The organism is Alteromonas sp. IB21 (assembly GCF_016405965.1).
In the GTDB taxonomy this organism is placed as follows: Bacteria; Pseudomonadota; Gammaproteobacteria; order Enterobacterales; family Alteromonadaceae; genus Alteromonas.
Genome location: NZ_JAEFCD010000003.1, coordinates 1 through 115343 on the forward strand (window position 1 = coordinate 1; position 115343 = coordinate 115343).

General features: G+C 45.0%; 100 protein-coding genes and 1 other RNA gene (1 of these 101 running past the window's edge). 47 read left to right on the forward strand and 54 right to left on the reverse strand.

The window, feature by feature from the left end; all coding sequences use genetic code 11:
• Positions 1 to 29 precede the first annotated feature (29 nt).
• The 7 genes from recO to JC525_RS03205 all read left to right on the forward strand — a co-directional run bounded on the left by recO (position 30) and on the right by JC525_RS03205 (position 7472).
• Positions 30 to 743: a DNA repair protein RecO gene (gene recO / locus JC525_RS03175; protein WP_198814494.1), complete on the forward strand. Its 714-nt coding sequence runs from the start codon at positions 30 to 32 to the stop codon at positions 741 to 743.
• Positions 744 to 942: 199 nt separating this feature from the next.
• The gene (gene pdxJ / locus JC525_RS03180; protein ID WP_198814495.1) at positions 943 to 1680 is read left to right on the forward strand and encodes a pyridoxine 5'-phosphate synthase; all 738 of its coding nucleotides are present in this window, start codon (positions 943 to 945) and stop codon (positions 1678 to 1680) included.
• Positions 1681 to 1697: 17 nt separating this feature from the next.
• Positions 1698 to 2078, forward strand: a complete 381-nt coding sequence (acpS, locus tag JC525_RS03185) for a holo-ACP synthase (RefSeq protein ID WP_198814496.1) — start codon at positions 1698 to 1700, stop codon at positions 2076 to 2078.
• Positions 2079 to 2228: 150 nt separating this feature from the next.
• Positions 2229 to 3689 (forward strand): 23S rRNA (uracil(1939)-C(5))-methyltransferase RlmD, encoded by a 1461-nt coding sequence (gene rlmD, locus JC525_RS03190; protein ID WP_198814497.1) that lies wholly within the window; start codon positions 2229 to 2231, stop codon positions 3687 to 3689.
• Between the two features lie 12 nt (positions 3690 to 3701).
• Entirely contained in the window at positions 3702 to 5885 is a 2184-nt protein-coding gene (gene relA / locus JC525_RS03195) for a GTP diphosphokinase (RefSeq protein WP_198814498.1), read from the forward strand.
• Positions 5863 to 6828: a nucleoside triphosphate pyrophosphohydrolase gene (gene mazG / locus JC525_RS03200; RefSeq protein WP_198814499.1), complete on the forward strand. Its 966-nt coding sequence runs from the start codon at positions 5863 to 5865 to the stop codon at positions 6826 to 6828. The genes relA and mazG overlap by 23 nt, the downstream gene beginning before the upstream one ends.
• Positions 6829 to 7103: 275 nt before the next feature.
• Positions 7104 to 7472, forward strand: coding sequence for a YbaN family protein (locus tag JC525_RS03205; RefSeq protein ID WP_198814500.1), 369 nt, complete (start codon positions 7104 to 7106; stop codon positions 7470 to 7472).
• 85 nt (positions 7473 to 7557) lie between these two features.
• Here the strand turns inward: JC525_RS03205 and JC525_RS03210 are convergent, their stop codons facing one another.
• The 14 genes from JC525_RS03210 to JC525_RS03275 form a co-directional block, all read right to left on the reverse strand.
• On the reverse strand, positions 7558 to 8724 hold the full coding sequence (locus JC525_RS03210) for a hydroxymethylglutaryl-CoA reductase (RefSeq protein ID WP_198814501.1): 1167 nt from the start codon (positions 8722 to 8724) through the stop codon (positions 7558 to 7560).
• A gap of 165 nt (positions 8725 to 8889) precedes the next feature.
• The gene (locus JC525_RS03215; protein WP_198814502.1) at positions 8890 to 9591 is read right to left on the reverse strand and encodes a tetratricopeptide repeat protein; all 702 of its coding nucleotides are present in this window, start codon (positions 9589 to 9591) and stop codon (positions 8890 to 8892) included.
• Between the two features lie 15 nt (positions 9592 to 9606).
• Entirely contained in the window at positions 9607 to 10452 is an 846-nt protein-coding gene (locus tag JC525_RS03220) for an SDR family oxidoreductase (RefSeq protein ID WP_198814503.1), read from the reverse strand.
• A gap of 65 nt (positions 10453 to 10517) precedes the next feature.
• The gene (locus JC525_RS03225) at positions 10518 to 11189 is read right to left on the reverse strand and encodes a TenA family transcriptional regulator (RefSeq protein WP_198814504.1); all 672 of its coding nucleotides are present in this window, start codon (positions 11187 to 11189) and stop codon (positions 10518 to 10520) included.
• Positions 11190 to 11192: 3 nt separating this feature from the next.
• Positions 11193 to 12707, reverse strand: coding sequence for an AMP-binding protein (locus tag JC525_RS03230; protein WP_198814505.1), 1515 nt, complete (start codon positions 12705 to 12707; stop codon positions 11193 to 11195).
• Complete coding sequence (locus JC525_RS03235) at positions 12697 to 13440, reverse strand: thermostable hemolysin (protein ID WP_198814506.1); 744 nt, start codon at positions 13438 to 13440, stop codon at positions 12697 to 12699. Before JC525_RS03235 ends, JC525_RS03230 begins: the two co-directional genes overlap by 11 nt.
• A gap of 109 nt (positions 13441 to 13549) precedes the next feature.
• Positions 13550 to 15361: an ArnT family glycosyltransferase gene (locus tag JC525_RS03240; protein ID WP_198814507.1), complete on the reverse strand. Its 1812-nt coding sequence runs from the start codon at positions 15359 to 15361 to the stop codon at positions 13550 to 13552.
• Positions 15358 to 16035, reverse strand: a complete 678-nt coding sequence (locus JC525_RS03245; protein WP_198814508.1) for a TVP38/TMEM64 family protein — start codon at positions 16033 to 16035, stop codon at positions 15358 to 15360. The genes JC525_RS03240 and JC525_RS03245 overlap by 4 nt, the downstream gene beginning before the upstream one ends.
• Positions 16025 to 16762 carry a glycosyltransferase family 2 protein gene (locus tag JC525_RS03250; protein WP_198814509.1) on the reverse strand — a complete coding sequence of 246 codons (738 nt, stop codon included), beginning with the start codon at positions 16760 to 16762 and terminating at the stop codon, positions 16025 to 16027. Before JC525_RS03250 ends, JC525_RS03245 begins: the two co-directional genes overlap by 11 nt.
• A gap of 90 nt (positions 16763 to 16852) precedes the next feature.
• Positions 16853 to 17557, reverse strand: a complete 705-nt coding sequence (locus tag JC525_RS03255) for a hypothetical protein (RefSeq protein ID WP_198814510.1) — start codon at positions 17555 to 17557, stop codon at positions 16853 to 16855.
• Positions 17551 to 18312, reverse strand: a complete 762-nt coding sequence (locus tag JC525_RS03260; protein ID WP_012517325.1) for a hypothetical protein — start codon at positions 18310 to 18312, stop codon at positions 17551 to 17553. Before JC525_RS03260 ends, JC525_RS03255 begins: the two co-directional genes overlap by 7 nt.
• Positions 18302 to 18667, reverse strand: coding sequence for a cupredoxin domain-containing protein (locus tag JC525_RS03265; RefSeq protein WP_198814511.1), 366 nt, complete (start codon positions 18665 to 18667; stop codon positions 18302 to 18304). Before JC525_RS03265 ends, JC525_RS03260 begins: the two co-directional genes overlap by 11 nt.
• Positions 18651 to 19940, reverse strand: coding sequence for a sensor histidine kinase (locus tag JC525_RS03270; RefSeq protein ID WP_198814512.1), 1290 nt, complete (start codon positions 19938 to 19940; stop codon positions 18651 to 18653). The genes JC525_RS03265 and JC525_RS03270 overlap by 17 nt, the downstream gene beginning before the upstream one ends.
• A gap of 1 nt (position 19941) precedes the next feature.
• Positions 19942 to 20607 carry a response regulator gene (locus JC525_RS03275; RefSeq protein WP_012517328.1) on the reverse strand — a complete coding sequence of 222 codons (666 nt, stop codon included), beginning with the start codon at positions 20605 to 20607 and terminating at the stop codon, positions 19942 to 19944.
• Positions 20608 to 21061: 454 nt separating this feature from the next.
• On the opposite strand from JC525_RS03275, the gene rplM reads away from it, so the two are divergent.
• The 7 genes from rplM to JC525_RS03310 all read left to right on the forward strand — a co-directional run bounded on the left by rplM (position 21062) and on the right by JC525_RS03310 (position 26193).
• The gene (gene rplM / locus JC525_RS03280; protein WP_012517329.1) at positions 21062 to 21490 is read left to right on the forward strand and encodes a 50S ribosomal protein L13; all 429 of its coding nucleotides are present in this window, start codon (positions 21062 to 21064) and stop codon (positions 21488 to 21490) included.
• A 12-nt stretch (positions 21491 to 21502) separates the two neighbouring features.
• Positions 21503 to 21895: a 30S ribosomal protein S9 gene (gene rpsI / locus JC525_RS03285; RefSeq protein ID WP_025256473.1), complete on the forward strand. Its 393-nt coding sequence runs from the start codon at positions 21503 to 21505 to the stop codon at positions 21893 to 21895.
• Between the two features lie 393 nt (positions 21896 to 22288).
• Positions 22289 to 22918: a ubiquinol-cytochrome c reductase iron-sulfur subunit gene (petA, locus tag JC525_RS03290; protein WP_198814513.1), complete on the forward strand. Its 630-nt coding sequence runs from the start codon at positions 22289 to 22291 to the stop codon at positions 22916 to 22918.
• A gap of 5 nt (positions 22919 to 22923) precedes the next feature.
• A complete protein-coding gene (locus tag JC525_RS03295; RefSeq protein WP_159118408.1) occupies positions 22924 to 24189 on the forward strand; it encodes a cytochrome b in 1266 nt (421 codons plus the stop codon).
• Positions 24186 to 24920 carry a cytochrome c1 gene (locus JC525_RS03300; protein WP_198814514.1) on the forward strand — a complete coding sequence of 245 codons (735 nt, stop codon included), beginning with the start codon at positions 24186 to 24188 and terminating at the stop codon, positions 24918 to 24920. Before JC525_RS03295 ends, JC525_RS03300 begins: the two co-directional genes overlap by 4 nt.
• A 167-nt stretch (positions 24921 to 25087) precedes the next feature.
• The gene (gene sspA / locus JC525_RS03305; protein ID WP_159118410.1) at positions 25088 to 25720 is read left to right on the forward strand and encodes a stringent starvation protein SspA; all 633 of its coding nucleotides are present in this window, start codon (positions 25088 to 25090) and stop codon (positions 25718 to 25720) included.
• The gene (locus JC525_RS03310; protein ID WP_198814515.1) at positions 25717 to 26193 is read left to right on the forward strand and encodes a ClpXP protease specificity-enhancing factor; all 477 of its coding nucleotides are present in this window, start codon (positions 25717 to 25719) and stop codon (positions 26191 to 26193) included. The genes sspA and JC525_RS03310 overlap by 4 nt, the downstream gene beginning before the upstream one ends.
• Positions 26194 to 26354: 161 nt before the next feature.
• Here the strand turns inward: JC525_RS03310 and JC525_RS03315 are convergent, their stop codons facing one another.
• Together JC525_RS03315 and JC525_RS03320 are read right to left on the reverse strand one after the other, a co-directional pair.
• Entirely contained in the window at positions 26355 to 27194 is an 840-nt protein-coding gene (locus tag JC525_RS03315) for a spondin domain-containing protein (protein WP_198814516.1), read from the reverse strand.
• 11 nt (positions 27195 to 27205) lie between these two features.
• Entirely contained in the window at positions 27206 to 28021 is an 816-nt protein-coding gene (locus JC525_RS03320; RefSeq protein ID WP_198814517.1) for a spondin domain-containing protein, read from the reverse strand.
• A 207-nt stretch (positions 28022 to 28228) separates the two neighbouring features.
• Between JC525_RS03320 and JC525_RS03325 the strand changes: the two genes are divergently transcribed.
• The gene (locus JC525_RS03325; protein ID WP_198814518.1) at positions 28229 to 28966 is read left to right on the forward strand and encodes a response regulator transcription factor; all 738 of its coding nucleotides are present in this window, start codon (positions 28229 to 28231) and stop codon (positions 28964 to 28966) included.
• A gap of 19 nt (positions 28967 to 28985) precedes the next feature.
• On the opposite strand, the gene mgtE is transcribed toward JC525_RS03325, so the two are convergent.
• The 12 genes from mgtE to JC525_RS03385 form a co-directional block, all read right to left on the reverse strand.
• The gene (mgtE, locus tag JC525_RS03330) at positions 28986 to 30344 is read right to left on the reverse strand and encodes a magnesium transporter (RefSeq protein WP_198814519.1); all 1359 of its coding nucleotides are present in this window, start codon (positions 30342 to 30344) and stop codon (positions 28986 to 28988) included.
• Positions 30345 to 30510: 166 nt separating this feature from the next.
• Entirely contained in the window at positions 30511 to 30783 is a 273-nt protein-coding gene (locus tag JC525_RS03335; RefSeq protein ID WP_198814520.1) for an HPr family phosphocarrier protein, read from the reverse strand.
• A gap of 2 nt (positions 30784 to 30785) precedes the next feature.
• Entirely contained in the window at positions 30786 to 31628 is an 843-nt protein-coding gene (gene rapZ, locus JC525_RS03340) for an RNase adapter RapZ (protein ID WP_198814521.1), read from the reverse strand.
• A gap of 88 nt (positions 31629 to 31716) precedes the next feature.
• Entirely contained in the window at positions 31717 to 32160 is a 444-nt protein-coding gene (gene ptsN, locus JC525_RS03345) for a PTS IIA-like nitrogen regulatory protein PtsN (RefSeq protein ID WP_198814522.1), read from the reverse strand.
• A 13-nt stretch (positions 32161 to 32173) separates the two neighbouring features.
• Complete coding sequence (gene hpf / locus JC525_RS03350) at positions 32174 to 32461, reverse strand: ribosome hibernation promoting factor (RefSeq protein ID WP_012517338.1); 288 nt, start codon at positions 32459 to 32461, stop codon at positions 32174 to 32176.
• A gap of 30 nt (positions 32462 to 32491) precedes the next feature.
• Positions 32492 to 33973: an RNA polymerase factor sigma-54 gene (locus JC525_RS03355; RefSeq protein WP_198814523.1), complete on the reverse strand. Its 1482-nt coding sequence runs from the start codon at positions 33971 to 33973 to the stop codon at positions 32492 to 32494.
• A 73-nt stretch (positions 33974 to 34046) separates the two neighbouring features.
• Positions 34047 to 34772, reverse strand: a complete 726-nt coding sequence (lptB, locus tag JC525_RS03360; RefSeq protein WP_198814524.1) for an LPS export ABC transporter ATP-binding protein — start codon at positions 34770 to 34772, stop codon at positions 34047 to 34049.
• Positions 34773 to 34774: 2 nt separating this feature from the next.
• Positions 34775 to 35329, reverse strand: a complete 555-nt coding sequence (lptA, locus tag JC525_RS03365; protein WP_198814525.1) for a lipopolysaccharide transport periplasmic protein LptA — start codon at positions 35327 to 35329, stop codon at positions 34775 to 34777.
• On the reverse strand, positions 35298 to 35876 hold the full coding sequence (gene lptC / locus JC525_RS03370) for an LPS export ABC transporter periplasmic protein LptC (RefSeq protein WP_198814526.1): 579 nt from the start codon (positions 35874 to 35876) through the stop codon (positions 35298 to 35300). The genes lptA and lptC overlap by 32 nt, the downstream gene beginning before the upstream one ends.
• Complete coding sequence (gene kdsC / locus JC525_RS03375) at positions 35873 to 36421, reverse strand: 3-deoxy-manno-octulosonate-8-phosphatase KdsC (protein WP_198814527.1); 549 nt, start codon at positions 36419 to 36421, stop codon at positions 35873 to 35875. Before kdsC ends, lptC begins: the two co-directional genes overlap by 4 nt.
• Positions 36422 to 37402 carry a KpsF/GutQ family sugar-phosphate isomerase gene (locus JC525_RS03380; protein WP_198814528.1) on the reverse strand — a complete coding sequence of 327 codons (981 nt, stop codon included), beginning with the start codon at positions 37400 to 37402 and terminating at the stop codon, positions 36422 to 36424. It lies immediately after the preceding gene.
• Positions 37403 to 37404: 2 nt separating this feature from the next.
• A complete protein-coding gene (locus JC525_RS03385) occupies positions 37405 to 38361 on the reverse strand; it encodes a calcium/sodium antiporter (RefSeq protein ID WP_198814529.1) in 957 nt (318 codons plus the stop codon).
• A gap of 608 nt (positions 38362 to 38969) precedes the next feature.
• Between JC525_RS03385 and mlaF the strand changes: the two genes are divergently transcribed.
• From mlaF to murA, 7 genes are all read left to right on the forward strand, one after another.
• Positions 38970 to 39770: a phospholipid ABC transporter ATP-binding protein MlaF gene (gene mlaF, locus JC525_RS03390; protein ID WP_198814530.1), complete on the forward strand. Its 801-nt coding sequence runs from the start codon at positions 38970 to 38972 to the stop codon at positions 39768 to 39770.
• A complete protein-coding gene (gene mlaE, locus JC525_RS03395; protein ID WP_105930662.1) occupies positions 39767 to 40543 on the forward strand; it encodes a lipid asymmetry maintenance ABC transporter permease subunit MlaE in 777 nt (258 codons plus the stop codon). The genes mlaF and mlaE overlap by 4 nt, the downstream gene beginning before the upstream one ends.
• A 9-nt stretch (positions 40544 to 40552) precedes the next feature.
• On the forward strand, positions 40553 to 41026 hold the full coding sequence (gene mlaD, locus JC525_RS03400; RefSeq protein ID WP_198814531.1) for an outer membrane lipid asymmetry maintenance protein MlaD: 474 nt from the start codon (positions 40553 to 40555) through the stop codon (positions 41024 to 41026).
• 120 nt (positions 41027 to 41146) lie between these two features.
• Positions 41147 to 41812 carry an MlaC/ttg2D family ABC transporter substrate-binding protein gene (locus JC525_RS03405; RefSeq protein ID WP_105930845.1) on the forward strand — a complete coding sequence of 222 codons (666 nt, stop codon included), beginning with the start codon at positions 41147 to 41149 and terminating at the stop codon, positions 41810 to 41812.
• The gene (locus JC525_RS03410; protein ID WP_198814532.1) at positions 41809 to 42117 is read left to right on the forward strand and encodes an STAS domain-containing protein; all 309 of its coding nucleotides are present in this window, start codon (positions 41809 to 41811) and stop codon (positions 42115 to 42117) included. Before JC525_RS03405 ends, JC525_RS03410 begins: the two co-directional genes overlap by 4 nt.
• Before the next feature lie 29 nt (positions 42118 to 42146).
• The gene (locus JC525_RS03415; protein ID WP_012517351.1) at positions 42147 to 42404 is read left to right on the forward strand and encodes a BolA family protein; all 258 of its coding nucleotides are present in this window, start codon (positions 42147 to 42149) and stop codon (positions 42402 to 42404) included.
• A 12-nt stretch (positions 42405 to 42416) separates the two neighbouring features.
• The gene (murA, locus tag JC525_RS03420) at positions 42417 to 43679 is read left to right on the forward strand and encodes a UDP-N-acetylglucosamine 1-carboxyvinyltransferase (RefSeq protein ID WP_198814533.1); all 1263 of its coding nucleotides are present in this window, start codon (positions 42417 to 42419) and stop codon (positions 43677 to 43679) included.
• 123 nt (positions 43680 to 43802) lie between these two features.
• Here murA and JC525_RS03425 read toward each other — a convergent pair whose 3' ends face one another.
• The 3 genes from JC525_RS03425 to JC525_RS03435 all read right to left on the reverse strand — a co-directional run bounded on the left by JC525_RS03425 (position 43803) and on the right by JC525_RS03435 (position 47060).
• The gene (locus JC525_RS03425; protein WP_198814534.1) at positions 43803 to 44873 is read right to left on the reverse strand and encodes a trypsin-like peptidase domain-containing protein; all 1071 of its coding nucleotides are present in this window, start codon (positions 44871 to 44873) and stop codon (positions 43803 to 43805) included.
• 299 nt (positions 44874 to 45172) lie between these two features.
• Entirely contained in the window at positions 45173 to 46534 is a 1362-nt protein-coding gene (locus JC525_RS03430) for a DegQ family serine endoprotease (protein ID WP_198814648.1), read from the reverse strand.
• Between the two features lie 88 nt (positions 46535 to 46622).
• On the reverse strand, positions 46623 to 47060 hold the full coding sequence (locus JC525_RS03435; RefSeq protein ID WP_198814535.1) for a ZapG family protein: 438 nt from the start codon (positions 47058 to 47060) through the stop codon (positions 46623 to 46625).
• Positions 47061 to 47315: 255 nt separating this feature from the next.
• Here JC525_RS03435 and zapE point away from each other — a divergent pair, with 255 nt between their 5' ends.
• Together zapE and JC525_RS03445 are read left to right on the forward strand one after the other, a co-directional pair.
• Positions 47316 to 48413 carry a cell division protein ZapE gene (gene zapE, locus JC525_RS03440; RefSeq protein ID WP_198814536.1) on the forward strand — a complete coding sequence of 366 codons (1098 nt, stop codon included), beginning with the start codon at positions 47316 to 47318 and terminating at the stop codon, positions 48411 to 48413.
• 254 nt (positions 48414 to 48667) lie between these two features.
• Positions 48668 to 49390, forward strand: a complete 723-nt coding sequence (locus JC525_RS03445) for a YebC/PmpR family DNA-binding transcriptional regulator (RefSeq protein ID WP_198814537.1) — start codon at positions 48668 to 48670, stop codon at positions 49388 to 49390.
• Between the two features lie 130 nt (positions 49391 to 49520).
• Here JC525_RS03445 and JC525_RS03450 read toward each other — a convergent pair whose 3' ends face one another.
• The 8 genes from JC525_RS03450 to JC525_RS03485 all read right to left on the reverse strand — a co-directional run bounded on the left by JC525_RS03450 (position 49521) and on the right by JC525_RS03485 (position 61275).
• Positions 49521 to 49949, reverse strand: a complete 429-nt coding sequence (locus JC525_RS03450) for a group I truncated hemoglobin (protein WP_198814649.1) — start codon at positions 49947 to 49949, stop codon at positions 49521 to 49523.
• 21 nt (positions 49950 to 49970) lie between these two features.
• Positions 49971 to 50918, reverse strand: coding sequence for a DUF3034 family protein (locus JC525_RS03455; RefSeq protein WP_198814538.1), 948 nt, complete (start codon positions 50916 to 50918; stop codon positions 49971 to 49973).
• Complete coding sequence (locus JC525_RS19835) at positions 50915 to 51574, reverse strand: hypothetical protein (protein WP_232380187.1); 660 nt, start codon at positions 51572 to 51574, stop codon at positions 50915 to 50917. The genes JC525_RS03455 and JC525_RS19835 overlap by 4 nt, the downstream gene beginning before the upstream one ends.
• 513 nt (positions 51575 to 52087) lie before the next feature.
• Positions 52088 to 53008 carry an alpha-E domain-containing protein gene (locus tag JC525_RS03465; protein ID WP_198814539.1) on the reverse strand — a complete coding sequence of 307 codons (921 nt, stop codon included), beginning with the start codon at positions 53006 to 53008 and terminating at the stop codon, positions 52088 to 52090.
• Positions 53009 to 53020: 12 nt separating this feature from the next.
• On the reverse strand, positions 53021 to 54496 hold the full coding sequence (locus tag JC525_RS03470; RefSeq protein ID WP_198814540.1) for a circularly permuted type 2 ATP-grasp protein: 1476 nt from the start codon (positions 54494 to 54496) through the stop codon (positions 53021 to 53023).
• Between the two features lie 13 nt (positions 54497 to 54509).
• Positions 54510 to 55385 carry a transglutaminase family protein gene (locus tag JC525_RS03475; RefSeq protein WP_198814541.1) on the reverse strand — a complete coding sequence of 292 codons (876 nt, stop codon included), beginning with the start codon at positions 55383 to 55385 and terminating at the stop codon, positions 54510 to 54512.
• On the reverse strand, positions 55382 to 57955 hold the full coding sequence (locus JC525_RS03480; RefSeq protein WP_198814542.1) for a circularly permuted type 2 ATP-grasp protein: 2574 nt from the start codon (positions 57953 to 57955) through the stop codon (positions 55382 to 55384). The genes JC525_RS03475 and JC525_RS03480 overlap by 4 nt, the downstream gene beginning before the upstream one ends.
• A 20-nt stretch (positions 57956 to 57975) precedes the next feature.
• Positions 57976 to 61275: a transglutaminase family protein gene (locus JC525_RS03485; RefSeq protein ID WP_198814543.1), complete on the reverse strand. Its 3300-nt coding sequence runs from the start codon at positions 61273 to 61275 to the stop codon at positions 57976 to 57978.
• Positions 61276 to 61692: 417 nt separating this feature from the next.
• Between JC525_RS03485 and JC525_RS03490 the strand changes: the two genes are divergently transcribed.
• Positions 61693 to 63150 (forward strand): potassium/proton antiporter, encoded by a 1458-nt coding sequence (locus JC525_RS03490; RefSeq protein ID WP_198814544.1) that lies wholly within the window; start codon positions 61693 to 61695, stop codon positions 63148 to 63150.
• A 43-nt stretch (positions 63151 to 63193) separates the two neighbouring features.
• Positions 63194 to 63544: RNase P RNA component class A (rnpB, locus tag JC525_RS03495), an RNA gene on the forward strand.
• A 129-nt stretch (positions 63545 to 63673) separates the two neighbouring features.
• Here the strand turns inward: rnpB and JC525_RS03500 are convergent.
• Positions 63674 to 66067, reverse strand: a complete 2394-nt coding sequence (locus tag JC525_RS03500; RefSeq protein WP_198814545.1) for a TonB-dependent receptor — start codon at positions 66065 to 66067, stop codon at positions 63674 to 63676.
• A gap of 367 nt (positions 66068 to 66434) precedes the next feature.
• Here JC525_RS03500 and JC525_RS03505 point away from each other — a divergent pair, with 367 nt between their 5' ends.
• Complete coding sequence (locus tag JC525_RS03505) at positions 66435 to 67367, forward strand: DMT family transporter (RefSeq protein WP_442859514.1); 933 nt, start codon at positions 66435 to 66437, stop codon at positions 67365 to 67367.
• 117 nt (positions 67368 to 67484) lie between these two features.
• On the opposite strand, the gene JC525_RS03510 is transcribed toward JC525_RS03505, so the two are convergent.
• Both JC525_RS03510 and JC525_RS03515 read right to left on the reverse strand, forming a co-directional pair.
• The gene (locus tag JC525_RS03510; protein ID WP_198814547.1) at positions 67485 to 70358 is read right to left on the reverse strand and encodes an ATP-binding protein; all 2874 of its coding nucleotides are present in this window, start codon (positions 70356 to 70358) and stop codon (positions 67485 to 67487) included.
• Complete coding sequence (locus tag JC525_RS03515; RefSeq protein WP_198814548.1) at positions 70358 to 71536, reverse strand: ABC transporter substrate-binding protein; 1179 nt, start codon at positions 71534 to 71536, stop codon at positions 70358 to 70360. Before JC525_RS03515 ends, JC525_RS03510 begins: the two co-directional genes overlap by 1 nt.
• 321 nt (positions 71537 to 71857) lie before the next feature.
• Between JC525_RS03515 and JC525_RS03520 the strand changes: the two genes are divergently transcribed.
• A complete protein-coding gene (locus JC525_RS03520) occupies positions 71858 to 72361 on the forward strand; it encodes a 3'-5' exonuclease (RefSeq protein ID WP_198814549.1) in 504 nt (167 codons plus the stop codon).
• 8 nt (positions 72362 to 72369) lie between these two features.
• Here JC525_RS03520 and JC525_RS03525 read toward each other — a convergent pair whose 3' ends face one another.
• Both JC525_RS03525 and metK read right to left on the reverse strand, forming a co-directional pair.
• Positions 72370 to 72840 (reverse strand): hypothetical protein, encoded by a 471-nt coding sequence (locus JC525_RS03525; protein WP_198814550.1) that lies wholly within the window; start codon positions 72838 to 72840, stop codon positions 72370 to 72372.
• A gap of 240 nt (positions 72841 to 73080) precedes the next feature.
• Positions 73081 to 74226, reverse strand: a complete 1146-nt coding sequence (gene metK / locus JC525_RS03530; RefSeq protein WP_198814551.1) for a methionine adenosyltransferase — start codon at positions 74224 to 74226, stop codon at positions 73081 to 73083.
• A gap of 396 nt (positions 74227 to 74622) precedes the next feature.
• On the opposite strand from metK, the gene tkt reads away from it, so the two are divergent.
• The 5 genes from tkt to JC525_RS03555 all read left to right on the forward strand — a co-directional run bounded on the left by tkt (position 74623) and on the right by JC525_RS03555 (position 82685).
• The gene (gene tkt / locus JC525_RS03535; RefSeq protein ID WP_198814552.1) at positions 74623 to 76614 is read left to right on the forward strand and encodes a transketolase; all 1992 of its coding nucleotides are present in this window, start codon (positions 74623 to 74625) and stop codon (positions 76612 to 76614) included.
• Between the two features lie 18 nt (positions 76615 to 76632).
• Positions 76633 to 77643: an erythrose-4-phosphate dehydrogenase gene (gene epd, locus JC525_RS03540; RefSeq protein ID WP_020745400.1), complete on the forward strand. Its 1011-nt coding sequence runs from the start codon at positions 76633 to 76635 to the stop codon at positions 77641 to 77643.
• 110 nt (positions 77644 to 77753) lie between these two features.
• On the forward strand, positions 77754 to 78929 hold the full coding sequence (locus JC525_RS03545) for a phosphoglycerate kinase (protein WP_015066297.1): 1176 nt from the start codon (positions 77754 to 77756) through the stop codon (positions 78927 to 78929).
• Positions 78930 to 79261: 332 nt separating this feature from the next.
• Entirely contained in the window at positions 79262 to 80161 is a 900-nt protein-coding gene (locus tag JC525_RS03550; RefSeq protein WP_198814553.1) for a fructose bisphosphate aldolase, read from the forward strand.
• Between the two features lie 397 nt (positions 80162 to 80558).
• A complete protein-coding gene (locus JC525_RS03555; protein WP_198814554.1) occupies positions 80559 to 82685 on the forward strand; it encodes a S9 family peptidase in 2127 nt (708 codons plus the stop codon).
• Positions 82686 to 82834: 149 nt separating this feature from the next.
• Here the strand turns inward: JC525_RS03555 and ppx are convergent, their stop codons facing one another.
• The 3 genes from ppx to JC525_RS03570 form a co-directional block, all read right to left on the reverse strand.
• Positions 82835 to 84397: an exopolyphosphatase gene (gene ppx / locus JC525_RS03560; protein WP_198814555.1), complete on the reverse strand. Its 1563-nt coding sequence runs from the start codon at positions 84395 to 84397 to the stop codon at positions 82835 to 82837.
• A gap of 16 nt (positions 84398 to 84413) precedes the next feature.
• Positions 84414 to 86486, reverse strand: a complete 2073-nt coding sequence (ppk1, locus tag JC525_RS03565) for a polyphosphate kinase 1 (protein ID WP_198814556.1) — start codon at positions 86484 to 86486, stop codon at positions 84414 to 84416.
• Positions 86487 to 86666: 180 nt separating this feature from the next.
• Positions 86667 to 87173, reverse strand: a complete 507-nt coding sequence (locus tag JC525_RS03570; protein WP_198814557.1) for a glycine cleavage system protein R — start codon at positions 87171 to 87173, stop codon at positions 86667 to 86669.
• A gap of 210 nt (positions 87174 to 87383) precedes the next feature.
• Here JC525_RS03570 and JC525_RS03575 point away from each other — a divergent pair, with 210 nt between their 5' ends.
• From JC525_RS03575 to JC525_RS03595, 5 genes are all read left to right on the forward strand, one after another.
• On the forward strand, positions 87384 to 89558 hold the full coding sequence (locus tag JC525_RS03575; RefSeq protein ID WP_198814558.1) for an ABC transporter permease subunit: 2175 nt from the start codon (positions 87384 to 87386) through the stop codon (positions 89556 to 89558).
• Positions 89551 to 91110, forward strand: coding sequence for a phosphate ABC transporter permease PstA (gene pstA, locus JC525_RS03580; protein WP_198814559.1), 1560 nt, complete (start codon positions 89551 to 89553; stop codon positions 91108 to 91110). Before JC525_RS03575 ends, pstA begins: the two co-directional genes overlap by 8 nt.
• A gap of 17 nt (positions 91111 to 91127) precedes the next feature.
• The gene (gene pstB / locus JC525_RS03585) at positions 91128 to 91934 is read left to right on the forward strand and encodes a phosphate ABC transporter ATP-binding protein PstB (protein WP_105930628.1); all 807 of its coding nucleotides are present in this window, start codon (positions 91128 to 91130) and stop codon (positions 91932 to 91934) included.
• Positions 91935 to 92033: 99 nt separating this feature from the next.
• Positions 92034 to 92750 (forward strand): phosphate signaling complex protein PhoU, encoded by a 717-nt coding sequence (gene phoU, locus JC525_RS03590; protein WP_198814560.1) that lies wholly within the window; start codon positions 92034 to 92036, stop codon positions 92748 to 92750.
• Between the two features lie 340 nt (positions 92751 to 93090).
• A complete protein-coding gene (locus tag JC525_RS03595) occupies positions 93091 to 94362 on the forward strand; it encodes an inorganic phosphate transporter (RefSeq protein ID WP_198814561.1) in 1272 nt (423 codons plus the stop codon).
• Between the two features lie 85 nt (positions 94363 to 94447).
• Here the strand turns inward: JC525_RS03595 and JC525_RS03600 are convergent, their stop codons facing one another.
• Positions 94448 to 95425: a universal stress protein gene (locus JC525_RS03600; RefSeq protein ID WP_105930838.1), complete on the reverse strand. Its 978-nt coding sequence runs from the start codon at positions 95423 to 95425 to the stop codon at positions 94448 to 94450.
• A gap of 301 nt (positions 95426 to 95726) precedes the next feature.
• Here JC525_RS03600 and JC525_RS03605 point away from each other — a divergent pair, with 301 nt between their 5' ends.
• Entirely contained in the window at positions 95727 to 96635 is a 909-nt protein-coding gene (locus JC525_RS03605) for a hydrogen peroxide-inducible genes activator (RefSeq protein WP_105930625.1), read from the forward strand.
• 154 nt (positions 96636 to 96789) lie between these two features.
• On the opposite strand, the gene JC525_RS03610 is transcribed toward JC525_RS03605, so the two are convergent.
• The 3 genes from JC525_RS03610 to JC525_RS03620 all read right to left on the reverse strand — a co-directional run bounded on the left by JC525_RS03610 (position 96790) and on the right by JC525_RS03620 (position 98663).
• Positions 96790 to 97305: a hypothetical protein gene (locus JC525_RS03610; RefSeq protein ID WP_198814562.1), complete on the reverse strand. Its 516-nt coding sequence runs from the start codon at positions 97303 to 97305 to the stop codon at positions 96790 to 96792.
• Positions 97306 to 97329: 24 nt separating this feature from the next.
• Positions 97330 to 97986, reverse strand: coding sequence for a PAQR family membrane homeostasis protein TrhA (gene trhA / locus JC525_RS03615; RefSeq protein WP_198814563.1), 657 nt, complete (start codon positions 97984 to 97986; stop codon positions 97330 to 97332).
• A gap of 227 nt (positions 97987 to 98213) precedes the next feature.
• Positions 98214 to 98663: a MarR family winged helix-turn-helix transcriptional regulator gene (locus JC525_RS03620; protein WP_198814564.1), complete on the reverse strand. Its 450-nt coding sequence runs from the start codon at positions 98661 to 98663 to the stop codon at positions 98214 to 98216.
• Between the two features lie 137 nt (positions 98664 to 98800).
• On the opposite strand from JC525_RS03620, the gene JC525_RS03625 reads away from it, so the two are divergent.
• Both JC525_RS03625 and JC525_RS03630 read left to right on the forward strand, forming a co-directional pair.
• Positions 98801 to 99229, forward strand: a complete 429-nt coding sequence (locus JC525_RS03625; protein ID WP_105930621.1) for an organic hydroperoxide resistance protein — start codon at positions 98801 to 98803, stop codon at positions 99227 to 99229.
• A 289-nt stretch (positions 99230 to 99518) separates the two neighbouring features.
• Positions 99519 to 101465 (forward strand): M1 family metallopeptidase, encoded by a 1947-nt coding sequence (locus tag JC525_RS03630; RefSeq protein WP_198814565.1) that lies wholly within the window; start codon positions 99519 to 99521, stop codon positions 101463 to 101465.
• Positions 101466 to 101629: 164 nt separating this feature from the next.
• Here JC525_RS03630 and JC525_RS03635 read toward each other — a convergent pair whose 3' ends face one another.
• Entirely contained in the window at positions 101630 to 102232 is a 603-nt protein-coding gene (locus JC525_RS03635; protein WP_198814650.1) for a YigZ family protein, read from the reverse strand.
• 210 nt (positions 102233 to 102442) lie between these two features.
• On the opposite strand from JC525_RS03635, the gene JC525_RS03640 reads away from it, so the two are divergent.
• From JC525_RS03640 to sstT, 4 genes are all read left to right on the forward strand, one after another.
• Positions 102443 to 103735: a TMEM143 family protein gene (locus tag JC525_RS03640; RefSeq protein WP_198814566.1), complete on the forward strand. Its 1293-nt coding sequence runs from the start codon at positions 102443 to 102445 to the stop codon at positions 103733 to 103735.
• A 244-nt stretch (positions 103736 to 103979) separates the two neighbouring features.
• A complete protein-coding gene (sbcD, locus tag JC525_RS03645; protein ID WP_198814567.1) occupies positions 103980 to 105614 on the forward strand; it encodes an exonuclease subunit SbcD in 1635 nt (544 codons plus the stop codon).
• A gap of 4 nt (positions 105615 to 105618) precedes the next feature.
• Complete coding sequence (locus JC525_RS03650; RefSeq protein WP_198814568.1) at positions 105619 to 109356, forward strand: AAA family ATPase; 3738 nt, start codon at positions 105619 to 105621, stop codon at positions 109354 to 109356.
• Positions 109357 to 109505: 149 nt separating this feature from the next.
• Positions 109506 to 110726 (forward strand): serine/threonine transporter SstT, encoded by a 1221-nt coding sequence (gene sstT, locus JC525_RS03655; protein WP_198814569.1) that lies wholly within the window; start codon positions 109506 to 109508, stop codon positions 110724 to 110726.
• Between the two features lie 20 nt (positions 110727 to 110746).
• Here sstT and hutG read toward each other — a convergent pair whose 3' ends face one another.
• Together hutG and hutI are read right to left on the reverse strand one after the other, a co-directional pair.
• A complete protein-coding gene (gene hutG, locus JC525_RS03660) occupies positions 110747 to 111715 on the reverse strand; it encodes a formimidoylglutamase (RefSeq protein ID WP_198814570.1) in 969 nt (322 codons plus the stop codon).
• Complete coding sequence (gene hutI / locus JC525_RS03665; RefSeq protein WP_198814651.1) at positions 111708 to 112967, reverse strand: imidazolonepropionase; 1260 nt, start codon at positions 112965 to 112967, stop codon at positions 111708 to 111710. Before hutI ends, hutG begins: the two co-directional genes overlap by 8 nt.
• Before the next feature lie 175 nt (positions 112968 to 113142).
• Between hutI and JC525_RS03670 the strand changes: the two genes are divergently transcribed.
• Together JC525_RS03670 and hutU are read left to right on the forward strand one after the other, a co-directional pair.
• A complete protein-coding gene (locus JC525_RS03670) occupies positions 113143 to 113919 on the forward strand; it encodes a UTRA domain-containing protein (protein WP_198814571.1) in 777 nt (258 codons plus the stop codon).
• A gap of 104 nt (positions 113920 to 114023) precedes the next feature.
• A protein-coding gene (gene hutU, locus JC525_RS03675) for a urocanate hydratase (RefSeq protein WP_233094955.1) crosses the window boundary here: on the forward strand, positions 114024 to 115343 show its 5' portion. It continues 444 nt past the right edge of the window; 1320 of the gene's 1764 nt are visible here — the first part of the coding sequence; the start codon lies at positions 114024 to 114026; its stop codon lies off the right edge, out of view.

Consider the following 115343-nt stretch of genomic DNA (forward strand, 5'->3'; position numbering starts at 1 on the left):
CGTATGCCGATAAAACACAGTGAGAAATAATGAACAACGAATGGTTAAATGCCTATGTGTTGCATAGACGCCCTTACAGGGAAACCAGCTATATTGTTGATTTTTTCACTCTGGAAGAAGGGCGGGTTAGTGCGGTTGCGAAAGGCGTAAAGAACAGCAAGTCAGATAAAAAAAGTCTGCTTCAACCTTTTCAGCACCTTCGTTTGCAGCTTAGCGGCAAATCAGAGCTTAAAAACTTGCGACACGTTGAAAGTGTCTCGCCCTCCATAAATCTTGCGGGTACCGCCCTGTTTTGTGCCATGTATGTCAATGAATTAACTAACCGCATAATGCCTGCAGGCCTTGCTAGCGATGGTGTGCACAATGCGTATGAAAATGCACTGTTAGCATTACGTGATGAAAGCGATATAGAAGTTACCCTGAGGCAGTTTGAATTTGCATTGCTTGATGAAATGGGGTTATTGCCCGATTTTACCACAGACGTGGAATACGAGATGCCGATAGTGGAAAGCGGAAACTACCATTTTCAGATGGATGCAGGATTTATTAGATTGCCAGAGGATGGGGCTGGCGCAGGTAGAATGCGCGGGTTACCCGGGCAAGCGTTGCTCAGTTTGTCGCAGGGCGAATTTACCCCGCTCAGCAAGAAAGTGGCAAAAGTGCTTTGTCGTGATTTACTAAAACCGCTTATTGGTGACAAGCCGCTGAAAAGTCGGGAACTCTTTATAGCAAAGCCACGTTGAGCCGTACAATGGGATGGCGATAGGGTTACGCAACGTTCATCTGAGCGAAAATTATTTTCTCTTAACTCAAGTGCTTAAACAGCCCCGTACATTGAAAACTTTGTTACAATTGCTACACGTTAGAAAGGCGTATTACGCCGTTAAATCAACTTAATAGATACGAAGAGTGCTTCTTCGTTCTCTTACGCTAGGTGGTGAAATGAGCACGATTTTATTAGGCGTTAACATCGACCATATCGCAACGCTTCGCAATGCGCGCGGTACACATTATCCAGATCCAGTGCACGCTGCTGATATCGCAGAGCGCGCGGGCGCAGACGGCATAACGGTTCATTTACGTGAAGATCGCCGCCATATAAAAGACCGTGACGTTCGAATTTTGGCGCAAACTATCAATACCCGTTTGAATTTAGAAATGGCAGTAACTGATGAGATGCTAGCCATTGCCGAAGAAGTGAAGCCGGTCTTTTGTTGTTTAGTGCCTGAAAAGCGCGAAGAACTGACCACCGAAGGTGGGCTTGATGTCGCAGGCAATTTCGACAACATCAAAGCGGCCTGTGAAAGACTTGCTAATGCCAACATCCTAGTGTCTTTATTCATCGATGCAGATAAAGCACAAATTGACGCCGCTGCCGCATGTAATGCGCCTTTTATTGAGATTCACACTGGCCAATATGCAGAGGCCACCAGCGAAGAAGAGCAGCGTAAAGAGCTAGCCCGTTTAGTTGAAGGAATTGAGTACGCCGACAGCTTAGGTCTGAAAGTTAATGCGGGCCATGGCTTACACTATCACAATGTTAAACCTATTGCGGCTATTCCTCAGCTAATAGAACTTAACATTGGTCACGCGATTATTGCGCGCGCGGCGTTTGATGGTCTTCACACTGCCGTTGCCGATATGCGTAAGCTTATGCTTGAAGCCCGAGCGGGTATTTAATAAAGGTAAGAAAAACAGTGGCTATTGCTGGGTTGGGAACGGATATTGTAGAGATTGCACGTCTTGGAAAAGGCGATGGTGCCAATGAACGTTTGGCCAAGCGAGTGCTTACGGCTGCTGAACTGCAGCAGTTCAGTGAGCACAGCACGCCAGTACGCTTTTTAGCCAAACGTTTTGCTGCAAAAGAAGCGGCGGTTAAGGCCTTAGGTACTGGCATTGGCAACGGTGTCAGTTGGCAACATATTGAAGTGCGCAATAACGACCTAGGTGCACCAGAGCTACACTTTTCTGGAGAGTTTGCATCAATATGCGAAGCGCGAGGTATAACACGCAGTGCAATCAGTATCTCAGATGAGAAGCATTATGCCGTTGCCACCGTTATACTCGAAACCGCGTAAATACAAGCTGCCTTTTTTAGAAAGCTAGACGTCAGCAATTATGCTAACTGTCACTATTAACGTTCGCAGGAAGCATCAGCGGCAAATTTACATTTAAGGTCGAAAGGCCTAGCAATATCCAGCTATATATACAGGTAACCGGAGTCTCACTTGGCAAACCTTTTCAAACAGTCGCGCAGTAAGCAAAAAGACAAAGCGTCTCGTACTCAAAATGGTGCTTCAAAAAAAGGGAGTGTCAGTGCAAACGCGCAGGTCGCTGGTCTGCGATTTGGGAAAGATAAGAAAACAGCGAAAAACAGCGCAAGCCAAGAAACTGATACGGTTACCATTGATGATCTAGATTGGATGGGTAACGGCGTGGTGCGTGGCAACCCTATGCTGTTTGTTGAAGGCGCTCTTGTAGGAGAAACCTGTGATATAGAGGTGTTATCTAGCAAAAAGAACGTCATAAACGCCAAAGCGAAAAAAATTCACACGCCAAGTGAAGCAAGACAAGCACCTTTTTGCTCTGTGTTTGATGCATGTGGCGGGTGTCAGCTACAGCACATAAAGCCGGACGCTGCCCTTGCGCAACGTGATCTTGCCCTAAAAGTGATGATGGAACGTCAATTGTCTATGAAATCGGACGTTTGGCAATCACCGTTAGTAGGGCCACGCCCTCAATATCGCAGAAAGGCAAGATTGGCAATAGATGCTCGCAACCCTGACCAAATTAAGTTGGGTTTTCGCGGATCCAGTAGCAACAAGGTTGTCAATGTAGAAACATGCCCTATCTTGGTTGACCCGCTTTCTACACTCATTGGCCCGTTGCGAGACGCGCTGACAGGGTTCGAGTCTGCTCGCCATATCGGACACATTAGTCTTATCGCGGGTGATAATACCTCACACCTCGTTCTTAAACACACTAAAGCCCTTGAGGCTGAGCTTATTGATGCGGTGAGCGCATTAGTGAGCGAAAATTCCTCTGTTGGCGACCATAATATCGAATTAAAACTTGAGAATAAGCAAGGGCAAATTCGCAGTGTGGGTAATCATACTGATATTGTTATGAATACGGTAAATAGTTGCTCAATTTCACCCAGTGCTAACGACTTTATTCAAATAAATAACGTGGTTAATGAAAAAATGATTAACCAAGCAATAGACTGGCTAAGTCCTCAGCCTGACGAGCGTATAGCTGATTGGTTTAGCGGGCTCGGCAATTTCACCCTACCCATTGCTAAATCGGGTGCAAAGGTTCAAGCGGTGGAGGGGGTGGCCGAGATGGTGCGCCGCGCTAAAGACAATGCACAGCAACAGGGCATTGAAAATGTTGAGTGGCTGCATTTAGATTTAGCCGATAAGACCAACGTCGAGGCTTCATTGCAACAAGGCTTTGATAAGGTATTGCTCGACCCTTCACGAGAAGGGGCGTTGACTGTTTGTCACGCGCTTGTAAAAGCACTACCAAAAACGATAGTGTATGTTTCTTGCAATCCACGTACGTTTTCAAGAGATGCAAAGGTGTTGTTAGACGGAGGTTATGAAATGGAAAAGGCGGGCGCAGTAGAAATGTTCCCCTTCACCCATCACATGGAGATGATGGCCTTGTTTACGCAAAAGCAGCAATAACGAGTAAAGGATATGGTATCGACAAGAAAGGTCCACGAAGCAGAGCGACCGCCCTTTGATGCGTGGTTAGACAGCCTAGAGCTTAATGCAGAAACAAAAGAAAAGCTAAGTGCAGTGTCTTCTATACCTGAGCGACTATTGATTGGTCAGGAAATGGTTGAGATTTTGTGTCAACTAAATATGGATGACGCAACGCTGCAGGCTGCGCTTGTTTTTCCTTATTGTGAACAACACGCCTTAAGTGAAGACGATATATATGAAGAGTTTGGCGCAGAGATTCGCGACCTTATTGTTGGCGTTCGCCGCATGGATGCCATTAAGTCGTTACATGCGCGTAAAGTAAATGGCTCTGGTTTTGCTCAAAAGTCAGATGAGCAGCACATAGACAGTATACGTCGCATGCTTCTTGCGATGGTAGAAGACGTGCGCGCCGTTGTCATTAAAATGGCTGAGCGCATTTGTGCATTGCAACAGGTTAAAAAAGCCGACGAAGAAACTCGTGTTATGGTGGCTCGGGAGTGCGCTAGTATCTATGCGCCATTGGCTAACCGTTTAGGCATAGGTCAGCTGAAATGGGAGCTTGAAGACCTCGCGTTTCGTTATCTGCACCCTATTACCTACAAACAAATTGCACAGCAACTTGACGGCAAGCGCAGAGAGCGCGCCGAGTACATAGAGACTATTGTAGGCGACTTGCAGAGCTTATTAGATAGCGAGGAGATCCGCGCCGACGTTTATGGTCGTCCCAAGCACATTTTCAGCATTTGGAAAAAAATGCAGAAAAAGCGCCTTACCTTTGAGCAGCTTTTTGACATACGGGCAGTACGTATTATTGCAGAGCGGCTTCAAGACTGTTACGCAGCGTTAGGTACCGTTCACGCCAGCTACAAGCATTTGCCCAACGAGTTTGACGATTATATAGCCACACCTAAGCCCAACGGTTATCAGTCTATTCATACGGTTATTGTTGGGCCTGAAGGCAAGTCTGTTGAGATTCAAATTCGCACGCAGAAAATGCATCAGGATGCAGAACTTGGCGTAGCCGCGCACTGGAAATACAAAGAAGGCAGTACCGGTAAACAGTCGGGCTATGACGAGCGCATAAACTGGTTACGTCGCATACTGGCGTGGCAAGAAGAAGTGGCAGAATCTGGCGATTTGGTTGAAGAACTTCGTAGCCAGGTGTTCGATGATAGAGTGTACGTGTTCACTCCAAAAGGGGATGTGATTGACCTTCCTCAAGGTGCCACCCCCCTTGATTTTGCTTACTATATTCACAGTAATGTAGGTCATCGATGCATTGGGGCAAAAGTGAACGGGCGCATAGTTCCTTTCACTTATTTGCTGCAAAGTGGTGACCAGATAGAAGTGTTAACGGGCAAAGAGCCCAACCCCAGTCGAGATTGGATGCATCCTGGCCTTGGCTACGTCCATTCCTCACGGGCGCGTGCCACTATTCACTCGTACTTTAAAAAGCAGGACAGGGATAAAAACCTTGCTGCGGGTAAAGAGCTTTTAGAGCGTGAATTACAGCGGGCCCATTTACCCGCCAAAGTGCCACATGAAGCTTTCGAGAAGTTTAATCTGCAAACGCTTGACGATTTATATACTGCTGTAGGCGCGGGCGATGTGCGCGTTATGCAGGTGATTAACTTTATTCATCATTTGCAAGAGCCTCCAGCCCCAGAGCCTGAGATAAGCCCGAAGGTCAAAACGCGAAAGACAGCAACTGGCACAGGCAAAAAAGATGCGGTGGTCGTGCAAGGCGTGGGTCACCTAATGAGCCAATTGGCCAATTGCTGTAAGCCTGTGCCCGGCGAAGCTATTTTGGGATATATCACCCAAGGCCGTGGTGTAAGCGTTCATAAGGAAAACTGCGATCAGCTGCAGCACTTGTTATCTCAGCACCCTGAGCGTCAGATAGAAGTAAATTGGTCTGAAGAACTAAAAGTGGGCTTTGAGACAGGCATTGATATATTTTGTCACGATAGAACAGGGCTGTTGCGCGACATCACTACGGTGTTGGCGAACGAAAACGTGCCGTTATTAGGTGTAAACAGCTTAAGTGACAAAAACAGACAAACGGCGCTAATCACTATTTCGATAGAAGTTCATGATCTCGACACGGTATCAAAAGTGCTAACTCGATTGCGACAGCTCAAAGGCGTGACTGATGCAAAACGCAAACAAAGCTAAGCTTAGCGAAATGCAGCGGCTGCTCGACATAATGGCGCAGCTGCGCGACCCGAAATCTGGTTGTCCTTGGGATGTAAAACAAACCATGGAAAGTCTAACTCGCTACACCATCGAAGAAGCCTACGAGGTGGCTGACGCTATTGCCACCGGTGATATGCGCGAGATTAAGGATGAATTGGGTGACTTGCTGTTTCAAGTTGTGTTCTATGCGCAGATTGCCAGTGAGTCTAGCGCATTTTCTTTTGACGATGTAGCGCAAAGCATAAGTGATAAGCTAGTGCGTCGCCACCCGCATGTTTTTGGCGCGCAGTCTGTCGATGATGGAAAAGACAGTGAAAAGGAAGGCGAAGCGCTTCAGCGAGCAACACTCAGCGACACTGCCTTAAACGCACAGTGGGATGCGATTAAAGCCCAAGAAAAGCAGCTAAAAAAGCAGCGTTCAGAGCAAAGTGGTCAAGCTGTAGAAACCAGTATTCTTGATAGTGTCCCCAAAGGAATGCCTGCACTGATGTACGCACAAAAGCTGCAAAAAGCCTGTGCAAAGGTTGGTTTTGACTGGCCTGATGCCGCACCTGTAATTGATAAAGTGCGAGAGGAAGTGGAAGAGATTCAGCAAGAGTTGGATCACAAGCAGCGGGCTGAAACCGCTGCCGAAGAGGCTTCGAAGCATGTAAACATCACTACCAATGACGAAGCGCTTCACGATAATCAAAATGCCATAGAAGAAGAAATTGGCGATGCACTCTTTGCCATGGTTAATCTAGCAAGGCATTGCAAAGTAGATGCTGACACTGCGCTTCGAAACGCGAGTAACAAGTTTGCTAACCGTTTTAAAGATGTAGAGCGCCTGGCGGCAGAGCAAGGCGAGACGCTTGACGCATTGACCTTAGATGAAATGGAAGCTTTGTGGCAGCAGGTCAAAAAGTCGTCGTTTTCTGCGTGATTAGCAGGTTTTGCGAACTAAAAACATTCCTCAATAATAAGCTCATCAGTAAATTTGCCTAACCGAAAATTCATGGCCCATGAATTAGACCAATGTAGATGGAAACTTTCCCATTTTGGCTTATGTTTATAAAGTAGTTTTGATTTCAGACAAGGCCGTTTAGGTCCGTTATGTCTAAAATCTGTGTATAAAAATGGTACATTGGAAGGGTGTTTAACCGGTGTTAGTCAACGGCACTTACCAAGGAGTTGGATTAGATTGGGCGTAATTGTTTTATGAAAAAAGTACTGTATTCAACGCTGGGATTGTTCTTAACGCTCTTAGGCATTGTAGGTGCCTTCTTACCCGTAATGCCAACCACGGTATTTTTGATAGGTGCCCTTTTCTGTTTTACGAAGTCCTCACCGCGCTTAGAGAACTGGTTAATTCAGCATCCCAAATACGGCCCAGGTCTTGTTGCATGGCGAAAGCATGGTGCAATATCGAAAAAGGTAAAATGCATTGCCTGCTGTAGTATGCTTTTAAGCTTTATTTTTGTTTGCCTGTTTGCATCTATGCCCATTCCTGCCTACATAGGCATTGGTCTGTTTATGGGAGTGGGCGCGTACTTTGTGGTAACACGCCCCAGTATTTCAGTTATTTAGTATCGTCAAAGACATTCAGTAACGCTTTACTTGAGTAGTCTTTGTCTTATTTGAAGATGATAGCCCTGTGAGAAACTTAAAGGGTCTAGCGATTTCTACCCAGTCGTTCGTGGCTACTTACCCATTCATCGGCCACCACAGCAGAACCCAAAGACAGATCGCCACACAACACGGTTGCAGCAACAATTTCAGCAAACTTATTTACGCTGCCTCTTTCTGTGCATCCAAGCACACTTAAACATTCGTTTTGGGTTGCCAGGCCTGTACCGCCACCATACGTGGCAACGATTAACGACGGAATAGTGACCGAAAAGTAATAGTCGCCATTTGGCGTAATTTCAGCGTAGGTAAAGCCTGCTGACGACTCAGCCACGTTGGCAACGTCTTGCCCGCAAGCGATAAACATGGCGGTAATGCCGTTAGCGAAATGAGCGCCATTGTTAACGCTACCTGCCATCAGTGCGCCCATATTTGAATATTGGCGCTGCTTAAATAGTGCCTCTGGAGGACAGTGCATTATGTCTGTCATTAGTTGCTTTGGCAGCGTAACTTCAGCTACCACCCGTTTTCCTCGGGTGCGCAAAGAATTAAGGTGAGAATGCTTTTTATCGGTATCAAGGTTTGCGGCCAGCACGAAATGGTCGATAGCGTTTGCATAGTTTGCTTGTATCCAATCGCAACCCGCTTTTGTGGCTTTACTTACCATGTTCTGACCAGCAGCATCGCCGCAGGTGAAATTAAACCTAAGCCAGCGCAGTTTAGAGGCTGCATACTGCTCAATATCTCTTAATCTGCCCACGCTGGTGGTGCTATCGCAGGCTTGTTTAATTGCACTGAAATTTTGCTCTACCCACTTACCAAAGGCTAAAGCCTCTCTGGCATTGCTAAACGCGAACATAGGTGCTCGCTGCATAGCATCATCAATAACCGTCGTAGTAATACCGCCTGCCTCTCTCGTTAAGCGCATACCTCTGCTGTAGCTGGCTGTTAGCGTGCCTTCTGTCGTCGCCATCGGAACGTAAAACTCTCCCTTTGCGTGCTCTCCGTTTACTAACATTGGGCCCGCAAAGCCAATAGGTACCTGTGCAACGCCGGCAAAGTTTTCTATGTTGCCTGATAAGGTTTCAGGCGGAATGGAGTAGTGCCCTAAGTGGTTTAACTGAGTGCCTGTCTCGCGGGCAATAAACTCACGGCGGGTCTGGCTCATATCATGGGTATAGTCGTTGTCTGAAGAACGTGGGATTTTAGGCATTAGGCCACTCCTTTTTTCTTCCATAATAGGAGCGCCGATCTCATATGAGAACTGTTTACAATTTATACATTAAGATAAACGTAGCCTATGTAAATTAATTAAGCGAAGAAAGGCGCCTAATACACCTTTCTACCGCTAATATCTTGAACAGTTAGGCTCTGCCAACTAACTTTTTCTCGCTATTTTAGCTTCCAGTAAAGCGATTTCTTTTTTGCGACCTAAGTCTGCAAGAGGGCGATCTGCACGACTTGGAGCAACCTGTGCCTTTTTGGCGAATTTAATGGCTTCGTCATATTTACCGTTATCGAATAGATACTCTGCGTAGAAATAGTTGGGATCTATTCCGTCAGGGTTTATTTCAAGCGCATGCTTTAGCAATTTCTCAGCTTTTTTGTCGCTACCGAAACTAATAGGCCAGCCCGGAAGTTTATGATACAGCACACCTAGACTGGTCATCGCAGAGCCAGAGAGTGCGTTTTCGTCCAATCGCATTGCTTGTTCAAAACTCTTACGCGCATCCTTTGCGTAGTCCAGAGCACCAAGTCCGCCCTTGGCACCGGCTGTACTGGATTGAATTATGCCTTGCCAAATCAATAGTTCAGGGTTGTTGGGTTCTGCCTTAACGAAAGATTTAGCGGTATTAATAAGGGCGACGAATGCTTTTTCCTTTTCTGCATCATCAAGTTCATAGTTAATATGTGCCCACTGATGCTGAAGTGTCTTTAACGGGTTAGTTGCTGTTTCACTTAAGGCAGATGTCGGCGCTGTACTTTCTGTGACCTCGTTAGCTTGAGCCATAGCCGTATGACTTAATGCCAGACCGAGTCCTAGAATTACCGTGGTGCTGAGCGTGGTTAATTTCTTCATAGTAATGTCCTCGTGTTAAATCAGCTTATTACCCAGGCGGGTATCGTTTTGAGCGCTGGTTTGTTTGTCTTGTGATTGCGATTTTTGAAAGGCATAGCGTTTAATTATTGGAAGTTTTTTTGCCAACGCGTTGTCAACAACACTGGGAACTAGCGCGTTAAGTTTGGCAAAAAAGCGTTCAGCACGTCCTAGCGCCACTCTTGGCAAATTGTTTTCTAACTGTTTAATAAATGCTTGTGCTACTACATCAGGCTCATCTGTCTGGTTGCCTAATGCGTCGTTTAGCGCAATAGCGCGTTGGTCGTTTATGTCGGTGCGCGTTGCACGCGGCGCTAGATAATGAAATTTAATTTTGCTATCGCTGAATTCTCTGTGCATGGCTTCCGTCCAGCCTTTCAACGCGAATTTAGTTGCGCAGTAGGTTCCGTGCGCAGCAAAACCGATACCTCCAAAAGCAGAGCCTACATTCACAATGTGCGCAGACGGTCTACGTTCTAGTAACGGCAGCAGGCGTTGGGTTAGTAGCATGGGTGCCAGCATATTTGTCGACACAATCGACTCGATAGGGGTGCCCACAAACTCGCCAACATAGGTAATGCCGGCATTGTTAACCAGAATACTTAAAGGAAGTCGTTGGCAGGCACTTACTACTCTATCTCTGCCTTCATCTGACGTAATGTCAGCCACAACGGCGGTATGATGAAGGGTTAAATTTTGTTGCAGCTGTTCGAGCTTCGCCTTACTTCTGCCAGTTAGGATAATGTGCGCGCCTTTTTCATCAAGCGCGTTGGCTATTGCTTTACCAATACCGCCAGTAGCACCTGTAAGAAGCACCACTTGATTACGCCACTCAATATTCATTGTATTTACCTTAACGTGTTAGCCGTTTACCTCAGGAGATAAGCACCAGAGGTACACCCTTGAATTTAAGCAACCTGTTCCAAGCCGTGTTCGGGTGTTAATTCGCGAAAGATATCTCCGTATAAGCGATAAAACATGTTCGCGCTGTGAATGATCATTTGTTGCTCTTTGGGGTCGGTAATTTTGTTCATAAGCCCTTCAAAGAAAACAATGTGCTCTTGGTCTAGCGCACCGTGAGAGGTAAGGTATTTAAACGCTGATTTAGGCAGTGATAACTTGTCTTTGATTTGTTTTGCAGCGGCGTCGGCAAGCGCAATACTTGTGCCCTCTAAAACGAATACCATGCCGAAGAAATACAGTGGACTTTTGCGTGCTATTGCATCAAAAGCATAGGCAACCATTAATTCGGTGGCGGGTGCAGGCTGACTATTCCTCGCCTTTTCTTTATCAACGCCACAGGCTGCAAGGTCGTTAAGGATCCACTCCTGGTGACCCATTTCTTCTTCAATGTATTCACCAATTGCTTCTCTTAGCCATTCCTTATCTTCGTTGAGTTTGGCACCTGTAGCCATAAGCAGTGGAACAGTAAACTTAACGTGATGATAGGCCTGTTGAAGAAAGGCAATATAGTCGTTTAGGTTAAAATCACCGTTAAAGCAGCGTTGTATAATCGGCGCCTGTAAGAATGTCTGTCTGGCATGCTCGGTGTTACTTTGAAGTTGCTGATAGAAATTCATAAATTATTCCTTGATAACAAATTGAGAAGAAGATGGTATTGTGCTTTGAGCGCTGTACAGGTGTTGGTCTAGGCTCTGGTAGAGCAAGTCTAAATCAGTCGCGTAGCGTGCGATTATTGCGTCACGTTTCATCTTTCCCGTTGGGGTAAGCAGTTGGTTTTCTGGCGTGCAAGGACCGATGGTGGTGAAATTAACAACTTGCGCATAGTCAGGTAACTGCTTATTGATAAGTGCAACGGCGCTTTGAATTTGTGTATTAGAAATAGTATTGGAAGCGGGTACGAGGAGCGCAACACAGTAGGGTCTAGCTTCACAATACACCAAAGCCTGTCTAAACAGTCCTGTTCCCAGTAACAATGATTCAATCCACTCCGGCGATACATTTCTACCAAAGCTGTTCACCATTATGTTCTTTATACGCCCATTAAGCGTGAGTGTGTTGTCAGAAAAAAAGCCTAAATCGCCGGTTCTGACCTGGGTCGGATAGAATGAGGAAGGTTGATTCAGATAGCCCAGAAAGTGGTTACCTGTAACTACAATTTCACCCTCTTCGATGTGCAGTTGATTATGACCTAGCGTTTTTCCGGCACTGCCCATCGTATTGCAATTGGGCGTGTTCAATGTTGATACTGATACCGCTTCAGATAAGCCATAACCTTCAAATACTGGTAGTCCCTTCGCTTGAGCTTGCGCCAGCAAAGCGGGCGATACATGCGCACCGCCAACAGCAATGAACATTAGTGATGAAGGCGGTGTCCAGCCCTGATTACATGCCTGTACTAGCACCATGAGCAAGTCGGGAACCAAGATAACAGACGTTGGTTGAACGCGGTCTATCAGTGACAGCAGTGCATTTGGGTTGACGAGTTTGCTCCCTTGAAATCCGCGCTCAGATGCTGTGGCTAAATAAACCGTGCCGCCGTGGTATAGAGGGGCGTAAACGCCGGCAATATTCTCAAGTAGGGTAGACAATGGCAGCAAACATAGGTGGTTAACTATTTCCGGTTGAACAGCACGGTCAATAGAATAGGCAACTTTCCATTGTGATTCAGTTGACAGGCATACGCCTTTCGGTGAACCCGTAGAGCCCGAAGTAAAGGTTATTTTGTTAGTACCTAAAGGCATACATACACGAGCGTCATGTTTGAGCGGATGAGCGACAATGTCGTTTTCGCTATCAATAACTGTCGGAGACTCACTCCATTCACTTAGTTCGCCACCGCTATTGGTCAACAAAAAGTGACACTGGCTCTCATCCAATACATGTTCTTGTTGGGAAGCGCTAAAAAATAGTGGAACGGGAACACAGCAGACATCAACCTGTTGGCAGGCTAAATCAGCAATCACCCATGCAAAACTATTGTCAAAGGCAATGCCTATCCTCTCGGCATTGTGGTGAGTTATCCAGCTTGCGAGGTTCTCGACGGCGCTGAAAAGGGCGCGGTAAGTCATTGAACTGTCATTGCACTTCAGCGCAATATCATCATCGTGCCCATTTATATACTGATTAAGCAACATACGCCGTTTCCTTTTTGGTGCACATACTTTGCGTTAACGCATCCACATTTGCGGAAATAAGCTCAATTGCTCTTTGGTAATGAGCATTAAGTTCAGGGCATCCAATGATGTGTTGGGTTACGTGATTTAGCGACAGGGCAGTAACCTGAGGAGCGGTATCATAGTAGGTACCCCAGTCATCGCTATTTCCTTTAAGTTTTGATACATCAGCTCTAACAAGGGGGAGGAGCTGAATACCCGCGCCCAAGAGTAAAGCGGTGAGTTGTGAAGTCGCACTGAAAACCAGGTATTTGCTACCACATCGTTTTAAAACGAAGAACAGGGCAAATAATAAGGGAAGGGTATAGCGCGATGCACTGCTAAAAAGGTTACCAACTTCAGCAATATGCGCTCTGTTTACGGTTATCCCTTGTAAGGTGAGGGCAGTTTCTACCGAAGTGTTAAGGTATTGCTCTATAAAAAGAGAATTATACTGACCATCATAGGCGGCAAATCTTGCGCCTGCGGCGGCTTTAACTCCATTAGCTTCGAGAGCAAACAGCATAGGCATAAAAGAAGTCACTCGTGCGTTATAGCGAGCTTTAAAACCACTTACTATAAACGCTTCAATGCGGCGACGGGCATTATGTCCATGTTTCGCTGCGATAAAGGTTATAGCGGGCTTTTCCTTTGAGACAATCGCAGATTGCTTACCAGCAACCTGGGTTGGAACAGAAGCTAAAACGTAACTCATAAACATGCTCATTGGTTTTGCGATGTTAAGAGTATTAACGCGAGACCTTAAGAGAACCTTAAGTGTGAAAAATTTTTATAAAGGTTAATGTTAAGAACGCCCAAGCCATTTAATTGCTTGAGCCTTTATAGCTGTTAAAAACTGGGCCGTTAGTCGGTAAATCACAGGTAGCGTTTGCAGCACTGGCAGGAAGCAATAACCATTCGTCACGGTGGGCTATGCCCAGTGAAGTTGCTTGTGACAAGTCTACACATTGAAACTTGTAGTCATTTGGAACTAACAAAAAGCGTTGAGGTATTGGGGGGCTAATCCGCTGGCCTGAAGCTTTTGTTAGCCCGCGCGAAGGCTCGGAAGTATCAGTTAGCCAAGCCCACGCTGTACCGTTTTCTAGCTCTTTAGGGATATGGTAACCAAAATGAGTCATTTGAAAGGGTGAAAAAAGCAAATACTGTTCTTTAAAGCTGACTATCCCTACCTCGAAGGCAGTTGAATCCTTCGTCAACATATTATCTATTTGGCTTTCTGCATTTTGAAGGACTATACGGGGAGTACGGTAGTCATTGAGCAGCCATGCTCCGAATGTGGAAGGGATTACAGTTAAAATGAAAAGCCATGAAAGTAATTGGTAGGCAAGTGATTTCCCCTCCACTGCATTGCGATTTTTATTGTAAAGATAATAGACAATATGAGTACAAAGCCCAGCGAAACCGAGTACGAGTAATAACATACTTAAACGAACGAGGGTTTCGCTGTCGCTGTCAAAGCGCGTAATCAACTTGCTGGCGATGGGCTCGTGAAACAGCAGTGCTAAGCCAGCAATCAATAAAGCGCCAGAGATTAACGAAGTTACTGCACGCGAAAACAGCGCTAACCCTCTTGATACAGTTGAATTTGCAAGTACCAGACCTGCAATCATGCTCAACGCTGGCAGTGCCGGTAGAACATAAACACCACGTTTACCTGGGCTGATACTAAAGAAAATGACGACTAATATTACCCATATCAACAATGATGAGTAAGCGGGATTTTGAGTAAGCACATTTCTTAACCATTTAGCTTTTGATAGCAGTATGGCAACTGGCGTGATCCAAAATACAGGAATAACTTCAACAATATAGTAATACCAAGGCTCTATGTGGTGCCATGCATTGGCATAACGCTCAGCTGTTTGTTTAAATAAAATGTTCGACAAGTATTGTTGAATTTGAGGCTCTTGTTTTATCAAGCCAAGATAAAGCAGAGGTGCAAGCCACATCGCCACAACCGATAGCATGATTAAGGGGCCAAACAACATACGCAATGACCACTGGCCGCGATGTAAGCCGCTAGTAAATGCGAAAAACGCAATGGGAATAAACAAAAGAATAGGTAAAAAGCCAACGCCTTTCGTTATGATGCCAAGCCCCATTAAGATCCATGCTGTAAAGTACCATCGCCAACTAACACGCACGTAGAAGTGCTGAATGAACCCGCAGACGCCAATCCAAACAAAACAGGCGACAAGGGCATCGATTTGAGCAAATTTGGCTTGAATGAGGAACTGGGGGCTAAGTAGAAGTGCGAGCATACTCAACATTGCCGCTTTTTCGCTGGCAAGTTTTAGCGATAGGTTGTAGGTTAGCCCCAAAGTGACAAGGCTTGCGATTGCGTTAGGCAGGAGCATAGCCACCTTCAAGCTACCCGTTATAAGGTAAAAGAAGGCAATACACCACATAAACACAGGAGGCTTGTCCGGATAAATTTCGCCACCGCGCATGGGCACAAGCCACTGTCCGCTGTTCACCATCTCTTTTGCGACTAAGGCGAATCGAGGCTCATCGGGTGGCCAAGCATCTCTGAAGCCTAAACCTATCAATATCAGAGCACAGGCGAAAAAGAACAGGGTTGATGCATGATTATTTAAGTTAAGCACAAGCCTCACGACGGCTCACTCCTACAAGAAATGCCTGATAAGGATAGAAGTAGAAGAAGGCTTATGATCAAGCCACCTATTTGTAAAGGCTGTTCAAGGGAACTGACAAAGCGAGAACCGCTTCCAAGTAAAGTAAACAAAAAAGTTTGAGGCGCAAAACCGATTGCACTTGCAAGAATAAACGGGACAAACGGAACGCTTAGCACACCTGCGACAGCATTTGTGATTAAGTTAGAGCCTACAGGGAATAAACGAACAATTAACACATTGCGAAAACTTCGCTTGGCCAGTTTGTTTTCAACTGGTTTTAACTTTGAACCTAAAAGACGGACAGCGAGTGAGCGCAGAGGGCCATTTGCTAATGCGTAGGCGATACATGCAGACAATACCGTTAGCAACAAAGCAATTAATCCTCCCTGCCATGCGCCAAAGCCCACTCCGCAAAAAAAGCTGACTGCCTGACGAGGAAAACCCATAGTTAAAAGCACAACACAGCCACTTAAAATCACACTCAGCGACTGCCAATTTAAATTTGAAATATAGGCATTCAACCAATCTGTATCATCACCGTGTTTCCATACTTCACCTGTGACCTCAAGCGACAAATAGCAGATAAGCGCGATGCTAGCTGCACCAATTAAAAACTGTATGACGCTTTTGAGGCGGCGAACATTAGTCTTCATGACCCATTCCGCTGACAATGTGATTAAGCTTGTTTCTGTACATTAGCCATCTGACGCCAAGCATATCGATGGCCCCTGCCCAGCCACGATTCCATGCTGTGTAATTTGATTTACCTTCTAAACGCGCGCGATGATTGACCGATACACATACCACCTTTCCCCCAAGCCTTTTAGTTAAAGCGGGAATATATCGGTGCATATGGTCAAAGTAGGGTAAAAGTAAAAAGGTGCTTCTTGGGAGTAGCTTCAAGCCACAGCCCGTGTCTGGTGTGTCGTCTTGTAGGATCCACTGGCGAACACGATTGGCAACTTTAGACTGAAATCGCTTCCACGGGGTATCTTTTCGCTTCTTACGATGTCCGATAACGCAGAAGTGCGCTGCGTTAGTTTCTTTAGCTGCGCGAATAAGTCGCGGTATATCAGCAGGATCGTTTTGCCCATCAGCATCAAGGGTGATGATCCACTTTCCTTTTGCCTGCAAAACACCGTGAAAAACGGACGTGCTTTGACCGCAGCTCATAGGGTGGACGATGACCCGACAACTTACCGGCAAGGTGCTTGAAAGGTTACGCAGTAAGGATAGAGATTCGTCGCTGCTACCATCATCTACAACAATAATTTCTGTTGTTGCATTAGGGACCACCTCTGAAATTTCTAGCAACAAAGCAGAAAGGTTTTTGGCTTCATTTTTAGCAGGTAAAACAACACTGACGTCAAACTGGCGCATAAGAATATTTGGTAAATCATCGAATGACGTGCACTTTATAAGTCGAACCTTAAGAGAAGCTTAAGTTGGGCGCTAAAGTACAAACTTACACTAGAATTCGTATTCCAACGACATGCGAAGTGTGTGATCTTTACTGTCACCGTTTAGTCCAGCTATAAAGCCCAGTTCCCACTTTAGCTGCTTCTGTCTGTCATAACGCTTTATGCCCATGAAAGCTGGACCTACGCCAATAAAATCCTCAGCAACATAAACTTCAACGCCAGGCTGTATTTCGGGAAGCCAGCGGTATCTAAACTTGGCTTTAAATTCGCTTTCCCATTCGTTAGCAACCGTTTCGCCCCATTCATAAACGACGGTAATGTTGGTGGTAAGGCTAAATTGACCAAACTCTTTTTCAGTCAGCAAGCCAGCCTTTACTTCCCAGTCATCAGTATTGTGTTGTTTTTCAAGCTCAAACAATGTGCCCCAGTCAGCCCAATACTGTCCCTGTTCGGTCATCATCCAACGTAGTTCTAATTCGTAACCCTCTACGCCAAAATCTTCATTCTCATCACGTGCTCCTACCACATAGGCCTCTAAAATTAAAAATTCGGAAAGTGCGTGGCCGAATGAAAAACGTTGCATTAGCACATTTCCATCGTCGTTTTGTCTCGATGTTAGGCGCCATTCGAATTCTCGCTCAAACGGCAGAACGTAAGGATGATATACCTTATCGACGGTAAAGTTATCTGCGCGTACCTGACTGGCAAACAGTAACAAAAACGTGATTAAGGAGAAAAAAGCACGTTTTAACATGCGGCCTCCTTGAGAGGGGTAGACCTTTGTCTTATACACAAAAAGGTGATGAGATTAGGGACAATCAAAGCAATCAAAAAGACAACGATATAACTTAAAGAGGGCGTGGCTTCATAGCCAACAAGCGCGTTAAGCAAGTGCCCGTATTCGCTGTTATCGCTCACAATTTCGCTGCTATCCCAAAGTTGGTTTGGCGAGGGAAACGTATCGGTTTGCTCCAATAATAAAGCGATATTGGCTGCCTGCGCTGCAACAAAAACAGAAACAAAGAAATGCGTTGTTTTTAAACTAACAAATTGAGTGAGAAAAATATTGAGCAAGATAGCAATACTGATGCTTATACCAAGCCCAATAGTGGTTCCCAGAAATAGCAAGGTGCTATCGCTGTTTCTCGTCAGTTCAGAGATGAAGTAAACTAGAAAGTGCAGCGAATTGGGTAATCCAATGCCCAATACGAGCAGCGAGATTCCAATGCTAAGCAATGATGAGCTCGATGTGCCGGATGACGCGAGAAAGCACATGCCAATCCACGCAATAAAAAATAATAACGTCTTAAGAAGTTCAAATCCTGCGCCTTCGTAAAATTCTGACACCACGCCCAGCTTTGGATAGGTCAATAATGCGATAAATATAAGCGCAAACAAACGCCATAAGAGAGTGACCGCGGAAACGCGAGGTAGGGCTAACAGCACGCTAATAAGTAAGAAAATAGGTAACGTATCACGCAGAAAAAGCACAACAGTATTAATGAGCATATTGATTGTCCTCTGCGCTTTTCACTACTACTTTACCCACTGCGGTGTTGGGATGAAATTCTCCGAAGAAGGGGTATTCTCCTGGTGTGAGCGGTCCGATAAATATGGTGCCTCTGCTATTTGCAAATATCACTTTCTCTCTGTTTAAAGAGAAGCTATCGATTTCCTCTGGTGTATTGTCAAAGTTGATAAAAGTAAGTTTTACCTTTTGCCCAGCTGGAACAGTGACTTCTTGGGGGTAAAACAAATGTGATTTAATTTCAACTACAACCTCAGGTAGCGCCCAGGCACTTGGTGCGTGGCAGGCAAAAAAGGCAAAGGCAAAGGCAAGGGATGACTTAAAGTACGAAGTCATTTGAAAAATTCACCCTTACTTCTAAACCGCCCATCGAGCTTTCGTGCAGTGTCAGTTCTGCATTATGTAAAGCAACAACTTGCGCAACAATTGCGAGACCTAGTCCACTCCCCGAAGTGGGTTTGCTCGTAGGCCCCCTCTGAAACCGTTTTATAACCTCAGGTCGTTGATCAGCAGGAATGCCCGGGCCCGAATCGCATACACTTAATGAGACCCCACGGTGATGAGATTCTACTTTAATTAAAATTTGCGCATTTTTAGGCGAATAGTTACTCGCATTACTTACCAAATTCTGAAGCAGTGTATATAGCATAAACTGCGAGCTTTGAAGCCAAACCTCATCTCCTTCCAGCGCAATTTCCTGTGCTTTATTTTCTATTTTTCCATAAAGATCACTAATAACCTCTTGAGCGACATGGTGCACATTAATAGGCTCTCGTTGTTCAACAAAGGTCTCTGGGCTTGTTCGCGTTAGCAAGAGAAACTGGTTTACTGCGTGGATCATTCTGTCAGTATCAGCCTTAAGTGTTTTAAGTGCTTCACCCTTTTCGCCCAATTCGTTTGCGATGTTGTGAATATTGATTTTCATAACACTTAAAGGCGTTCTAAGTTCGTGCGCCGCATTGGAAGCAAACTGTTGTTCACGCTCAAATGCAGCGTTAAGACGATTGAACATGGTATTCAGTGTGGAAACCACAGGTGTAAGTTCACTTGGTTCTCTGTGCAGTGCAATGACAGAAAAGTCGTTTCCTTTTCGCTTTGCTAGCAACCTAGATAAATGTTTTAAAGGTGACAAGCCCCATGTTATGCCAAAGAACAGAATAAGAGCGAGCAAAGGCACACTCAATATGAAAGGGGTAATGGCCGCTACGGTGAGTGAATCGGTAAGCATAAAGCGGTTGCTTACCGGCTGGGCGACCATGTACCAGGTGTCTGTCTGTGCCTTGTAGTTAGCGAGCACTCTCCAACGAGTACCTAACGCATTAACTTCAGAAAAACCAGGTGTGAAGGCGACTATGGGGGTAGTGAGTTCAGCCGAAGAGGTGCTTATTAGTTCGCCCCTCTTCCAAATCTGAAACAACAGTTCATGCTCTTCTTCCTGTTGATTACTATCGAAGTAAGCAATGGCGTGGGAGAGTTCAATCAATTCGTCGTCTAAAAGTGCACTTGAGATATTTAGAGTCGCGCGATATCCATGAAGGGCTGCGCTAAAAATTACCAATACGAGAGCACTGATCAGTGTAAGGATTAGAAAACGGCGAATAGACGACAACTCATTCCCCCGATTTAGATATACAGTAACCCACGCCGCGAATGGTTTTGATAAAATTATCAGGCATTTTTTTTCGCAAATGACTCACATGAACCTCTATTGTGTTACTTGCTACTTCTTCGCCCCATTCATAAAGTTTGTTTTCAAGTTGATTTTTGCTCAATACGCGCCCGGCATTTTCTACAAGCGCTTTAAGTACCATAAGCTCCCGTCTCGGTAAGTGGATGGTCTCATTATCGATTGTCAACGTGTGGTGTGCGGTATCAAGACTCACATTTTTAATCGTAATAATTGTTTGAGAAGCCGTACCTAGGCGGCGTTCAAGAACGCGTAATCTGGCGAGTAGTTCATCAATTTCAAACGGTTTTGGTAAATAATCATCAGCACCTGCGTCTAACCCAGAGATTTTATCGGATACTTTATCTCGTGCAGTAAGAATTAATACCGGGAGTGTCGCATTCTTTTTGCGTATCGATTTAAGCACATTCAAACCATCTGTATCGGGTAAGCCTAAATCAAGAACAACGATATCGGTTTGCCCGATACTAAGGGTTGTCATTGCGTCTGCACCTGTATAAACGCAGTCAACAGCATAGTTTGCATTTTTAAGGGACAAGGCTAACGCATCAGATAAAGGCCTGTCATCCTCAACCAATAATATTCGCATTCAAACGCTCGACGATATGAGATCCGTAAAAGTGTATACCAGAAAACTTAAGAAAACCTTAAGAACTCTATTGTGCGGGCAGACAAGTTACTGTTTTAGTGAAAGTTACGAAAGCTTATTTGTTAGTTAGCCAGCTATCTTTACTTACTTCCCGTTTCTGCGAACGTTAAACACTGATTAGTGCTCAACTGTTGTCTCGTCAACGCTAAGTAGAATGGTTAAAGCGGTCATAGATTTTTATGTGATTTTTCCATGACCAAATTTTATCCATATTTTTTATTCTTAGGGGTTCGCATTTATGTCAATTCCTGTATAATTCGCGCCCTGCCCAGTTACGCCCACCTTTGGGAAGGTGGAAGAATCAGCCGGCTCGAAGGGGTCTTTGCGTTGATTTTAAGGTGATTTCTGGTGTTCAGAAATCAGTAACGACGATATTATTCGGGTGAATTTGAAAATGAAAACTTTTGTTGCTAAGCCAGAAACGGTACAACGTGACTGGTATGTGGTAGACGCCACAGACAAAACTCTAGGCCGTTTGGCTTCTGAAATCGCACTACGCCTTCGTGGCAAGCACAAGCCAGAGTACACACCTCACGTGGACACTGGTGATTACATCATCGTAATCAATGCTGAAAAGGTTGCGGTAACAGGCCGTAAAGCGCAAGACAAAATGTACTATGCGCACTCTGGTTACCCAGGTGGTCTTAAAGAGACAAACTTTGAAAAACTAATTGCTCACAAGCCAGAAATGGTTCTTGAAAAAGCAGTTAAAGGCATGTTGCCAAAAGGCCCTCTAGGTCGCGCAATGTTCCGTAAAATGAAAGTTTACGCTGGTGCAGAACACTCTCACGCAGCACAGCAACCACAAGTTTTGGACATTTAAGGAGCTATTAACATGGCAGATACTCAATACTACGGCACAGGCCGCCGCAAAAGTTCTACTGCTCGTGTGTTCCTACGTCCAGGCACAGGTAGCATTAAAGTAAACCAACGCGCTCTTGACGAGTACTTTGGTCGTGAAACAGAGTGCATGGTTGTTCGTCAGCCACTTGAACTTGTTGAAATGACTGAAAAGTTTGACGTTTACGTCACTGTTAAAGGTGGTGGTTCTAACGGTCAAGCGGGCGCAATCCGTCACGGTCTTACTCGTGCTCTTATGGAGTATGATGAAGCACTACGCCCAGCGCTACGTAAAGCTGGCTTCGTTACTCGTGACGCACGTCGCGTTGAACGTAAGAAAGTGGGTCTTCACAAAGCGCGTAAGCGTCCACAATTCTCAAAGCGTTAATTTTTTACGCTTTTTGTATTGCAAAAACCCGGCTTACGCCGGGTTTTTTATTTTTGCTGTCGCGAGTATTTTTATAACAAAGGTTTAATTTCTACGCCTTATCCTATCAAATATCCTTCAAAACCTTGATTTTAGCGATTTACGTTACTAGACCTACACTCACCATTTGAATTAAATTATCGGTTAAATATCAGTAAAACCTTGTGTTTATAAGGGCTTTTCTTTTATCATTTGCGGTCGAAAATTTTGAAAACTTTCGTGACTTCGTAAACCAGCAAAATTTTGCTGTAGCGTCGCTATCATGACAAGCCATATGATGCATGACTCAAGCGTGACAAAACCAGTATAAGCTTGGGTTACACATCATAATTATCCAAACCTGGAGAAATGTGGATGAGCAATGTATCTGTAGATGCAACAGAGTCTGCACACAACGAAAACCAGCCAGAAAACAACACTCGTCGTCGGTTCTTGACCGTTGCCACGTCGGTAGTTGGTGGTGTAGGTGTTGTTGGTGCTGCTGTGCCTTTTATTGCGTCCTGGAATCCAAGCGCCAAAGCGAAAGCCGCTGGTGCTGACGTTGAAGTAGATATCAGCGGGATTGAGCCTGGACAATTAGTACGTGTGATGTGGCGAAGCAAGCCAGTTTGGATTGTTCGTCGTACGCCAGAAATTCTTGAAGAATTAAGCGCACACGAAGATAAGCTGAAAGATCCTAACTCTGAAGCTGAGCAGCAACCAACTTTTGCTCAAAACCGTTTTCGTTCAATGAAAGAAGAATACTTGATTCTAGTGGGTATTTGTACGCACCTAGGTTGTTCTCCACAGCACCTTAAAGATGGCGCGTTTGAAGAATACGTTGAAGGTGTGCCTGACGGTTTCTTCTGCCCGTGCCACGGTTCTAAGTTTGATATGGCGGGACGTGTATTCCAGAACGTACCGGCACCTTTAAACCTAGTAGTGCCGCCTTATCAGTTCGTTGATGATACAAATATCATCATTGGTTCAGAAGCGGAGGCTTAATTATTATGAACGCTTTTCTAGGTTGGATTGAAGACCGCATCCCATTGATGCGCGTTGCAAACATGCACGCTATTCAATACCCAGCGCCAAAGAACATGAACTTTTGGTATGTGTTCGGATTCCTAGCTACTATTGTTTTGGTAAACCAAATTGTTACTGGTATTTGGTTAACCATGAACTTCGTTCCTTCTTCAGAAGGCGCTTTTGCCTCTGTTGAGTACATCATGCGTGAGATCGACTACGGTTGGATCATCCGCTATATGCACAGTACTGGCGCATCGGCATTCTTTATTGTTGTATACATGCACATGTTCCGTGGCATGATTTACGGTTCTTATCAGAAGCCTCGTGAACTTCTATGGGTGTTCGGTATGTTTATCTACCTAGCGCTTATGGCGGAAGCATTCATGGGCTATGTACTACCATGGGGACAAATGTCTTATTGGGGTGCTCAGGTAATCGTTTCGCTATTCGGCGCAATCCCTGTGGTAGGTCCTGACCTTGTTGTTTGGTTACAGGGTGACTATGTTATCTCTGGCGCTACACTTAACCGTTTCTTTGCACTTCACGTAATTGCACTGCCTTTGGTTATTGTTATCCTTGTGTTCCTTCACATTATCGCACTTCACGAAGTGGGTTCTAACAACCCAGACGGTGTTGCGATTAAACACAAGAAAGGTTCACTACCTGAGTCTGAAAAGACTAAATATGAAATCCACGAGTACTACACAAGCAAATACGACATCGCTGATGACGTGTTACCGTTCTTCCCACACATCGTGCTTAAAGACCTTGTGGCGTTCTGTGTGTTCCTAGCACTATTTACTTATGTACTGTTCTTCGCGCCAGAAATGGGCGGTAAGTTCTTGGAACATCCTAACTTTGAAATTGCTAACCCGCTGAAGACACCTGAGCACATCTTCCCAGTGTGGTACTTCACGCCGTTCTATGCGATTTTGAAAGCGGTACCTGACAAGTTGTTCGGTGTACTAGCAATGTTCGGTGCGATTGCTGCGCTATTTGCTCTACCTTGGGTTGACCGTGGTCGCGTTAAATCATGGCGCTATCGCTGTGGCTTGCACAAAGTGAACCTAATCGTGTTTGCAATTGTGTTTATCTTCCTGGGTTATCTAGGTGGTACGCCACAAGAAAACTGGAAAATTGTAGCGTCGCAGGTTGCGACCATCATGTACTTCGGTTTCTTCATTGCACTGTTCTTGTACAGCAAAAACGAAAACACTAAACCTGTGCCAGAGAGGATTCCTAAATGAAAAAAATGATGTGCTTTTTAGCCTTCTTCCTACCTGGCGTAGCGCTTGCGGCAGGTGGAAACGTGCACTTGGACAAGGCGCCTATCGATTTAACCGATAAGGCATCTTTACAGCGCGGTGCTCAATTGTTTATGAACTACTGCTTGGGCTGTCACTCTATGAAGTATCAGCGCTATCAGCGTTCATTCCAAGACTTGGGTATTCCTGATGAACTTGGTCAAGAGTATCTCCAGTTTACGGGTGAAAAGGTGGCTGACTATATCACTCGTGCCATGCCTGAAGAGGCAGCTGCAGGTTGGTTTGGTGCTGCGCCACCAGATCTTACGCTAGTTGCTCGCGTTCGTGGTGAAGATTGGATTTACACCTATCTGCGCTCTTTTTATGTAGATGAGAGCCGCCCGTTTGGTGTGAACAACACTGTATTCCCAGAAGTGGGCATGCCACACGTACTTCAGCCACTTCAAGGTACGCCTACTCGTACTTACGAAGAGCAAATGGTTGATGGTGAAATGGTTAAGCGTTATGTAGGCATCAAGTCAGATGGCACTGGCGCCATGTCTCCTGACGAATACGACCAAGCCGTTGCCGATATCGTGAACTTCCTTGAGTACACGGGTGAGCCTTCAAAACTTGAATCTCACAAAATTGGTAAGTGGGTACTTATCTTTATCGCAGTATTGTTTGTATTTGTTTACTTACTGAAGAAAGAATACTGGCGAGAAGTGCACTAATCGCACAGATTTATGTATAATATGAAAAGGGGGCGTCTCGCCCCCTTTTTTGGTATTTATTCGTGCTACCTGAAAGCGTCTAAGACAAGCGCTTTCAGGTAGCACGAATTAACGTAATAAGCTTACCGTTTGTAAGCATAAACTTGTTTCTCGACGGAGGAAATTGAATGGCCGTAGCCGCGAATAAACGTTCTATTATGACGTTGTTCTCTGACACAATTGATATTTACAGCCACCAGGCACGTATTGTGTTGGCAGAAAAAGGTGTGGGTGTTGAAATCAGCTTCACAGATCCTAGCAACCTGTCTGAAGATCTGTTGGAGCTAAACCCTTACGGTACTGTTCCAACCCTAGTTGACCGTGAACTTGTACTTTATAAGTCTCACATCATCATGGAATACCTTGATGAGCGCTTTCCACATCCACCTCTAATGCCTGTTTATCCTGTATCACGCGGTCAAAGCCGTCTGATGATGCACCGCATTGAGCAAGACTGGTACTCACTGGCTGCGCGCATTTTCCGTGGTGAGGGTGATGTTGAGGCAGCACGAAATGAACTGCGTGAAGCATTGTTATCACTAGCACCTGTGTTTGGTGAAATGCCTTACTTCATGAGCGAAGAGTTTAGTTTAGTCGACTGCTACCTTGCTCCGCTACTATGGCGTTTACCAGCACTTGGTATCGAGCTTAACGGTGCAGGCAGCAAAGAAATTAACGCTTATATGAATCGCATTTTCTCTCGCAGTTCGTTTAAAGCGTCTTTGACTGACCAAGAGCGTGAGATCCACAACCCGCTATGACATCTATGACGTCAAACCAGCCCTATTTGCTTAGGGCGTTTTATGAGTGGATTGTTGATAACGACTTAACGCCTTACATTGTTGTCGATGCAACCAATGAGCTTGTAGAAGTACCACAAGAGTTCGTTAAAGATGGTCAAATCGTTTTGAATGTATCGCCAAGTGCGTGTGTGAATTTCTCGCTTGATGTGGAAGGTTTGTCATTTCAAGCGCGATTTGGTGGACAACCACGTCGTTTAAGCATGCCCTGCGAAGCGGTAATGGCGATATATGCTCGTGAGAATGGTGCCGGAACTGTGTTTGCCACAGAAGAGGATATCGCGCGTGCACAAGAGGAGCGTCAGCAGCAGGAGTCTGATGCACCACAGCCTCAAAGTGGCCCTACGTCACTTGAAGACGCAGATGCAGCAGACAAAGCAGATGCACCCGTGCCACCTAAAAAAGGTAAGCCTACCCTTAAGGTGATCAAATAAATCGATGTAGTCTGGTTTCAACATTATGTTGAAGCCAGCTCATTGCATCGTTACTTTTCTGTTTCGCAATGTCTATCTATAGAAAAGCACCCATAGCACGTAGTGCGAGGGCGCCCTTGTCATACACAAATGTCGTAATCTGCTAAGCAAACTAATGACACTTAGCGTGTTCGCGTGATCACAACTCTGCTTGTCGGAAAATCAAAGCGATGCCCTTCAGTTAATACCGAAGTCGTTAAACCTTCACGGCTGGGATCGGTTGCATTAGCATTGGTAGTAACACCTGTATGCAAACGCACAACATCCGCTAAATCGTCTCTTACTGGATCATAACCCGCAGCCTCGCCGCCGCCACCTGCTGCACCCGCTGCTGGCCCAGGCATGGTTGCTGCGGTTTCAGTATTTGCCTCTGTTCCAGCGTCCCATGTTACTGTCATAAAGGTTTTACTGTCACCCACCGACATATTGCTAACATCGGCTGCATTTAGCCCTGTGAAGGCATCGTTGGTGTTTACCAGCATTGTGGTTACCGTTAAACGTAAATCGTCAGCATCGAGTTCAGGAACCACCAAGGTGAACATGTCACTACTCGTTTTAGGTCCTAAAATTCCACCCGAGTTCTGCGCATCTAAGAAGTCGGTAGAGTCCATCGCCTCTTCAATCACCATAGCTGGGTTACCGCCTTCGGCCATGACTTCTATGCCCATGCTCGCAGCTTCGCCCTCTGCAAAAGCGTGGTAGCCTGATTCATGAAGAACAATGGCTGCTGGGGCAAACGGCTGTGCATAGGTAAGATTGGTAATTTGGACGGTATATACTGCGGAATTACCGTTAACACCGTCTTGGCCATCTGCGCCGTCTTGTCCATCTGTGCCATCGACACCCGTTTCGCCTTGCGGACCAGCAGGCCCTTGGGGTCCTGTATCGCCATCATCGCCACACGCACTGACTAGTGCAGAGAGGATTAGCAGCGTACTGAGTTTTACAATTGGATTTTTCATTCTAACGCTCCTTACGACGCAGGAACCGTAATAACAACACGTGCAACAGGGTTCAACCAGCGGTGTACCGTAGAATCAAGGTCGCTAGCGCCGCCAGCGTTATCAGTATCACCTAGCGCGTTTCTGTGAATATGAACCGGGCCGTCTTCACCATCTTCAACTTCCCCGTTAACAACTTGTGCACCTACACCTGTACCACCGGTACCCAAATCAACAATACGAGTTGGGGCACCACCACCAGCTACTCCAGGTAGACCATAGCCACCTAACGCGTTGCCTGTACCCGCTTCAACTACATCAGTGCGTGCACTGTTCAACTCATCATTTAACTCTGTACCTGCATCATAGGCATTAAGATAGTAAGTATAAGTGCCAGGCTCTGTGGGGATTTCTATACTATCCATACCAACAAATGCATCGTTAGTTGGGATCAACATCGCCAATAACGAAAGGTATGGCTTGTCCATAGTATCGAACGGATAGCTAAGTGTCGCACTAGGCGCAAGAAGACCACCAAAACGGTGCCATGTATTAGAGCCATTATCCGTGTCTACAGGGCCAAGAAGCGCTTCAAAGTTAGCGCCACTTGAATCTGCATTTTGTTCATCGTCGATAACGCCGGCCTCTGCAAGCCACGCTAATGCAGTTGATGCAGGCTGACCCACTTCAAACGCATCTACCGTGTCGTCATGGGCAATAACCAGACGAGGGGTAAAACTTTGTGCCTGCGTTAAATTGGTAATTTCAACATCGACAGTCACTGCGTGGCTGAATGAAGCCGCGGCTAACGACAGCAGGGTAGCGCTAGCAAGTTTGGTGAATTTCATTTTTTTGTCCTTGTTTTGACTTAAAAGCGCATAGAATGTAGGTCAGCAAAATGCGCAATTCATCACAGAAGTATTACAAAAAGGACACAGATATCTGTCGTCTTAAAAACGAAGTACTAAAGTAGAATGAACAATTTTTTAATAGAAAGTGGAATAATTTTAAGCAACCTCCGGTCTTGATTATTAAGGGCAAAATAGGAGCTAGCTATGATCCTTGTAATCTATAGTGACAATCAGTTTCAGCAAATCATTACGCAAAGCTTGAGCAAGCACGGATTCTTGCATGACGTGGTTTCAAATTATCAAGCTGCACTGTCATTACTTGATGCTCAGCACTATTCACTCGTCATCGCACAGTCCCACGCGCAACAGTCTTGCTTAGACCGTATTGAACGTTTGGTATTACAAAACCCAGACAGTTGGATTATGGCCGTTGACGGTCAGCAAGTAACTAACGTGAGTGCTGATGAAGCGGATTATTTTGAAGTGGGCGTCGATGATTACCTTGGAGGCGCATTCAACGAGCGTGTGTTTGTTGCTCGAATTCGTTCGCATATGAGAAGGAGTATGCCAAGCCTTGACACAAGCCTTCAAAAAAACGCTGACAACAGCATTCAAGCTGGGCCCTTTAAAGTTGATTTACGCTATCACAGCGTTACGTTAAACGGACAAGCCCTATCGTTAACTGCTAGAGAGTTTACCCTTATTAACTACTTCTGCCGTCACCCAAATCAGGTTTTTTCGCGCAATCAGTTATTGAGTGACGTATGGGGATATAACCATGAAGGGTATGAGCATACCGTTAACACCCACATCAATCGATTGCGTAATAAGTTAGATAATGTAGCTAGTATAGATAACGGTGCACAGCTTGTTGAAACCGTGTGGGGTGTAGGATACAAGTTAAATTTAACCGGCTACGTCGACAAAGCACTCAGTGCGTAAATTGTATTTCGCTGAAAGGTTAGATAAGGAAAAGGGTAGCGGTACCCAAGAAGGCAAAAATACCTACAACATCAGTGATGGTAGTCAGGATTACGCTACCTGCTAATGCAGGATCTATTTTTAAGCGTTTCATGATCATAGGTAGGGTCGCACCCGCCAAAGCAGCCGCAATCATGTTCACCATCATAGCAAAGGCAATAATAACACCTAGCATGTAGTCTTGTTTCCATAGCGCAATAACAGAGGCAATCAGCACCGCCCAGATTGCACCGTTTAAGAAGCCGATGGATATTTCTTTGCTTATCAACCACCGAGAGTTGTTGGCGTTAACGTGGCCCAAAGCCATACCACGAATGACAAGGGTTAACGTTTGATTACCGGCTACGCCTCCCATGCTTGGTACTATGGTGTTTAAGATTGCTAGTACAGCCATTTGGCTAAGTGTGGCCTCAAATAAATCGCTGACCATTGCAGCCATAAGTGCTGTAACTAAGTTAACGGCGAGCCACACTGAACGACGTTTTGTACTTTGCATAACCGGAGCGAAAGTATCTTCATCGTCATCTAAACCCGCCATACTCATCATTGAGTGTTCGGCATCTTCACGAATAATATCTACCACGTCATCGATGGTAATTCGCCCGACAAGGCGATTTTTTTCGTCTACGACAGGGGCTGATAGCCAGTTATAGCGCTCAAATAAACTCGCGACTTCATCATCTGGCATGTTTACCGGAATGGCTTCTGATTCCTCATCCATCACATCGGAAACTTTGTCATCCGTGTCAGCTGTGAGCAAGCGGGCGACAGGAATAATACCTACTAAATTATCCGTTCTATTAACCACATAGAAAGTATCTGTGTTTTCCGGAAGTTCGCCCTTTAAGCGGATATAGCGTAGGACAACATCAATCGTGACATCAGGACGCAAGGTAATGGTATCCGTGTTCATGATGAAGCCAGCGGTTTCTTCACCATAAGACAGCGCTTGCTCTGCGCGTAATCTGTCTTGTGCATCCATTGAATCGAGAATGTCGGCAAGTACAGGCTCAGGAAGGCTGCTTAGCGTTTCGGCTAAGTCATCGGTGTCCATCTCCTCAAGTGCGTCCACCACGTTGGCCGGAAGCATCTTGGAAATGATACCATTTCGAACATCGTCAGAAAGTTCTTCTAAAATATCGCCATGGAAGTCGCTATCAATCAACTCCCAAAGCTCGTCACGGGTTCTGCTGGGGCTCGACTCAAGTATATGGGCAACATCAGATGGGGGTAATTCGAGCAGAAGCTTACGTACAGATACAAATTGCCCGTTAACTAACGCAGCGTTGAGTGCGCGTAGCTGAGTTTGTACGTATTTAGAAACAAGCGCTTCTGCCATAAGGCGTCATTCCTACAGGGTGAAAATAAACGGTGACGGCGTTAACGCCTAAGTGGCCGTAGAATATCGCAATTATAATGATCCTGTCATGACAATTGCGTAGCTTTTGCACAAGATTTGAAAAATACTAGACTGAAAGTATGTTAAATAACCAATTGGACGTGAACTACTCGTCTTCGTTAAACCTGCCTTCTATTAATTGCTCAATCGCAGCAAGCGCGTCTGCGGCATCAACACCGTCAACAACGACATCAACTTGCTCCCCTTGATGACTTTCAAGCATCATTAACCCTAGAACACTGCTTGCGTCAGCCTCCTTGTCCCCTTTTTTTAAAATAATCTTGGCATCAAATTGATTTGCCAGTTTAACAAGCTGCGTTGCGGCCCTGGCATGCAGACCCAGTTTGTTAACAATCGTGAGCGTTTTTTTAATCGTCATTACTAGTTTAACTCTCGATGGCGAATTTGAACATCGGGATGAATTTCGCCGAAGGTTTTCGATAATGCCTGAGCGATGTATACCGAGCGATGCTGCCCGCCTGTACACCCTATTGCGACGGTAACATAGCTTCGGTTGTTGCGTTCTAAATGAGGCAGCCATGTGGTTATCAGGTTTTGAATTTGCCAAATGAACTTTGTAACAACGGGTTGTGAGCCTAAGAAGACTTCTACAGGTGCATCAAGGCCCGTAAGGTGTTTAAGGTCGGGCTCCCAATGAGGATTTGGCAAAAAGCGCGCGTCAAACACATAGTCGGCGTCCTTTGGAATACCGTGTTTGAAGCCAAATGACTCAAATACCAACACAAGGCGAGAGCTTTTTTTGCCAAGTATACGCTCTCGGATTAACTCAGCGAGTTGATGTATTGTTAACTTATCGGTATCTAAATACAGGTCGGCTCTTTCTACAATAGGGGCAAGTAGTGCGGATTCGGCTTTAATTGCTTCAAAAAGTGATTTGTTAAGTTTAGCAAGAGGGTGAAGACGACGGGTTTCGCTAAAACGTTTTACCAGTACGTCGTCACTTGCGTCTATGTAAACAATAGTCATCGACCACGATGAGGGCAGGTAGTCAAGTATCTCGACTAAGTCATCAGGGTTCTTAGGTAAATTTCTGACATCAATACTCACCGCAACCTGATCATATTCATCAACTACCGTATGAGTGAGAGTAGGGAGCAAATTAACCGGAATGTTGTCAACACAGTAATAGCCTAAATCTTCAAGTGCACGCAGCGCCACAGATTTACCAGAACCCGAACGACCACTGATTATAATCAGCTTCACCTCATATCTCCCTTATAAACTGGTTTAATCTTATTCGCGTTGACGATCAAAATAACGAAGTCACCTAAGAGTGACTAAGCATAAAACATTAGCATAATGCGGAAAGTATCTCGTCGCTCGTAGACGCGCGGCGTATCGCTTTTATCGTCTCTTTGTCACTTAATTTACCGGCTACGGTTGCTAATGTTTGTAAATGTCCCTCGGTTTGCTCTTCAGGGACCAGCAAAGCAAAAAATATATCTACCGGCTTTTCATCTAAAGCATCAAAATCTATTGCTGGTGTGCATGTAACAATAATCGCGATTACTTTTTCAAGATTCGCCAAACGTCCGTGAGGCAAGGCAATACCGTTACCGATACCTGTACTTCCCATCCGCTCTCGAGACATTAAGCTACTTAGGACCGTCGCCGAGTCGATGTTCTCATTATTTTTGGCGGCAATATCTGCGATTATCTCAAGAATTCGTTTTTTACTATTACACTGAACCGCACATTCAGTGCGGTCCAGACTTACGATGGCTTGTATGTCCATGCTTAATTAACTACTAATGTTTTTTCAGTTTTTCCTTATGCTTGATTACCTGCCGGTCGAGTTTATCAACCATGCTGTCAATCGCCGCATACATGTCGGTGTTTTCTGAGGATGCGAATACTTCTGCGCCACTTAAATGAACAGTCGCTTCGGCTTTTTGATTTAATTTTTCAACGTTCAGGATGACATGCACATTAGAAATGTGATCAAAGTGACGTTCAAGTTTGCTGAACTTCGTATCGACATAATTACGCAAAGAGTCGGTGATTTCGACATGATGACCAGTAAGGTTGATTTGCATATTTCGTCTTCCTTATATAATAGAGCCCGTTTAAATAAGGCTTTTGCGTTGGTTCGACGGCGGGATCGATAACGATTCCCGGTATTTTGCTATTGTCCGCCGAGCGACTTTTATACCTTGCTCGGCCAACAATGAAGCAATCTTGCTATCACTTAGCGGCTTGCTCACATTTTCAGCGGCCACCAGCTTTTTGATCAATGCTCGAATTGCGGTAGATGAACACTCACCACCAGACTCCGTCGCTACATGGCTTGAAAAGAAATATTTCAGTTCAAAAATTCCACGTGGCGTGTGCATGTATTTTTGCGTCGTCACACGAGAAATAGTCGATTCGTGCATATCTACCATTTCTGCGACATCGTTTAGCACCATTGGTTTCATCATTTCCGGGCCGTGCTCGAAAAAGCCCATTTGCTGCTGCACAATACAATTGGCCACCTTCATCAAGGTTTCATTGCGTGATTCCAGGCTTTTGATAAACCACTTAGCCTCTTGCATATGTGAGCGGATGAATTGAGAGTCGCTACTGTTCTTTGCACGGCGACTCATTGCAGCGTACTGCTGGTTAACGCTTAACTTAGGCAGGCTGTCGGGGTTTAACTCTACCACCCAACGGCCGTTCTTTTTGGCTACTGAAACGTCAGGAATAACGTATTCAGGCTCTTTAGTAACTAAAGCACTACCTGGGCGAGGATTCAAGGTTTGAAGCAAACGCATGGCCTCACGCAGTTGATCTTCCTTCAAGCGACTCTTTCGCATTAACGTGCGGTAGTCTTTGCTACTAAGAAGGTCAGAATATTCTTCAATAAGCTGTTTCGCTTCAGCGAGCCACGGTGTGTCTTCGGAAAATTGGCGAAGCTGAACCATCAAACATTCTTGGGGCGTACGTGAGCCAGAACCAATGGGGTCGAACATTTGAATGCGCTTTAATACACATTCTACTTCGTCCATTTCAATGGGCTCTTCCAAATCGTCATCGTTCACTGCATCGAGAATTTCTTCAAGAGAGACGGTTAGATAGCCTGATTCATCAATCGAATCGATAATGGCGGTTGCAATAGCACGGTCAGTTTCCGAGAAGTGGGTAAGGCGCATCTGCCAAGAAAGGTGTTCTTGGATATCATCAGTGGTTTCGCCTTGGAAAATTTGCTCATCATCACTTGATGGGCCAGGCGCGGGCGCTGAAGACGCGGAGTAGTATTCGTCCCATGTACTGTCGATCGGCAACTCGTCAGGAAGATCGTTTTTCTCTAACGCGTCACCGGCTTCTAAGGTATCGCTAGATGCAGTAGCCGAAGCTTCCGATGCGCCATCATCATTATCGATATTGTTTCTTTCTAACTGAGGCTCGTCATTACCTTCTTCAACTTCCAACAAAGGGTTAGAGTCGAGCGCCTCTTGAATCTCCTGCTGAAGATCAAGAGTAGAAAGCTGCAGCAGTTTAATCGCCTGCTGAAGCTGAGGCGTCATGGTAAGTTGTTGGCTAAATTTTAGCTGTAAAGATGGTTTCATCTACGTCTTATTTAAATGCTCTAAATTGAATATACCAGAGCGAAATTGAAAAATGACAATTAGGTTACATTAACTATAGCCTGAATTGTTCGCCTAGGTATACATCCCTTACTTTTTGATTACTTAAAACCTGTTCCGCCGTTCCTTGCGCAATAAGCTCGCCATGACTCACAATGTACGCTTTTTCGCAAACATCCAATGTTTCTCGTACGTTGTGGTCAGTGATAAGGATACCAATTCCTCTATCACGAAGATGTTGTATTATCTTCTTTATATCATTAACTGATATTGGATCAACACCAGCGAATGGCTCGTCTAATAAAATAAATTGTGGATTTGCTGCTAAAGCCCGCGCTATTTCCACGCGACGTCGCTCACCACCCGACAAACTCATACCTGCACTATTACGTATATGGTTAATATTAAATTCATCAAGTAGTGCGTCAGCTTCTTCTTCTTGCAGCTGTGAATTTAAATCTTTACGGGTTTGCAATATCGCCATGATATTTTCGTGCACGGTCAACTTTCTAAATATTGACGCTTCTTGCGGAAGATAGCCAATTCCGCGGCGTGCCCGCTCGTGCATAGGTTGATGAGTGAGCTCGTTTTCGTCAATTTCAATCTTGCCTTTGTCCAGCGGCACTAAGCCTACAATCATGTAAAACGTAGTGGTCTTACCAGCGCCGTTTGGCCCAAGTAGGCCAACAATTTGCCCTGTCGAGACGGAAAGGCTGACGTCTCTCACTACTTGACGAGACTTATAAGCCTTAGCAAGGTGGGTTGCGCTCAAAGTTGCCATGGTTATTCATTGCCCTCGTTTTCTTTTTTGTCTTTCTTAGACGATGTTTTGCGAATGGTTTCAGGTGTGAAAACCGTGGTCACTCGACCCTCACCGTCCTTACCCGCGCCGCCAGTAGCAAGCAATTGCTCGGTTATCATATCAAATGTAATGTTGTCACCTTGTACTTTACTCGTGTCCTGCTGAAGTTCAGCATTACCAGTAAGAGAAATGGTGCGGTTGATAACTTCATAACGGATTTCATTGGCTTTTGCCGACACCGACGTGCCGTCTTCTAAGGTTTGAGAGTAGCTGGCAGGCTTGCCTCTGGCGATAAAAATTTCGCGACCGCTACCTTCACTGGCAATAACTTCAACTTCGTCCGCTTCAATCAGCAGTGAACCCTGTGTGATGAGGACATCTTCTTTATACAGCGCCGTCTTGTTTTTCCCATCAATAAACTGGGTGTTTGAACCTATTTTAATAGGCTGCGAAAAGTCATCTTCACTTGCGAGCACCGCACCGCTAGCGATGGCAAGAAAAAGGCTAGTTGCTAGGGGAATAAGTGGTTTGTACATGATCTAAAAGCTCGTATTCTTGTGTGCGTAAATTCGCGTTAAACCCATTGCTCAAAATAACATATTGAGTACCTTGTATTTCAACGGGTTGGTCAGATGTCATCTGTTTGGTGTCCAAATTTATTTGAATATATTCGGTTGATAAGCTTTGGACAAAGTCATCGCTCGTTTGGTTCTCAATAACAACCCGATTTTCCAACTGAATAAGTTCGTTGTTATAGAGTGTGCCTTCTTTAGCCGTAACAACCCAAGGAGAAGTTGCGTTTTCGGTATAAAGGGTATACTTAGGTTGCTGAAATAGGACAAAACCTAATTGGTCATAATGTTCCATCGATTCTGCAAAAACCTGATGGTTCAGCTCTCCCTCTTGATTATAGAGGGTCGTGGTTAAATTTTTCGCTTTATAAGTGGGTTTCAGCGCGTCATTTTCACCGCTGCTCTGCGCTTCTGGCTCCTCTTCCATCCACGTTGGTACATACATCAACATCGCCAGAATAAAAAGCGCGGATATACTCAACCCCAAGCGATTAAAGCCAAATTGGCTCATACACTTGCCCCGAATATATCATTCGCCACGCCCTTGGCTTGTAAAATGGTGTCCGATATTTCACGAACCGCACCAAATCCCCCAGGAAGCGTGGTAATCCAGTTGGCTTGTTTAGCGACAAAAGGGTGCGCATCGGCAACCGCAATCTTGACCGCTACATGCTTAAACATACCTGTGTCAGGCATATCATCGCCAACGGCTGCCACGTCATCGGCATTTAGTTCGAGATTTTCCATTAGTGCGCGCAGAGCCTCGGCCTTGTTTTCCTCACCCTGAATGATGTGTGCAACATTTAACGCTTTCATTCTGTTTTCAACAATGGCTGAACGACGACCTGTAATAACAGCAACATCAACGCCATGGCTTATCAAGGCTTTAACGCCGTAACCATCACGCGTATGGAAAGCTTTTAGTTCTTCACCCGCGTTACCTAAATAAATTCGGCCGTCTGAAAACACCCCGTCCACATCACATACCAATAATTTGATGTTTGTTAGTTGAGTAAAAAGGGTGTCATCCACATCTGTGTATAAGGTTGCTGGCATTTATAGCACTCCCGCTTTGAGTAGCATATGCATATTAAAGGCCCCCACGGGCTTGCGCTGAGAATCTGTTACCATTAGCGCGCTTATTTTATGGGTTTCCATCAGGTTAAGCGCTTCTACAGCGAGTTGCTCAGAAGAAGTTGTTTTGCCACCTTTTGTCATAACGCTTTCAACCGAGGCACCATGTATGTCAATACGTGCATCTAAAATTCGACGTAAATCACCGTCAGTGAATACCCCGGTAAGTGTGCCGTCAGGGGCGATAACGCCTGTCATCCCGAGGCCTTTCTTGGAGATTTCAAGAAGCGCGTCAGCCACTGAAGCGTTCACACTAACAAGCGGAATATCGCTTCCAGTGAGCATGATGTCATGCACTTTAAGCAGCAGCTTTCTTCCTAGACTTCCTCCCGGGTGCGACAGTGCGAAGTCATCAGACGTGAAGCCTTTTTGATCGAGAAGGGCTACAGCGAGAGCGTCACCCATGACCAAGGTGGCCGTGGTGCTTGATGTAGGGGCAAGGCCTAATGAACAGGCTTCTTTATCCACACTTATATCGAGTACTACATCTGCGTGTTGCCCTAATGAGCTTGTCGCGCTGTTTGTCATTGCCACCACTTGAATGCCCAGTCGCTTAACGACAGGCAGCAAATTAACCAGTTCGTTTGTCTCACCAGAATTAGAAATCGCTAATAAAACATCTCCCTTACTCAGCATCCCCAAGTCGCCATGATTGGCTTCACCGGGGTGCATGAAAAAAGCGGGGGTGCCAGTGCTCGCAAGTGTGGCAGCGATTTTGTTTCCAATATGCCCAGATTTTCCCATTCCGCTAACGACAACTTTTCCATTACAATTGTAAAGAATATCGCATGCTGCAATAAAATTGTCGTTTAAACGTTGTGCAAGGTTCGCTATAGCGTGCGTTTCAATGTCGATGACACGCTTTGCTGAGTCGATATAGTTCTTCTGAGTTTGTGTATTCATGATTATCCGAACAGCCAGAATTGGTAGCCGATGAAACAAGCAAGAAGTATAAGTCCATTCGTTCTTGATATTGTACGCTTACCGATTAAATCAAAGCTGAACAAGAACAGAAGTAGCGTTAGCCCAAGCATTACATACATATCTCGATTATAGACATCTGGATCTAACAAGCCTGGCGCTATTAAACCCGGCATTCCAAGTACGGCAAGCAGGTTGAAGATATTAGAGCCAATAATATTACCAAGGGCTAAATCATCCTCACCTTTTAATACGCCGGCAACGCTTGCTGCCAATTCTGGAAGGCTGGTGCCAAAAGCAATAATGGTTAAGCCAATCACCAAGTCAGAAATTCCCATATATCTTGCAATTTCTACTGCGGAGTTCACCAAAAAATGCGCACTCAGGGGCAAAACAATCAGACCCACACCAATCCAAATAAGTGCAGATGTATTTGAAACCCCTTTAGGTATTTCGTCAGCTGTTTCAGCTATTAAAGGATCTTCTTTGTCTACTTGTAGCGACAGCCACGCCATCATGGCCAGTACAAAAATGAACAGAGCAAGTAAGATAATGCCCTCGTAAGACTTCAGTTCGCCGTCAAACAAAAAGCCGATAGCGATGAGCGAGATAATAAGAAGTGCCGGAAGTTCGCGCTTTAAGGTTGTTGATGAGACAAGCAGCGGCTTTACCAATGCTGTTATGCCAAGGACAAGCGCGACATTGGTGATGTTCGAGCCCAGCGCGTTTCCTACAGCGGTATTCATATTACCATTTACAGAAGCAATGGCGGATACCACAATCTCAGGCGCAGAAGAACCCATAGCGACAATCGTTAAGCCGATCATCATGGGAGAAATACCGATGTTCTTCGCTAGCGCTGAAGCACCATAAACAAAACGGTCAGCGCTCCAACTAAGTACAATCAGCCCAATGAGAAAAATGACGATGTTTAAAAGCACAACAACCTGTAATAAAGAGTATTTCGCTAGATTGTCGCAAAAAGAGTGCCATTTGCCTATGCTCGCATTACTTTATTTTTATCAAAAGCTGCGAAATGGTAAAAACGTGTGTTAAATGAAGGGTAAATCGACAAATTAGCTCTCGTTCATTACCTTTGATTGGCAGCGGTAGCAACAATACTGCATGCAGGTATTCAGTTTCCATTAACAAACTATCAAATACGATAGATGTGCTCTTTCACTTTCGACTTGTTGTTTTATAAAAGGAGTGCGCTTGCGCCAGCCTGACCTTACATTCGTCTTAATCGAACATAACTTGTAACTTTTTGACTTTTGCGAGGGGCTTGAAAAAGCGTACAATGACACTAAATTACACCGCCCAATTAGATGTTTTTGCAAACCGCGTTAAGAAACTACACTGCCGAGTAAACTTTATTGGTATTATGTGTTCTTAAAGTACACTGAAGAGTATACATTTGTAGTAAAAATGCTAAAGGCATGGAAATTGAATACTCGAGGCAACGCATTCATTTGCTCGTTTAAAAATGCAGTGTAGATGAAATTATTACAGCCACTCTCTATCGTCAGGGGTCGACATTTAAGTCATTATGGATCATTTAGTTGAAGTAGATAACCTAACTTTTAAGCGTGCTGACCGCGTTATATATGACGGTATTTCGCTTAAAGTGCCTAAAGGCAAGATTACTGCGGTGATGGGGCCTAGTGGTATAGGTAAAACCACACTGCTACGCCTTATTGGTGGGCAGTTAACACCAGATGAAGGCGACGTGAGATTCGATGGTGACTCGATTGTTTCTATGTCGAGAAAGTCCCTTTACAACACGCGCCGAAGAATGAGTATGCTGTTTCAAAGCGGCGCACTTTTTACCGACATGAGCGTATTCGACAATGTTGCGTTTCCGCTTCGCGAGCATACCAAGTTGTCGGAAGATATTATTGCGACTATTGTCGCTTTAAAGCTACAGGCCGTAGGATTGCGTGGCGCGGCTCAACTCATGCCAAGCGAATTATCCGGTGGTATGGCGCGCAGAGCTGCACTTGCAAGAGCGATAGCGCTTGATCCTGATTTAATCATGTATGACGAGCCCTTTGCAGGCCAAGACCCTATTTCTATGGGCGTCTTGGTTAAGCTTATTCGTGAACTTAACGATGCGCTTAGCTTAACAAGTATTGTTGTTACTCATGACGTGACTGAAGTACTCACCATTGCTGATTATATTTATATTTTGGCTGATAAGCGTGTGATAGGTGAGGGCACGGCCCAAGAAATTAAAGACAGTGATTCTGAACTCGTTCAACAGTTTTTAAAAGGTAAAGCTGATGGGCCGGTTCCATTTCATTACCCGGCACCTGATTTAAAAACGAGCTTTTTGGGAGGCGATAAATGAAGTACTTCCAGTCAGTCGGTGCAAAAACTATCGCTAAAATAACCTCAATAGGACGTGCCACCTTAATGCTATTCGGCGCGCTAGTGGCGGTTCCCCGCGTTAAAAACATCCCGTTGGTGATTAAGCAACTCTATGTTGTAGGCGTGCAATCGCTATTAATTATCATGGTTTCTGGCTTGTTTATCGGTATGGTAATGGCCCTTCAAGGGTATACCATTTTGGTTGATTATGGCGCTGAGGGAAGCTTAGGTCCTATGGTGGCTCTGTCGCTACTGCGGGAACTGGGCCCGGTTGTTACCGCATTATTGTTTGCGGGACGCGCGGGCTCTGCGTTGACGGCAGAAATAGGCTTAATGAAAGCCACCGAGCAATTAAGTAGCTTAGAAATGATGGCAGTCGATCCGCTTAGGCGTATTGTTGCACCCCGTTTTTGGGCAGGAATGATTGCCATGCCAATGCTCGCTATTATTTTCAGTGCTATTGGTATTCTAGGCGGCCATTTAGTCGGCGTGGATTGGTTAGGCGTTGATGCGGGCAGCTACTGGTCAATCATGCAATCTACCGTAGATTGGAACCAAGACGTCATAAACGGCGTAATAAAAAGCCTCGTGTTTGCCTTGGTTGTGACGTGGATTGCCATATTTAAAGGTTACGATTCTATTCCAACATCGGAAGGGATCAGCAAAGCGACTACTGAAACAGTGGTCTATTCATCATTAGCAGTATTAGGGCTGGACTTCGTGCTTACCGCCCTTATGTTTGGTATCGAGTAGGGGTTAGGAATGAGTAAGTATAAAACGGAAGTGATGGTTGGTGTGTTTGTCATGCTTACAATAGGTGCGTTGTTATTATTAGCACTTAAAGTGGCAAACCAAACGGTAGCGACCGAAGGTGACACCTACACGTTATATGCAAAGTTCGACAACATCGGCGGGTTGAAGCCAAGATCTGCAGTAAAAGTAGGTGGTGTCACGGTTGGTCGTGTGTCGTCAATTTCTTTGGATCAGGAAGATTTCACTCCTGTGGTGGAGCTATCTATCCTTAACGAATATAACGGCTTTCCTGAAACCAGTTCAGTATCTATTTTAACTTCAGGCTTATTAGGCGAGCAGTACGTGGGTTTTCAACCGGGTTTTTCGTTTGACGGTGTGGCAAATTTACAAGATGGCGATTACCTACAAGATACGAAGTCAGCGCTGGTTCTTGAAGATTTGATTGGCCAGTTCTTGTTTAACCGCGGCAGTGACGAAAACTAATCATTGCCCATTATATTGCTTGCACTGCATACAGTTACCAATGAATTACAGCAACTTGATGAAACTAATTTGACGGTAATCAGGTCTGCTAAACAGAGTTTGAAGTTAGGAGATAAAATTTTGAAAAAGATTATAGCAGCCATTGGCATCTTTATGATGTCGATAACGAGCGTAGTGAATGCGCAAGAAGTCAATGAGCAAAATCCGTATGAATTGGTGCAGGATGTTGCGAATCGTACGTTTGAACGTATTAAGGCTAATCAGGAGGCTATCAAAGCCGATCCAGAGATGCTTCGTACGATCATGGAAGAAGAACTGGTCCCTCATATAGATTATAAATTTGCGGCATTTATGGTGTTGGGTAAACACTTTAAATCGGTGCCTCAGGAGAAAATGGGCGAATACATCAGTGTATTCCGACAGTATCTGATCACCTCTTATGCGGTTGCTATGGGGTATTACGATAACCAAGAAGTGATATTCGAGCCTGAGTCATCTTTTGATGATAAAAAATCAGTGACGGTGCGTGCTGTTGTACAAGATCCTAGTCGCCCAGAGATTAAAATTGCGTTTAAAGTACGTAAAGACAGCAAAACGAACGAGTGGAAAGCTTACGACATGGTCGCCGAAGGTATTAGCATGTTAAACAGTAAGCGTAGCGAATTCGAATCAATTCTTCGTCAAGAAGGCATTGATTCAGTAATTGCTTTAATGCGCGATAAAATTGGTAAGCCAGTTGAATTAAAGCAAGGTGAGCCGATTGAAATTGAGGGAGAGGCTGAGTGAGCCTTTTTGAGATAAATGACAAAGGTAATGTGATTGTTCACGGTCAACTAGACCGTGACACTTTGTCGAAAAATTTTTGGGAAAGCCTGAGCAGTAGCGAGCGAGGCACCTTGCTGCAGAACAAACGTTGCTCTGTAGATTTGAGCGATGTTGAACGTGCAGATAGTGCAGGTTTGGCATGGCTTATCAATGCGGTTAGGGATGCAGAGCAAAATGGTGTTAGCATAACCCTCAATAAAATGCCGGAAAAGCTTCAAAAGCTTGCAAAAATCAGCAATGCAGATAGCTTTTTACCAGTAGAATAAACACCAGTTAGCGGATTAAGAAGTAAGTTATGGAATTGTCTGAAATTGAAAAAATCTTGAAAGATGCCTTAGACCTTCACGAAGTGCATGTGAAAGGAGAGGGGTCGCATTTTAATATCATTGCTGTCAGCGATGCGTTTAATGAAATGAGCCGCGTGAAGCGTCAGCAGGCAGTGTATGCGCCATTAGCTGATAAGATTGCAGATGGCAGTATGCATGCAATCACAATCAAGACGTTTTCGGTTAAAGACTGGGAGCGCGAGCGCCAGTTCAATATCCCTCAATAATAGGCGCCGCTCGTGGATAAACTTGTAATTAAAAAGGGCCCAGCGCTCAACGGCACGGTTCGTATTTCGGGGGCTAAAAATGCGGCTCTACCATTGTTGATGACAAGCCTGCTTACTGACTCCCCTTGTCGTTATACGAATGTTCCCCGCCTTCGCGATATCAATACAACCACAGCGCTGTTGCGCGAGCTGGGCGTTGAAATCGCGCAACCTGCACCTAACGATATCGTTATTGATGCGAGTACGCTTGAGAGTGTGACGGCATCCTATGATTTAGTGCGCACAATGCGAGCGTCTATCTTAGTTTTAGGCCCTTTACTTGCCAAGCAAGGGAAGGCGAATGTGTCTTTACCTGGCGGCTGTGCTATTGGTGCTCGCCCCGTCAACCTTCATTTAACAGGCCTTGAAAAAATGGGTGCTAAAATTGAAGTTGATGAAGGCTATATTCGTGCTGAAGTTGACGGACGCTTAAAAGGCGCGCGCATCTTCATGGATATGGTAAGTGTTGGCGCGACGGAAAACTTGCTTATGGCTGCGGCGCTTGCGGACGGTACGACGGTGCTAGAAAATGCTGCGCGCGAGCCTGAAATTGTAGATTTAGCAAATTGCCTTATTCAAATGGGCGCAAAAATTAGCGGTGCCGGAAGTGACAAAATTACTGTTGAAGGTGTGGAAACGCTAAACGGCTGTGACTATGCCGTGCTGCCTGATCGTATCGAAACGGGAACCTTCCTTGTTGCTGCAGCGGTTACCGGCGGAAAGGTTCGCTGTACTCATGCCGCACCTGATACCTTAGATGCCGTGTTAGACAAGCTAGAGCAGGCCGGTGCGAAAATTACAATCGGTGAAGACTGGATTGAACTCGACATGGAAGGGCGAAAGCCACAGGCAGTCAGAGTAAAAACCGCACCTCACCCAGCTTTTCCTACCGATATGCAGGCCCAGTTTGTGACGTTAAACTGTGTCGCAGAAGGCACGGGTGTTATTACTGAGACAATTTTCGAAAATCGCTTTATGCATGTACCTGAACTACAGCGCATGGGGGCTGAGATAGCACTAGAGGCTAATTCTGCGGTGTCTAAAGGCAGTTCAAAGCTAAAAGGTGCGCCAGTCATGGCGACCGACCTTCGCGCGTCAGCTAGCTTAGTGATTGCTGGTCTCATTGCAGAAGGTGAAACGCATGTGAATCGTATTTATCACCTTGACCGCGGTTACGAAGCTATTGAAGAAAAGCTGCGAGGCTTAGGGGCGAATATCGACCGAGTAAAAGAATAAGCGTTAAGCTGTCATTCTGAGTAGAAAAGCGCCACTAGGCGCTTTTCTTGTTTAAGAGATCTACTCTTTATTTTAAAGCGGTAGTGTCATTCTCTCGAATCAAATTACTCCAACCATGGGCCTCTACTGACTCGCGCGAAGCTCTCCAACCGTGGCTGTTAACGTTAAAGAGGTGCCGTCTCGGCTAAGCTCGATTTCAAGCTTTGTACCCGGCTCGGTTTCAGCAATCATATCTAACGTTTTAGACGCGCTTTCTAATCGAACTCCGTCAATGGCTACTATGATGTCGCCGGGACGAATGCCAGCGATATCTGCGGGGCTGCCTTTTGCTACCGCCGACACATCAATGCCCGGTCGGTTGCGATTTTCACCACCTACGAAGCCGAGTTGACCTCGTATCACACGGCCATTACTAATAATTTCATCCATCACTCGCTTGGCAAGTTCGTAAGGCACCGCAAAGTTAATTCCGTCTACATTGCGAACGCGGTTATTTGAATCAAGAACTTGGAAGTTGGCATTAGTAATACCCAAGAGAATTCCGTTGCTATCTACTAATGCTCCGCCGGAATTGCCTTGGTTTAATACCGCGTCAGTCTGGATGAAATCTACATAGTTAGAAAGTCCGTTACGTCCAGCTCTACTTACAATACCCTGCGTGATTGTCTGACCTAAGTCAAACGGGTTACCGATAGCCATTACCACATCACCTACATGAATATCTGGCTCTGAGACTTGAGGGATTATATGAAGGTTGTCGGCGGTAACTTTTAAAACAGCAAGGTCGGTAAGGGGGTCAGTACCTATAATTTGTGCTTCAAGAATACGACCATCTTGTACTGCCACGTAAATGCTGTCGGCGTCGGCAACCACGTGGTGACACGTAAGCAGGTAACCATTTTCAGTCATGATCACGCCAGAGCCTAGGTTAGTTCGTCCGCGAGATTGGTTTCTAAATAGCCCGGAACCATTTTCAATGCTAACGCTATAAATATTAACGACTGCTGGTGCAGAGCGGCTGAGCGCGGTGAAATAGGTTTCACGGTTAGCACTCACAGATGCATTAGTGAAAAAGCCTTGAGCCAGCCCTTTACCTTGGCGAAGTTCTGGAACAAAAATCAAAAGCAACGCTGCCACGGCAACGCCGAGAAGAACAGATTTTAGTAAGAAATTTATTATTGAGCGGCCAGTCACAAGTCACACTTATTGTTTTCTGTCGCACTTACTCCATACGCACCACCTTTGCGGTACGACATCATAAATAAAAAGCGCAACGTTTTTAGATTGTCATTCTTGGCGTAAAGGATATCACTTAATTGAATAAACTACCGTAATGAAAAGCAAATTTAGTGCAATTGAATTTGCGTTAATATTTTTCTTTCAAAGCGTAGCGACAAGCTGTTCACGTTTCCCATACCCTATAGATATAAATAAAAACGGCGCTTCAGTGAGCGCCGTTTTCTATTCTTAATAAAGCCAAACTAGTTTAAATGCTATTGCCTAATGACTAAATATAGCGTTGAGTTGCCGCGCTTCACGTTGAGCGCGATAACACCTTTCGCCTCATCTAGCGCATTTCTGAACTCAGCCACAGTAGATGTACGAACTCGGTTTACGCCTATGATCACGTCTTCAGCTTGTAAGCCAATTCGTGCTGCTGGTGCTCCCCGTTCTATATCGGACACTACAACACCGGCATTACCCGCGTCATCAGTACCGTTTGCGAGCGTTGCACCCTCTAGCGCTGGGTGTATTTGAGCCGCAGTAACTGTGGTATCTGCAGCATCATCTAGCACCACATCTACCTTCATTTTCTTACCTTTGCGCATAACGGTAAGCTCAACTTCAGCGCCGGCCCCCATGCTCGCAATTTTAGCGCGCAGTTCTTGGAAGCTGTGAAGTTTACGTCCGTTTATTGCGGTAATGATGTCACCCGCTTGAATTCCACCTTTTTCTGCTGCTGAATCAGGTTGCACTTCACTAACGAACGCCCCGATATTGACCTCAGCGTTCATTGCTTCAGCAAGACCCGCATCGATATCACTACCAAGAATACCTAACAGGCCACGCCTTACTTCTCCAAATTCAGCAATCTGATCAACTAAACTCTTCATCATGTTTGCTGGAATGGCAAAGCCAATGCCAACGTTTCCGCCGTTAGGGCCAAAAATAGCGGTGTTAATTCCAACGAGTTCGCCACGTAGGTTAACCAGTGCACCGCCCGAGTTACCTCGGTTGATTGCGGCGTCAGTTTGAATGAAATCTTCATACCCGCCAATGTTTAAACCTGAACGACCTAATGCGCTAACGATACCGGAGGTAACGGTTTGTGATAGACCAAATGGGTTACCAATTGCAACCACAAAGTCACCCACACGCAGGGCATCTGAGTCGGCTAAAGGCAGGGCTTTTAAATCGTCTGGGTCAATTTTCAGGAGCGCGATATCGCTTTGTTCATCTGACCCCAGCTTCTTCGCTTTAAACTCACGCCCATCTGTTAATTTGACGGTGATTTCATCTGCGTTATCAACGACGTGGTTATTAGTTACCACGTAACCTTTGACCGCATCGATAATGACCCCAGAACCCAGACCTCGGAAAGGACGTTCTTGAACTTGCTCTTGCGGTGCACCAAAGAAGTAGCGAAACATTTCTGGTACACGCTGCGTAGAAGTTTGCGTACCTTCTACCGCAATACTTACTACGGCAGGCGTCGCCTCCTCCAGCATGGGCGCTAAAGAGGGGACTTCATCTTTTTTATCTGAAAAGAACGGTAACGCCGCCTGTGTGCTAGCAGTAAAGCCCAGTGAACTTACAACAACGGCAGACGCCAATAAACAATGGCGGAAAGACATTTTCATGTTCGCTTACACTCCTTCATGTTATATGCGACATAGCATGGTTTCACTAAAAGAGTCCGAGGTCGTGATAAAGTTCCCGATGTTACTGTTTTTCTGCGTTATTTTGCGCAGAGCCACCGACGAACAACCCAGAACCTGAGTTTGCGAAGTCTTTTGGCTGTGTGTCAGAAACACGGTTAACTTTAGACTTATCTGAACCTTTTAGATTATTACGTAAATAGGTTGTGGCTTGCTCCCCGTAGAACGGGACTTTGCTGCCTTCTTCTTCACTGCCTTGCTCAAGCAGTGTTTCGTACTCGTCAATTTGTTGCTTTAGCGTTTCGCACTGGCTTTCAATGCTTTCTAAACTCTGACGAGTTTGATGAATGTGATGCTGTGCCTGCTGTGCAAGGATCTCTTTAACTTGCTTCTCAGTCTGTGCAGCACTGCCTGCGCCCTGCTTTTGCTGAAAAAAGCGACCTACAAAAAAGCCAATAATCAAACCAACAACTAATAAAGCAAGAGATACTAACAATTCCATTATATTCTCCGAATAAATCTACATCGCGCAGCCGACCTTTTGTTGTACGATCTAAAAGCTGCTTTCGACCATAAGCTGAATATAGCAAGGTCAAACCCGAAAAGCGCATACATAGTCACATTTATTCAGTGTATGTCGAATTTCAATGTGAGATTCTACCGTGATTTCCATTAAAATTAAGGTCATAATTGAGAAATTCAAGCAGGTCGGTGCAGCAAGCGCCACTATTGACTTTTGTACGGAGTGAATTCGGCGATGACGCCATGGGAAAAATATCAGCTAGATCTTCAGTCGTCTGATTTTCATTACGACGCAGCGCAAGAAAATGCAGTGAAAGAACTTCAACGTTTGTTTGATGAACTGACTCAGCCTGAAAAGAAAACAACGTGGCGGGTTAAGTTAAAAGCGGCATTTGGGAGAGGCCATATCAAGCCGGGAATTCAAGGCATTTATTTTTATGGCGGAGTAGGGCGGGGTAAAACGTATCTTGTCGATACTTTTTTTGAATGCCTGCCTTTTGAAAAGAAAATGCGGGTGCATTTTCACCGTTTTATGTACCGCGTTCACGACGAACTCAAGCAGCTTAAAAACGCTCAAGACCCCTTAAAATTGGTAGCGGCAAAGCTAGCAAAAGAGGCCAAAGTCATATGCTTTGACGAATTTTTCGTGTCGGATATTACCGATGCCATGATTTTAGGTACGCTAATGGAAGAGCTCTTTGGCCATGGAATCGTGCTGGTAGCGACGTCTAACATTGTTCCGGACGACCTATATAAAAATGGCCTTCAGCGCGCACGCTTTTTACCTGCTATCGATTTACTTAATCAGAATACTCGAGTCGTTAATGTGGACAGCGGTATTGACTATCGCCTACGTACATTGGAACAAGCAGAAATCTATCATTACCCGCTAGATGACGAAGCAACGGAGAACTTACATAGCTACTTTGCGCAACTTGCTCCTGAAGAAGGTTCGCAGGGCGAAGATATTGAAGTAAACAATCGAAAGATTAGCACCCTTCGCAATGCTGACGGGGTATTAATGATTGATTTTCAAAATCTATGCGGGGGTCCACGAAGCCAAAGTGACTACATTGAACTGAGTCGATGTTACCACTCTGTCTTGCTAGCCAATGTTAAAGAGATGGGGCAGCACAACGATGATGTAGCGCGTCGCTTTATTGCCATGGTGGATGAGTTCTACGAGCGAAACGTAAAGCTGATTATTTCGGCAGAGGTAGCGCTAGAAAACTTATATACAGAGGGATTGCTTAACTTTGAGTTTAGACGATGCCTTAGTCGGTTAAAGGAAATGCAGTCTCACGACTATTTGGCAACTGAGCATTTACCCTAGTTCAAAAATACATGCATTAGCAATTATTAGCAGCGTGGCTGGAGAATTCAATGCGATACTTTTTTTGAGTAGCCGAGCTTACCTGTGTGTTCGCATTGGTATTGCATGAAAATTAAGGTAGAATTTCGCCCAATTTTTTCTGTGTCGCTTGTTCAAGCATCATTGTTCAGCAACCCTGCCATATTAGGCAGAGCGGCGCGGTAGCCCGATAAAACCCAACGCTACGTTTTTATTGCGAGAAAGAGAATTTTAAGATGGGAAGAGCATTCGAAGTACGTAAAAACGCCATGGCAAAAACTGCCGGCCAAAAAACTAAAGTTTATTCTAAGTACGGTAAAGAAATTTACGTATGTGCGAAAAATGGTGGTGCTGATCCAGACACCAACCTTTCACTTCGCCGCCTAATGGAAAAAGCGAAGAAAGACCAAGTGCCAAGCCACGTTATTGAAAAAGCGATTGATAAAGCGGCTGGTGGCGCTGGTGAAGACTTTCAGCCTATGCGCTATGAAGGTTTTGGCCCAGGTAACTGCATGGTTATTGTTGACTGTTTGTCTGACAACGCGAACCGCACTATTACCGAAGTACGTAACTGCTTTACTAAAACTAACGCCAAGCTTGGTGCACAAGGTGCAGTATCGCATATGTTCGATCACCAAGCCGTGTTTCAGTTCGAAGGCGACGACGAAGACGCTATTTTAGAAGTCTTGATGGAAGCAGACGTAGACGTAACCGACGTTGAAGTTGAAGACGGTAAAGTTACGGTTTATGCGCCACATACTGAATTCTATCAAGTAAAAACAGCGCTAACCGAAGCTTATCCGGACATTACTTTCATTGCGGAAGAAATGAGCTGGATGCCTCAGACTGAAACTGAGATTAGTGAAGAAGACATGCCGATGTTTGAAAAATTCATGGACATGCTCAACGACTGTGACGATGTGCAGGATGTTTATCACAACGCTGTTACGCCGAGCTAATTTAAAGACGCAATACAGACGACTAGAACCCTCGATAATTCGAGGGTTTTTTACTTCAAATAGATGAGCAGCTCGTTTAACGCAAACTAGCACAGGTCTACATTGGGTGTTTAGTCAAAGCCGTTTATTCTCAGAGGTATATGGTTTCGTATTTTATCGGCGCTAACTGTTTCAAAATACGATTTTCTTGTTGATAAGTCAGGCCTACATCACGCATTGCCCCCTGCACGTATTCAACCAATATATAGAACTCTCGTTCTTTTATACCTAGCCCTTTGTGTGACTCTATCATGCTCTTACCGTCGTATTCACAAGGCCCGCCAATAAGCTCACATGTTTGCAATACAAGTTGATCTCTTAAATGCTTCTTGGGAACCCCTTTAAAATAGTGACCAATTACTGGGTCGGTGTAAATACGGGTAATGGCGACGCCATAAATGGTATTTAATGTTTGGTGACCGCCAATTTCGTCATAAAGGCTCTGCTTAGGCGTGCTTGTACAGCCTAAAACGACAAACGCTATCAATGTAGCTGTGATTGTGCGAAGAAAGGATGACATCATTATATGCTCCTAGCCTTATTAAAAGTTACCATTTACTGTTAAATAAAAACCTGAGGAGCTTTCTTGCAAGGGTAAATTACCCAAATCAACGTAGGCGGCAGTGATTGACATCGATTTATTAGGAAAGTAAGCGATGAAGGCGTCTACCACGGTGTCTTCTTCAGCCAATCCGCCCAGTCGATTGGTTTGCGTTCTGAACTCTGTGCCTATTGCGGTAGTGGGACTGATTAAAACCGCTAAGGAGCCTTCCCACTCAAGTTTTGCACTATCATCGCCTTCTGAACCAAAACCAAGTAAACCAAACACATTGGCTCTCGTGTACCGTGCGGTTAAATTGGTAAGTAAGTTATACCCCGATGGGTAGCCCAACCACAGCTTAGTCGCAGATAAGTAAACATCAGTACCGCTGTCGTTTTTTGCGCCTAATAGAAGGGGAACACCGATTTCAGGAAGTGGTACAGAACCATCGGGAAGAGACAGAGAGCTATCAAAGTCTCTATTTTTTTTGTACTGGGCACCGATGGCAAGTTGGGGGAGCCAATCGTTTTGAGTAAAAACACCATCACCGAAGATTTTAACTTTTGCGCCAACGATGTCTTGCTCGATAGTTGCGCTGTTAGCGTTCGTAATAGCGCCATCGGTGAGCAAGGCGAATACATTGCTTGTTAGCCCTGATGATATATCTAAACGTTGTCGTTGAAAGCTTAGTTCAATACGGTCAAATAGGCTTATTCCTAAACCTGCAGTTTTCAGGGTGTAATCGTTCAAGTTTAAGTACTGAAGGTTTGCTGAATAACTGATTTCTTCCTTACTGGTGTAGCCACCGATAAATGCCCATGGAGTAATTCCTCCACCAGCCGTGCCTTCAAAGCCAGTAATTCCCCCTGAGGCAATCAAGCGCGAACCGCTGTCAGCAAAAACGGTTGATGAAATAAGTAATAAGGAAAACAGAAAAATCTTGTTCACAAGGGCGTGTCCTTTTTTGAGTTCCAGCGATTTGGCAGACCCGTCAATGTATCGTAATAAGCCATTTGGCGGATATCATCGTCGTGAAGCTGCATAATGGTTTGATACGACCGCTCTTCTGATCGTAACGCAGCAAGACATATCACATTAAGAGCGAGTGTGGTAAGCACAAAACGGAGAGATTCAACAAGGGTGTAACTTGTCATTAATACGGCTGACAAAGGCGTAAATAACAGCAAAATACTGGTCACGCTGAAAATACCAAACACCACCACTGCAGGCCAAAAGCGATTAATAAAGAGATTTATCGCAGCAATGGGGTAAATCCATAGCATGCCCGTATTATCTTTTCCTCCGGTGATAAGAAGGCTCATTGTTAAAACAAACAAAATAGCGCTTAGAATGACAGCGGCTCGCTCGACATTATTAGAGCGCTTGAGAACATAAAGATTTATTACACCAACGACGGCATTGATAAGCAGCACGCTGCCCAGCAAAATTGACCCATCGTATAAACTAAAAATGCCTAACGCACATAAAAAAATAACGCCGATAATGGTGAGGACATGGCATAAGGTGTAGCGTCTGCTTTGACGGACTGCCATCATTTCTTGCTGCCCAGCAGTAGTTTGTCGAGGCTGAGTTGTTTCTGTCAAAGTCATTCCCGTTTTCACAGTAAGAAAAATAGCTGAAACTTTTATTTTGAGTTGTGTAAAACTCTGATTAACAAACTAAAAAAACCGACATGCTGTAACGCTTTATCGTGAATTACATAGCTAACAAACGTTCTAGTACTCATCTTCGACAATGACGTGAACCAGATTAAACAAATAGAAAGGTTATGGTTGTAAAAGTCGTTCTAACTCTCACTTACAGTTCAACAAGTATCAACGTGATGTTCGAAAAATAAATGGTAGCGTATTGCATTATAAAAGACTTACAGAAACCTTGTATGGTCAAAAAGTATAATGCAAAACATGTTGCGTAAAGGCTTACCCAAAAAGGAAGTGAGCGGAGTCGCGAAATTCCTGTTTCAATATTGATGGCTTTAACTTAGTAAAGCCCGTTATAAAACGGGCCTTACGGTATTGTCTATTTTTCTGAATTGGTTTGAATTTACTTAACGTAACTCACCACTTATTAGCGCGGAATATCTGATAACGTGCTGACTAATGTAAAAAATACTGTTGCGATAACTCTTGATGAATATCAGCAAAGTCGATTTGTAACTCGTCAATATAATTGTGAAGCGCTCGCCCTCTCAGTGTCGCCACAGATTGTTTCTCTAGATCTTCAATGCTGTGATCGATATGTTCGATGATTGCTTTACTGTCGGGTAAGTTTAAAAATAAGCTTTTCAGCTTGTTCAAACAAAACATCACGCTACGAGGGAATTCTTTACTGTGCAACATAAAGAGCAGTACGTCGCCAGGGCGTATCCGCACCCCCATTTTTTGTCGGTACATTTGATATCCACTCAACGACCGCAGAACACTCATCCACAATATGTTCTCGAAAGGTAAGTCGCTCATGTCCTCTGTGAGTGTGGCAGAACGTACGTCAATAATTCTTGATGTCATATCTGCACGTTCTAAGGTCGCGCCAAATCGCCAGAAGAAATAGCCTTCATCGTGACTTAGACTTGCATCCATAGTGCCGTAGATAAGCAAGCACTGGTTAATTACCTGCTTCAAACTAGCAAAACGTTCACGCTTGTTTAAAAAACTGCTGCTATTTTCTTTTACCGATAAGTGCAATGCATTCAGCGTCTCCCAAATTTCACGTGGGATAACGTCTCTGATGGTACGTGCATTGTCTCTTGCATACTGAAGCGAACTAAGGATGGATGAGGGGTTTTTGCTATCCACCGTTAAAAATTTAAGAATATTTCTCTCACTAAAATCTGTATACACAGACTCAAAGCCTTTTCGATTGCCAGTAATATCTAATAGGGGTTCCCAACCAGGGGAGAAACCTTTGGGCAAATCCATCAGCAAAAGATTATTTACATTGATGAGGCGGGCAAGGTTTTCCGCGCGCTCGATATATCTAGCAGTCCAATAAAGCGTTTCTGCAACTCTTGATAACATGACAATCTCTCCCTAATCCACAATCCAAGTATCTTTACTACCACCACCTTGTGATGAATTAACCACGAGAGAACCTTTTACCAGTGCCACTCGTGTCAGACCGCCGGTCGTTACGTAGGTGCTGGTCCCTGATGACAGTACAAAAGGGCGTAAATCTACGTGACGTCCTTCGATAATTCCGCTGTCGAGAGTGGGAACCGTTGATAGATTTAGCGTAGGTTGTGCAATCCAGTTTCGAGGATCGGCTTTTATTTGAGCGAGTGTTTCTTGCTGTTGTTTTTTTGTAGACTTTGGACCTATTAGCAAGCCGTAACCACCCGATTCATTCGCGGGCTTAATAACTAACTTGTCTATATTAGCCTCTACATATTTCAAATCTTCAGGTTCGTAGCATCGATAGGTTTTTACGTTGGGAAGTATGATCTCTTCATCCAAATAATAGCGGATGAAATCAGGAACATAGGTATACACCACTTTATCATCTGCGACCCCAGCACCAGGCGCGTTAACTAAGGTGACATTTCCTTTACTCCACGCACGCATTATCCCTGGAACGCCTAGCATTGAAGTTGGATCAAATACTTCTGGGTCTATAAACATGTCATCAATACGTCGATAAATAACATCGACGCGGCGCAGCCCCTTAATGGTTTTCATATAGACGCAATCGTCTTTTTCTACCGTTAAGTCGCTGCCTTCTACTAATTCGCAACCCATTTCTTGCGCAAGATAACAGTGTTCAAAATAGGCAGAGTTATAGATCCCTGGTGTTAAAACCACGACTTCAGGTTTTTCCTCCTGCTGAGGAGACAAGCTTGAAAGCATATCGAATAATTGCGAGGGATAGTCGTTAACAGGGAGAATATCCATCTTTTCGAACATATCAGGAAAAACACGCTTAAGCACAGAGCGATTTTCTAACATATAAGATACGCCCGAAGGTACGCGCAGGTTGTCTTCGAGTACGTAAATAGTGCCATCCTTATCTCTGACAAGATCAGAACCGCAAATATGGGCCCATATGCCGTTAGGAGGAGAAATGCCGATGCATTGTTTACGGAAATTAACCGACTTATCGATTAAGGCCTTTGGAAAAACGCCATCTTTTATAATGTTTTGCTCATGGTAGAGATCGTCAATAAACATATTGAGCGCTTTGACCCTTTGCTTGAGCCCTTTCTCTACATGCTGCCATTCCTTGTTGGAAATAATGCGAGGAATAATATCAATGGGCCATGCTCTGTCTATAGAACTACCCTCACCATAGACAGTAAAGGTTATTCCCATCTCTTTAACAACTAACTCGGCAGCGTTTTGCGCATTTTTAAGTTCTTCTTCAGACAGTTGGGACAAATAATCTATCAATGGAGCCCCATGCGGACGTGCCACCCCATTCTCATCTATCAGTTCGTCATAAAATTCGGAAAAATTGCAGTGCTTTAAATCTACCGTATTTGATGTTGACTGACTTTGCTTTTGGTTACTCAAACTTCACTCCTTATTATCCCCGATTCATATCCACTGAAACATCTAAAACCTGATTTCCTCCACCAAACATAATGCCTTTAAGTGGAGTGATATCTGCAAAATCTCGTCCAACAGCTAACGTAACGTGCTGGTCATAGGGTTTCAAATTGTTGGTTGGGTCATAGTCAATCCAACCAGAGCCTGGCACAAAGAGCGCAACCCAAGCGTGGGTGGCGTCAGCGCCAGTAAGCTTTTCCTGTCCCGGCGGTGGGATGGTTTCGATATACCCACTTACATAGCGAGCAGCGAGCCCGATACTACGTAAGCAAGTTAGCGTAAGGTGTGCATAGTCCTGACAGACCCCTCGCTTGTGTTCAAATACATGGCTGACAGGGGTATTAACCGTGGAAAAAGACGGGTCGAAAGTAAAATCGTTGAAAATACGATCCATCAACTCGTCGCAAGATTCCACAATAGGACGATTAGGTTTAAATGAGGTAAGGGTGTATTCGTGTATCGACTTATTCGCTTGGGTAAGACGCGTTGGAATACTGAAGTATTGTGCGGTTAACATCGTCTTATCGGTCGGGTAGCGAATCTGATCCCGAACGGTTTCCCATTGTGTATTGTGGGCAAACAACCCTTGTAAGGGGGCTCCCTGAATCTCTACTTCACTACTTGCAATTACCTGCATTTCTTCATGCAAAGTGGGAATTTCAAACACAGTCACCGTGTTATTAAAATAGTCTTTAAACTCAGACTGATAATCTGGCTTTGGAATAATAGTTACACTGGCACTTATTCGCTTTTGATTGAGTGTATTGAGAGGGATGAGTCGAGCATGATTTTGGGTCAAGCTGACTTTATCCGAATACTTGTACGTTGTAACGTGCTGAATTTTGTATTTCATTTACCTTCCTCATCTTGATGATGGTCGCTCGAAGGTTCAGCGGCTGAGTCGGTGCCTGAAGCAGTAGGACTTTCTATAATTTGAGGGGTTGGCGTTCCAATACCAGACCAATGCAGCTGAGACGCTGGTTTGGTGTGGCTAAAGTATTGCGTCTGCATCATTTCGCTAAACTTCTGTAGATGTGATGTGACGCTGTCTAACAGTGAAACTAACCCAGATGAAGCGTCGGAATTACTCATAGTTAGTGTATATCGGTCTGCTAAGGCAAAGCTCGCTTTAAGCTGCAATAAAATCTTCTCTGTAGTACTTAGGAAACCAGGTTTGGCTTTCACCGGAAGACTGTTACATAGTTCAGTAATTTTCTGTATCTGATGGGCCAGTGAGCGGGGGTATTCTGCGTCTAATAAGAGAAGTTCTAACCCGGTTTCTATACTCTGAAATGCGCGATACCGTCTCCTGTGAGTAATCGCGCTGACTTGTGCGACTAGCACAATGTCTAATACATTTTGTTGCTCAGCTTCGGGAAAAGGAGACTGCAATAGATTTTGAATCATAGAAACGAGTTGATTACTACGTTCTAAACGCTTCCCAATCTCAATCATAAACGCGCCGTTGCTTTTAGATAGACTGTCTTGAATAGAACCATTGAAGGCCATGATGAGCCCAATTAGTCTATCTAGAATAGTTTGCAACCGGTGAGTGGGAGTTTGCTCGTTTATTAAGGTAAAGTTGTAGATCTCTTCTTCTAAATTTTCAATGATACGCAGACTGTCATAAGAAAGTAGCTCTCTGACCTGAAGCGCACTCTGTACAACCATATTAATGCTACTAAAGAGCCCACCTACGAATTGATTGCCGTTAATTAGGGAAACAACCAGCTCTTTAAATCCCCCTCCAGGTTTTGATAAATCGGGTGGGGCGGAAAACTGGTAAGGGTAAATGAGTGCTTGATTCTCAATACCTATTTTAAAACGAAGTAGGGCATTTCTATGCGCTTCATCTGGATAAATAGCCAGCTCGGTAAACTTGTCGATAAATACTCTGACCAAGCGAATGACGTTCTCACTGCGTTCAACCGCGCAGCCCAACCAAAACAAATTTTCGGCCGTTCTGCTCGGCAGCAATCCTTCAACTAACGCTAAATCGGCGTTTGACTGTAAAGACTTAGGAATAGATGGTGCTCGGCCCTGAGGAGGACCGATGGTTTCTACCCATGTGTCTTTTATTTCCATTTTGCCATTGGTGCGCACTGCGCGAGGGGTAAAACACATAGCAGAGGGCAATATGAAGACTTGGCCTTGTGAAAGAAGGGCGTAACACCGCATAATTACAGGCTTGCTCACTACGCTTGATTCGTGCCAGAAAGGCGCCTGCGAAAGTATTAACTTTTTACGCCAATAGAGGTCTTCAGGTGGAAATTGGTTAATTGATTGAGCAATCGCGGCCCTATCTCTCTCGCCGTCGAACTTTAATTCAGGATCGACATAACTTAGCAGTTCGAAGCCAGCCCAATTTTGCTCTGACACCGCATTAACGGGAAACGTTTCCTGCTGGCGCAATAAAAGGGGCTCGTTAATTAAATGCTTAGCCGCGCGGGGTAAGTTATTGTGAATAGAAGGTATTTGTATTGCGCCATTGCCTAATGGATTCAGCAACACGACGTTTTGGGACCGAACCGCATGAATAAGCCCAGGTATTCCAAACGCTGAATAATCAACTTGTTCCAGAGAGTCTAAGTACCTATCCTCAATCCAGCGTAAAATAACATCAACTTTGCGCAAACCATCAAGTGCCTTAAGCCAAACTTGGCCCTTTCTAACTGTTAAATCTGCACTGCGAACAAGAGTGTAACCCATATATGTCGCGAGGTAGGCTTGTTCAGAGTAATACTGATCATCGGGACCTCGACACAAAATAACAATGCGCGGGTCGGTTAATGCAGCAGTTTCTTGAGAAATTGCTCGTTGAAGTTGTTCGAAGAAGCCAGCGATTCGCAGCACGCCACATTCAGTAAACTCCTCACTCATGACTCTTCTTGCAACAATTCGATTTTCGAGTAAGAGTCCAAGACCGCGAGGAAATTGGCAATGATCATGCAGTACGTAATATTCACCATCTGCATCCTGTCCAATATCGAAAGCACTTAAAAAGACCCCCTTATTTTGTGAAGGGACTTGATGAGTGTCTGCAAGATAAAAAGGGTGACGCATTAAATGTTTAGTTGCGAAAATACCGTGAGTCAGTGTGCTTTGTTCGCCATTAAGGTCGATTAAAACTTTATTTAACAGCAACATCCGCTGTTCAATCCCACGGCTAATAATTTCCCAATCTTGACTTGAAACCATCATGGGTAAGGGATCGAGTTGCCAGTTTTGTTGCTCATCAATATCTGCAAAGCCACTGTTTCGCATAAGTCTGCGGATTTCGTTTGCTCTGAAGGTGACTTCTTCGCTGTTAAGGCCAGATAAACGAGAGAATAAGGTGTTGAGAAGACGCTTATTCTCATCTGGAAGCGTGCTAGAAGTGGTATAGCTGTTTAGCCATTCTGGCATGGTGAAATTTTCACTCATAAACTTAATAATCGCCTAAACTATAAAGTAGGAGGTCGACGCAAATCCAGTGTATTCGGATACTCTTCATTTTCAGATTCTTCCAAAGGGAGATCAAAGTCACTTTGACCTTCATGGTTTACTACATGTTGGGTCGCTAAATGAGGCGACCACTCAGGCACAGCCTTTGATTTGAACGAAGGTGTGTGACCATGATCCCAGAAACGCGCAATGCGTCTTCCTTCAGCTTCAAACGCGTTAACGGGCACCGTCGAGAAATTGCGGCCACCAGGATGACTAACGTGATAGGTAAAGCCACCTAATGAACGGCCAGCCCATGTGTCGTATACGTCAAACACCAATGGTGCGTGCACGCCAATGGTCGGGTGCAGAGCTGATGCAGGATGCCACGCCCTGAAACGAACTCCAGCTACGTGCTCGCCTCGAATATTAGTTTCTTTCAATGGCAGTCTGCGACCATTGCAAGAAACAATATATCGATCGGTATGCATATTCGATACGGTAAGCTGAACCCGCTCTAAAGAACTGTCTACATAGCGGGCTGTGCCGCTTCCTGTCGCTTCTTCTCCCAGCACGTGCCAAGGTTCAATGGCACTGAATAAATCCAGTTTGATTTGGCCAACTTCGCGGCTTCCGCATCGAGGGAAACGAAATTCAAAAAACGGTTCGAACCACTCTAACTTAATTGGGAAGTTAGCCGCATTTAAGTCACTGCACACTTCAGCTATATCTTGTCTTACGTAATGAGGTAGCATGAAACGGTCATGCAATTCCGTGCCCCATCTCACCAGTTTCTTTTTATATGGCTGCTTCCAGAACCAAACAAGAAGCGTACGCAGTAATAGCATTTGCATTAAACTCATTCGCGCGTGGGGTGGCATCTCGAAGCCGCGGAATTCAACGATACCTAGACGACCTGTAGGGGAGTCGGGGTTAAATAGCTTATCAATACAAAATTCAGCTCTATGGGTATTCCCCGTCAAATCAGTGAGTAAATGCCTTAGCAAACGGTCTACTAGCCATGGCGCTGGCACTTCGCCGTCTGGGATCTGAGAAAAAGCAATTTCAAGCTCGTATAGGGTTTCATCGCGCGCTTCATCTACACGCGGGGCCTGACTTGTTGGGCCTATGAATAAACTTGAGAATAAATAAGACAGCCCAGGATGGTGCTGCCAATAGGTAATAAAGCTTCGAAGAATGTCGGGCCTCTTTAGAAAGGGGCTCTCTAGCGGTGTTGGACCGCCCATTGTTACATGATTACCCCCTCCGGTGCCTGCATGGCGACCGTCGAGCATAAACTTCTCTGTACCAAGCCGACAGGTTTTAGCCATCTCATAAAGCGCATGAGTGTTATTGACGAGGGTTTTCCAGTTTGTTGCCGGATGCACGTTAACCTCAATAACGCCTGGGTCAGGTGTTACAGCGAACTTTTCTACCCGACTGTCGTAGGGTGGCGTATAGCCTTCTAAAATAACTGGGGTTTGTAACTTTGCAGCTACTTCTTCGACAGCATTTAGCAGTAAAGCGTAATGTTCGAAATGACTGACCGGCGGCATAAAAATACAAAGTTGGCCATAGCGAATTTCAATACAAAGTGCCGTTGATACTGACTCTTCACCTATGTAACCGCGTTGTTTTTTCAGTGAGGTCAATGAATCCGTCATATCAGCAGGATCACGTTCATATATCGGTTTTGGCTTACCAAGGCTATTTAACGGCAAGCGATATCCCATTGGTGAGTCGCCTGGAAGCAGAAAACAATGTCCGCGTTTAAAAGACCAAAGGTTGCTTTGCCACCCTTCAAAACCGGTGTCGTAAGTGAGAGGAAGCACGAAGCCTACTGGCTTATCTAAGCCTCGTTCCAGTTTGGCTAAAAAGCCTTTGCGGGTCATGGCATCAAGTAGTTCCGGTGCATCGGGTGACGGCTCTTTAGGTAAACTCCCTTCTTGCCACAAGTGATAGAGCACATCTTCATAGGCAGTAACAACAACAGATTCGTCAAGCCCTAGCGCTACGGAAAGGTGGCTTGCAAAAGCCTCAGCGTCAGGCTTTGTAGCCGAAGAAGGCTTAATTTTATCGGCAAGTAAAGCCTGATCTGACCAAATAGGCATGCCGTCTTTTCGCCAATAGCTTGCGTATTGCCAGCGGGGTAACGGCTCACCAGGGTACCACTTACCCTGACCGTAATGCCTGAAACCACCTTGACTGAAAGCGTCCACCATTTTCATAAACAATGTGTGCGCGAGTTCGCGTTTTTCTTTTCCGTCAGCAGCAGTGTTCCACTGCTCACTCTCCATATCGTCGATTGAGATAAAGGTGGGCTCGCCGCCCATGGTCAGCGTGATCCCTGCTTCGTTAAGCTGGTGGTCAATCACATCGCCTAGTCTGTCAATAGCTGCCCACTGAGCATCACTGTAAGGTTTTGTTACTCGAGGCGGTTCGTGAAGACGTTGTACACTATTGTAAAAGCTGAACGTAGATTCACATTTGTCGATAGCGCCTGTTACAGGCGCTGCAGACGCTGGCTCAGGAGTGCAAGCCAGAGGAATATGCCCTTCTCCTGCGAATAAGCCAGAGGTTGGATCAAGTCCAATCCATCCTGCACCCGGAACGTAAACTTCACACCACGCATGCAGATCGGTAAAGTCCTTCTCTGGTCCACTAGGGCCGTCGAGCGATTTTTCATCAGGAGCTAGTTGAACCAGATAACCAGACACAAATCGTGAAGCAAGCCCGAGATGTCTAAACATTTGTACCGACAACCAGGCTGAGTCTCGGCATGACCCTCCTTTTTTCTCAAGGGTTTCATCGACACTTTGCACGCCAGGCTCCATGCGCACACCGTATTCAATGAGATTGTATACCGCCTGATTTACGGCGACTAAAAAGTCGACCGTTGCGACGGGTTCCTTTGGAACTTGCGCATTAATTAACGTGGAAAAAGCGTCAGATGCTGTTTCTATCTCTAGATAAGGTGCAAGGTCTCGGGCAAGCCGTTTCTCATACTTAAATGGATAGGTTTCTGCGTATGATTCCAGAAAGAAATCAAACGGATTAATTACTGTGAGCTCAGCGACCAAGTCGACGGTAAACGAGAATTTCTTTGTTTTTTCGGGAAAGACGACTCGAGCAAGGTAATTGCCAAAAGGATCCTGTTGCCAGTTTATGAAGTGGTCTTCAGGAAAAACCTTTAAAGAATAGCTCTTTATCGGCGTTCGACTGTGTGGTGCGGGTCGAAGGCGAAAGGTGTGTGGCGACATACTGATACTTTTATCATAGTGGTATTCAGTATGGTGTGTTATCCCTACAGTAATTGTCATGCTTTGGCTCCGTTGCCAATAAATGTTTACAGCATAAAAAATCACCTTATATCCAACTGAGTAAACTTACAAGAAGAAGCGTTTAGGAAAAGTGTAAATTACAAAAATTACCCGATTAAACAGTCATTTCGTTACTCCCAATATTGAATAATGTATTTTCAATCCTCATATCATGGACATAATTGAGTATGCGATTTAAAGCGCGACTTTACTTTAATATATAGATAGTTCACTACATAAGGAGCGTCTTGTTTTCTCCATGGTTTTTCGTTCTATATAGCGCTTTTCATGGCATGTGTATCTCAATACATTCTTCTAAAAACGCGGTAAGGTAGCAGTATTAATAGGAATCTTTGATTTGCGCACGCATACCCCCTTAGTTTGCGAGTGCATATCAAGGGTAATAAGGAACGTATCATGTTTGCCGTTGATCACATTATTTTACTCAGTGCTGTACTCGCTATTCTAGGCGTGCTTGCCAGTAAATTGTCTCCGCGCTTTGGCGTACCTGTTTTGGTTTTATTCCTTGGGGTAGGTATGTTGGCTGGCGAGGACGGCATTGGCAGAATTTTCTTTGATAATGCCGACGCGGCGCACGCCATTGGAACGTTTGCCTTAATTCTTATCCTGTTCGACGGCGGCTTACAGACGTCTAAGAAATCCATAATCCAAGCATGGAAACCTGCGGCTCTGTTGGCTACTTTTGGTGTCGTTGGCACGGCAGTACTCACCGGTATCGCGGCTATGGTTATCCTCGATTTACCGCTTTATAAAGGATTATTGCTTGGCGCAATTGTGGGATCTACCGATGCCGCAGCGGTATTTTCAGTGCTGCGTAATGCAGGTATACGCATACCCGCCAGGATCAAGTCGACCCTTGAGCTAGAAAGTGCGTCTAACGATCCCATGGCCATATTTCTTACCATAGGTCTTATCACACTCATTCAAGACAGTACCACTCAGCCATTAGACTTGTTTACGCTTTTTGCCAGTCAAATGGGCGTAGGTACTGCAGTAGGCATTGCCATCGGCGGAATTGCGGTTTGGCTGTTTAGGCGAGTTTCCTTAATGGCGATTGGCCTTTATCCCGTATTTGTCATGCTATTTGGCGTGTTGTCTTTTGGTTTAGCGGCAAACCTAAACGGAAGCGGCTTCCTCGCCACGTTCATTACTGGGGTTATTGTTGGAAACAGCCGCTTTGCCTATCAGCGCAATACCTTTGTGTTTCTGGATGGATTGGCTTGGCTTGGGCAAATTGCTATGTTCGTTATTCTAGGTTTGCTGGTAACGCCTACCGAACTATTTGTGAGCTGGAAAGAAGGGCTCTTAATAGCAATTGTGCTTATATTTATCGCGCGTCCGCTGGTAGTGATGCCCATTTTGCTACTTTCAAAATTCTCTTTTAAAGCGTCGCTGCTTATATCTTGGGTGGGGTTACGTGGTTCAGTGCCGATTATCTTAGCGATATTTCCACTAATATTCGGCATGCCATACGCCGAGCTCATTTTTAATGTAGTGTTCTTTATCGTGTTAATTTCAGCGTTATTGCAAGGTTCCACCTTACCTTATGCGGCGCGAAAGCTAGGCTTAGTATTAGACGATGAAGTAAATGAATCTAGCACGCTAGAAATTGTAAAAGTTGCCAAGAGCAAGCGCGAACTTATCGAAATTGAGGTATCTAAGTCATCCCCTGCACTAGATAAAACCATCAGTGAATTAGCCCTTCCTGACAACACGGTCGTGGCGATGATTGCTCGTGGAGAGGAAACCCTTATACCCAAGGGGAGCACAAAAATAGAAAGGGGCGATCAAATTTTTATCATTACCAAACTGCCAGATAAAACGTCCGTTGAGCAGTGTTTTTATAGTGAGTAGGAATAGGGTGCTATTGTAAGGCACTTCATGTAGAATGCGCCGCGGAGTTGGCCAGGCAATCGCCGCTTTCGTAAGAAAGGGGAGGAAAGTCCGGGCTCCAAAGGGCAGGGTGCCAGATAACGTCTGGGCGGCGCGAGCCGACGACAAGTGCAGCAGAGAGAAGACCGCCTAAGCATGTTTACATGCCGGTAAGGGTGAAAGGGTGCGGTAAGAGCGCACCGCACCTCTGGTAACAGAGTGTGGCAAGGTAAACTCCACCCGGAGCAAGACCAAATAGGATCCCTCAACGTGTGGCCCGCATGGGGATCGGGTAGGTTGCTTGAATCAGTGAGCGATTGCTGATCTAGAGGAATGGTTGCCCACGACAGAACCCGGCTTACGGCCAACTCCACTCTTTTTTGAGTAAGCTTTGTAAAGCGCGTTTATCAAGTGCGCTTATGAGGCACTTTTCCAGCGTGACTTTTAGGTGAAGCCTCTACCTGAAGGCACATTCCTTCAGGCAGAGATACATTATCCTTCGTTACTAGAAGAAGTATCGGAAGGTTGCGCCAATAGTACGCGGTTGATTGACAGTGAAACCAAGTCTTGCGCGGCCACCGCGTTCTCTATCGAACGACAGTTGTGCGTTTTCATCGAAAAGGTTGTTAGCGTACAACAAAATTTCATAGTCATCGTAGGTTAGACCGAAGCTCATATTTAACGTACCGTAGTCGTCTAACAACAAATCTAATTCCGTTGTTTCAGCGCCAGTGGCACCGCCAAAGGCAAGACCCGATGAGAAGATACCCGCGCCTGCGACTTGGTCGCTAGGCTGGGTAATACGGTCGCCCACATACTGGTATGAACCTTGGAAATACGTGCTGTTTGACGAGAACAAGGGCTCCGCTAAATCGTAGGTAAATGCGATAGCAAAGCTTTCTTCAGGTACTGACGCTAAGCGATTACCGTCTTCAACGCCACCAAGTACGGCACCGTCGCCATCAACCACCGTTGAGTCGAACTCAGCTTCGATGATGCTGCCGGTTAACGAGAAGAATAGTTGGTCGGTAAACTGACGGGTAAGCTCAAACTCTATACCTTGGGTATGGGCCTCTGGTACGTTAAACGATACACGTGACGAGCACGACCCTGCATCTAAGGTAACTTGAAGATCTTCGATATCGTTATAGAAAGCCGAGATATTAGCCGTCCATCCGCGACCCGACGACTTCATGCCGATCTCATAGTTAGTGAGCTTTTCATCGTCATAGTCTTGGAACGAACCAAAGATGGCTTCATCTTGGTCGGTACACAGGCTGCGGTTTAACGGGTCATTTACGCCGCCAAGCCTAAAGCCTTGAGACACTTGAGCATTAAAATTCACGTTTTCGTTCAGACTGTACTGACCGATGACGCGTGAAGTAAAGCCGTCTGACTCTGTTGCGTCGGTTTGGTTATCGCCATTAGCAAACAAACCGCCAGAGATAAATTGGCGCTCTTCCTCATAATCGTAAAAACGCGAGCCAACTGTCATTTTGAAGTCGTCGTTGACCTGATAATTCACTTCACCAAATACAGCAAGTTGCTTTAAGTCGTAAGGTAGGTAAGCGTTGTACGGCGAATCTGCTCCAAAGCCATTGGCAACCGCTGCCGACGTTCCTTCACCTAGCGTAGCGTCGGTAAATGCATCATACCCAGGCGTAGGCAGTGATTGATCGTAGACTCGTTCGGTAGAAGAGTAAAAAGCGCCAACCAGCCAGTCTAGTGCGCCATCACCATTTGATGCGGCGCGAAGCTCAAAGGTATCTTGCTCAACTTCCGTTCTGTCTAACAAATTAGACGGTAATAAGACGGCTGCATCCGGAAAACCTAGGTCGATACTGACTGAGCCCGAGAGCGCGCTGGCATCTCGACTTACAAGTATGTCGCGGTCGGTATAGCTATAAACAAAGGTAAAGTCAGCAACATCAGCTTGATACTCAGCGGTTACGTCAGCAATTAAGGTATCGTCAGAGAACCCTTCTTCTAGTAGTAGGTATTGTTCACGTTCACCCAGTTGTATAGCTGGGCGTGTCGTGGTGTAAGGGTTTGCAAAGACGTTATATACCTCTTCTCTATTAAACCCATTCATTTCTAATTCTTGGAAGATAAGTCGGGGCGTGATGGTTAGTTTATCGTTAGGAGCAATGACAAATGCCACACGCCCGCCAGTTCTGTCACCATCGTTAACGTCGTCGTTAAACGCGCCGTTTTCACCTAAAGCATCAATGAAACCGGCATAGTCTGTGCGGTACACCACTGCGCGCATAGCAACCGTATCTGAAATTGGCACGTTTACCATGCCCTTCACATGACCGCCCATACCGCCATCTGTTACGCTGTTAAGGTTCGCTTCAAACTTGCCCTCGAAGGTATCTAATTCAGGTTGGTTAGTGATATAGCGAAGAGTACCGCCGATAGAGCCTGAGCCAAAAAGCGTACCTTGCGGGCCGCGCAGGGTTTCAATGCGGTTAAGATCAAACAGATCCAAATCCGGTGTAAATAATGATAGCGAGATCACGCTTTCATCAAGGTATACGCCTACCTGTTCTTTCACACCAGGCTGGTCGCGCACAATTTGCCCAGCAGATACGCCACGCATAGAAACTTGGCTCTGACCCGGCCCTAAATTTTGAATAGAAACGCTTGCCACGTTTCTTGCCACGTCTTCGAGGTTTCCTGCGCCGCTGCGCTCGAAATCACGTTGTGTTTGTGCATTAATTGAAAAAGGAATATCTTCAATGGATTCTGCGCGCTTTGTCGCTGTTACGATAATCTGCTCAAAGTCGTCTTTATCCGCTTGCTGTGTGTCCTGAGCGAGTGCGCCGGAGCTAAGTAGCCCCAATACCGCAACGCTAAGTGTGCTTCGTCTAAACAAAGCAATGTTGTTATTAAACATAGGTCCATCCAGTTTGGTTGTTTCTAGTTTGTTATTAGGCAAGCGCGTAATGTGGCAAAAAAACGCGGTTATTTCCACATATTGAGAAATAAATATTTCGACTTTAGTCGTATAAATTGTGATGAATTTCACTTGTTTCAATAATGTTAATTGATGTTGGGTTTTGAAATATTCGGCTAACCGGTCAATAAAAGCGTCTATTAGGCTAAATACAACACGGAAAATCACAGTATGATCTTATAAAGCTGCGTTACGTCGTTGAAGAGGTAAATACCTTTCAGAGGGAAGCAAATAATGGATGTTCCTAAAATTCCAGGTCATGAATCACAGTTGAAAAGTAAGCGGGGAGAGTAAAGTGGAGAAAGGTGTGAGCGTAAGCAATGCATTGAAAGGGAGTTTTGCGATTGTTATCGCAAGTTTTTTGTGGGGAACTACAGGCACAGCTGCTCAATTTGCACCTGAAATCAGCCCCCTAGCTATTGGCGCATTTGCAATGGGCATAGGCGGCGTCTTACTGTGCGTGAGTGCAAGAAAATCACTGATAAAGGACGTGCGCATTCTTTTATCTAAGCCACGGATCTTTATGTTTGGCAGTGCGTGTGTTGCCATTTATCCGCTCACCTTTTACAGCGCTATGCGACTATCTGGCGTAGCCATAGGGACTGTAGTGTCTATTGCTAGCGCGCCTCTGTTCGCTGCACTGTTGGAGTATCTTCTAAGTAAAAAGCCCGTGTCTATTAAGTGGTTTATTAGTTTTGTTGTTGGTGCGCTGGGAATAGGATTGTTAGCAATGGGTAAGTCACAAGGTATGTTGCCGCTAGCGACATCACAGCATGACCAAGTGTTAGGCGTTATGTTAGGTTTAATTGCAGGTTTAACCTATGCGGGGTATTCGTGGGCGGCGAAACAACTTATCGACGCTGGCGCAAATTCCCAATCAGCCATGGCTGGACTCTTCGGCTGTGCAGCACTCGTTCTGCTGCCATCCCTCTGGTTTACCGGTCAAAATTTGTTTGCCAATACGGTTAACGCAAGCGTTTCACTTTACATGGCGATTGTGCCTATGTTCCTTGGGTATTTGCTCTTTGGCTTCGGACTTCGCACTACTGAAGCCAGTAAAGCCACGCTTATCACCCTCATTGAACCATTAGTCGCTGCACTTTTTGCTATCTTCTTGATTGGTGAAGTGTTCAAGCCAGTGGGATGGATAGGCATGGTACTTGTGTGCTGCTGCCTTTTAATTCAGTCGTTAAGGTTTCCTTTTTATTTAAAGCGCACTCGCCGCAACGCCGCCACATAGCTTTGTTGGTACGACTATAAAAGACTATAGGCGGGGACCGATAAAAGCAGCGCACAGGGGCACCGAAGAATATGATCTTTTCTTATCCAAGAAAAAGAGGTTGTTTATAATGAAGAGTCAGAATACTTGTTGAGTGATTTTTTCAATATTTGCCCAATATTCGACTTTTTCAATCAGGTCTTCTGCGTCAAAAGGTTTACTCAAGTAGTCATCCATTCCGGCGCTTACGCAACGTTCTTTATCGCCTTTCATCGCGTTGGCGGTTAGCGCGATGATAGGGATATCTGTGTATCGTTCGCCCGCTTCTCCACCTCGAATACGCTTGGTCGCTTCAAAACCATCCATTTCAGGCATTTGACAATCCATTAAGATAACATCAAACGTTACCTTCATTTTAGAGAGGGCCTCTAGCGCTTCAAATCCTGATTTGGCGCTCAGCGTTGTGTGATTGACCAGATGCTGCTTTACGATAACTTGGTTTATATCATTATCTTCAACGATGAGTACTTTGTGCTTCTTGCCCTTTATTCGTTTTGCGGTTGATGGAGAGTAAGATGGCTCAAGCAGGTCTTCGTCAGCTTTTTCAAGTTTCACTGTAAACGAGAAGGTGCTGCCATGCCCCTTAACGCTATCGAGCTTTATTTCTCCGCCCATGAGCTCACAAAGCTGTTTGCTGATAGAAAGGCCAAGGCCAGTTCCGCCGAATTTCCTAGTAGTAGACAAATCTTCTTGCGTAAAAACATCAAAGATTGTGCTCTGTTTATCTTGAGCAATACCAATGCCTGTGTCCTTTACGCTGCATAAAAGGCGAAGGCTATCATCAGCACTTTGTTTAATACTTGTTGTTACCTCAATGTGTCCGGTATCGGTGAACTTAACAGCATTACCCAGCAGGTTAGAGAGTATTTGTCGAAAGCGCACTTCATCGCCTTGGACCACGTGAAACCCTTGAAGGTCGAAGTGAAAGTGCAGCGCAAGCCCTTTCTCCTGGCACAAAATAGCGTATTGGCTTTGCATGTTTTCAAGTGATTCAAGGATATCGAAGGGATTGTTTTCTATTTGTAATTGGCCAGCTTCAATTTTAGAGAAATCCAGAATATCGTTTACGATATGTAGCAGGCCTTGAATACTAAATTTTGCAAGAGACAGGTAGTGCTTTTGTTCTTCACTTAATTCTGAACGCGCTAGCAATTGAAGAACACCGGATATGCCGTGAATGGGGGTTCTAATTTCATGACTCATACTTGCTAAAAAGCTCGATTTGAGGCGCGCAGATTCTTCCGCTTTTTCCCTTGCTTCTTCAAGGTACTTTTCGGTTTGTCGCTGTTGTGTCACGTCTTGTTGAAACCCAATATAATGGGTGACTTCTCCGTTTATTTTGACGGGAGTCAGATTTAAACGGTTGAAGAAAAGAGTGCCGTCTTTTTTAGCATTAATGAGGGTAGTTTCAATAGGCTCACGAGTAGCAATGGCATTGCGGATGTCATTAATGGCTTCTGAGTCAGTTTCATCACTTTGTAAAACTCGACAATTCTTTCCGATGATTTCATCGCGAGTAAATCCTGTTAATGCTTCAAAGGCATTATTGACATAAATAACAGGCTGCCCAATTCGTTTAATATCAGAAATAATAATGGAAACTGTAGCTTCATCCATGGCATGAGTGAGCACTTTGACGTGACTTTCAAGGGAACGTTGCTCTGTTTCGTCACTGCCCACAAAGATATCACCGCGTATGTTACCTTTAGCATCAGAAAGTGAAGTTTTGGTCCATTGAATATATAGGTCTTTTCCTTCTTTGACTGAAAAATGCCTAAGCTCGTTATTTTGCACCGAGGCCAGTTTATGGGTAATCGATTTTATGATGCTTTTCTTATTGCCGTACTGATTATCACAAAAATCGTCAAAACGTTTATTAGAAAGCAAAATGTCGTTATTGTGATCGACGACGACTAACATGTCGCCCATTGATTCTAAAACGTTAGAAAACTGTTCGTTAGACAAAGATACTTCGGTGAGGTCCCATATCAGCTTATCAAACGCATCGCGAATATCGGCGAGCTCTTTAGCCTCAACCTGTTTTCCTTCTACAAGAGGTTTCTTATCTTCGCTATTAAGGGTGTTCTTAATTCCTTGGTAGAGTTGAGAAAGTGTCCTTTCCGCTAACGCGCCCGTCATGGTCACCATATGCAGAATAATGAATACAAAGCCGGCAATCATGGTGACTAAAACTATACCCGTCCATGCGACCTCTCTGTAAGCTGTAATAGTGGGTTTCACGCTGTAAAGATTAAGGTTTGTCCAACTCGCTTGTTTAGTGGCATAACCTTCGGCTTTGAAGTCAGCGAAATTGGTTCCAGGAGCAATTAACCTTGGTTCACTGCTGAACAAGACGTTACCCTCTTTATCGGTAACAAGCTGGTTGGTTAAGCGCGGGTAGGGTGCTAAAAGAGACTGTAAACTATCTACGTACATCACCAGTGCGCCTTCAGCCACGCCCTGTAGTAAAACAGGCACACTAATTAACACGCCGTACTTTGATACCGAGGAAAAGGTGTCGGATGAACCTAACGTTTGCTGTCGCCAAGCATTGCTTAAGGTCTCTGGCAGTGTCGCCTTCCAGTTTTTGTCGATAATTTTTTGTCCGGCAAAATCAAAAAGTGCAAACTCCACGCTCTCAGCCTGTGTTAAATTTAGAGACCGGAAGAACATGGGCAGGTAATTATCTCGCTGCTCGAGATCTACTAGCGCGTTGATGATGATGTCATTAGCCGCTAAGTCAGCGAGTTGGCGAGTTGTATCATTAACGATGTAGTTAATGTCTTGTTCAAGTCCATCTACCGATTGCTGTTGAAGGTTATCGGTTTGTTTTATGATGAAGTGGAAAGAGAGCCCAAATAAAGTAATCGATAGCACCGTTATCAACAGTGCAAGTCGCGGGATCATGCTAGAGAGGAGAAGCGAGCGTAACCTCGTAGGCTCATTCAACATTATTTTTGGCCTACCGTTACCAAGTGGCCTTTCTCATTGTACTTAGTCATAAAATAGTCCTTTGACCAAAGCGCGTCATGCCTTTTTGCAGTGAAAGGAACATCGTAGTTCTTTACTGCGCCCTCGATATTCTCTAGCGACTCAAGAGCTTGTCGCAACTTATCCGTTTCTATACTACCAGCTTTATCGGCAGCCGCAGCAAGTAAATGAATTAAATCATAGGCATGCGCCAAGCCAGTCACGCCGCCGATAGCGTGTATATCTATAAGTCCGTATTTACCATAGTAAGCGTCCAAAAGCTGTTTAGCTTTGCGATTTTTCTGATGACTGAAATGAAATGTTTGGAGCACAGAAATATCGTAACCGGCAGTGGGGTTAGCCAATGCTGAAATAAATTGTCCTGACGCAATGCCCCAGTGTGATATTACGGGTAGTGAGGCGACATTCTGCTTCGCCATTTCATCGACCACAACTACACCTTCCGGTACATTAGTGACTAAAATAATGCCCTCTGCATCACCACTTTTTATGGCAGCTATGTCTTCAGAGAAGTCTTTTTGTTGCCAGTTTATCCAATGGATTGAGGTAATGGTAACGCCGCTTGCATTTGCCGCCTGATTAAGTGACTCAAGGTTAGAACGGCCCCATGCGGTGCGTTCTAGCACAAGCGCTACGTTTGATAGGCCTTTTTGTTTTGCGTGATCAATAAGTACGGAGGCTGCTTCGGCGTCGCGAACGGATACACGAAACACATTATTAGGTTCATATCCATTATCTACTATGGCGGTGCCCGCGGCCCATGGCACTAACATCAACATGTTTTCAGTGTGTATAATATCAATTTCAGCGAGCACAACGGGCGTATGAACACCACCGACCACCGCAAGCACGTTCGGCATCTTGGCAAACTGCTCAATGTTGAATACGCCACGAGAGGGGTTTCCGCGGTGGTCTTTAGCTATTATTCTGATTTTTCGACCAAGGATACCGCCAGCAGCGTTAATTTCATCTACTGCTAGCTCGACACCTCGCGATATAGCTTTACCTCCTTCTACAGCTACTGCGGATAAGTCGGCATCAATACCAACAACTAAAGATTCTTCTGCTCCGGTAGCGCGATACGCGATTATCAGAGAAAAAAGACAAAAGAGTGCCGAGATAAAAAGTGTTGAACGCATAAAATAATACTCAATTCATTACCGTAAAAGTGTATAGCAATGCGCGCTTACTTTTTTCGCAATCGAATTGTTCTTTAGTATAAATCTGATGCATTACATCACCGTGTAAAAACGCTGTGATCCCGCGTTTAGCGCCTCGGAAAAGTAAATGTGGCATGATTCTACTATTAATATTTATTAGTAATATGTTATCTCTATGTTAAATCTGCAGGTGGATAACGAAGTTTTATGGTGTGAATACGTCCTGTGTATTTTTTGCCATTGTATTTAATAGTGTTTGACAGCGTTGCAAGCAGTGATAAACAGCAGTTTGGAGTTCTAGTGCGAAAGATAACCTTGCCAACAATAATTGATATTGAAGCAAGTGGTTTTGGTGCCGCAAGTTACCCTATTGAAATAGGCGTAGTGCGCTATGATGGTGCAAAATGGTGCAAATTACTCAGGCCTTTCGCCTCTTGGATACATTGGGATAAAGACGCTGAATCGTTACATGGTATATCGCAGCAGATGCTACAAGCGAGGGGAGAAGAGCCCTTAACCGTATGTATGGAATTAAACAATTTCTTGGGAAATACGATTGTTTACAGCGATGGCTGGGTAGTGGACAACCCGTGGCTGATTAAATTGTTCGCTGCTGCTCAGGTAGAGATGTCGTTTACATGTAGGGCGCTTGACTATATTTTGAGCGAAGAGCAAATGGGGAAGTGGCATGAAGTAAAAAATCGGTTAGACGCTCAGCTCGACGTCAAGCGACACAGAGCCAGTTCAGATGCAATGATTATACAGCAAACCTATGCAAAAACCCTCGAGCTTACAAAGGCATAGTTCGCGGTTCAAAAGAGGTAATTTACACCTAGCGATAACGCCATGTTTTCCTCTTCTCCCACCTGCCTGTGTTCAATTTCAACAGCCATGTTCAATCCTTCTCCACCGCCAAGTAGCCAGCCTAAACGGGTAAATGTCCCCTCATCATGGGGCAGATAGAGCCATTCAGCGTAATGTTGAAAAGCGGTGTTATTGGTTTTATAGGTTGCGTAAAGTTTTTGTGGTACCCAAGTATCAAAGCGTCGACTGGCGCTAATCATGCCTTGTGAACCCGCCGGATAGGTAAAACTGCTGTCGTAATAATGGGTTTCTGTAATGGATTGAACGCGATACATACTGTTAAGCTGCCATCGTGCAAGTTGTTTACTTTTAAATTGAATAGGGCTGAAATGCTCGTCAGAGGTTTGTGCAGATACCGGCATTGTTACCAACGCTAGTGCGATGCAAAAAACAAGGGATAGACCGGTAACGACATTCATAGAAGAACCTAAGTTTATATTGTCACTTCATGCGTAAAACGTTATCGACAAGCGGTGTTATCAATAAACAAGCGGACGTTTTTTAATCATAGGCTAAATACTAAAGCTTGAAAATAGAAAGTGTGAGTTTTTATTCCCTATGTTGTTTTAAGCGACTTATCAACGAGACATAAAAAAACGCCGCCGATTTGAAATGTAATTCGGCAGCGTTTCTCTTAAGGGCCATAGGCCTACTAACTTTTATAAAGACGCTTTTAGTGCTTCCGCCTTATCTGTTGCTTCCCACGGGAACTCGTCACGACCAAAGTGCCCATATGCTGCGGTTGGGCGATAAATGGGACGCTCAAGGTCAAGCATTTGTATGAGGCCGTAAGGGCGCAGGTCGAAGTGTTCACGTACAAGCGCTACTAATGTTTTCTCATCTACCACACCTGTACCAAAGGTATCGATGCTGATAGATGTCGGCTCTGCTACACCAATGGCGTAAGACACTTGAATCTCACAGCGCTTGGCAAGGCCTGCTGCAACAATATTCTTAGCAACATACCGGCCTGCGTAGGCTGCGCTGCGGTCTACTTTAGATGGATCTTTACCCGAGAACGCGCCACCGCCGTGTCGAGCCATACCACCATAAGTGTCTACAATGATTTTACGACCTGTTAGGCCGCAGTCGCCCATTGGACCACCAATAACAAATCGGCCCGTGGGGTTAATGTGAAAACGTGTATTGCCATCAATCCATTCACTTGGTAGCACTGGCTTGATGATTTCTTCCATTACCGCTTCGCGAACCGTTTCAGTGCTTACTGAATCACAGTGCTGCGTTGAAAGTACAACAGCGTCAATACCCACAGGCTTGTCGTTTTCGTACTTGAAGGTAATTTGGCTTTTTGCGTCCGGGCGTAACCAGTCTAGCTTACCAGACTTGCGTACTTCGGCTTGCTTTTGCACAAGACGGTGAGAGTACGTAATAGGTGCCGGCATCAAAACGTCTGTTTCATCGCTGGCGTAACCAAACATTAAGCCTTGGTCACCTGCACCTTGCTCTTCAAGGCTTGCTCTATCAACGCCTTGATTGATGTCAGGAGACTGTTTACCAATGGCATTTAATACCGCACATGAGTCAGCATCAAAGCCCATATCTGAATGGGTATAGCCGATTTCTTTTACGGTGTTGCGGGTAAGCTCTTCAATGTCTACCCACGCTGAAGTGGTTACTTCACCACCTACTAAAACCATACCGGTTTTTACATACGTTTCGCAGGCCACCCGAGCGCGAGGATCTTGTTCTAAAATAGCGTCAAGAACCGCATCTGAGATCTGATCAGCAATTTTGTCCGGATGTCCTTCAGACACTGACTCGGATGTGAATAAATGCGTGGCCATAAATGCTCCGTAAGCGTTAAATTATCAAAATAGTCGTATATTGTACTAAAACAAGTTATAAATACCAGTCTTTACTTCTAGACGTCTAAAAGTCTCTTTGTTACGAAATGTTGACATAACCCGATCAGTATTAGGGTTATTTCTATAAAATAAAAAGACTTAGGCAAAGATAAGAGGGTTTTCATTACCGAGCTAATACGCATTGGTGAGCGTATAGACCATTTTTTACTATTACTTTCACTATTGGCAATGAAAACCCATTGAACTGTTAGGTGGCATAGGTAAGAATAATGCCACATTCATTCGTATAAAGAAGTGGAGCGAACGCCTTACCTCTACGCTCGTCTAGCCCGCTAAGATACGAAACAAAAGATACAAAATAAATCAGGAGACAACATGCCCTCTCGTCGTGAACTCGCCAATGCTATCCGTGCACTAAGCATGGATGCTGTTCAACAAGCTAAATCAGGTCACCCAGGCGCCCCAATGGGGATGGCTGACATCGCGCAGGTACTATGGGGTGATTTCTTATCACACAATCCTGCTAACCCGTCTTGGGCTAACCGCGATCGCTTCGTACTTTCAAATGGTCACGGCTCGATGCTGTTGTATTCTTTGCTTCACCTTTCAGGCTACGAACTGCCTATTGAAGAGTTAAAGAACTTCCGTCAGCTTCACTCTAAAACCCCAGGCCACCCAGAGTATGGCTATGCGCCAGGTGTTGAAACCACCACTGGCCCGCTAGGTCAGGGTATTAGCAATGCGGTAGGTATGGCACTTGCTGAAAAAGTGCTAGCAGCACAATTCAACAAAGACGGTCACACTATTGTTGATCACCACACCTATGCATTCTTAGGCGACGGCTGCTTGATGGAAGGTATCTCACACGAGACGTGTTCACTAGCCGGTACGCTTGGTCTTGGTAAGCTCATCGCATTTTGGGACGACAACGGCATTTCAATTGACGGTGAAGTAGAAGGTTGGTTCACCGACGACACACCAGCGCGCTTCAAGAGCTACGGCTGGGAAGTGATTGAAGGTGTTGACGGTCACGATGCTGAGCAAGTTAAAACCGCAATCGAAAAAGCCCAAGCGAACACCGCGCAGCCTACACTTATTTGCTGCAAAACCACCATTGGTTTTGGTTCGCCAAATAAAGAAGGTACTGAGTCTTGCCACGGTGCACCGCTTGGCGATGATGAAATCGTTGCTACTCGCGAGAAGCTTGGCTGGAGCCACGGCGCGTTTGAGATTCCAGACGATATTTACGCTGCTTGGGATGGCAAAAACAAAGGTTCAAAAGCGGAAAGCGCGTGGAACGATGCTTTTGCAGCATACGAAGCCGCCTACCCAGAACTTGCTGCCGAGTTCAAACGCCGCGTAAATGGCGAGTTGCCAGCAGATTTCAGTGACAAAGCAGACGCAATCATCGCTGATCTTCAAGCTAACCCACAAAACATTGCTTCGCGTAAAGCGTCGCAAAATGCGCTAAACGCATTTGGTCCGCTGCTACCTGAGCTATTAGGTGGCTCTGCCGACCTTGCAGGTTCTAACCTGACTATTTGGGAAGGCAGCAAAGGTGTTGAAGCGAACGATGCATCAGGTAACTACATTTACTACGGTGTGCGTGAGTTTGGTATGTCTGCCATGATGAACGGTATTGCCCTTCACGGTGGCTTTAAAGCCTATGGCGCAACCTTCCTAATGTTTATGGAATATGCGCGTAACGCGGTACGCATGGCCGCACTAATGAAGCAGCCTGCTATTTTCGTTTATACCCACGACTCGATTGGTCTGGGTGAAGACGGCCCAACCCACCAGCCAGTAGAGCAGGTGGTTGCGCTACGTGCAACACCTAACCTTGATAACTGGCGTCCGTGTGACCAAGTTGAATCTGCCGTGTCGTGGAAGTCTGCCATTGAGCGCACTGACGGCCCAACAACCCTAATTTTCACACGCCAAGGTTTAGCGCAGCAAGAGAGAACGGCTGAGCAAGTGGCTAATATTGCGAAAGGCGGTTACGTACTGAAAGATTGTGAAGGTACGCCTGAGCTTATTCTTATTGGTACGGGTTCTGAAGTGCAGCTAGCTGTTGAAGCGGCAGAAAAATTGACCGAGCAAGGTAAAGCGGTTCGCGTAGTATCTATGCCATCTACTGATGTTTTTGATCGTCAGTCGGCTGATTACCGAGAAAGCGTACTGCCGTCTAGTGTTGTTAAGCGCGTAGCGGTAGAAGCCTTGTCAAAAGACAGCTGGTACAAGTACGTTGGCTTTAACGGCGCTATCGTAGGTATGGATACCTTTGGTGAGTCTGCACCTGCAGGCGACCTGTTTAAGCACTTCAACATTACCACTGACGCTGTAGTAGAGGCTGCACTGTCTCTGTAAGAGGTAATTGATAAGCCTATGGTAAATATTGCCATAAATGGGTTTGGTCGTATTGGTCGTAACGTATTGCGCGCGCTCTATGAAAGTGGGCGCAATAACGAATTCAACGTGGTGGCCATTAACGACATTGCTAAACCCGAAGGCATTGCACATTTACTTAAATACGACACCGCCCACGGGCGGTTCCGTTTTGATGTGGCCTTAGAAAACAATACGCTAAATGTAGCGGGTGATGATATTGCTTTGCTTGCGATAAGTGATATTAAAGACCTTCCGTGGAGAGACTTAGGCGTAGATATTGTGCTTGAGTGTACGGGAAAGTTTGATGACAGAGCGTCGGGGCAAGCGCATTTAGATGCAGGCGCTGGCAAAGTACTTTTCTCTTCACCCGGTTCACCAGATTTAGACAATACGGTCATTTTTGGTACCAACGAAGACACGTTGACCAGTGAACAAAAATTAGTCTCTAACGGTTCGTGCACCACAAACTGCATTGTTCCTGTCATCCAAGCGCTAGATGCGGCATTCGGTGTTGAAAGTGGTACGATCACAACCATTCACGCATCTATGCACGACCAGCAGGTTATCGATGCTTATCACGAAGATTTGCGCAGAACCCGCGCGGCCAGTCAGTCAATTATACCTGTTGATACACGTCTTGCTGCGGGTATAGAGCGCATTCTGCCTAAGTTTGCGGGTAAGTTTGAAGCTATTGCCGTTCGCGTGCCTACTATCAATGTTACTGCCATGGACTTAAGCGTTACCCTTCAATCTAAGGTAACCATTGAGCAAGTTAACCAAGCCCTTCGCAATGCGAAAGCAGGGCGATTACAAGGCATACTCGATTACACCGAAGAGCCTTTGGTGTCGGTAGATTTCAATCACGACCCCCACTCGTGTATTGTAGATGGTACACAGACAAGAGTCAGTCATAAGCAACTAGTAAAAACGCTGGTGTGGTGTGACAACGAATGGGGTTTTGCAAACCGTATGCTCGACACAGCAAAAGTGATGTTCGACGCAAAATAACGCATTGATGCTGCCAGGGCTGGTAGCACAGCCCGCGCAGCTTTCACAGTTAATTTGAGCGTGCTTTTAAACGCACGCTCTACTGAATTTAAATTAACATAGGAAAGACAATGGCAATTCCAAGCATGAGCGACATGGCCTTAAACGGTCAGCGCGTACTAATTAGACAAGACCTAAACGTGCCGGTAAAAGACGGCAAAGTTACCTCTGATGCCCGTATCAAAGCATCTATACCCACCATTAAAGCCGCTCTAGACGCAGGTGCGGCCGTTATGGTGATGTCTCATCTTGGCCGTCCTACAGAAGGCGAGCCTGCAGACGAATTCTCTCTTCAACCTGTTGTTGATTATCTTAATGACGCCCTCGACGTGCCTGTGAAGCTAGTTAAAGACTATCTAGACGGTGTTGAGCTTGCAGATGGCGAATTAGTCATTCTTGAAAACGTCCGTTTTAATAAGGGCGAAAAGAAAGACGACGAAGCGTTATCTAAACAGTACGCCGCACTTTGCGATATTTTTGTGATGGATGCCTTTGGCACGGCTCACCGCGCACAAGCATCTACCCATGGCGTTGCTAAATTCGCACCAAAAGCCTGTGCTGGCCCATTACTTGCTGCAGAATTAGATGCATTAGGTAAAGCGTTGGATAACCCAAAGCGCCCAATGGTTGCGATTGTTGGTGGCTCTAAAGTATCGACTAAACTTACCGTATTAAAAACGCTGGCTGAAAAAGTTGACCAGCTCATTGTAGGCGGCGGTATCGCCAATACCTTTATTGCTGCGCAGGGGCACAATGTAGGTAAGTCGTTGGTAGAAATGGATTTAACCGAGCAAGCCACGCAGTTGATGAATGAAGCGCAAGCGAATGGCGGTAATATCCCAGTGCCAACTGACGTAGTAGTGGGCAAGGCGTTTGATGAGAATACCGAAGCTACCCTAAAAGTAGTGAGTGACGTTGCTGACGACGATATGATTTTTGATATCGGCCCTGATTCATCCAAGGCGTTAGAAGACATTATTAAAAACGCAGGTACTATCGTATGGAATGGCCCTGTAGGCGTATTTGAATTTGAACAGTTCAGTGCCGGTACGAAAGCACTGTCTGAAGCGATTGCGGCAAGCGACGCATTCTCAATCGCAGGGGGTGGTGATACACTAGCAGCAGTTGATAAATACGGAATTGCCGATAAGGTTTCTTATATTTCAACAGGTGGTGGCGCGTTCCTAGAGTTCTTGGAAGGTAAAACACTACCAGCGGTAGCGGTACTAGAAGAAAAAAATAAATAAGCCTAAGCGCTGCATAAAAACGCAGCGCCCTATAGCTAAAGAGAGCGCAATAAAGTGCAAAGCAGCGCAATCTAGCTAAGGCCTAGTGCAAATGTTGCCCCATTATGTGTCACGCTTAGTAACAGCATTTTTGAGCGTGACCGTTTAATCGGAAACGATTACACCTGCGAAACAGTGAAGTACGCAGGCATAAATAACAACTTTATTACAGATGTGTTTACCTGAGATGTCGGCACGCCGTGTCTGAGAAGAACAGATCGTTAATAGAATTGGTATAACAATAAACCCTACACCTGTCTATTAAGGCAGTAATATATAAAAGGAGTGTTGCAATGGCATCACAAGCTCAGCAGGCAATGCTGGATAAACTGAAGACGCAAACCGGTTTTATTGCAGCGTTAGACCAAAGCGGCGGTAGTACCCCTAAAGCGTTACGCTTATACGGCATCGAAGAGTCTGAATACAGCTCAGACGAAGAGATGTTTAATCTTGTTCACGAAATGCGTACGCGCATTATCACCAGCGCTCCTTTTAGCGGCGAGCGCGTGCTTGGCGCAATCTTGTTTGAAAACACCCTTGATAGAGAAATTGAAGGCATGCCTACTTCACATTTCTTGTGGCAGAAAAAGCGTGTTATTCCTTTCTTAAAGGTTGATAAAGGGTTAGCTGAAGAAAGTAACGGCGTGCAGGTAATGAAGCCCATGCCAGGTCTTGATGCACTGTTAGCAAAAGCCGTAGCGCAGGACGTGTTTGGTACTAAGATGCGCAGCGTAGTAAAGCTGGCCAATCACCAAGGCATTAAGGACGTTGTTGCTCAGCAATTTGAAGTAGGCAAGCAAATTTTAGCGGCTGGTCTTGTTCCTATTATCGAGCCAGAGGTTGATATTCACAGCCCGCAAAAAGCCGAAGCCGAAGCGCTACTTAAGCTAGAGATTTTAACGCAGCTTAATCTGCTAAACGAAGGTCAAGAAGTCATGCTTAAGCTAACGCTGCCAACAGAAGCAAATTTCTATAAAGAACTTGTCGATCACCCTCGTGTACTTAAAGTTGTTGCGTTATCAGGCGGCTACAGCCGTGACGAAGCAAATGCTAAGCTTGCTGAAAACCAAGGCATGATTGCGAGCTTCTCTCGTGCATTAACCGAAGGCGTTTCTGCGCAGCAATCTCAAGAAGAGTTTGAAGCAACACTGGATACTGCGATTGAAGGTATCTATCAAGCGTCTAAGGCGTAATTGACCCTTTTATCATCAATCTAAGGAGAGCGTGAGCTCTCCTTTTTTCATTTTGCCTTTATCTGAATATTAAGGCGAGTTATATCCTTGCTTTAAGGGGGGCAAAACGCCACTCGGTACTCGCTTTTAGCGTGTAAAGTCAAAACGGGTAAAAAAGTGCATAGCGTTGTCCCTTCAAGCCTTACTTAAAATTTAGCACCTTACTGCTAAGATTCAACGAACTATTCGGCGATTTGCAATGCATCTCTCAATTGCGCCTAATCGCTTGAACAATGTCGCTCAACGTTTAATCTTAATTCGCTAAATTTATTTTGTAGTATGGGAATGTAAAACGCATCACGTCAACGTGAACACCCTATAAAAAGAACGGAAAAAAACAAATAAATTAAGGTGAGATATGTCTTTTATTAGAAATCATAGGTACCTGTCTACAAGCACACGGCAGGCGATGTGGGCTGTACTACTTAGCCTAGGCACGTTAACCCAGCCCGCTACCGTATTGGCAGACACAGAAGCAGAATCTGCTGCTATCGACAGTAACCACCATTTTCAATCTGAAGATATTTTCAATTTGGAATACGTGAGCGAAGTTCAGGTATCGCCAAACGGTAAAAATATCGCCTATGTACGTCGCTCGAATGACATCATGTCAGACAGTAGCCGCGCCAACGTCTGGCTAGCGTCTGTGGATGGCAAATCTCATCGCCCGTTACTGTCATCTAAAAAAAATTACTATTCTATTCGCTGGTCATCAGACGGTAGTCGTTTGGCTTACCTTTCTAATGAAGAAGGTAAACCTCAGCTTTATGTACGGTGGATGGATACAGGACAAACAGCACTCGTCACAAATGTGACCTCAAGCCCAAGCAACATTACATGGTCGCCAGATGGTAAGCACATTGCTTTCACCATGAGCGTAGATGCCAAAGAAAAGCCGCTAGACGTTAAGATGCCTAAAAAGCCTGAGGGAGCAAAGTGGTCGCCTAGCTTTCAATATATTACCAAGGCTCGCTATCAAGCCGATGGGCGTGGCATCCTTGAACCCGCCTATACACATGTTTTTATCGTACCCTCTGAAGCAGGTACGGCACGACAGCTCACGTCAGGTAACTATCATCACAACGGAGGTTTAAGCTTTTCTCCAGACGGCGATAAAATCTATTTCTCTGCCAACCGCAGTGATAATTGGGAATATGAGCCTGTAGAGGGTGATATCTTCTCTGTTGATATGATGGGAAATATCGCGCAGCTGACTAGCGAAAAAGGCCTTGAGTCATCGCCGGTGGTATCGCCTGACGGAAAGCATATTGCCTATGCGTACCGCGATGACGAAAAAGTGATGTACAAAAATAGCTATTTGTATGTGATGAAGAGCGACGGTACTGACGCTCAAAACTTAACAAAAGACATAGATAACTCGGTATCTAACTTTCATTGGAAAAATAATAAGCATATCTATTTTCAGCAATCGGTACGCGGCCTAGCGCAAGTTGATGTGGTCGCTTTGTCGGGCAAAGTGAAAACAGTGGCTAGCGGTTTAGGTGGCACTACACTCGGTCGTCCTTATGTGTTTGGTACCTATCATGCGGTGGGTGATGTAGTGGCATACACCAAAGGACGAACCGATCGTCCTGCGGATCTATTTGTTACGACTAAAAACGAGCGCCAGCTTACCGCACTAAATGAAGACGTTTTAGACCACAAGCAGTTGGGTGAAGTTAAAGAAATTGTCTATCAGTCTTCTATTGATGGAGAAGAAATTCAAGGTTGGTACATTCTGCCGCCAAACTATGAAAGCACGAAAACCTACCCGCTCATTTTGGAAATTCACGGTGGGCCAAATTTAGCTTACGGACCAGTATTTACCGCTGAGCTTCAGCGCATGGCGGCAGAAGGCTACGTGGTTTTTTACGACAATCATCGAGGAAGTACGGGTTACGGCGAACGCTTTGCATTATTACTTCAAGGGAAGTATAGCTCGGAATATGACTTTTCTGATCATATGTCTGGTGTAGACGCGTTAATAGAAAAGGGAATAGCTGACCCAGAGCGCTTGTTTATCACAGGTGGTTCAGCAGGTGGTATTGCGTCAGCTTATGCAATCGGCCTCACCGACCGATTTAAAGCCGCTGTGGTTGCTAAACCGGTTATTAACTGGTTGTCGAAGGTATTGACCGCTGATTCAGGCCTGTATCAAATACCTTTTCAGTTTCCTGGCAAGCCTTGGGATAACGTAGAGCATTACTGGAAGCGCTCGCCTTTGTCGCTAGTAGGAAATGTAACGACACCAACTATGTTGATTACCGGTGTGGAGGATAAGCGTACGCCCATGTCTGAGACTGAGCAGTTTTATCAAGCGTTGAAGCTTCAAAAGGTCGATACCGTACTGGTAAGAGTACCTGAGTCACCCCACGGTATCGCATCAAAACCTTCAAGAATGATTGGTAAGGTTGAAAACATTCTGGCGTGGTTTAAAAAGTACGACAGCGCGCAGTCACAGAACACGCACGTCGAAGCCAAGTAATTACTCTAATGAGGCATTAGATAAGGCAGGATAACAGTAAATGGGGCTAATGCGCCGATGGATTGGCTAAGGCCCCATTTTTTAGTATTCGAACCTATCAAGCGTTCACTTTTAACATCTAAAACGCTATTGTGATTGTCGGTGTTTTTCTATTCCGCAGTGGGGTGCAATTGCTCGATATCAGGAACAATAGTCAGTTTTAAATCAAGGGCTTTCCAGTAATGGCTTTCTCGCAGTAGATCAGCAGAGATAATAGGTTTTTCATCTAACCAACCATCAGGGAAGGTAATGGTAAGTTCGCTCTTTTCCACATTCACTAAAAGTTCTGGAACAAAGCCTTCCTGGCGTTTGATGTTCAGCAACACACCTAAGCGCAGCAAAGCGATTAAGCGTTTTACCGATTGCTCATCGAACAAGTTGAACGAAGGTAGTTCATTGATGCGAATTTTCTTTCTGTGAAATCTGACCAATGTGGCTAGTAATAACTGTTGTTCTTGCGTAAACCCTGGCATATCCGTATTGCCAAGTATATAGGCGCTGTGTTTTTGAATGCCGCGAGAGTTAATTTGCATGCCGACTTCATGAAGAAGCGCAGCCCACCCAAGCATGCTTTTAAAATCACGGCCTTTAAGCTTCCACGCTTTTTCAACCTCGCGAAATAGCGTTAGCGTTGTATTTAAAACCATGGTGGCTTGTGAGGTATCTACATCATAGCGAGTGGCTAAGCTACTGGCGGTTCTGCCGCGAATATCTGCGTGGTGCAACTCATCTTCCATCTGATAGAGTACGCCTTCACGCAAGGCTGCTGGAGAATAAACCAAGCCTTCAATTTCCAGCGCTTTAAATACGGCGATTAGAATAGCGAGGCCACCAGCAATAACTACGCGGCGATCTTCACTTAAATCAGGGTAACTGAGTTTGTCTACATGTCCTGCGCTAATGAACTGCTTCATTAAATTGCGCAAGCTTTTGAGCGTTACCGGGATATCATGGCCATTTGGTCTGTCTTGCTGACAAAGGGTGAATAGCGAACGAATGGTACCTGACGTACCGATACACTGAACCCAACCCAGTCTGCGATATTTGTTGTCGATTAATTCAAGTTCTTGTTGTGCCGCGGTAATGGCGCGATCAAACGCTTTGGCTTTTAGTTCACCATCTGAGAAGAAGCGTTTGGTATAGCTAACGCAGCCCATTTGAAGGCTACGACAAAGTAAGGGGGTGAAGCCTTCGCCAATTACAAACTCGGTAGAACCACCACCGATGTCTATTACCAACTGCTGACCGTCCGCGTGATTGGTATGCGCCACACCTGAGTAAATAAGGCGCGCTTCTTCTACCCCGGAGATGACCTCAATAGGGTAGGGAAGAATGTCTTTTGCTGCATTAATAAAATCGCGAGCGTTTCGCGCCCTGCGCAGCGTGTGGGTCGCCACAATCCGCACTGAGTCTGGTTCAAAACCCTTAAGGCTCTCAGCGACTACTTTCAGCATGGCGAGCCCGCGCTCCATTGCCTCATTAGACAGAATGTCGTCTTCATTAAGACCTTCGGCCAAACGAACCTTTTGTTTAACTCTATGCAAAATCTGCACAGACCCAGCAACAATGCGAGCGACGACTAAGTGGAAACTGTTAGAGCCAATATCTAACGCCGCAACTTTATTTACCTCACGGGTTTCCACATCATTAAAAACGGATTCATGCTGGGTCATGTATTAATTTTTTATCCTACAAAGTGTCTTCAAGCTTCTTCAGGTAGTCATAAATCTCTATCTGAGAGCGAAGTTTTTTACGGTTACCCCTGCGAACGTACTTGTTGCTCTGATCCTTGTCAATCACTCGTGCTTTAAGGGTGTCTTTAAATTGAAGCTCCATTATATCAACAATACGCTGTTGAAGGCCTTTATCGTAAACGGGGCAACCTACTTCGATGCGGTTATCCATATTCCGAGTCATCCAGTCGGCCGATGAAATGTATACTTTTCTTTCGCCGCCGCCCTCAAAAATCATTACGCGAGGGTGTTCAAGGAACCTATCAACAATAGAGATAATTTCGATGTTTTCACTTATTCCTTTTATCCCAGGATTTAGTGAGCACATACCGCGAACAATACCGCGAATCTTCACGCCAGCCTGGCTTGCGCGATACAAATCATCGATAAGTTCTTTATCAACAAGATTGTTAATCTTGAACGTGATTTGAGCTTTCTGCCCTTGGTTTAAATGCTGAATTTCTTGACGAATCAAAGACTGAATTTTAGTTCTTGCGTTTAATGGCGATATTTGAAGATGCTGGAATTTATAGCGTCTGTAAGGGTATTGAATAAGGTCAAATACCGCGACGCCTTCATCTGCCAATTCTTGATTACGGGTAAACAAGCTGTAATCGGTATAAATTTTAGCGGTTTTCTCGTTAAAGTTACCTGTACCAAAATGCGCATAATTCACCAAGCTTCCCCGTTCTTCACGGGTCACAATGCAAAGTTTAGAGTGAATTTTAAGGGTAGGTACACCAAGCACTACGCGTATACCCGCGTCTGTCATACGTTTAGACCACTCAATGTTGGCCTCTTCATCAAAGCGCGCGCGCAGTTCTACTACAACCGTTACTTTCTTACCGTTGTCCACCGCGTCAATCAACGAGTTTACAATGCGTGAATTACTGGCGACACGATATATATTGATGCGTATGGTTTTGACATTCGGGTCGAAGGCTGCCTGACGCAAAAACTCAGTGAAGTGCAAAAAGCGGTGATAGGGGTAATAGAGCAAAATATCCCGGGCCGTAATTGCATCGAATACTGTGTTGTATTTTGAAAAAGCTTTACTGTCGATAGCGGGCAGCGGTGCATGCTCTAAGTACTCTCGGCCCACGTTTGGAAAGCCAATAAAGTCTTTAAAGTTGCGGTAGTGCCCAGCAGCATGCATAGTATCAAGTTTAGTGATTTTTAAGCGTTTGCGCAGATCAGACTGCATATCCTCTGGCATGTCAGTGTCGTAAATCACCCGCACAGGTTCAGCAATTAAACGCTGCTTCATACTTTCAGACATCTTCTCAACAAAGCTTTCGTCAATCTCTTCGTTAATCGAGTATTCGGCGTCACGTGTCATTTTGAACGAGAAGGCTTCGATTTCATCAAACTTAACAAAACCGCGAAATATATCTTCAATACAGAGCTGAATCATGTCATCAAGCATGATGATGCTCTTCTTCTTTTTGCTCTTTTGTGGCGGTATTAACATGAAACGCGACATTTCAGTTGTCGGTACCTGGATCACAGCAAATCTTGGGGTGCGGTCCTTTCTTCTCAGCGCAACATAAAGATATACCGATGTGCCGTTCAGACGGCTGAGTAAGTCGGTTTTCTTGTCAATTAAAATAGGGGCAATGTGGCGAAGTGCCTTGTTTACGAAGAAATTGCGAACCCACTGTTTTTGATAGTCATCCAGGTCATCTTTTCTAAGAATATGGATGTTGTAACGAGCGAGCGCTTTCACCACGTCTTTATGAATTTGATCAAATTTTTCAGAAAGATGTACTACTTTTTTTTGTATTTGTGCCATCAAGCCGATTAATCGCTCGGCCTCTTCTTCATTGTCATCATTTTGCGCAATGGTTATCTGGCGCTTCACGTCGGCTGCGCGAACGCGATAGAATTCATCAAGGTTGTTAGAATAAATGCCAAGAAAGCGAATTCGCTCTATAGCAGGGTTATTTTTATCAGCGGCTTCCTGTAGCACACGTTCATTAAATGCAAGCCAGCTTAATTCTTTGGGATAATATAAAACGTCGTTATCCATAATGTCTCAATTCACGTTCATAAAAATGGTCAAAGACTGCCATCAGTCGGTGACATTACTGTGACAAAACGCCCCTTGTGCGAGAAACACAGGTTCGCTGCGGTGATTCCGTTACCTTTCTAATGCGCAATACTTTGGATTGTTAATTATTGAAAAGCGAATAACAATTTTCTGGTCGCATTAACGTTTTGCTGTAATGTCTACAACTAAGTCGTTAGCGAGTGATTCTAATGCATCTTGCAACGCACCATCGTCGAAGTCTTCGGGCACTGCAATTTCTGCTTTAGCTTTAAATATGAGACTTCCCCAATTAGGGGCACTTTCGCAATGAGATGCAAAGGTTAGAATATTTAAGTTGAATTGATTGAGTACTGTAGTGAGTTCCTGAACGATACCTGTTTTATCGTTACCCATTACATCAACGGTGAGTTTTGTGTTGTTATTATTTTGTTCACTTGCCACTGCCACCGATTGTACTGATAAATCCGTTATAGCATCTAACGCATCAATTAAGTGCTGCTTGTGGTCGTCTGTTACATGCACTTCTACAAAGCCAGTAAACATACCTGCCATATGCGCAAAACTTGAGCCCTGCCAGTTGCCTTCATGTTTATAGATACACTTAGCTAGTGTATCTACTAGGCCAGGCTTATCTTTACCCATAATACTTATAACCAATGACTGCATTTTATGCTCCTTATGGGGCTGGTAGAGAAAAACTTTTGATCGTCTTTCCGTAGGGTAATACCATAGGCGCCGAGTCAGTTGCGCGAAGGTAATGCTATAAACTTTCACTTGCTATTAGCATAACAAAACTTACACTGCTCACCAGTGCAATTTAGGGTTATTCTTCTGAAAAATGAAGAATTTCGAAAATAAGAACTACTAAACAACCGCATGACTTTCGATAGCAACAGCATCAACAAAAAACGCCAGCGTAGTGATAGGCGTGCACGCTATATAGTAACGGGCTTCGGCGGTCTTGTTTTACTGACTCTTGTTATTCTTGTGACTCACCTGATTATTCAAGCTCTACCTTTAGCATATCGTCCCAGCCTAAATCTTATTGCCTCATATCAAATACCCGAAAACGAACGCATTGTTATTGCTGGCGACTTCATTAATGGTCAGCCTCTGCTAGTGCAAAAACAAAACTGTCGATTAGGATTAAAGCAACTAGATAACGCTAATTTAGTTAGCATGCATGACTACATTCGTCCATGTGGACATGTGTTGTCTACGCAAAATACGATGGGTGAAAACTACATTGTAGATATCTCTTTAAGTGCACAAGTGAGGGTGTTGCCCGTTCGGTCGTTTATTTTGAGTGCTAATGAAGGCGCTGATACAAAGGTACATTCTGCCTTGGCAGGGCAAGCCCATGTAATGAGCTTTGCCCTGCCTAAAGAGGAATGGAATGCGCGTGATGAGTGGAACTTTGCGCTGTCTTCTAAATGGGCAGTGGTATCGATTTCACGTGGAAATAGCCTATTTATACGATGGATTAATCGACAGCAGCCAACCACGTTCATCGATAAACGTTTTAACAATATTGAGCGTTCTGTCTTGTTGCCTGGCAGTGAAAGCGTGCTGCTTCAGTTTGACGATGGGATATTCCTCAACAGATTACGTGATAATGACGCCACAATGCTGCCCATAGCTGGTGACATTGGCTTAGCGCTTGATGAGCCAACTGTCTTCCCTCTTGCCAAAGGTCGCACTTTCTTTTTAGTGAACAGTAACGCTAGAACCCTTACTCGGTGGGTAATAAGCAAAAGTGAAAAGGGGCTGACCTTCGAACCGACCTACCAAATTCCTTTAGTGGATGAAAGAGTGTTAGACGTGGCGGAGCATGCCAGTATTAACCTAGTGGCAGTATTGACGAGCAAAGGAAGGTTACTGCTCGTCAACCGTGTTTCGGGTGATGTGGTGTCGGTGCAAAAATTTAATCGTTCTGTCGCCAATATAATTTGGTACGGCGATAAGTTGTACGGGTTTTCTGACAATATAGTTTCGGTATGGGAAGGAAAGCATTTAAGTGGAATAACAACGTGGGCGTCGCTTTTTGAGCCTCAGCACTATGAAGGATATGAGACCGAGAATACGGTTTGGCAAACCACTAGCGCATCAGACTATCAAGAAGCAAAATTCAGTTTAACGCCGCTTCTTATAGGCAGTATTAAAGCCTCTCTTCTTGCATTACTTATTGCAATTCCCGTGGCGATAGGCGCAGCAATTTACACGGCATTTTTTGCCAAAAGTCGCCTGCGTAATATGGTCAAGCCTGCTATTGAACTGCTAGAAGCTATTCCCAGTGTGTTAATTGGCTTCATTGCCGCTATTTGGCTATCGCCAAAAGCTGAGCAATTTCTCTTTTCCTTTGCCTTCTTTCTTATTGTTATTCCTTTTGTGCTAATCGCGGTAGCGCTCGTACAGCGACCGGTGGCTGACTATCTTCCTAAACGATTCAGGCATGGTGCTGAACTTTTGTTTGCGTTGGGTGGCGTGTTTGTATTGGGATTTATAAGCGTAGAGTTTGCGCCGTCTATCGTGTCGTCGTTAATTGGCGTCGATGGCTTCACATTAGCGTCTGAGTCAAACAGCCCCATTGGCAAAACAACCATTGTGGTGGCGCTAGCGTTGGGGGTGGCGATATCGCCCAGCATATATTCACTTGCTGAAGATGCTATAAATGGCGTTCCGACAGACCTGAAACATGCTTCTTTTGCCCTAGGCGCTACCCGATTACAAACCCTTTTGCACGTTGTGTTACACGTTGCACTACCAGGTATTGTGGCGGCGATAATGTTGGGGTTCGGTCGCGCATTCGGCGAAACCATGATAGTGCTTATGGTCACCGGGAATACCCCCATATCAAGCTGGGGATTAATTGAAGGTTTGCGAGCGCTTACTGCTAATTTAGCTATCGAACTTCCAGAGGCTGAAGTAACCTCTGCCCATTATCAAATTTTGTTCTTTACGGCCTGTATACTATTCCTATTTACATTTATGGTGAATACAATTGCAGAGCTTTTACGACAGCGACTAAGGAGCAGACAGTATCATGTTTAGTCGCCAATCATTCGGTTTGAACGCGGTTCAACGCCAGTCTTTTGTTATTAGCTTAACCGCCTTTTTTACGAGTCTTTTGCTCATTGCACTAGTGAGCGTGCTCATTCTTATTGGAATGCGAGGAATGGCCTATTTTTGGCCTGAGCCGATTTATATGGTGGCGGGAAAACACCCTGATGGCACCGCTTTCACCGTATTCGCCAACGTTTTTGAGGAGCCTTCGGGCAAAGACGTTAGGCTAAAGTACTCTGATAGTCAGTATCCGTATGGCTCCCAGAAGCAACTTACCAAAGATCAGGTAGGTCGCGTGAACCTAGCACCAGAAAGCGCGGAGATAAAATTCCAAGATGGAAGAAGAGTACTCGCCACTCCCGAATATATTATCGTACCCTCAAAGCCCGCTCAGGGGCTTGAAAAAATAAACGCAGTAATGGATGAAGTCGCCCTGATTACTGCGCAAATTGAAGAGCTAAACACGCAAAAACTTGCGCCTATTCACGAAGCCCTTTCACAATTTGATAAACGGGATGTTGATGAGGATGCCCCTGCTAGAGAAAAGCTTGTTGCCTCGTTTACTGAATATCAGAAACGGGTAGAGGCGTTAGAATCGACGAGAGAGGAATATGAGTTATGGGTTACGTTTGCCGATAAGTCTGCTTTTGTCATTCCAATGTCAGATATTCAGAGCGTGGACTTTGTGAGTCGACTAAGCACGTTCGAAAAATGGAAGGTCGTGTTTTCAGAAATTGGTGTATTTCTCAGTGACTCTCCTAAACAAGCTAATACATCAGGCGGGGTATTCCCGGCACTATTTGGTACGGTACTGATGGTGTTTCTAATGACGATTATAGTTACGCCTTTTGGCGTATTAGCTGCGATATACTTGAGTGAGTATGCACCCCATTCAGCTCTGACGACCACCATACGCGTGAGTGTAAGCAATATGGCTGGTGTTCCCTCTATCGTTTACGGCGTATTTGGATTAGGCTTTTTCGTTTACACGCTAGGGGGCAGTATAGACGAACTGCTTTTCAGTGACGCACTGCCATCCCCCACGATGGGGAGCCCTGGTATTTTCTGGGCTGCACTAACAATGGCTATTTTAACGCTGCCTGTTGTGATCGTGGCGACCGAAGAGGGTTTACGCAGGGTGCCGGAAGGTTTGAAAACAGGAAGCTATGCTTTGGGCGCAACGAAATTTGAGACCATTGTTCGCACAGTTTTACCTATAGCATCGCCTGGTATTATGACTGGCGTAATACTCGCCATTGCGAGAGCTGCCGGAGAAGTTGCTCCTCTAATGTTAGTTGGTGCCGTTAAATTTGCCCCTGCTTTACCGATAGATGGTGAATTTCCCTATTTACACCTAGACAGACAGTTTATGCATCTTGGCGTTCTTATATATGATGGCGCCTTCCACAGCCAGACTGATGGAAAAAGCGCAAGTATGATGTTTGCAGCCTGTTTACTTTTACTTATTGTTGTATTCATCTTAAATATATTGGCTGTGTTACTAAGAGCACGTCTGCGCAAACGCTATATCACAGGATAATTACAGGTTTTGATAACATGTTGAAGTTGTTCGAACACAATACACTAAACGTTGACGACATTAGTGCAGAACAAACCGCAGTAGAGGTGAGAAACCTCAATCTGTGGTTTGGTAATAAGCATGTGTTGAATGACATCAGCATGCGAATACCCAAAAACAAAATAACGGCTTTAATAGGTCAAAGTGGCTGTGGTAAATCTACGCTTATTAGCTGTTTCAACCGCCTTAACGACTTGTATGATGGCTGTAAGTACAACGGTGAAATCATAATCGATGGCAGAAACATTAATAGTCGAAAAATAAATGTGTCCCGTCTCAGAACGAATGTGGGCATGGTTTTTCAGCGGCCAAACCCGTTTCCTATGAGTATTTATGAAAACGTTTGCTATGGGTTGAAACTGCAAGGCGTCAAAGTGCGCCGTCATTTAGATGATGCTGTTGAAAGTGCACTTAAACAAGCGGCGCTTTGGGATGAAGTTAAAGATCGCCTGTTCGAATCTGCCCATGTTCTATCTGGTGGTCAGCAGCAGCGTTTGGTTATTGCGCGGGCGCTAGCGTTAAAGCCTGATATTCTGCTGCTTGATGAACCCACTTCAGCGCTGGATCCGCTTACTACTCTATTTATCGAAGAACTTATGGATTCGCTAAAAAAGCAGTGCACCATCATTATAGTGACCCACAACATGCAGCAAGCGTCTCGTGTGAGCGACTATACGGCCTTCTTCCATCAGGGCAGATTGATAGAGTATGCAGACAGTGACACGCTATTCACCATGCCTGAAAAAAAGCAGACAGAAGATTATATTACTGGGCGCTATGGTTAATCTAATCATCCATATATCCCACACTTACCTTGTGCAGCGCGCAACAAAACTTCGTTTTGCTGTGGCGCATCAAGTGCTATAGCGTCAGGAGAGATTATCATGCGACAAGTAGCATTAAATACCCATATCTCGGGAACGTTTAATATTGAGTTAGAGAATCTGCGTAACTCGGTATTAACCATGGGAGGTGAAGTAGAGCAACAGTTGGTAGACACGCTAAAAGCAGTGAAGCACAATCATGCCGCACTGGCCGAAAAAGTGGTGTTAAACGATTTGAAAATTAATTCTATGGAAATTCAAATTGACGAAGAGTGCTTACGTATTATTGCGAAACGTCACCCCACAGCTAGCGACTTGCGTTTAATCATGACTATTTCTAAAGCCATTACCGATATTGAACGAATGGGCGACGAAATAGAGCGTATTGCCAAGTTAGTAACCCGCAATAAATTGCCAAGCTCAGATACTATCAAAAGCAGTATGTTACTTATTGGTGAGAGAGTGGCAGCCATGATGCGAGGCACGTTCGACGCTTTCGCTCGTCAGGACGAAGCGGCGGCGTTAGAAGTGTATGACCAGGACAATCGTATTGACAGTGAATATAAGAGGCTGTTGTCTTACACGACATCCGAAATGCAAAAAAGCACCGACGATATGCAGGATTGGCTAGATGTTCTGTGGGCAATGCGATCGTTAGAGCGAATTGGCGATAGATGTAAAAACGTCTGTGAGTATGTTATCTATCTTACCCGTGGCACCGATGTAAGGCATACGCCGCTGGAAAATATGCAGCAAAAATTAGAAGATTTGATGTAATCCTGTCCAAATGGTCAGTGCGATTTTGCTTAACAATGTTAGAAGACCGAAATAAGTGAAATTTATCTGTCATAAAACTGAAATATTTGGTGGATTTATCATCGCATTCAATTAATTCCACATACTTTTATCGTTTTTCGATGATTTTCGCTATGGCTTCTAACATGATTACGTTATCATGCGCCGCAGCCAAGAACAGATCGTGCAAAATTTAATCGAACCTTATGATAAAACACAATTTGTCTTTAACTTCTTTCTCTAGCCTTAGGGGCGAAGAGATCATGCTACTTACTCAAGTAGCGTCCAGCCTAAATCGCGTTTAGATCGGGAGCGATTATCCGTGGAATTTTTTGAAAGTTATGGCCTCATTCTTATAATCCTTGCCGCCGGCGTTGGTTTCGTCATGGCATGGGGTATTGGAGCAAACGACGTTGCCAACGCAATGGGTACGTCAGTAGGTTCTAAAGCTTTAACAATTAAACAAGCCATTATCATTGCAATGATATTTGAGTTTGCTGGCGCCTACCTAGCAGGTGGCGAAGTAACGTCTACCATTCGAAAAGGGATTATCGACTCTACCTATTTTATAGACATACCCGAATACCTTGTATTAGGTATGATCTCGTCTCTACTTGCAGCTGGAATCTGGCTAGCGGTAGCGTCATGGTTAGGTTGGCCTGTATCTACAACGCACTCCATCATTGGTGCCATCATCGGCTTTACTGCAACTGGCGTCAGTATGGATGCAGTGTCATGGGATAAAGTGGGTGGCATTGTAGGTAGTTGGGTAGTCACACCTGCTATATCAGGCGTCATTGCCTATCTTATTTTTATGAGTGCTCACAAGCTCATCTTCCAAACTGCTTCTCCGTTTGCGAATGCTAAACGTTACGTACCCTTCTACATGGCATTAGCTGGCTTTGTCATGTCGCTGGTTACTATTAAAAAAGGCCTTAAACACGTTGGTTTAGAGCTAAGTGCAGTCAACGGTTATCTATTGGCAGTAGGGATTGCTGTAGCACTAGGGTTTTTGGGCAAATGGTTTATCGGACGTATGAAGTTCAGCGGCTCTGAAGATGCAGACTTGCAGGCAGCAAACGTAGAGAAAGTATTTGCACTTCTCATGGTAGTTACCGCCTGTTGTATGGCGTTTGCCCACGGTTCGAATGACGTGGCGAATGCAATTGGCCCTCTAGCTGCTGTGGTGAGTGTAGTAACCAGTGGCGGTGAAATTAATTCAAGTACAACGCTTGCACCGTGGATCCTGCCCCTTGGTGGCTTGGGTATTGTTGCGGGTCTAGCACTATTTGGCCATCGGGTTATAAAAACGATTGGCCAAGGTATTACTCATTTAACACCTAGCCGTGGTTTTGCCGCAGAATTGGCAGCAGCATGTACGGTAGTTATTGCATCGGGTACAGGCCTGCCTATTTCAACCACCCAAACGCTTGTTGGAGCGGTATTAGGTGTGGGTCTAGCTCGCGGTGTATCGGCGCTTAACCTAGGGATTGTAAGAAATATCGTTGTGTCATGGATTGTTACTTTGCCTGCTGGCGCAATCCTTTCAATTATTTTCTTCTTTATTCTGAAAGCCTCCTTCGGCGTGGCCTAATCGCAAAGTAGGCTGCCTATTAATTGGTATCAAAAAAGCCGCATATTGATGCGGCTTTTTGTTTTTTCACAGGTCAACGTTTACGTTACTCTGCCGATATGGGGCTCTCGAAGCCTCTCGGTTTAACACCTACCACTGCACATTTTAACTGGTGGATGGTTTCTTCAGCTGTACTGCCCATGATATACCCAGGAACGCCCAGTCTCGCTACCGTTCCCATTACAATGATGTCTGTATCAAGTGACGTAGTGGTAGCGGCGATCTCCCTTCTTGGATAGCCATGTACTATATGTTTTTGAGGGTTTAAATACTCCCAAACATTCTCATCCAGCTCGTTTGACAATTCTGTTAGTAATCTCTCTAGCTCTTCTTCTCGTTCAGAATGTATTTTGGCAAGGTCCGTTTCCATTCTGTCGTTGTCTACGGTAATAAATCCGTCCCTTGCAATGTTTTCTGGCACAGCATCGAACACGTGGACAATATGCAGTTGAGCAAATTCGAGTAATGCTATTTGCGCGGCATGTTGCAGTATATCTCTATTCAGGTCTCGCCTGATGGAAACCTCATGAGTTGGATAGTGATAGTTTAAATCAAGCGCCGCTACTACGTTTTTATATTGGCTACGAGGCTTGTGATTTATTATCCAGACAGGGCAGGGGCATTTACGAAAAAGCCGCATATCGAGACTGCCAAATAGCTTATCTAGAAAACTTTCTTCAGCTCTTTTTATAACTAAGTCGATATCATTACGAATAACATAGTGCACAACATCAATTAAAGGCTGACCTACTGTTACTGCGGTAGAAACATCATATTGTTCACCCCAATTTTCAGCTTGCTCTTTAAGCCAATGTTTAGCTTGCGTTTCCATAGACTGTTGAGAATCGATGTATGAAAACGACTCCATTACCATACTGGCATTTGGCGGCAAGGCCTCTAAAGAGAGCATTATCGTGAGCGAGGCCTGATGTGCTTTGGCGATATGAAGTGCCTGTGCCACAGTATCATCCTGTCGATGAGCGTCGCTCAATACACATAAAATATTCTTATAATGTCCTTTCATATTGCCCTCAATAGGTACTCGCGCTATGGCTGAAAAATGACGAGAGTGCGTCTACGCAGCTGTTAAAGAATATGTTGCGAAGGTTACTCTTTTTTAATCCTAACGCTACTTATTCATGCTTTCCAGAGAAGAGATAAAGATTTCTTAAAACCTTCTTAATCATTGGGGCTGGATATGGTTTTATTGCAACAACAAAGCGCGAACCCCAAACATAAATATTGCGGACGTCTAGGCTGTTTGTAATCTTTATGTTAGATTAATTCATTATCTTTTAATCCCTTTAAAGAATAGAGAGAAGCCGATGAAATGGCCAAATCTAAAGCACCTACACTATTTGGTAACGCTTTATCAGGAACAGCATTTTCACCGCGCAGCCCAGCGTTGTAATGTTAGCCAATCAACGTTGAGTACGGCCATTCAAAACTTAGAAGAGCATTTTGGAAGCCAGTTACTGGAACGTGAGCATAAGACCTTTGTGTTTACATCTTTAGGTTTAGACATTGTTGAACGCAGTAAGGTGTTACTGCAGGAAGCAGGAGAGTTGGTAGAGTACGCTCAAAACGCAGGGAACTGGCAGCGAGGAACCCTGAAGCTTGGTGTCATTCCCACTATTGCTCCTTTTCTTTTCGAAGGCATGATGGGAGCATTTTCTGCCTTTCTTCCCGATATTAATTTAGAGATGCAGGAAGACACCACAGAGAAGTTACTTCAGCAGCTAACTGACGGAAGACTGGATTTGTTAATCTTAGCGCTTCCTATGGAGACACCGGGGTGTAAGCAGATGGTGTTGGGTCATGACCCTTTTCATTTGATAGCGCACAAAGACATGGCGGCGCAGCTGCCAAATCCTGTTGATATTTCAGGCCTACCTAAAAAAAGTATATTTTTGCTTCAACAAGAGCATTGTATGACAGGCCATGCGGTGAGTGCATGTAATCTTCAGCACAGTGATCAAATAAGTAGTGTTGCCGCAAGTAGTCTGCATACGCTGGTTCAGTTGGCAAACAGTAAAATGGGCTATACCTTTTTGCCAGAACTTGCCATTAATCAGTCTATTCTTGAGCATACCGGCTTGAAAAGCTTTCCAGCAGAAGACCAAGGTTTTAGAGAGATTGGGTTGGTATGGCGTTCTGGCACAACCCGAATGCAGCTATTTCGCCGTATCGGTGAAATTATTTCGCCACTTTTGCCTATTCCAACGTTGAAATAGCAAAGATATTTAGACGGTTTCTTAGCCTGATTAAAAGCGGTTGACCCGAAACATGGCAGCCGCTTTTTTGTTTGTCACTTGAGAGAGCCGTTGCCTGAAATGCAGACGTTTTACTTTGAATCTTTACTAAAAAAGCGACTTAGCAAGGAAAGAGTTACATTTTCGGAGCTACATGCCCCAATTCTGCAGCCCAGGAAAGCTCTGACCTTAGCAGGTTGTTCGCTGCGCTTGCGCCGAAGCTATGGAGTGCGCTGTAAGCACTATTTGATGGAATACGGCAGTAATGACAGAGTGCATAAAACAAAAGACTACAGCGGTGTTGAGAGCCGTCGCAGTGCAAATATATTTTTGCTCCCTCGCTTAGCATTTGAGATAGCTCGTGAAGATATTGATGAAGATGTACATCTTCAGTCGGAGACTCAGATGACGGATGCATGAAGGGTACCCATAGCCAGTCTATGCCCGCAGCTGTAGAATTATCGCGAATAATAGGGGCGTTTTCTTCACTGGTTTGCACCGTAGCAATATGGGTAACGCCAAGTGATTTGAGTTGTTTAAAGTCATTTTCTACAGGTTTTTTGCCCAGGCATATTTTCCCTGCACGCAAAGAAAACCATGCAATCTTAGGTGAAGTTTTGGGACTGTCATCTTTCGTATCAAATGCTTGCATATCTGCGCTTCTAAGGGCCTGTTATCAAAATACAAAATAATAAATAGAAAAATAATGGCAGCTGCATCCGCCTATAACGAACAGGTGCCAAATTGCATGTGTGTACTTTACCTTTTTCGCCACATAAAAGCACACGCCTAAGCTAAAACACAAACCTCCTGCTATCAATAGCCAGAGGCCCGCACCAGGAAGAGCAAGGTATAGCGGATAAATAAGACCTAGCGCTATCCATCCCATCAATAAATAGGTCATGACCGAGACTTTAGGAAAGCGATGTTGCGCCACCAATTTAAAAGCGACCCCACCAATTGCCAAGCACCAAATAACAGCGGTCATGGTAATACCTAACGCGCCACCAATCGAAACAAGCAGTAAAGGTGTGTAAGTACCCGCTATCAGTAAATATATTGCACTGTGGTCGAATAGCTTTAGCCAGCCCTTTGCTTTGTCATGTGAGATAGCGTGATAGAGGGTTGAACTTAGAAACATTAAAATTAATGTAGACCCGTAAATTACGGCTGTAGTTAACGCAAGAGGATTGTCGGCGCGATACACCATGAACACTAAACCGATAACTGCCGCAATAAGCCCAAGTCCGTGGGTAATGCTGTTTATCCATTCTTCCAGAACAGAATAAGCTTTTGCTGGGATACTTTTTGTCTGTGTTTCTTCTTGTGTCATCTCAGCTCCTTTTTTACTTTAAAAATATGCGAACCTCTCCACCTAGTGTTTTCTGTAACACCCCATAACATGTGCAGATGAGAGCACGTGCAGGTGAGAGCTCTTGCAGGTGAGAGCTCTTGCAGGTGAGAGTATAGTATTGACGTACTTACAGCGCACACATGTTCGCTGAAGTTAAATAATAACAGATATTGACAGGTCTTGTGATGACAAACTAGTTACACTCTCTACACCGACTTACGCTCTGCGTTCTCAAAACAGCCGCCTAATTTATCGAGAAGATCACGTAATGTGCGGCTTTCTTCAGTAGTCATACCGTCCAGCTTGCAAAGCATCTGAGCGGGGACGTCTTCGGCTAGGGCTTTCTTTTCTTCTCCCGCCTTTGTGAGCTGTACGCGCTTAACTCGCTTGTCGGTTTTATCTTTGGTAATCATTAAAAAGCCTTTGTCTTCTAACTTTTTAAGTATTAGCGACATAGCGCCACCATCGATGGCGGTCTTATCAAGAAGCTCGGCAATAGTAACGTTGTCAGTTTCCCACAAGGCCATCAAGGTTACATATTGCGGGTAGGTGATATCGAGCGCTTTAAGAAGTGGCCGGTAAGCGCGAGTAAACGCGTTCGATAGCGTATAAAACCGATGACAAAGCTGATTTTCCAACTTCAATAATTCTGACATAACGCTATAACCTTTAACGATGTTGCCTTTTTACTAAGGCTAATATTTTGCATACAAAACACTTGATCCGCAAGTTGGTTAGGTGTTAATTTATTTTGCATGCAAAATAAATTAACTGGATAATTAAGAGAGCAACTATGCATAAGCTTCAACAAGTCGTTTATACCGGAACTGCAACCGCAACTGGCGGCCGAGAAGGTACGGCGAAATCAAGTGACGGGAATCTAGATCTTAAGTTATCTACCCCTAAAGCGCTGGGTGGCGCAGGTGGAGAAGGCACTAACCCAGAACAGATGTTTGCTGCAGGCTATTCGGCGTGTTTTATTGGTGCACTGAAACACGTGGCCGCGGCGCAAAAAATAAAGTTAGCTGACGACATTAGTGTTACAGGTGATGTGTCAATTGGTCCTATTGAACAAGGCTTTGCTATTGCGGTTAAACTGACGGTAGATTTAGGCGATATGGAGCAAGCACAAGCGCAAAGCTTGGTCGATACTGCGCATCAAGTATGTCCATACTCAAATGCAACACGCGGTAATATTGAAGTAGATATCAATCTAGCCTAATCAATTCACAGCGGTTCAGCAGTTACGCCTGCCAAAGTGGGCGTAACTATCCACATTAACCGTGTCACTTGTTAAAGACATAGCGTGAGTTTACATAAGAACATTCACGACAACCTGGTATTGAATCGACAAATCACGCTTTGCAATGCTGTTTGCGCAATATCGCGCTCTTTTACTATAGCGTTTTCGAAATATAGCGCAGGTGCAACACCGCTCTTCGCATTTGAGTCGCCAGTCGTAATGGGGCTTGATACACTATTAACGTATCAATAATCCTTTAGGAAGTTATATGAAAAAATACGGACTGCTGGCTACATTTATTTGTGCGCCTGTTTTATTTGCGTGCAGTGATAATAAAAGTGTAGACACAGCGAAGGCAGATGAAGATAAAGCCGCTAAGGTAGAATCGGGTTCAAACGCTGAAGCAGCAAATGCCCACTTAGAAAAACATACCAATGCATCCATCGCTTCTGGCGTAGACTATCACTCGTTTGCAAACCCCAACGAAGTTCGTGTTACTCACCTAAGTTTAGATCTCACCGCAAACTTTGAGTCTAAGCAGCTTATTGGCAGCGTAACGTTAGACATTGAACGCGTAAAACCTGAAAACGACACATTGATATTAGATACACGTGCGTTAGACATTCAACGTGTGACTGTCGATGGTGAGAATGTTCCCTTTGAAATGGGAGAGGCTGATCCTGATTTAGGCACGCCTCTTTCTATTACCTTACCGAGCGCTGCAAACTCAGTAACGGTTGCGTATTCAACTTCACCGGAGGCTTCGGGCGTGCAGTGGTTAACACCAGCTCAAACGGCAGGTAAACAGCATCCGTTTTTGTTCACACAGGCGCAAGCGGTTCACGCACGAAGCTTTATTCCGCTTCAAGACTCGCCCCAGGTGCGCGTAACGTATGACGCTACCATTAAAACACCAGAAGCCTTGTTGGCGGTGATGAGTGCGTCGAACGACCCAGCCACAGAACGTGACGGCGAATATGAATTCACTATGCCGCAGCCAATCCCCTCTTATCTTATTGCATTGGCAATAGGTGACTTAGAGTTTAAAGCTATGGGTGAGCGCACTGGTGTTTATGCAGAGCCAGCACTTCTTGAAAGTGCTGCGAAAGAATTTGAAGATACCGAAGCGATGCTCGAAGTAACAGAAGAGAACTACGGACCTTACCAGTGGGATCGCTATGATCTGCTTATCTTGCCTCCTTCGTTTCCGTTCGGGGGTATGGAGAATCCTCGACTATCGTTTATCACGCCAACGGTTATCGCGGGTGATAAAAGCTTGGTTTCATTAATTGCCCATGAACTAGCACACAGCTGGTCTGGAAATACGGTTACTAACGCTACATGGCGCGATTTGTGGTTAAACGAGGGTTTTACGACCTATTTAACCTACCGCATTATGGAAATGATCTATGGTCATGACCGCTTTAAAAAAGAAGCAGTATTAGGTTATCAAGATTTAGAGAACGACGTTGCGGCCCTAGATGAAAATGATGAAATCCTTGCGATAGACCTTCGCGGTCGTAATCCGGACGACGTATTTTCTAATATTCCATACGAAAAAGGCGCGCTATTCTTACGTGAAATTGAGCAAAAAATTGGGCGCGAGAACTTTGATGCGTTTTTAATGCAGTACTTCAAAGACTTTGCCTTTAAGAGCATCACCACTGACACTTTTATTGCTTATTTAGATGATACCTTGCTGAAACAATATCCAAATGAGCTGGACGCTGATCGCATTCACACATGGATTTTTGAGCCAGGTATTCCTGAAGGCGCACCACATCCTGAGTCTGATGCATTTACTAAAATCGATGAGACGCGCAGTGCTTGGTTGTCTGGTGAAACAAACGCTGCTGATATCAAAACAGCACAATGGACGGTACACGAGTGGCTCTACTTCTTAAACAATATGCCTGAATCACTCAGTGAAGCGCAGCTGGCAGAGCTAGATTCAGCGTTTTCACTCACCTCCACTAAAAACAATGAGATTGCCCATAGCTGGCTAATGATTGCAGTAGAGAATAACTATCAGCCTGCGTTTGAGCGTTTGTATAGCTACTTGGTGTCGATAGGGCGCAATAAGCTGGTTAAGCCGCTGTATCGTGAGCTATCGAAAACGCCCGACGGCAAGGCGTTTGCGAAGCGCGCCTTTGAAGAAGCGAAACCGGGGTACCATCCACTTACTGTGAAAGCCAATCAAGGCTACGTAGAATAAGCGATACAATCGCGCTACAAAAAACATAGTTCAGTTAAATATAAGCAGCTCAAAGGAGCTGCTTTTTTTGTCGCTTTCAAAGCTTCGCGCTTATTGCGCAAAATATGCGAGAAGTTTTGAACGAGTGTTCAGTTGGGCGATCTGAATAAAGATTATTTTGAAATCTAATCGTCTGAATGCGAAATGGAATAGGCAATTGGCGCCATCTGTTTTTTAAAACCATCTATTGCCGGTAATGGTAGTGCAACTTGCATATTTACGCTGCTAGCGTAATCACAGCTTGCGATATTGCCTTGGGCCTCTTCAACTAAATGTCGTACAAACTGTTCGTGTTTAAAATCAATGTTAACCGTAACCGTTTCAAGCTTTAATTCTTCTCGTACTTCAAGGGCATCGATAGCTTGCTGGGCCGCCGCAGAGTACGCTCTAACAAGACCACCAGCCCCTAATTTTATGCCGCCAAAGTAGCGCGTAACAATTACCATAATATCGCCGATATCTTTGTGCTGGAGTACATTTAATATGGGTTTACCTGCGGTGCCGCTAGGCTCTCCGTCATCAGCCATTGCTGCACTAATTGGCGAGTGGGGAGCCCCAAAGACATAAGCCCAGCAATGGTGTCTGGCATCTGGGTATTGTTGTTTAACGCTGTCTAAAAGTGCCATGGCACTTTCTCGAGAATTAGCAAAGCCGGCGCAAGCAATGAATTTGCTTTTTTTAATTTCGTACAGGGTTTCAACCTGTTTGGCAGGAATGGGATAAGTCATCAGCGCATTGTAAGCGAAGACCATTTTTTTTATAAGTCTAATGAGCTAAGTCGAGCGTTTTATGTGTTACGAAATTACGTTGTTTGTCGATAAAGCATGCAATCGCGGCTTATCCATTGGGCTTAAATTAGACAAGGGTGGTTGTTTTTTCCTTTCTCAAGAGTGATTATCTGCGCCCTATAAAAAGCAAAAAACTCATAAGAACACTTCATGCCGTTAGAACGATTTATCCCTTTTCGCAAGTGCGACGTCGCTACGTTGTGTGAAAATTTGCTTGCGCAAGAGTCCGCCTGCTTTCGTACTTTTTCGACCTTGTTAGTGAATCGTATTCATTACCAGTACCACGAGCAACTGGAAACATTGAAAAACAGTTACAGTCATTTCGACCCGAATAAAGATACTCGTGACCTGCACGTCTCAAGCGAAACTGTGCGTAAACAAAATCAGAAAGCATTTGCGAATGGTTTTGCAAACTTATTAAACGCCGCTAATTTTGAAAAAGTCACAGATGAAGACTTAGAAGCTGCACTTAAAGAAGAATCTCTGTTTAAAGTACGCCTTGCTGTTAGTTTCGACGATTTTGAGAATGTGGTGTTTTATCGACGAGGTGAGTCAGTAAAAACTGAAACAGTACGAACATTTTTCGGTTTACGCAAAAAGCAGGTGTCGTTTACCAATTACGACAAAGTAGCCGTGTATATCACCTTTAAAGATGAAGCCTACTTTAAACAAAAAGGGCAAAAGCCATTAACGTTTAAACCTGGTTCAACCATAGTAAAGCTTTTTCAAAACGTACCTAAAGCTGACCTAGAAATGCTGTTTCCCAACAGCGAAGTAAAAATGCGCCCGCTTGATAAGTTAATTATTAGTGCATCGGCTGCAATTGGCGGCACCGTTGTGTTAGTCACTAAATTAGGCGCGTCGCTACTACTTATGGCGTCATTTCTCGCGTTTTGGCTGGGCTTTAAAGACGACGAGGTGGAACTGACCAAGCAAAGTCTCATTACTTTTGGCGTTGGTATGGGGGTATTTGGCAGCTTTATCTTCAAGGAGTGGACAAAGTTTAAAAACCGAAAGATACGCTTTATGAAGGCCTTGTCGGACAATCTGTATTTTAAAAACTTAGATAACAACGCAGGCGTGTTTCATACGTTAATTGATGCAGCAGAAGAAGAGGACTGCAAAGAAGCCTTGTTGGCTTACACTTTTCTACTTAAATGCAGCAAAGCCTCCGCCGAAGGCGATGCTGCATTTTGCGCGGCGCAAGCAGAGCATGAAGTTGCTGCTGGTGGAATGACATTAGCGACGCTTGATAGCGTGATAGAAACGTACTTTTTAGAGGAGCTCGATTGTGCTCTCGACTTCGACGTTACCGATGCCATTGATAAATTGGTGGACATGGAGCTAGTTGAACGAAGCGGCGATTTTTTCATTGCTCGGGAGCTTAACGATGCCGTGAAGATACTCGATGATTACTGGGACAATATTTATCAGCCTGTTTGATAAACGCTTTGCCGAACGAATGCCATGTTTTGGTTAGAAATTTAAGCCCGCAGATCTTCACAGTATTGGCATATGCTGCTTGTTTTACGTATTGCACAATGCATGCAAACCATTGTCATAAAACCACAATATCTCTATAGTTGCTTTAAGGTGTGTAGAACTTCATTTACACACCATAGCAACAGCCGCATAGCACTGATTGCGCACCTCTATCTCCAATGTAACAAGCCTGGTTCACTTCTACATGAAAATATTGCATACATCTGACTGGCACTTAGGTCAGAGTTTTTTTACGAAAAGTCGCAAAGAAGAACATGCTGCTTTCCTCAAATGGCTTCTTCAACAAGTAGTAGCGCATCAAATAGATGCGATTATTGTCGCGGGCGATGTGTTTGACACGGGCACGCCGCCTAGCTATGCCAGAGAGCTATACCATGCGTTTATCGGTGAGCTACAAAGCAAGCAGTGTACATTGGTGGTACTGGGGGGAAATCACGACTCGGTGTCGGTGCTCAATGAAAGCAAGGCGCTACTGAAATACTTAAATAGCCATGTGATAGCCAGTACCTATGGCGAATTAAGTGAACAAGTGATCGCACTTAATGACCGCAAAGGACAGCCCAGAGCGGTACTGTGTGCCGTACCTTTTATTCGCCCGCGTGACGTTCTGATAAGTGAAGCAGGGCAGAGCGCGACCGATAAGCGCCAAGCGCTAGGCGATGCGATAAAGCAGCACTATGCGTCGCTGTATAATGAGGCCTTATCCCTGCGTACTTCGTTGGAAGAAGAACAAGGGAAAGAAGGCAGTGAAAATAGCGCAGCCATTCCTATCATTGCCACAGGGCACTTAACCGCCTTAGGCGTGAGTCAGTCTGAAAGTGTGCGTGACATTTACATTGGCACCCTTGAAGGTTTTGATGCCACTGGGTTTCCGCCCGCTGACTATATCGCATTAGGCCATATCCATAGGCCACAAAAAGTGGCAAAAACAGAGCATATTCGCTATTCAGGCTCGCCTATACCGCTAAGCTTTGACGAATTAAACACGCAAAAACAAGTGGTGCTAGTATCGTTTGATTCTGAAAGTACAACACCAATCATTTCAACGCTTCCAGTGCCCCGCTTCCAGGCTATGGAAGTGATAAAAGGCGACTTAAAAGCAATTGAGGAGGCCATTAATAAGAGCGAGGCCATAAGGTTTGCTTCCCAAATAGATGATGACGTAAATACCAAATCAGCGCCTTTGGCTAGCGATAAAGCTATGAGCACAAAGGATAAAGCCCTTAGCGCAGCCGACCAAGCCCATAGCGCAACTGAACAAACTTTTAGTGCTAAAGATCCCGTTTGGCTGTGTATTGAGGTTGAAACAGAAGACTATTTAACTGATTTGCAGCAGCGTATTCAGAGCTTATTAGAGGATAAAAACGCTGAAATTTTGCAATTAAAACGCAAGCGTAAGCGCACGGTAAATAGCTTAACGGAAAAGCAAAACGTGCAGCTAAGCGAACTGTCGGTAAACGAGGTATTTGAAGCGCGTTTGGCATTGGAGGCCATAAACGATGACCCGAGCCGTGAAACTGAAGATGCAGTATCAGAAAATGAAAGCTGCGCCGACGTCGCTGAAGATCCCGGTTCAGAGAAGACGCTTTCACGCATAAACCGGATAAGGCAGCTGTTCAATGAAGCGGTAGAGCGGGTGCATATCAATGATGAAGATGCTGAAGTGTTAGGTGAGACATCGAAATCAAACACAGCAGGGTATAATAGCGATAAAGCCTCTTCTCAGAATGAAAGCGACGTCTCACCTACAAGCACAGGCGAGTCGGAGCAAGATCAAGACAGGGTTCATAAGCAAGATCACAAAGGAAAAGGTGAATAGTACAATGAGAATATTGACCTTACGCCTTAAAAACTTAAACGCCCTGAAAGGGGAGTGGAAGATAGATTTCACCCAATCGCCGTTTATCGACAATGGCCTGTTTGCTATTACAGGCCCAACGGGGGCGGGTAAAACTACGCTGCTCGATGCAATTTGCTTAGCGCTTTATCACCAAACCCCTCGCTTAGGGCCAATTTCAACGTCAAACAACGACATCATGACCCGCGGCACGGCGGAGTGTTTGGCGGAAGTTGAGTTTGATATTAAGGGTAAAGCGTACCGCGCGTTTTGGAGTATGCGCCGCGCCAGAGGAAAAGTAGACGGTAACCTGCAAAGTGCCGATGTTGAGCTTGCGGAAGTGGAAAGCGGCAAGGTATTGGCTACTCAGGTTAGACCAAAAAGTGAAGAAATAGAGAAGCTGACCGGCCTTAATTTTGCCCGCTTTACTAAGTCTATGATGTTGTCGCAAGGCGACTTTGCTGCTTTTTTAAATGCTAATGAGTCCGACCGGGCTGAACTTTTAGAAGAGCTAACCGGCACCGAAATTTATGGTCAGATATCACAGGTAGTACATCAGCAATTTAGCGATGCTAAACAAAAGAAAAAAGAATTCGCGATAAAATTAGAAGGCGTAACTTTGCTAAGCGACGAGCAAATTACCCAGCTTGAAGAAGAGCAAGCCCAAACCAAAAGCCAAGTCGCAGCGTTTAATCAAACACTTGCTGAACTGCAAAAGCAGCAGCAGTGGCAGCATGCGTTTAACGCCAATGAGTTAGCGATTAAAGAAGCCAATGAAGCACAGCAGGCTTCGAATAACGCCATCAATGAGGCAAAGCAAGAACTTAATCTTCTAACCCAAAGTGAGCCCGCTGAAAAACTTCGTCTGCCGTTCTTACAGAGAAACGGGTTGCAGCAAGACCTAACACGGTACAAAGAAAAGCTTGGTGAAAAGACAGCTCAGCTTCCCGATTTAAAAACGCAAAAAGCACAGCTTAGTTCGGAAGTGAGTAAAGCTGAAAAAGCGCTACTTCATAAAAAGCAGCAAAGTAGTGAGCTTGAGAAGCGTATAAACGAGCAGGTTGTTCCGCTGGATAACAAAATAGCGCAGAACACCGCCGCTCAACAAAAAGCAAACGAACATGTCGCGAATTTAACGAGCTCAATAAACGCGCTAACACTAAAGCGCACAAAAATTGAAAATGCTTCGGTAGACAACAAGACAAAACTCGATGAACTGGAAGCCTACTTAAATGAACACCATTCACTGAGCGGTATAGCAGAGTTTATCAGCGGCTGGAGTGAAACGGCGCGCTATATTGAACATGATCAGAAGCAATTAGAAACACTGACACAAAGCGTAAAAAATGATCGTCACGCGCTTTCATCGCTTGATGACGTTATCGCAAAAACAAATGAGACGTTGAGCACGCTAACGCGAACTTTTGATGCTAAAAACGCGCAAGTTACCACGTGCGAGAAGGCGCTTGATGCCTCGTTGTGTGATGCGCTATCTGATTCCAGTACGGCCAGCGCTACCAGCAAAGCGAGTCTTCAGCAAGAGCGCGATAATAAGCTTCGCCACTGGGACAACCTAGTGCAAGCGGCACACGTTCAACAGCAATATTTAGCACTCGGTGAAGACAAGGTGTCGCTAAGTTCGCAAAAGGAAGGTTTAGCGAAACAGTTAGAACAGCAGCAATCTGACCGACAAGCCTTAGTCGACGCTTACAAGCAAACTCGCAGTAGTCTAAAAGACGTTGAGGCGCTTATTGCCCTAGATGCTGAAGTAGCCCATCTTCGCGCTCAGCTAAAAAGTGGCGAACCGTGCCCTGTGTGCGGGGCTAACGAGCACACCACGTCTAGCGTAACCATTGATGTGCCTGAAACTATTCAAAAGCGAGATAGCTTAAAGCAGCAGTTAGATGATATTGAGCAGAAAGGCGCGCAGGCAAAAGAAAGCGTTACACACACTGAATTGACCCTTACTCAGGTTAATAAGCAGCTAGAACATGCAATTGCGCAACGAGAAGCGTTGTTTGCAACGTGGCAGCAGGTTTCAAGCTTACTTAGTGCTGATATACCGAGCTTTGAACAGGTCGACATAAATATATCGCAAAGCGTTGCTCAGTTTACCGAGCAGTTTAAAAAACGGCTTGATGACATTGGCGCCCAGTTAACCCGCATAGAAGAGTGCGAGCAAGCCTTAAACGCCGCACTGCAGGCTAAAAATGAAGCGCAACAGGCATTACAAGGCAAGCAGTCAGAACTTGCAGTTACAATGCAGCAGCGCGAAACATTGGAAAAACAAATCACCGAACGCAATGTAGAGTTAGAGAATAAAACTAACGGTGTTAACGAAAGTATTGTAACACTTCGAGAGACCATGACGGCGCACGGTGCTGAAGTTCACAACATGCCTATTGATGGTATTGCTAAGTGGTTAAATGAAAAAGCCGAAGCGCTTAAAACCTATAAACACAATCATCAGCTGCACGGCAAACTTAAAAGTGAGCTGCAAGAGGTGGGTAGCACTTTGCTTGTACTCAATCGCGATATCGAAAGTGCTGGGAACCAGCTTAAGGGCGTATCCGAAGAGCTTATGCAGCTAGATAATAGCCTAAAGGCGCTGCGAGACTCGCGTTTAACCATATTCCCTGAAGGTAATATTGCAGAAGCGCGGAGTAAAGCAAGCGCCGCCCAAGTACAGGCCGAGCAAAACCTGAGTGAATGCCAATCTCGCCTGCACCAAACGGATACTATGTTGTCTCGGTTAGAAGCAGAAATTGCTCAGCTTGATGAGCAAATGCGCGAAAAAGAGCAGGCACTTTCAGAGGCAACAGAGCACTTTAACCGCCAGTTGGCGAGCAGTCCATTTGCCGATGAGCAAGCGTTCAGCAATGCGCTTTTAGACGAAGATACCCGCAACACCTTGCTTGAACTACAAAAGCGATTAACTCAGCAAAAACAACAGGCTGACCTTAAACTAGAAAACGCGCTAGCTACCCAACAATCGCTAAAAGCCCATGCTAATGCAGCGCAGTGGCAGAGCGAGTTAGAAGAGCACGGTGCACAGTGGCTCGATAGGAAAATTACCCAGCAAGCTCAGCAGCGTGACACGCTATTATCTTCTTTAGGGCAAATTGAACAGCAGTTAAGCGCCAATAACCGAGCACGAGAAAAACAGCAGCAGCTTGTGGACGAGATGGCCGAGTTCGAAGCCTACTACGATGATATTACTTACCTGCACTCGTTAATTGGTTCGGCAAGCGGCGATAAGTTCAGGCGTTTTGCCCAAGGGCTTACTTTGGACAACTTAGTGCAGCTTGCTAATCAGCAGCTTGATAAATTACACGGTCGCTACCAGCTAATGCGAAAAGAAAACGAAGGGTTAGGTTTAAGTGTATTAGACACCTGGCAAGGTGACGTAGTGAGAGATACCAAAACCTTGTCTGGCGGAGAGAGTTTCTTAGTGAGCCTCGCGCTGGCATTGGCGTTATCTGACCTGGTCAGTCACAAAACCAGTATCGATTCACTGTTTTTAGATGAAGGCTTTGGAACCTTGGATGCTGAAACCTTAGATGTGGCCCTTGATGCACTAGACAACTTAAATGCCAGTGGAAAAATGATTGGTGTGATCAGCCATATTGAAGCCATGAAAGAACGTATTCCTACTCAGCTTAAAGTGATTAAACGCAACGGTGTGGGCTTAAGTGCACTAGAAAAACCTTACGCGGTGGGGTAGCTAGTCACCGCTTTAATGTAAATTCTTATAAACGGCAAGCATACGGTAATTTGCGAGTAACTAAGGCTAAACAGGTTCATTTGTTGGGCGTAATACTTTATGGTGCGTCGTCAAAATAATGTCAGCAAAATAATAATGGACCAACATTTATGGATTCAACGTCACGCCCGAGCCTGTTTCAGCGCTACATGAATGGCAGTTTGGTACTGCAAATAATCATTGGTATCGTATGTGGTATTGCGATAGCGAGTTTTTCGCCATCGGCTGCCCAATCAGCAGGGCTGTTGGGTAACTTATTTGTAAAAGCCCTTAAAGCCATAGCGCCACTTTTGGTTTTCGTTTTAGTCATGGCGTCCATAGCCAACCATAAGCAAAACGAACAAACTTTTATAAAACCGGTGCTTGTGCTTTACCTTATAGGCACGTTACTGGCCGCGCTTACCGCCGTATTGGCAAGCTTTGCATTTCCCACAAGTTTAAGCTTAGTCACCTCAGACATTAGCCAAGCTGCGCCGAAAGGGGTCTCGGAAGTCCTTACCACGTTGCTTTACAACATGGTAGATAACCCCGTAAATGCGCTAGTAAACGGAAACTATATTGGCATTCTGACTTGGGCTGTAGGTCTAGGTTTAGGTCTTCGTCATGCTAGTGACGCAACGAAAGCGCTGCTGCAAAATATGGCAGATAGCGTAACAACCGTAGTGGGTTTTGTTATCAAACTCGCGCCCTTCGGTATTTTCGGTTTGGTAGCCAATACCATTGCCACAACGGGCTTTGAAGCATTACTTGGCTACTCTCATTTACTAACGGTACTTATTGGCGCGATGCTATTTATCGCCCTTGTGACTAATCCGTTGTTGGTATTTTTGGCAACGAAAAAGAATCCGTACCCTCTGGTGTTTAAATGCTTAAAAGAAAGCGGCATTACGGCATTTTTCACCCGTAGCTCTGCGGCGAATATTCCGGTAAACATGGCGCTATGCAAACGCTTAAAGCTTGATGAGGACACCTATTCGGTATCTATCCCGTTAGGCGCGACCATTAATATGGCTGGGGCTGCGATCACAATTACCGTGTTAACGCTAGCTGCGGTTAACACTTTAGGTATTTCCGTAGATTTTCCCACCGCTGTGCTGTTAAGCGTTATCGCAGCAGTATCGGCATGCGGAAGTTCAGGCGTTGCAGGTGGTTCGCTACTGCTTATTCCGCTTGCTTGTAGCCTGTTTAATATACCTAATGAAGTGGCTATGCAGGTAGTTGCGGTGGGCTTTATTGTTGGCGTACTGCAAGACTCTGCCGAAACAGCACTCAACAGCTCCACCGACGTTCTGTTTACCGCCGCTGCGTGTGAAAGGGCAAACGGTAAGTAAACGTAAAAGCGTTAAACATGTTAAGTGTGCGAACTTATTGCATCTACCGCTTCAAAAATTAGCCGTGCAGCCAGTTTTGCTGTGCGGCTATCAATATCATAATTGGGGTTCATTTCTGCAACGTCACACAGTCTCCACTGATACCCGTAAGTACTTTGTTGCTGTGCTAAAAAGTGCAGTGTGTTGATAACAAGCGTGGGGGAAATTCCCAACGCACTGGGCGCGCTAACGCCAGGTGCTTGTGCTGCTTGGAATGCATCTAAACATATGGTGACATAAAGCGCATCAATGTCTTTTAGCATCGGAGATAGCAGTTCATCTATTCGCTGCATACACAGCGACTCATCATTTAACGCCACATCGGTTAAATAACGGGTGTTAGACGCATTAGCAAAGTTAAATAGCGCCGGTGTATTGGCTGCTTTAGATACGCCCAAGCAAGTGTAATGAAACGGTATGTCGTGAAGCTGACAATGCTCGTACACTTGCCTAAATGGCGTACCTGAACTGCTGTTTGGAGATGGTTTTCTTAGGTCGAAGTGGGCGTCGAAATTAATGATACCAATGCGGACATTTGGGGATTTAGCCTTGAAAAGCCCTTGATAACTACCCCATGCGATTTCATGTCCCCCTCCCAGTCCAATGACTAATCCGTCATTTTGCTTGAGGGCATAGCTGATGGTTTCGGCATATTGGGTTTGTGCTTGGGCTAAGTTATCTTGGGCGGTAACATTCCCTAAATCCGCCAATGATTTGCCTGGCCAGTGCCAAGGCAAGTTTGCAAGCACATGGCGAATAGCGTTTGGACCAGCAGCTGCACCTACGCGGCCTTTGTTAAATGCCACACCCAAATCACTTTCAAAACCAACAAGGGTAACGAAGTCGGCTAACGCAGTTTCGCCGCCTGCCTCGATTTCGCTGACTTTTTGATGCCAGCGCAGACCTTCATTTCCATTTTCACTGTCTACTCTGCCTTCCCATTCAAACATGTTTACCTTCCTTATAAACCGCCACAGGGCGGTGGCCATTAATACAATAGGCAAGCTCAGCGGGCGTTTCGATATCCCAAAGCGTTAAGTCAGCAAGCTTGCCTGCTTCAATAACACCTCGGTCGTGCAGCCCGAGTGCACTCGCCGCGTGCATCGTAGCGCCGCGTAGCGCTTCTTCTGGCGTCAGTTGAAACAGCACACACCCCATATTTATCGCGGTAAGGATAGAGGCTAACGGCGAACTACCTGGATTAAAGTCAGTCGCTAAGGCCATGGGCACATTGTGCGCCCTTAGGGCACCTACCGGCGGCTTTTGCACTTCGCTTAAATAATAAAATGCGCCCGGTAACAGCACGGCAACGGTGCAACTTTGTGCAAGTAAAGGAATATCGCAGTCAGCTAAATATTCGATATGATCTACCGATAGTGCGCCGTACTTAGCTGCTAGAACTGCGCCTTTGCTGTCGCTAAGCTGCTCTACATGAGCTTTAATTGGCAGACCATGCTTTTGCGCACTGCTAAATACACGTTCTGTTTGTGAAGTAGAAAAACCGATGGTTTCACAAAATACATCAACGGCATCAGCTAAGTTTTGCGAAGCAATGTGAGGAAGTGCCTCTTCACAAATAAAATTGATATACCCGTCTGGGTCCTCAGCGTATTCGTTTGGTAGGGCGTGAGCGCCTAAATAGGTGGTTTGAATACTCACAGGAAGGTGCTGCTCAAGGGATTTAGCCACGCGCAACATGCGCACTTCAGTGTCTAAATCCAGCCCGTAACCTGATTTGACTTCAATGGTGGTAACACCTTCTTCGCACAGTCGCTTTGCTCGCTTTATCGCAGTGTGAAGCAGAGTTTGTTCGTCAGAGCCTCGCGTTTTTTCAACGGTACCTTTAATGCCACCGCCTCGTTGTGCAATGTCCACATAGCTTGCACCCTGTAAACGCATTTCAAATTCTTCAGCGCGGTTACCGCCGTAAACTAAATGAGTATGACAATCTATAAAACCAGGCAAAAGCCAGGGAAGTTTAGCTTTACCTCCTTCACTTTGTGGAATTAGGGTAGTGGCGTCTACGACGGTATTGGCTTGCTTAAGTACTTCGCCCAGTGAATCATCGCAGGGGATTAACGCAGCAATTTTGCCGGCTGTTATGGCAATAGCATGTGGCGGTAGTTCGCCATAAGGCAAGCCGTTGTCTTGCATAGATGCAATGCGAACATTGTAAATAAGCGTGTCGTACTGATAACCCATAACGTGATCCACTCTAAGTCGCTCTTTGCTTAACTCTCTGTCTAATTCTTTGTTTAGCTCTATCCAGAGTCACTACCGAACGTAGTGTAATTTTGAAGTTAGTGTACTTGTGCGTACTTGTATATACAAGTATGCTGTTAGCATACTATTAACAATTTAGTTGTGACTCCACGATATGCAACCTCGATACAGGGTAATTAAAGCGGCAATTTTAGATGCCATTGAAAACGGTGACATGAAGCCAGGCAGTCAGGTGCCCTCGGAAAATCAGCTAGCGCAACAACACAGTGTTAGCCGGATGACTGCGCGAAGAGCACTAAGTGAAATGGTGGACGAAGGCATTTTGATGCGTAGCCAAGGGATCGGCACTTTTGTGTCGGATAGTCGCCCTATGAGCTCAATGCTAGAAATTAAAAGTATTCGCGATGAAATTGAGCAGCGGGGCCACCGTTATACCAACGAAATTTTAGTATTGGAAACCGCGCCCGCCAGTGATGCCATTTCCCAGCGCTTGGCCGTCGATGTAGGTGCTCCCGTGTTTCACAGCATTATTGTACATTGCGAGAATAACTTACCTGTTCAGTACGAGGACAGGTGGGTTAACCCCGCATGGATAGACGATTACTTAAATAAAGACTTTAAAGCGCAAACCGCAAACTTTTATCTGAACCAAGTCGCGCCGCTTTCTCAAGCAGATAACAGTGTAGAGGCGGTGGTTGTTGAAAAAGATATTGCGCAGGCGCTATTAATCAAGCCCAAAGAACCATGCCTTAAAATTACACGACGGACATTCTCTCGAGTGCCAAATGCGGTAAATAACCATTTAAGTAACAGCGGCGAGTCGCTATCGGCTAAGACGAGCGCAAAAAACACATCAAGTGCTGTCGTGAGCTACGCCGTTCTCTATCACCCAGGTAGTCGATACCGTCTGGGAGGACACCTAGAGTTTTAAGTATTACTGCGCCGCGAGCGCCAATAACTCGCTACTTTTTAAAACAGATACTTCCTAATAAAAATATAAATTGGCAAGTCAAAAAATATGCCTAGGAGAAGTTTATGAAACGCCTCGACCCTACAAGAAATATTCGTGCCCCAAGAGGCAGTAAGCTCAATGCGAAGAGCTGGCAAACCGAAGCTCCGCTTCGCATGTTAATGAATAATTTGGATCCGGAAGTGGCAGAACATCCACAAAACTTGGTGGTTTACGGCGGTATTGGTCGAGCTGCCCGTGATTGGGCGTCGTACGATAAAATTGTTGAAGTACTCAAGCGCTTAAATACCGACGAAACGCTACTTATTCAATCAGGCAAACCGGTTGGCGTATTTCCCACTCATGAAAATGCGCCGCGAGTACTTATAGCTAACTCTAACCTTGTCCCTCACTGGGCAAACTGGGAGCACTTTAACGCGCTAGATAAAGCGGGTTTGATGATGTACGGGCAAATGACGGCAGGGTCGTGGATTTACATTGGCTCGCAGGGCATTGTTCAAGGCACGTATGAAACCTTTGTAAGTGTGGCGAAAACACATTTTGAAGGCAGGGCTGAAGGGCGCTGGATTTTGACTGGTGGCTTGGGCGGTATGGGCGGAGCACAGCCTTTAGCTGCAACCATGGCGGGTTTTTCAATGGTAGCTGTGGAGGTGGATGAAACTCGCATAGATTTCAGAATTCGCACGGGCTATTTGGACAAAAAGGCGCATTCGTTAGAAGAAGCCATGCAACTACTTGAGGAAGCCAAACAAGAAGGTAAACCAGTATCAATTGGCTTGCTCGGCAATGCTGCTGAAGTATTTCCCGATATGCTAGCAAAAGGGATCATCCCTGACGTAGTCACCGATCAAACCAGTGCCCACGACCCGCTTAACGGATATCTGCCGGTGGGATGGTCGCTTGATCAAGCCGAAGCGCAGCGTAAAAAAGATGAGGCGTGTGTTGTTAAACAAGCAAAACAGTCGATGGCGCTGCAAGTTAAAGCCATGCTTGGTTTCCAACAAGCTGGTGCCGCCACCCTCGATTACGGTAATAACATCAGGCAAATGGCACTAGAAGAGGGCATTGAACAAGCGTTCGATTTTCCGGGGTTTGTTCCTGCCTATATTCGACCGCTTTTTTGTCAGGGCATAGGGCCTTTTAGATGGGCGGCGTTGTCCGGTGATCCTGAAGATATTTATAAAACTGATGCCAAGGTTAAAGAGCTTATACCCGATAATGCGCATTTACATAACTGGCTAGATATGGCTAAAGAACGTATTCAGTTCCAGGGGCTTCCCGCGCGTATTTGCTGGGTGGGACTAGGAGAACGCCAAAAGCTAGGGTTAGCATTTAATGAAATGGTTCGAAGTGGTGAGCTTAGCGCGCCAGTCGTGATTGGTCGG

What these genes read in the sequence shown, in the direction of transcription:
- JC525_RS03450 (WP_198814649.1), bottom strand. Translation starts at nt 49,949, where the DNA reads ATGTCATCCTTTCTTCGCACAATCACAGCTACATTGATAGCGTTTGTC.
- ppk1 (WP_198814556.1), bottom strand. Translation starts at nt 86,486, where the DNA reads ATGGATAACGACGTTTTATATTATCCCAAAGAATTAAGCTGGCTTGCA.
- JC525_RS03525 (WP_198814550.1), bottom strand. Translation starts at nt 72,840, where the DNA reads ATGAATGTCGTTACCGGTCTATCCCTTGTTTTTTGCATCGCACTAGCG.
- JC525_RS03325 (WP_198814518.1), top strand. Translation starts at nt 28,229, where the DNA reads ATGATCCTTGTAATCTATAGTGACAATCAGTTTCAGCAAATCATTACG.
- JC525_RS03605 (WP_105930625.1), top strand. Translation starts at nt 95,727, where the DNA reads ATGAAATGGCCAAATCTAAAGCACCTACACTATTTGGTAACGCTTTAT.
- sbcD (WP_198814567.1), top strand. Translation starts at nt 103,980, where the DNA reads ATGAAAATATTGCATACATCTGACTGGCACTTAGGTCAGAGTTTTTTT.
- JC525_RS03250 (WP_198814509.1), bottom strand. Translation starts at nt 16,762, where the DNA reads ATGCGCCAGTTTGACGTCAGTGTTGTTTTACCTGCTAAAAATGAAGCC.
- JC525_RS03510 (WP_198814547.1), bottom strand. Translation starts at nt 70,358, where the DNA reads ATGTTGAATGAGCCTACGAGGTTACGCTCGCTTCTCCTCTCTAGCATG.
- JC525_RS03275 (WP_012517328.1), bottom strand. Translation starts at nt 20,607, where the DNA reads ATGCGAATATTATTGGTTGAGGATGACAGGCCTTTATCTGATGCGTTA.
- JC525_RS03475 (WP_198814541.1), bottom strand. Translation starts at nt 55,385, where the DNA reads ATGAAATACAAAATTCAGCACGTTACAACGTACAAGTATTCGGATAAA.
- pdxJ (WP_198814495.1), top strand. Translation starts at nt 943, where the DNA reads ATGAGCACGATTTTATTAGGCGTTAACATCGACCATATCGCAACGCTT.
- relA (WP_198814498.1), top strand. Translation starts at nt 3,702, where the DNA reads ATGGTATCGACAAGAAAGGTCCACGAAGCAGAGCGACCGCCCTTTGAT.
- petA (WP_198814513.1), top strand. Translation starts at nt 22,289, where the DNA reads ATGAGCAATGTATCTGTAGATGCAACAGAGTCTGCACACAACGAAAAC.
- epd (WP_020745400.1), top strand. Translation starts at nt 76,633, where the DNA reads ATGGTAAATATTGCCATAAATGGGTTTGGTCGTATTGGTCGTAACGTA.
- recO (WP_198814494.1), top strand. Translation starts at nt 30, where the DNA reads ATGAACAACGAATGGTTAAATGCCTATGTGTTGCATAGACGCCCTTAC.
- mgtE (WP_198814519.1), bottom strand. Translation starts at nt 30,344, where the DNA reads ATGGCAGAAGCGCTTGTTTCTAAATACGTACAAACTCAGCTACGCGCA.
- lptC (WP_198814526.1), bottom strand. Translation starts at nt 35,876, where the DNA reads ATGAGCCAATTTGGCTTTAATCGCTTGGGGTTGAGTATATCCGCGCTT.
- zapE (WP_198814536.1), top strand. Translation starts at nt 47,316, where the DNA reads ATGACGCCATGGGAAAAATATCAGCTAGATCTTCAGTCGTCTGATTTT.
- JC525_RS03500 (WP_198814545.1), bottom strand. Translation starts at nt 66,067, where the DNA reads ATGTTTAATAACAACATTGCTTTGTTTAGACGAAGCACACTTAGCGTT.
- mlaE (WP_105930662.1), top strand. Translation starts at nt 39,767, where the DNA reads ATGAAGTACTTCCAGTCAGTCGGTGCAAAAACTATCGCTAAAATAACC.
- phoU (WP_198814560.1), top strand. Translation starts at nt 92,034, where the DNA reads ATGCGACAAGTAGCATTAAATACCCATATCTCGGGAACGTTTAATATT.
- JC525_RS03650 (WP_198814568.1), top strand. Translation starts at nt 105,619, where the DNA reads ATGAGAATATTGACCTTACGCCTTAAAAACTTAAACGCCCTGAAAGGG.
- JC525_RS03265 (WP_198814511.1), bottom strand. Translation starts at nt 18,667, where the DNA reads ATGACTTCGTACTTTAAGTCATCCCTTGCCTTTGCCTTTGCCTTTTTT.
- JC525_RS03485 (WP_198814543.1), bottom strand. Translation starts at nt 61,275, where the DNA reads ATGACAATTACTGTAGGGATAACACACCATACTGAATACCACTATGAT.
- JC525_RS03380 (WP_198814528.1), bottom strand. Translation starts at nt 37,402, where the DNA reads ATGAATACACAAACTCAGAAGAACTATATCGACTCAGCAAAGCGTGTC.
- JC525_RS03415 (WP_012517351.1), top strand. Translation starts at nt 42,147, where the DNA reads ATGGAATTGTCTGAAATTGAAAAAATCTTGAAAGATGCCTTAGACCTT.
- lptA (WP_198814525.1), bottom strand. Translation starts at nt 35,329, where the DNA reads ATGTACAAACCACTTATTCCCCTAGCAACTAGCCTTTTTCTTGCCATC.
- JC525_RS03620 (WP_198814564.1), bottom strand. Translation starts at nt 98,663, where the DNA reads ATGTCAGAATTATTGAAGTTGGAAAATCAGCTTTGTCATCGGTTTTAT.
- JC525_RS03490 (WP_198814544.1), top strand. Translation starts at nt 61,693, where the DNA reads ATGTTTGCCGTTGATCACATTATTTTACTCAGTGCTGTACTCGCTATT.
- JC525_RS03545 (WP_015066297.1), top strand. Translation starts at nt 77,754, where the DNA reads ATGGCAATTCCAAGCATGAGCGACATGGCCTTAAACGGTCAGCGCGTA.
- pstB (WP_105930628.1), top strand. Translation starts at nt 91,128, where the DNA reads ATGTTGAAGTTGTTCGAACACAATACACTAAACGTTGACGACATTAGT.
- JC525_RS03570 (WP_198814557.1), bottom strand. Translation starts at nt 87,173, where the DNA reads ATGCAGTCATTGGTTATAAGTATTATGGGTAAAGATAAGCCTGGCCTA.
- JC525_RS03225 (WP_198814504.1), bottom strand. Translation starts at nt 11,189, where the DNA reads ATGAATTTCTATCAGCAACTTCAAAGTAACACCGAGCATGCCAGACAG.
- JC525_RS03230 (WP_198814505.1), bottom strand. Translation starts at nt 12,707, where the DNA reads ATGTTGCTTAATCAGTATATAAATGGGCACGATGATGATATTGCGCTG.
- JC525_RS03445 (WP_198814537.1), top strand. Translation starts at nt 48,668, where the DNA reads ATGGGAAGAGCATTCGAAGTACGTAAAAACGCCATGGCAAAAACTGCC.
- JC525_RS03480 (WP_198814542.1), bottom strand. Translation starts at nt 57,955, where the DNA reads ATGAGTGAAAATTTCACCATGCCAGAATGGCTAAACAGCTATACCACT.
- hutI (WP_198814651.1), bottom strand. Translation starts at nt 112,967, where the DNA reads ATGGGTTATCAGTACGACACGCTTATTTACAATGTTCGCATTGCATCT.
- JC525_RS03335 (WP_198814520.1), bottom strand. Translation starts at nt 30,783, where the DNA reads ATGACGATTAAAAAAACGCTCACGATTGTTAACAAACTGGGTCTGCAT.
- JC525_RS03515 (WP_198814548.1), bottom strand. Translation starts at nt 71,536, where the DNA reads ATGCGTTCAACACTTTTTATCTCGGCACTCTTTTGTCTTTTTTCTCTG.
- rplM (WP_012517329.1), top strand. Translation starts at nt 21,062, where the DNA reads ATGAAAACTTTTGTTGCTAAGCCAGAAACGGTACAACGTGACTGGTAT.
- JC525_RS03430 (WP_198814648.1), bottom strand. Translation starts at nt 46,534, where the DNA reads ATGTCTTTCCGCCATTGTTTATTGGCGTCTGCCGTTGTTGTAAGTTCA.
- JC525_RS03255 (WP_198814510.1), bottom strand. Translation starts at nt 17,557, where the DNA reads ATGTTAAAACGTGCTTTTTTCTCCTTAATCACGTTTTTGTTACTGTTT.
- JC525_RS03555 (WP_198814554.1), top strand. Translation starts at nt 80,559, where the DNA reads ATGTCTTTTATTAGAAATCATAGGTACCTGTCTACAAGCACACGGCAG.
- rpsI (WP_025256473.1), top strand. Translation starts at nt 21,503, where the DNA reads ATGGCAGATACTCAATACTACGGCACAGGCCGCCGCAAAAGTTCTACT.
- trhA (WP_198814563.1), bottom strand. Translation starts at nt 97,986, where the DNA reads ATGACACAAGAAGAAACACAGACAAAAAGTATCCCAGCAAAAGCTTAT.
- JC525_RS03310 (WP_198814515.1), top strand. Translation starts at nt 25,717, where the DNA reads ATGACATCTATGACGTCAAACCAGCCCTATTTGCTTAGGGCGTTTTAT.
- JC525_RS03205 (WP_198814500.1), top strand. Translation starts at nt 7,104, where the DNA reads ATGAAAAAAGTACTGTATTCAACGCTGGGATTGTTCTTAACGCTCTTA.
- mlaF (WP_198814530.1), top strand. Translation starts at nt 38,970, where the DNA reads ATGGATCATTTAGTTGAAGTAGATAACCTAACTTTTAAGCGTGCTGAC.
- JC525_RS03625 (WP_105930621.1), top strand. Translation starts at nt 98,801, where the DNA reads ATGCATAAGCTTCAACAAGTCGTTTATACCGGAACTGCAACCGCAACT.
- kdsC (WP_198814527.1), bottom strand. Translation starts at nt 36,421, where the DNA reads ATGCCAGCAACCTTATACACAGATGTGGATGACACCCTTTTTACTCAA.
- JC525_RS03630 (WP_198814565.1), top strand. Translation starts at nt 99,519, where the DNA reads ATGAAAAAATACGGACTGCTGGCTACATTTATTTGTGCGCCTGTTTTA.
- JC525_RS03260 (WP_012517325.1), bottom strand. Translation starts at nt 18,312, where the DNA reads ATGCTCATTAATACTGTTGTGCTTTTTCTGCGTGATACGTTACCTATT.
- JC525_RS03295 (WP_159118408.1), top strand. Translation starts at nt 22,924, where the DNA reads ATGAACGCTTTTCTAGGTTGGATTGAAGACCGCATCCCATTGATGCGC.
- JC525_RS03550 (WP_198814553.1), top strand. Translation starts at nt 79,262, where the DNA reads ATGGCATCACAAGCTCAGCAGGCAATGCTGGATAAACTGAAGACGCAA.
- JC525_RS03465 (WP_198814539.1), bottom strand. Translation starts at nt 53,008, where the DNA reads ATGTTATCAAGAGTTGCAGAAACGCTTTATTGGACTGCTAGATATATC.
- JC525_RS03215 (WP_198814502.1), bottom strand. Translation starts at nt 9,591, where the DNA reads ATGAAGAAATTAACCACGCTCAGCACCACGGTAATTCTAGGACTCGGT.
- ptsN (WP_198814522.1), bottom strand. Translation starts at nt 32,160, where the DNA reads ATGGACATACAAGCCATCGTAAGTCTGGACCGCACTGAATGTGCGGTT.
- JC525_RS03435 (WP_198814535.1), bottom strand. Translation starts at nt 47,060, where the DNA reads ATGGAATTGTTAGTATCTCTTGCTTTATTAGTTGTTGGTTTGATTATT.
- sstT (WP_198814569.1), top strand. Translation starts at nt 109,506, where the DNA reads ATGGATTCAACGTCACGCCCGAGCCTGTTTCAGCGCTACATGAATGGC.
- JC525_RS03600 (WP_105930838.1), bottom strand. Translation starts at nt 95,425, where the DNA reads ATGAAAGGACATTATAAGAATATTTTATGTGTATTGAGCGACGCTCAT.
- JC525_RS03315 (WP_198814516.1), bottom strand. Translation starts at nt 27,194, where the DNA reads ATGAAAAATCCAATTGTAAAACTCAGTACGCTGCTAATCCTCTCTGCA.
- metK (WP_198814551.1), bottom strand. Translation starts at nt 74,226, where the DNA reads ATGGCCACGCATTTATTCACATCCGAGTCAGTGTCTGAAGGACATCCG.
- JC525_RS03245 (WP_198814508.1), bottom strand. Translation starts at nt 16,035, where the DNA reads ATGAAGACTAATGTTCGCCGCCTCAAAAGCGTCATACAGTTTTTAATT.
- JC525_RS03235 (WP_198814506.1), bottom strand. Translation starts at nt 13,440, where the DNA reads ATGAGTTACGTTTTAGCTTCTGTTCCAACCCAGGTTGCTGGTAAGCAA.
- JC525_RS03610 (WP_198814562.1), bottom strand. Translation starts at nt 97,305, where the DNA reads ATGCAAGCATTTGATACGAAAGATGACAGTCCCAAAACTTCACCTAAG.
- tkt (WP_198814552.1), top strand. Translation starts at nt 74,623, where the DNA reads ATGCCCTCTCGTCGTGAACTCGCCAATGCTATCCGTGCACTAAGCATG.
- JC525_RS03670 (WP_198814571.1), top strand. Translation starts at nt 113,143, where the DNA reads ATGCAACCTCGATACAGGGTAATTAAAGCGGCAATTTTAGATGCCATT.
- JC525_RS03355 (WP_198814523.1), bottom strand. Translation starts at nt 33,973, where the DNA reads ATGAAACCATCTTTACAGCTAAAATTTAGCCAACAACTTACCATGACG.
- mlaD (WP_198814531.1), top strand. Translation starts at nt 40,553, where the DNA reads ATGAGTAAGTATAAAACGGAAGTGATGGTTGGTGTGTTTGTCATGCTT.
- JC525_RS03575 (WP_198814558.1), top strand. Translation starts at nt 87,384, where the DNA reads ATGACTTTCGATAGCAACAGCATCAACAAAAAACGCCAGCGTAGTGAT.
- lptB (WP_198814524.1), bottom strand. Translation starts at nt 34,772, where the DNA reads ATGGCAACTTTGAGCGCAACCCACCTTGCTAAGGCTTATAAGTCTCGT.
- JC525_RS03220 (WP_198814503.1), bottom strand. Translation starts at nt 10,452, where the DNA reads ATGAATATTGAGTGGCGTAATCAAGTGGTGCTTCTTACAGGTGCTACT.
- JC525_RS03635 (WP_198814650.1), bottom strand. Translation starts at nt 102,232, where the DNA reads ATGACTTATCCCATTCCTGCCAAACAGGTTGAAACCCTGTACGAAATT.
- sspA (WP_159118410.1), top strand. Translation starts at nt 25,088, where the DNA reads ATGGCCGTAGCCGCGAATAAACGTTCTATTATGACGTTGTTCTCTGAC.
- JC525_RS03210 (WP_198814501.1), bottom strand. Translation starts at nt 8,724, where the DNA reads ATGCCTAAAATCCCACGTTCTTCAGACAACGACTATACCCATGATATG.
- ppx (WP_198814555.1), bottom strand. Translation starts at nt 84,397, where the DNA reads ATGACCCAGCATGAATCCGTTTTTAATGATGTGGAAACCCGTGAGGTA.
- JC525_RS03300 (WP_198814514.1), top strand. Translation starts at nt 24,186, where the DNA reads ATGAAAAAAATGATGTGCTTTTTAGCCTTCTTCCTACCTGGCGTAGCG.
- pstA (WP_198814559.1), top strand. Translation starts at nt 89,551, where the DNA reads ATGTTTAGTCGCCAATCATTCGGTTTGAACGCGGTTCAACGCCAGTCT.
- mazG (WP_198814499.1), top strand. Translation starts at nt 5,863, where the DNA reads ATGCAAAACGCAAACAAAGCTAAGCTTAGCGAAATGCAGCGGCTGCTC.
- JC525_RS03640 (WP_198814566.1), top strand. Translation starts at nt 102,443, where the DNA reads ATGCCGTTAGAACGATTTATCCCTTTTCGCAAGTGCGACGTCGCTACG.
- hutG (WP_198814570.1), bottom strand. Translation starts at nt 111,715, where the DNA reads ATGTTTGAATGGGAAGGCAGAGTAGACAGTGAAAATGGAAATGAAGGT.
- JC525_RS03320 (WP_198814517.1), bottom strand. Translation starts at nt 28,021, where the DNA reads ATGAAATTCACCAAACTTGCTAGCGCTACCCTGCTGTCGTTAGCCGCG.
- hpf (WP_012517338.1), bottom strand. Translation starts at nt 32,461, where the DNA reads ATGCAAATCAACCTTACTGGTCATCATGTCGAAATCACCGACTCTTTG.